This window comes from Tolypothrix sp. FACHB-123 (assembly GCF_014697075.1).
Classification (GTDB): domain Bacteria; phylum Cyanobacteriota; class Cyanobacteriia; order Cyanobacteriales; family Nostocaceae; genus Aulosira.
Map to the genome: position 1 here is coordinate 1 of NZ_JACJRE010000031.1, position 100,129 is coordinate 100,129.

At 41.2% G+C, this 100,129-nt stretch carries 92 protein-coding genes, 1 tRNA gene, 2 pseudogenes and 1 CRISPR repeat array; of the genes and pseudogenes, 48 read left to right on the top strand and 47 right to left on the bottom strand.

Annotation, left to right across the window (positions count from 1 at the left end; translation table 11 throughout):
• The first annotated feature begins 121 nt into the window (after positions 1-121).
• Positions 122-568, top strand: a complete 447-nt coding sequence (locus H6G41_RS19855; protein ID WP_199316229.1) for a hypothetical protein — start codon at positions 122-124, stop codon at positions 566-568.
• A 102-nt stretch (positions 569-670) separates the two neighbouring features.
• A complete protein-coding gene (locus tag H6G41_RS19860; RefSeq protein ID WP_190747906.1) occupies positions 671-1,519 on the top strand; it encodes an SDR family oxidoreductase in 849 nt (282 codons plus the stop codon).
• A 6-nt stretch (positions 1,520-1,525) separates the two neighbouring features.
• Here the strand turns inward: H6G41_RS19860 and H6G41_RS19865 are convergent, their stop codons facing one another.
• Both H6G41_RS19865 and H6G41_RS19870 read right to left on the bottom strand, forming a co-directional pair.
• Complete coding sequence (locus H6G41_RS19865) at positions 1,526-2,284, bottom strand: glycoside hydrolase (RefSeq protein WP_374939438.1); 759 nt, start codon at positions 2,282-2,284, stop codon at positions 1,526-1,528.
• A 226-nt stretch (positions 2,285-2,510) separates the two neighbouring features.
• Positions 2,511-3,170 carry an SDR family oxidoreductase gene (locus H6G41_RS19870; protein WP_190747908.1) on the bottom strand — a complete coding sequence of 220 codons (660 nt, stop codon included), beginning with the start codon at positions 3,168-3,170 and terminating at the stop codon, positions 2,511-2,513.
• A gap of 178 nt (positions 3,171-3,348) precedes the next feature.
• Here H6G41_RS19870 and H6G41_RS19875 point away from each other — a divergent pair, with 178 nt between their 5' ends.
• On the top strand, positions 3,349-4,026 hold the full coding sequence (locus H6G41_RS19875) for a DUF1997 domain-containing protein (RefSeq protein WP_190747909.1): 678 nt from the start codon (positions 3,349-3,351) through the stop codon (positions 4,024-4,026).
• A 154-nt stretch (positions 4,027-4,180) separates the two neighbouring features.
• Here the strand turns inward: H6G41_RS19875 and H6G41_RS19880 are convergent, their stop codons facing one another.
• Positions 4,181-4,651 carry a DUF4079 domain-containing protein gene (locus tag H6G41_RS19880; protein WP_190747910.1) on the bottom strand — a complete coding sequence of 157 codons (471 nt, stop codon included), beginning with the start codon at positions 4,649-4,651 and terminating at the stop codon, positions 4,181-4,183.
• Positions 4,652-4,869: 218 nt separating this feature from the next.
• Between H6G41_RS19880 and H6G41_RS19885 the strand changes: the two genes are divergently transcribed.
• From H6G41_RS19885 to H6G41_RS19915, 7 genes are all read left to right on the top strand, one after another.
• Positions 4,870-6,153 (top strand): ankyrin repeat domain-containing protein, encoded by a 1,284-nt coding sequence (locus tag H6G41_RS19885; protein ID WP_190747911.1) that lies wholly within the window; start codon positions 4,870-4,872, stop codon positions 6,151-6,153.
• A gap of 193 nt (positions 6,154-6,346) precedes the next feature.
• Positions 6,347-6,820 (top strand): TspO/MBR family protein, encoded by a 474-nt coding sequence (locus H6G41_RS19890; protein ID WP_190747912.1) that lies wholly within the window; start codon positions 6,347-6,349, stop codon positions 6,818-6,820.
• Positions 6,821-7,016: 196 nt separating this feature from the next.
• The gene (locus tag H6G41_RS19895; RefSeq protein WP_190747913.1) at positions 7,017-7,316 is read left to right on the top strand and encodes a GIY-YIG nuclease family protein; all 300 of its coding nucleotides are present in this window, start codon (positions 7,017-7,019) and stop codon (positions 7,314-7,316) included.
• A gap of 51 nt (positions 7,317-7,367) precedes the next feature.
• The gene (locus H6G41_RS19900) at positions 7,368-7,835 is read left to right on the top strand and encodes a GNAT family N-acetyltransferase (protein ID WP_190747914.1); all 468 of its coding nucleotides are present in this window, start codon (positions 7,368-7,370) and stop codon (positions 7,833-7,835) included.
• Between the two features lie 479 nt (positions 7,836-8,314).
• Positions 8,315-8,524 carry a DUF2997 domain-containing protein gene (locus tag H6G41_RS19905; protein WP_190747915.1) on the top strand — a complete coding sequence of 70 codons (210 nt, stop codon included), beginning with the start codon at positions 8,315-8,317 and terminating at the stop codon, positions 8,522-8,524.
• Between the two features lie 39 nt (positions 8,525-8,563).
• A complete protein-coding gene (locus H6G41_RS19910; protein WP_190747916.1) occupies positions 8,564-8,950 on the top strand; it encodes a DUF1257 domain-containing protein in 387 nt (128 codons plus the stop codon).
• On the top strand, positions 8,950-9,411 hold the full coding sequence (locus H6G41_RS19915; protein WP_190747917.1) for a ferredoxin: 462 nt from the start codon (positions 8,950-8,952) through the stop codon (positions 9,409-9,411). The genes H6G41_RS19910 and H6G41_RS19915 overlap by 1 nt, the downstream gene beginning before the upstream one ends.
• A gap of 405 nt (positions 9,412-9,816) precedes the next feature.
• Here H6G41_RS19915 and H6G41_RS19920 read toward each other — a convergent pair whose 3' ends face one another.
• The 5 genes from H6G41_RS19920 to H6G41_RS19940 form a co-directional block, all read right to left on the bottom strand.
• Positions 9,817-11,460, bottom strand: coding sequence for a DUF4335 domain-containing protein (locus H6G41_RS19920; protein WP_190747918.1), 1,644 nt, complete (start codon positions 11,458-11,460; stop codon positions 9,817-9,819).
• Between the two features lie 73 nt (positions 11,461-11,533).
• Entirely contained in the window at positions 11,534-12,139 is a 606-nt protein-coding gene (locus H6G41_RS19925) for a DUF3038 domain-containing protein (protein WP_190747919.1), read from the bottom strand.
• Between the two features lie 299 nt (positions 12,140-12,438).
• Positions 12,439-14,859, bottom strand: a complete 2,421-nt coding sequence (locus H6G41_RS19930) for an endonuclease MutS2 (RefSeq protein ID WP_190747987.1) — start codon at positions 14,857-14,859, stop codon at positions 12,439-12,441.
• A 215-nt stretch (positions 14,860-15,074) separates the two neighbouring features.
• A complete protein-coding gene (locus H6G41_RS19935; protein WP_190747920.1) occupies positions 15,075-15,323 on the bottom strand; it encodes a hypothetical protein in 249 nt (82 codons plus the stop codon).
• Positions 15,324-15,402: 79 nt separating this feature from the next.
• Positions 15,403-15,561: a hypothetical protein gene (locus H6G41_RS19940; protein ID WP_190747921.1), complete on the bottom strand. Its 159-nt coding sequence runs from the start codon at positions 15,559-15,561 to the stop codon at positions 15,403-15,405.
• 523 nt (positions 15,562-16,084) lie between these two features.
• On the opposite strand from H6G41_RS19940, the gene H6G41_RS19945 reads away from it, so the two are divergent.
• The 4 genes and pseudogenes from H6G41_RS19945 to H6G41_RS19960 all read left to right on the top strand — a co-directional run.
• A complete protein-coding gene (locus H6G41_RS19945) occupies positions 16,085-17,248 on the top strand; it encodes a GuaB3 family IMP dehydrogenase-related protein (RefSeq protein ID WP_190747922.1) in 1,164 nt (387 codons plus the stop codon).
• 362 nt (positions 17,249-17,610) lie between these two features.
• Positions 17,611-17,964: pseudogene (trxA, locus tag H6G41_RS19950) on the top strand (thioredoxin); the annotation flags it as partial.
• An 805-nt stretch (positions 17,965-18,769) separates the two neighbouring features.
• On the top strand, positions 18,770-19,840 hold the full coding sequence (locus tag H6G41_RS19955) for an LOG family protein (RefSeq protein ID WP_190747924.1): 1,071 nt from the start codon (positions 18,770-18,772) through the stop codon (positions 19,838-19,840).
• A 432-nt stretch (positions 19,841-20,272) separates the two neighbouring features.
• Positions 20,273-21,205: pseudogene (locus tag H6G41_RS19960) on the top strand (hypothetical protein); the annotation flags it as partial.
• 666 nt (positions 21,206-21,871) lie between these two features.
• Here the strand turns inward: H6G41_RS19960 and H6G41_RS19965 are convergent.
• Positions 21,872-22,546 carry an SAM-dependent methyltransferase gene (locus H6G41_RS19965; protein ID WP_190747925.1) on the bottom strand — a complete coding sequence of 225 codons (675 nt, stop codon included), beginning with the start codon at positions 22,544-22,546 and terminating at the stop codon, positions 21,872-21,874.
• Between the two features lie 301 nt (positions 22,547-22,847).
• On the opposite strand from H6G41_RS19965, the gene H6G41_RS19970 reads away from it, so the two are divergent.
• The gene (locus H6G41_RS19970; protein WP_190747926.1) at positions 22,848-22,997 is read left to right on the top strand and encodes a hypothetical protein; all 150 of its coding nucleotides are present in this window, start codon (positions 22,848-22,850) and stop codon (positions 22,995-22,997) included.
• Here H6G41_RS19970 and nadA read toward each other — a convergent pair.
• Positions 22,994-23,968: a quinolinate synthase NadA gene (nadA, locus tag H6G41_RS19975; protein ID WP_190747927.1), complete on the bottom strand. Its 975-nt coding sequence runs from the start codon at positions 23,966-23,968 to the stop codon at positions 22,994-22,996. The two genes, H6G41_RS19970 and nadA, sit on opposite strands and share 4 nt — an antisense overlap.
• Positions 23,969-24,371: 403 nt before the next feature.
• Between nadA and H6G41_RS19980 the strand changes: the two genes are divergently transcribed.
• On the top strand, positions 24,372-25,301 hold the full coding sequence (locus H6G41_RS19980; protein ID WP_190747988.1) for a TIGR04168 family protein: 930 nt from the start codon (positions 24,372-24,374) through the stop codon (positions 25,299-25,301).
• Between the two features lie 88 nt (positions 25,302-25,389).
• Positions 25,390-25,476: transfer RNA gene (locus tag H6G41_RS19985), tRNA-Ser, on the top strand.
• A 56-nt stretch (positions 25,477-25,532) separates the two neighbouring features.
• On the opposite strand, the gene H6G41_RS19990 is transcribed toward H6G41_RS19985, so the two are convergent.
• The 4 genes from H6G41_RS19990 to H6G41_RS20005 all read right to left on the bottom strand — a co-directional run bounded on the left by H6G41_RS19990 (position 25,533) and on the right by H6G41_RS20005 (position 29,549).
• Positions 25,533-26,063, bottom strand: a complete 531-nt coding sequence (locus tag H6G41_RS19990) for a hypothetical protein (protein WP_190747928.1) — start codon at positions 26,061-26,063, stop codon at positions 25,533-25,535.
• Positions 26,060-27,229 (bottom strand): ImmA/IrrE family metallo-endopeptidase, encoded by a 1,170-nt coding sequence (locus H6G41_RS19995; RefSeq protein ID WP_190747929.1) that lies wholly within the window; start codon positions 27,227-27,229, stop codon positions 26,060-26,062. The genes H6G41_RS19990 and H6G41_RS19995 overlap by 4 nt, the downstream gene beginning before the upstream one ends.
• Before the next feature lie 174 nt (positions 27,230-27,403).
• Positions 27,404-28,117, bottom strand: a complete 714-nt coding sequence (locus tag H6G41_RS20000) for a flagellar motor protein (protein ID WP_190747930.1) — start codon at positions 28,115-28,117, stop codon at positions 27,404-27,406.
• Positions 28,118-28,148: 31 nt separating this feature from the next.
• Positions 28,149-29,549 (bottom strand): hypothetical protein, encoded by a 1,401-nt coding sequence (locus tag H6G41_RS20005; protein ID WP_190747931.1) that lies wholly within the window; start codon positions 29,547-29,549, stop codon positions 28,149-28,151.
• 261 nt (positions 29,550-29,810) lie between these two features.
• Here H6G41_RS20005 and H6G41_RS20010 point away from each other — a divergent pair, with 261 nt between their 5' ends.
• Complete coding sequence (locus H6G41_RS20010; RefSeq protein WP_190747932.1) at positions 29,811-30,896, top strand: serine/threonine-protein kinase; 1,086 nt, start codon at positions 29,811-29,813, stop codon at positions 30,894-30,896.
• Positions 30,897-30,931: 35 nt separating this feature from the next.
• Here the strand turns inward: H6G41_RS20010 and H6G41_RS20015 are convergent, their stop codons facing one another.
• A complete protein-coding gene (locus tag H6G41_RS20015) occupies positions 30,932-31,144 on the bottom strand; it encodes a helix-turn-helix transcriptional regulator (RefSeq protein WP_190747933.1) in 213 nt (70 codons plus the stop codon).
• A gap of 222 nt (positions 31,145-31,366) precedes the next feature.
• Here H6G41_RS20015 and H6G41_RS20020 point away from each other — a divergent pair, with 222 nt between their 5' ends.
• From H6G41_RS20020 to H6G41_RS20030, 3 genes are all read left to right on the top strand, one after another.
• Positions 31,367-31,855 (top strand): hypothetical protein, encoded by a 489-nt coding sequence (locus H6G41_RS20020; RefSeq protein WP_190747934.1) that lies wholly within the window; start codon positions 31,367-31,369, stop codon positions 31,853-31,855.
• A gap of 115 nt (positions 31,856-31,970) precedes the next feature.
• Positions 31,971-32,906 carry a DNA adenine methylase gene (locus H6G41_RS20025; protein WP_190747935.1) on the top strand — a complete coding sequence of 312 codons (936 nt, stop codon included), beginning with the start codon at positions 31,971-31,973 and terminating at the stop codon, positions 32,904-32,906.
• Positions 32,881-33,615, top strand: a complete 735-nt coding sequence (locus H6G41_RS20030) for an HNH endonuclease signature motif containing protein (protein ID WP_190747936.1) — start codon at positions 32,881-32,883, stop codon at positions 33,613-33,615. Before H6G41_RS20025 ends, H6G41_RS20030 begins: the two co-directional genes overlap by 26 nt.
• A 144-nt stretch (positions 33,616-33,759) precedes the next feature.
• Here the strand turns inward: H6G41_RS20030 and H6G41_RS20035 are convergent, their stop codons facing one another.
• A complete protein-coding gene (locus H6G41_RS20035) occupies positions 33,760-34,662 on the bottom strand; it encodes a S1 RNA-binding domain-containing protein (RefSeq protein WP_190632018.1) in 903 nt (300 codons plus the stop codon).
• 167 nt (positions 34,663-34,829) lie between these two features.
• Positions 34,830-35,570 carry a dienelactone hydrolase family protein gene (locus tag H6G41_RS20040; RefSeq protein ID WP_190747937.1) on the bottom strand — a complete coding sequence of 247 codons (741 nt, stop codon included), beginning with the start codon at positions 35,568-35,570 and terminating at the stop codon, positions 34,830-34,832.
• Positions 35,571-35,747: 177 nt separating this feature from the next.
• Between H6G41_RS20040 and H6G41_RS20045 the strand changes: the two genes are divergently transcribed.
• The 3 genes from H6G41_RS20045 (at position 35,748) to H6G41_RS20050 (ending at position 37,224) form a co-directional block, all read left to right on the top strand.
• Positions 35,748-36,731, top strand: a complete 984-nt coding sequence (locus tag H6G41_RS20045) for a GntR family transcriptional regulator (protein WP_190747938.1) — start codon at positions 35,748-35,750, stop codon at positions 36,729-36,731.
• 290 nt (positions 36,732-37,021) lie between these two features.
• Positions 37,022-37,081: a hypothetical protein gene (locus H6G41_RS35815; RefSeq protein ID WP_277878163.1), complete on the top strand. Its 60-nt coding sequence runs from the start codon at positions 37,022-37,024 to the stop codon at positions 37,079-37,081.
• Between the two features lie 29 nt (positions 37,082-37,110).
• A complete protein-coding gene (locus H6G41_RS20050) occupies positions 37,111-37,224 on the top strand; it encodes a DUF4058 family protein (protein ID WP_277878164.1) in 114 nt (37 codons plus the stop codon).
• 115 nt (positions 37,225-37,339) lie between these two features.
• Positions 37,340-38,326: direct repeats of the CRISPR family, unit length 37 nt; unit sequence GTTTCAATCCCTAATAGGGATTAATTGAAATTTTAAC.
• 252 nt (positions 38,327-38,578) lie between these two features.
• Here the strand turns inward: H6G41_RS20050 and H6G41_RS20055 are convergent.
• The 4 genes from H6G41_RS20055 to tig form a co-directional block, all read right to left on the bottom strand.
• Complete coding sequence (locus H6G41_RS20055) at positions 38,579-39,490, bottom strand: alpha/beta fold hydrolase (RefSeq protein WP_190747939.1); 912 nt, start codon at positions 39,488-39,490, stop codon at positions 38,579-38,581.
• A 121-nt stretch (positions 39,491-39,611) separates the two neighbouring features.
• Positions 39,612-40,955 (bottom strand): ATP-dependent protease ATP-binding subunit ClpX, encoded by a 1,344-nt coding sequence (clpX, locus tag H6G41_RS20060; RefSeq protein ID WP_096644909.1) that lies wholly within the window; start codon positions 40,953-40,955, stop codon positions 39,612-39,614.
• Between the two features lie 9 nt (positions 40,956-40,964).
• Positions 40,965-41,663 carry an ATP-dependent Clp endopeptidase proteolytic subunit ClpP gene (gene clpP, locus H6G41_RS20065; protein WP_190747940.1) on the bottom strand — a complete coding sequence of 233 codons (699 nt, stop codon included), beginning with the start codon at positions 41,661-41,663 and terminating at the stop codon, positions 40,965-40,967.
• A 305-nt stretch (positions 41,664-41,968) separates the two neighbouring features.
• Entirely contained in the window at positions 41,969-43,384 is a 1,416-nt protein-coding gene (tig, locus tag H6G41_RS20070) for a trigger factor (RefSeq protein ID WP_190747941.1), read from the bottom strand.
• An 863-nt stretch (positions 43,385-44,247) separates the two neighbouring features.
• On the opposite strand from tig, the gene H6G41_RS20075 reads away from it, so the two are divergent.
• The 3 genes from H6G41_RS20075 to H6G41_RS20085 all read left to right on the top strand — a co-directional run bounded on the left by H6G41_RS20075 (position 44,248) and on the right by H6G41_RS20085 (position 48,365).
• The gene (locus H6G41_RS20075) at positions 44,248-45,285 is read left to right on the top strand and encodes an aspartate-semialdehyde dehydrogenase (RefSeq protein ID WP_190747942.1); all 1,038 of its coding nucleotides are present in this window, start codon (positions 44,248-44,250) and stop codon (positions 45,283-45,285) included.
• 134 nt (positions 45,286-45,419) lie between these two features.
• Entirely contained in the window at positions 45,420-46,304 is an 885-nt protein-coding gene (dapA, locus tag H6G41_RS20080) for a 4-hydroxy-tetrahydrodipicolinate synthase (protein ID WP_190747943.1), read from the top strand.
• Between the two features lie 288 nt (positions 46,305-46,592).
• Entirely contained in the window at positions 46,593-48,365 is a 1,773-nt protein-coding gene (locus H6G41_RS20085) for a ribonuclease J (RefSeq protein ID WP_190747944.1), read from the top strand.
• A 262-nt stretch (positions 48,366-48,627) separates the two neighbouring features.
• Here H6G41_RS20085 and H6G41_RS20090 read toward each other — a convergent pair whose 3' ends face one another.
• Complete coding sequence (locus tag H6G41_RS20090) at positions 48,628-49,824, bottom strand: anion transporter (RefSeq protein WP_190747945.1); 1,197 nt, start codon at positions 49,822-49,824, stop codon at positions 48,628-48,630.
• 568 nt (positions 49,825-50,392) lie between these two features.
• Here H6G41_RS20090 and H6G41_RS20095 point away from each other — a divergent pair.
• Positions 50,393-50,770 carry a Mo-dependent nitrogenase C-terminal domain-containing protein gene (locus tag H6G41_RS20095; RefSeq protein ID WP_190747946.1) on the top strand — a complete coding sequence of 126 codons (378 nt, stop codon included), beginning with the start codon at positions 50,393-50,395 and terminating at the stop codon, positions 50,768-50,770.
• Positions 50,771-50,981: 211 nt separating this feature from the next.
• Here the strand turns inward: H6G41_RS20095 and H6G41_RS20100 are convergent, their stop codons facing one another.
• Positions 50,982-52,994 carry a caspase family protein gene (locus tag H6G41_RS20100; protein WP_190747947.1) on the bottom strand — a complete coding sequence of 671 codons (2,013 nt, stop codon included), beginning with the start codon at positions 52,992-52,994 and terminating at the stop codon, positions 50,982-50,984.
• Between the two features lie 193 nt (positions 52,995-53,187).
• Here H6G41_RS20100 and H6G41_RS20105 point away from each other — a divergent pair, with 193 nt between their 5' ends.
• The 5 genes from H6G41_RS20105 to H6G41_RS20125 all read left to right on the top strand — a co-directional run bounded on the left by H6G41_RS20105 (position 53,188) and on the right by H6G41_RS20125 (position 55,749).
• On the top strand, positions 53,188-53,652 hold the full coding sequence (locus H6G41_RS20105; RefSeq protein ID WP_190747948.1) for a hypothetical protein: 465 nt from the start codon (positions 53,188-53,190) through the stop codon (positions 53,650-53,652).
• A 230-nt stretch (positions 53,653-53,882) separates the two neighbouring features.
• The gene (gene rpmF, locus H6G41_RS20110; RefSeq protein ID WP_190747949.1) at positions 53,883-54,059 is read left to right on the top strand and encodes a 50S ribosomal protein L32; all 177 of its coding nucleotides are present in this window, start codon (positions 53,883-53,885) and stop codon (positions 54,057-54,059) included.
• A gap of 294 nt (positions 54,060-54,353) precedes the next feature.
• Positions 54,354-54,947 (top strand): sulfite oxidase-like oxidoreductase, encoded by a 594-nt coding sequence (locus H6G41_RS20115; protein WP_190747950.1) that lies wholly within the window; start codon positions 54,354-54,356, stop codon positions 54,945-54,947.
• A 117-nt stretch (positions 54,948-55,064) separates the two neighbouring features.
• Entirely contained in the window at positions 55,065-55,358 is a 294-nt protein-coding gene (locus tag H6G41_RS20120; RefSeq protein ID WP_190631989.1) for a type II toxin-antitoxin system HigB family toxin, read from the top strand.
• 10 nt (positions 55,359-55,368) lie between these two features.
• Positions 55,369-55,749 carry a type II toxin-antitoxin system HigA family antitoxin gene (locus H6G41_RS20125; protein WP_190747951.1) on the top strand — a complete coding sequence of 127 codons (381 nt, stop codon included), beginning with the start codon at positions 55,369-55,371 and terminating at the stop codon, positions 55,747-55,749.
• Positions 55,750-55,766: 17 nt separating this feature from the next.
• On the opposite strand, the gene H6G41_RS20130 is transcribed toward H6G41_RS20125, so the two are convergent.
• Together H6G41_RS20130 and H6G41_RS20135 are read right to left on the bottom strand one after the other, a co-directional pair.
• A complete protein-coding gene (locus H6G41_RS20130) occupies positions 55,767-57,149 on the bottom strand; it encodes an aldehyde dehydrogenase (protein WP_190747952.1) in 1,383 nt (460 codons plus the stop codon).
• A 124-nt stretch (positions 57,150-57,273) separates the two neighbouring features.
• A complete protein-coding gene (locus tag H6G41_RS20135; RefSeq protein WP_190747953.1) occupies positions 57,274-58,419 on the bottom strand; it encodes a hybrid sensor histidine kinase/response regulator in 1,146 nt (381 codons plus the stop codon).
• A gap of 169 nt (positions 58,420-58,588) precedes the next feature.
• Between H6G41_RS20135 and H6G41_RS20140 the strand changes: the two genes are divergently transcribed.
• The 3 genes from H6G41_RS20140 to H6G41_RS35225 are packed head-to-tail and all read left to right on the top strand — an operon-like array spanning position 58,589 to position 64,198.
• On the top strand, positions 58,589-58,933 hold the full coding sequence (locus H6G41_RS20140; protein WP_190747954.1) for a CU044_2847 family protein: 345 nt from the start codon (positions 58,589-58,591) through the stop codon (positions 58,931-58,933).
• A gap of 9 nt (positions 58,934-58,942) precedes the next feature.
• Positions 58,943-61,096 carry an AAA-like domain-containing protein gene (locus tag H6G41_RS20145; RefSeq protein ID WP_190747955.1) on the top strand — a complete coding sequence of 718 codons (2,154 nt, stop codon included), beginning with the start codon at positions 58,943-58,945 and terminating at the stop codon, positions 61,094-61,096.
• Between the two features lie 3 nt (positions 61,097-61,099).
• Positions 61,100-64,198, top strand: coding sequence for a peptidoglycan-binding protein (locus tag H6G41_RS35225; protein ID WP_242037986.1), 3,099 nt, complete (start codon positions 61,100-61,102; stop codon positions 64,196-64,198).
• 251 nt (positions 64,199-64,449) lie between these two features.
• Here H6G41_RS35225 and H6G41_RS20155 read toward each other — a convergent pair whose 3' ends face one another.
• Positions 64,450-65,403, bottom strand: a complete 954-nt coding sequence (locus H6G41_RS20155; protein WP_190747957.1) for a transposase — start codon at positions 65,401-65,403, stop codon at positions 64,450-64,452.
• 3 nt (positions 65,404-65,406) lie between these two features.
• A complete protein-coding gene (gene ureC, locus H6G41_RS20160) occupies positions 65,407-67,122 on the bottom strand; it encodes an urease subunit alpha (protein ID WP_190747958.1) in 1,716 nt (571 codons plus the stop codon).
• Positions 67,123-67,416: 294 nt separating this feature from the next.
• Between ureC and H6G41_RS20165 the strand changes: the two genes are divergently transcribed.
• On the top strand, positions 67,417-68,346 hold the full coding sequence (locus H6G41_RS20165; protein WP_190747959.1) for a hypothetical protein: 930 nt from the start codon (positions 67,417-67,419) through the stop codon (positions 68,344-68,346).
• Between the two features lie 57 nt (positions 68,347-68,403).
• Here H6G41_RS20165 and H6G41_RS20170 read toward each other — a convergent pair whose 3' ends face one another.
• From H6G41_RS20170 to groES, 5 genes are all read right to left on the bottom strand, one after another.
• A complete protein-coding gene (locus H6G41_RS20170) occupies positions 68,404-68,709 on the bottom strand; it encodes an urease subunit beta (protein ID WP_190747960.1) in 306 nt (101 codons plus the stop codon).
• An 18-nt stretch (positions 68,710-68,727) separates the two neighbouring features.
• Complete coding sequence (gene ureA, locus H6G41_RS20175; RefSeq protein ID WP_190631969.1) at positions 68,728-69,030, bottom strand: urease subunit gamma; 303 nt, start codon at positions 69,028-69,030, stop codon at positions 68,728-68,730.
• An 88-nt stretch (positions 69,031-69,118) separates the two neighbouring features.
• A complete protein-coding gene (locus tag H6G41_RS20180; protein ID WP_190747961.1) occupies positions 69,119-69,964 on the bottom strand; it encodes an urease accessory protein UreD in 846 nt (281 codons plus the stop codon).
• A gap of 107 nt (positions 69,965-70,071) precedes the next feature.
• Positions 70,072-71,709, bottom strand: coding sequence for a chaperonin GroEL (groL, locus tag H6G41_RS20185; protein WP_190747962.1), 1,638 nt, complete (start codon positions 71,707-71,709; stop codon positions 70,072-70,074).
• 110 nt (positions 71,710-71,819) lie between these two features.
• Positions 71,820-72,131 (bottom strand): co-chaperone GroES, encoded by a 312-nt coding sequence (gene groES / locus H6G41_RS20190; RefSeq protein ID WP_096644939.1) that lies wholly within the window; start codon positions 72,129-72,131, stop codon positions 71,820-71,822.
• Between the two features lie 403 nt (positions 72,132-72,534).
• Here groES and H6G41_RS20195 point away from each other — a divergent pair, with 403 nt between their 5' ends.
• Both H6G41_RS20195 and H6G41_RS20200 read left to right on the top strand, forming a co-directional pair.
• Positions 72,535-72,930, top strand: coding sequence for a ferredoxin (locus tag H6G41_RS20195; protein ID WP_242037984.1), 396 nt, complete (start codon positions 72,535-72,537; stop codon positions 72,928-72,930).
• A 408-nt stretch (positions 72,931-73,338) separates the two neighbouring features.
• Positions 73,339-74,016 carry a response regulator transcription factor gene (locus H6G41_RS20200; protein WP_010997804.1) on the top strand — a complete coding sequence of 226 codons (678 nt, stop codon included), beginning with the start codon at positions 73,339-73,341 and terminating at the stop codon, positions 74,014-74,016.
• A gap of 729 nt (positions 74,017-74,745) precedes the next feature.
• Here H6G41_RS20200 and asnS read toward each other — a convergent pair.
• Together asnS and H6G41_RS20210 are read right to left on the bottom strand one after the other, a co-directional pair.
• Complete coding sequence (gene asnS / locus H6G41_RS20205) at positions 74,746-76,137, bottom strand: asparagine--tRNA ligase (RefSeq protein ID WP_190747963.1); 1,392 nt, start codon at positions 76,135-76,137, stop codon at positions 74,746-74,748.
• A gap of 137 nt (positions 76,138-76,274) precedes the next feature.
• Positions 76,275-76,643: a hypothetical protein gene (locus H6G41_RS20210; RefSeq protein ID WP_190747964.1), complete on the bottom strand. Its 369-nt coding sequence runs from the start codon at positions 76,641-76,643 to the stop codon at positions 76,275-76,277.
• A 116-nt stretch (positions 76,644-76,759) separates the two neighbouring features.
• On the opposite strand from H6G41_RS20210, the gene H6G41_RS20215 reads away from it, so the two are divergent.
• Positions 76,760-77,050 carry a DUF6439 family protein gene (locus H6G41_RS20215; RefSeq protein WP_190747965.1) on the top strand — a complete coding sequence of 97 codons (291 nt, stop codon included), beginning with the start codon at positions 76,760-76,762 and terminating at the stop codon, positions 77,048-77,050.
• Positions 77,051-77,123: 73 nt separating this feature from the next.
• On the opposite strand, the gene H6G41_RS20220 is transcribed toward H6G41_RS20215, so the two are convergent.
• A complete protein-coding gene (locus H6G41_RS20220) occupies positions 77,124-77,579 on the bottom strand; it encodes an ATP-binding protein (RefSeq protein ID WP_190747966.1) in 456 nt (151 codons plus the stop codon).
• 424 nt (positions 77,580-78,003) lie between these two features.
• Entirely contained in the window at positions 78,004-79,371 is a 1,368-nt protein-coding gene (rlmD, locus tag H6G41_RS20225) for a 23S rRNA (uracil(1939)-C(5))-methyltransferase RlmD (protein WP_190747967.1), read from the bottom strand.
• A gap of 280 nt (positions 79,372-79,651) precedes the next feature.
• Here rlmD and H6G41_RS20230 point away from each other — a divergent pair, with 280 nt between their 5' ends.
• The 3 genes from H6G41_RS20230 to H6G41_RS20240 all read left to right on the top strand — a co-directional run bounded on the left by H6G41_RS20230 (position 79,652) and on the right by H6G41_RS20240 (position 82,272).
• On the top strand, positions 79,652-80,137 hold the full coding sequence (locus H6G41_RS20230) for an allophycocyanin subunit alpha-B (RefSeq protein ID WP_190747968.1): 486 nt from the start codon (positions 79,652-79,654) through the stop codon (positions 80,135-80,137).
• A 549-nt stretch (positions 80,138-80,686) separates the two neighbouring features.
• Positions 80,687-81,307, top strand: a complete 621-nt coding sequence (locus H6G41_RS20235) for a hypothetical protein (protein WP_242037985.1) — start codon at positions 80,687-80,689, stop codon at positions 81,305-81,307.
• Between the two features lie 236 nt (positions 81,308-81,543).
• The gene (locus tag H6G41_RS20240) at positions 81,544-82,272 is read left to right on the top strand and encodes a chromophore lyase CpcT/CpeT (protein WP_190747989.1); all 729 of its coding nucleotides are present in this window, start codon (positions 81,544-81,546) and stop codon (positions 82,270-82,272) included.
• Between the two features lie 71 nt (positions 82,273-82,343).
• Here H6G41_RS20240 and H6G41_RS20245 read toward each other — a convergent pair whose 3' ends face one another.
• A complete protein-coding gene (locus H6G41_RS20245; RefSeq protein WP_190747970.1) occupies positions 82,344-82,541 on the bottom strand; it encodes a DNA-binding protein in 198 nt (65 codons plus the stop codon).
• Between the two features lie 242 nt (positions 82,542-82,783).
• A complete protein-coding gene (locus H6G41_RS20250; protein ID WP_190747971.1) occupies positions 82,784-83,038 on the bottom strand; it encodes a TIGR03643 family protein in 255 nt (84 codons plus the stop codon).
• A gap of 204 nt (positions 83,039-83,242) precedes the next feature.
• Between H6G41_RS20250 and purL the strand changes: the two genes are divergently transcribed.
• The gene (purL, locus tag H6G41_RS20255; protein WP_190747972.1) at positions 83,243-85,615 is read left to right on the top strand and encodes a phosphoribosylformylglycinamidine synthase subunit PurL; all 2,373 of its coding nucleotides are present in this window, start codon (positions 83,243-83,245) and stop codon (positions 85,613-85,615) included.
• Positions 85,616-85,851: 236 nt separating this feature from the next.
• Positions 85,852-87,345 carry an amidophosphoribosyltransferase gene (gene purF, locus H6G41_RS20260; protein ID WP_190747973.1) on the top strand — a complete coding sequence of 498 codons (1,494 nt, stop codon included), beginning with the start codon at positions 85,852-85,854 and terminating at the stop codon, positions 87,343-87,345.
• A 111-nt stretch (positions 87,346-87,456) separates the two neighbouring features.
• Here purF and H6G41_RS20265 read toward each other — a convergent pair whose 3' ends face one another.
• Positions 87,457-88,170: a Uma2 family endonuclease gene (locus H6G41_RS20265; RefSeq protein ID WP_190747974.1), complete on the bottom strand. Its 714-nt coding sequence runs from the start codon at positions 88,168-88,170 to the stop codon at positions 87,457-87,459.
• 183 nt (positions 88,171-88,353) lie between these two features.
• Between H6G41_RS20265 and uvrA the strand changes: the two genes are divergently transcribed.
• Positions 88,354-91,257, top strand: a complete 2,904-nt coding sequence (gene uvrA, locus H6G41_RS20270; RefSeq protein WP_190747975.1) for an excinuclease ABC subunit UvrA — start codon at positions 88,354-88,356, stop codon at positions 91,255-91,257.
• A gap of 80 nt (positions 91,258-91,337) precedes the next feature.
• On the opposite strand, the gene H6G41_RS20275 is transcribed toward uvrA, so the two are convergent.
• The 4 genes from H6G41_RS20275 to H6G41_RS20290 all read right to left on the bottom strand — a co-directional run bounded on the left by H6G41_RS20275 (position 91,338) and on the right by H6G41_RS20290 (position 94,178).
• Entirely contained in the window at positions 91,338-91,616 is a 279-nt protein-coding gene (locus H6G41_RS20275) for a hypothetical protein (protein ID WP_190747976.1), read from the bottom strand.
• Positions 91,617-91,792: 176 nt separating this feature from the next.
• Positions 91,793-92,554, bottom strand: coding sequence for a circadian clock KaiB family protein (locus H6G41_RS20280; protein WP_190747977.1), 762 nt, complete (start codon positions 92,552-92,554; stop codon positions 91,793-91,795).
• Positions 92,555-92,581: 27 nt separating this feature from the next.
• Positions 92,582-92,731 carry a hypothetical protein gene (locus H6G41_RS20285; RefSeq protein ID WP_190747978.1) on the bottom strand — a complete coding sequence of 50 codons (150 nt, stop codon included), beginning with the start codon at positions 92,729-92,731 and terminating at the stop codon, positions 92,582-92,584.
• 118 nt (positions 92,732-92,849) lie between these two features.
• A complete protein-coding gene (locus H6G41_RS20290; RefSeq protein WP_190747979.1) occupies positions 92,850-94,178 on the bottom strand; it encodes a type IV pilus twitching motility protein PilT in 1,329 nt (442 codons plus the stop codon).
• A 694-nt stretch (positions 94,179-94,872) separates the two neighbouring features.
• Between H6G41_RS20290 and H6G41_RS20295 the strand changes: the two genes are divergently transcribed.
• Together H6G41_RS20295 and wecB are read left to right on the top strand one after the other, a co-directional pair.
• Positions 94,873-95,247, top strand: a complete 375-nt coding sequence (locus tag H6G41_RS20295) for a hypothetical protein (protein ID WP_190747980.1) — start codon at positions 94,873-94,875, stop codon at positions 95,245-95,247.
• 249 nt (positions 95,248-95,496) lie between these two features.
• Positions 95,497-96,603, top strand: coding sequence for a non-hydrolyzing UDP-N-acetylglucosamine 2-epimerase (gene wecB, locus H6G41_RS20300; protein WP_190747981.1), 1,107 nt, complete (start codon positions 95,497-95,499; stop codon positions 96,601-96,603).
• A 176-nt stretch (positions 96,604-96,779) separates the two neighbouring features.
• Here the strand turns inward: wecB and glgA are convergent, their stop codons facing one another.
• The 4 genes from glgA to H6G41_RS20320 all read right to left on the bottom strand — a co-directional run.
• Complete coding sequence (gene glgA, locus H6G41_RS20305) at positions 96,780-98,201, bottom strand: glycogen synthase GlgA (RefSeq protein ID WP_190747982.1); 1,422 nt, start codon at positions 98,199-98,201, stop codon at positions 96,780-96,782.
• A gap of 116 nt (positions 98,202-98,317) precedes the next feature.
• Positions 98,318-99,289 (bottom strand): hydroxymethylbilane synthase, encoded by a 972-nt coding sequence (gene hemC, locus H6G41_RS20310; RefSeq protein ID WP_190747983.1) that lies wholly within the window; start codon positions 99,287-99,289, stop codon positions 98,318-98,320.
• A gap of 162 nt (positions 99,290-99,451) precedes the next feature.
• Positions 99,452-99,805, bottom strand: coding sequence for a lysozyme inhibitor LprI family protein (locus H6G41_RS20315; protein ID WP_306790440.1), 354 nt, complete (start codon positions 99,803-99,805; stop codon positions 99,452-99,454).
• Between the two features lie 75 nt (positions 99,806-99,880).
• Positions 99,881-100,129, bottom strand: a 249-nt coding sequence (locus H6G41_RS20320; RefSeq protein ID WP_190747985.1) for a hypothetical protein, incomplete at its 5' end; no start/stop codon positions are given.

Here is a 100,129-nt window from a genome sequence, read left to right on the forward strand (position 1 = left end):
CTCTATTTGCTGGGAAGTTAAATGATTTTTTGCTGGCATTATTCCATTTTTTGACTGAATTCGGCTTTTTATTATACCCTATTTAAATGCTGAACAGCTTATTTTGTTCATTGATGGCAGAATGCAAAAGCTTTCTTTTTGGCCTTTTGCTTTAGCATCAATGGCTTCAGGCGTGCTAGGACTTATACCTTATTTAGCTTTACGGGAAGCGAATCAAGAATTTTCTGGAGAAAAAGATGCTTTCTTAAATCTGCTGGATTCGCGGTTTTTTGGTATTGTTTTGAGTTTCAGTACAATTATCATACTTACCTATGGATTAACATTAGGTAATTGGGCTGATTTTGTGCAACAATTCCAGAGCGATCGCTTTATTCATGGCATGAGTTTAGCATTTTGTCTTTTCTGCCTTTTATTCCCCACTGTTTTGGTTGATGATATGGCGCGTCGCGGTTGGAATAGTTCTCAAGTATTTTGGGTTATTACATTAATTCCCCTATTGGGTGCGCTGGTTTATCTTTGTCTGCGTCAACCTTTACTAGGATTTCGGAATCAAACATCGCGTGTTTAAATTTCAGAACATCTAGCCATAGTCAGAAGGTTTTTTTGAATTTTTTGTCCAAACTTAAGTTGTACACAGCAATCAAAAAGCGAAAACCTTTTTATTTCAAATATGGCTCCTACTGTTCTAATTACAGGTGCTTCCCAAGGTATTGGTAAAGCAACAGCGTTATTATTTGCCCGTAAAGGATATCAGTTAGTTTTAACATCTCGAAATGCTGAAAACCTAGAAAATACTGCACAAGAAATCAAAAACTTAGGTTATTCAGCACCATTAACTATAACTGGCGATGTCACTAATCCATCTCAGGTAAGTACCGTAATTGAAACTGCGTTGAATAATTATGGCTATATTGATGTTTTAATTAATAATGCAGGCATCTTTGCATCTGGGCCTGTTGAGCAATTTTCTCTTAACGATTGGCATCAGGTAATAGATACTAATTTATGGGGTTATATTCATACAATTAATGCTCTTTTACCTCATTTTTTGGAGCGAGGCAAGGGAACTATAGTTAATGTTAGTTCTATAGGCGGTAAAGTACCTACTGCTTATTTAGTTCCTTACTGTACGAGTAAATTTGCTGTGACTGGATTAACAGAAGCGCTACAAGCAGAATTGAAACCAAAAAATATTGATGTTTGTGGAATTTATCCCAATCTCATTCAGAGTAATTTTTTAGATAAGGCAATTTTTCGCGGTAAGGATCTCCAAGACTTAAATCAGCGTCGCGAACAACTGGAGAATGTGATCAAAAACCCTGTAGTTGAAAAGCCTGAGGATGTAGCTAATGCTATATGGGATGCAGTTGAGAATAAAAAATCAGAAATCCTAGTTGGCTCTGCAAATTTTTCCCAAACTCTTTATCGCCTATTTCCTGGCTTTATCAAGTGGATTTCTCAGAAAACATTGAAGAATCAAGATTTATCATCAAATCTCAAATCAACAATAACCAAGTAGTAGAAACTACAGGTTATTCAATCTTAATTCTAATGAGCCGCTACTACCTCTATGGGGAGGAATTGTCTTATTTTTATTTCCCGCAGAGGTTTTTTGAGGGCTAGGAATGGGCATAGGATTTAAAATAGAATTTGGTGAAATTGATTGATTAGCTGCTTGTAATTCCTCCTTTAACAGTTTCTGATAAATTCGCGGTAAAGAGCTACTAATAGAATTAGTTTCTATACCGTAGCCAAGACTTGTCCAAGTAGGTGATAAACGTTTTAAAACATCATTTAACTTACCTTGATATAGCAGTTGGGTAATATCAGTTCCCCAAACTTTAGAGTCAATTAACCAACGGTAAACCACCACATCTTGATACTCGGCTTCAAAACTATAAGCAATCCAAAACATAAAATTCATCGGTTTTGGATGATATCGTGGTGCAATTCGATACCAAGTTGTATTGATAATTTGATATCTTCCCGCAGCAGTGGAACAATTTCCCTTGTTAGGGCCAGTAACAATAGTGACACAAATTTCTGGATGACGGCTGAGGTCACGCACCTGCTGACCGCCATAAAGTAGAGAATAGGGACGTTTACTGTTGGCTTCACTGGCGGAAATCGTTCGCATTAAGGCGCGGATATAAGGATCGCCACCTTTCATTACCAGGGGTGGTTGTTGAGCTTCAAAGATAGGATCGCCTGGCGATCGCAATTCTCCATTTATATACCATTGAAATAAGTATACGAAGCCGAGAAGTGCAGCTATCGGGCCAATCAGTTTTTCAACACCCTTAAATTTAAAATTTTTCAGAGTTTGACTCCTTAATATTTGCTTGTTAGCTAACAACAATAGTCAAGGCGATCTTTCGTCAAAGTTCACCGCAGCATTGCTGCGTCTTATGTGAACTTGACAACTGATAACTTTCTCCAAAGGCGCGAACTTTGTCCAGACAGGTTAAACCCATCCATGTTAACGCAAGATTTAGCAATCTATAGTCAGATCAGGCGACATTAGCAAACAATTCACCAAAGCTTTTAGCTGGCGCATCGGCTTTAGAGACAATCTCGGTAATTTTATTCCTTGAGCCTGGTTCAAATAGTGCTTCTACACAAACCTGAGCAACTTTCTGCCGAGGAATGCTACCATCAAACAACGTATCAGCACCCTGCATCACTATCGGGTTGGAGTTATCTTCATTCTTCAACCCACCTGGACGGACAATGGTATAAGTTAAACCGCTTTTTTGCAAGTACTCCTCAGCTTGTTTTTTCCACACCAAAATTAGCCAAAACAAATTTAATGGATGGAATAACATAGAAGTACATAAAGAAGTAACTAAGACAAAATGCTCTATTCCTTTGGCTTTAGCAGCATCTACTAAATTTTTTGTCCCTTCAAAATCTACCTTGTAAGGCCCAGTCAGATCAAAGCTGGGTTTTGCACCAGTGGCGCACAGCACAACTGTGCTATCACCTAAAGCCGCAGTCAGGGTTTGGGGATTTAACACATCACCCACCACCAAATCTACCTCAGCAGGCAAAATTCCTTGAGCTTTCTCAGTATCCCTGACTAAAGCGCGAACGGGAATATTGCGTGCTATCAGTTCTTGTACAATGCGCCGACCTGTTTCACCTGTGGCCCCTGCTACAAATGCTTTCATGATAAACGCTATCCTGGGAAACTAATATGTGATTGTTCAGTTCTTTATTGTAGTGATTCTACGAAGTCCATGACAGATTCATGAGGATTCCGTCAAAATAGAATCCAAGTGCGAAATGACCCACGTAAGCTGGGAACGATTAATATAGACCAACGCCAAAGGATGCAGGAACGCATTTATGCTTTCAAGAAACGGCGAATATCAATCATTAGAAATAAAAGAAACAGTTTTACCTGTGGCGTCTCATCTAACAGAAGCTGAGGACGCACTGACAGGAGTAGCACAAGCAACGCCAACTAAATTTTATGGTTGCTACAGCGATTATATGGAAATGTCTGCACCAGCAGATCTAGTTGCTGAGTATTTGAATACTCATGCTTCATGGTTTGCGCGCTGCGCTGAACCTATGAAAGTGCAACCACTAGGAGAAAATGGCTACGCTTTAATAATTGGCCGTTTTGGTTCTTTTGGCTATGAAGTTGAGCCGAAAATTGGTTTGGAATTATTACCAGCCGATGAAGGAGTCTACCGTATTCGTACTATCCCCATACCTGATTACCGCGCACCAGGTTACGACGTAGATTATCGAGCATCACTGAAATTAGTAGAAAATTTGGCTGAAGTTCCCAGTAAATTTGCTGAAATGACAAGAGTCGAGTGGGAATTGGATTTGACTGTGGAACTTCACTTTCCCCGGTTTATTCAGCGATTACCCAAGTCTTTAATTCAATCTACAGGCGATCGCTTACTTAACCAAATCGTCCGTCAAGTTTCTCGGCGCTTAACTCGCAAAGTCCAAGAAGATTTTCATCAATCTTTAGGAATCCCCTTTTCTGCTTCTAAAAAGAAGCGGTAATACAGTCAACAGTCAGTAGGGGCGGGTTTATTGAAAATAATCGTTTATCAGTGAGGATATTTGTGAACCCGCCCGTACAGTTGTCAATAGTCAATAGTCCATAATCCACAATCTATTGACCATTGACTAATGACTAATGACCATTGACTAATAACTATGCATTTGTGAGAATTCTTTGCACAATTTGTACCCCAGTGACGGCTTGCCAAGCAAATAGTCCTAATAGGGTAAAGTTTACTAAAATATGTGTCATTCTTGCCCAATTTGCTCCTTTTTGCATATAAGGAGATAGAGCAGCAGAAAAAGCAATCAGGGTAGTCATCCCTAAACCTGCCAATAGGTGAGGGCCAACAAACAATTTGCCATTATTAATGTAGGTTACAGTCATACCACCAACTGAACCCGCGACCATTAGACCCAAGAGTATAGAGCCAATTTCGTGATGTCTAATGTTATATCTACCTTTAATTAGTTCTTTTTTTTGGTCACCCTGTGCATTTCGAGTACGCTGTACTTGTAGCCCTAAATAAGCAGCATAAATTGATACCGCAAGTAATAACCACATCAGCAGTGGGTGAAAGAAGTTCAGCCAATACTTGGTAGATTGAGAAAGTGCCAAATCCATAGGTTAATCGCCCGATTATTAAATCTTCATAAAAATTAGCATAACTCTATTTCTTTAGATTCGCGGTATGAGGTTGAAAAGAGACTAGGGGTTAGGGAAGATGGATTTTTGTTGTTGATTGTGAATTAGTTGGTGGAGTCTCTTGCAAAAGTGGATAAACAATTTCAGACTGAATTGTGAGGCTAGATCAACAATAACCGTCTGTGCGGAATTTCTCGATGACAGAAAACAATGATATGTTGCTGCTTGCGGCGGCTAAAAGCGGTGATATCAAGCGACTGAATGCGCTACTGGCTGCTGGTGTAAATGTAGACTCGTGCGATCGCGAAGGAACTACAGCGTTAATGTTCGCTGCTAATTTAGGTTACACAGAAATTGTGCGATCGCTCTTAGATGCTGGGGCGAATATTAACCTACCGAGAAAACGTTACCGATTGACAGCTTTAATGCTGGCTGCTAGCGCCAAACAGCTAGATATTGTCAAGCTTTTGATATCTAGAGGCGCAGATGTCAATGCTACCAATGAAGATGGTAGTACAGCTTTAATGGCAGCCGCACTTAAAGGTTATGTCGATATAGTCAAAGTTTTACTAGCTGCTGGTGCCCAAGTTAACATCACAGATAAAGATGATGACACAGCTTTAAAGGTAGCAGTCAAGCAGGGACATGCAGCCGTTGTTGAAGCCTTTATCCAAAGTGGCGCAGATGTCAATACCCAAGATGCAGAAGGTGAAACGCTGTTAACAATCGCCGTAGACTTGGGACATCTAGCAGTTGTGAACACACTTTTAGCGGCTGGAGTTGATGTCAACGCAGAAAATCAAGATGGTGGAACTGCACTATCAGCCGCAGTCGCCGCAGGAAACATAGAAATTGTCACCGCTTTATTAGATAAAGACATTGATATCAATCACCAAGATAGTGATGGTGAAACACCTTTACATATTTCGGCGGTGGAAGGCTATTTAGATATAGCCCAAGCTTTACTAAACCGAGGCGCAAATGTGCATATTAAAAATAACCTGGGCGATACACCCATACTGTTAGCTTCATTACAGGGACACAGCCAAATCGTAGAAGCACTTCTACGCTACGGTGGAGACATTCATGACAAAAATTTGGGTGAGATACCTTTAACCCTAGCTGCATTTCAAGGACACAGCCAGACAGTGAAAGTATTACTAGATAACAGTGCCGATCCTAACATCCCAGCAGAAGACGGAAAAACAGCTTTGCTCAAAGCAGCACAAAGAAATCATCCAGCAGTTTTGCGGTTATTAATAGCTAAAGGCGCAAATGTAAATTTTCAGGATTCAGCCGGAGCTACAGCGTTGATGTGGGCGGCTTCAGGGGGTTTTCAGCAGTCATTACAAGCGTTAATTGAAGCGGGGGCTGATGTCAATTTAAAAAATCGCGGTGGTTATACTGCTTTGATGATTGCTGACTTTAATGGATTTAGAAGTATAGTGCGGAGTTTGCAAAAAGCTGGGGCGCAAGAGTGATATAAATTTTAGATTTTAGATTTTGGATTTTGGATTTTGGATTGTTGATTACAGACTTGAAAAGCTGTTCCCTATTCCCTACTATAGATGTGAATAATCACACCCCCGACTGATTTAACCTCTATCTACAATTGCCAAACTGGCAGTGTATGTATGGCTTGTCAAAATTTACAAGCATAGAGAGGTGAACAGCATGGTTGAATCTTGGATAGTGATTGGGGCTGTCACATTTTTTATTGCACTTGGTAGTTTCTTCATTACTCCCCGTGATGTTAAATGGTTTGCGTTGTTAACTCGTCCCCAATGGCTAATTTTTGAGCCATTAATCCCCTTTATTTGGACGATAATTTTTGTTTGCGGTGCAGCTTCAGCTAATATCGTCTGGCAAAAAAATCCCGGAAGTGCAATTACCTGTTTGCTAATGGGTTTGTACCTTTTATTAGAGATAATTACTGTGGCTTATATACCTCTAATGTTGAGGTTACGTAGTCTAGACGTAGGGGAAAAGATTGGGCTAGCAGGTTTAATTTTCAGCGTTGTTCTGGCGGTTTGTGTTTTCCCAATTTCTTGGATAGCAGCGCTATTACTGGTTCCTTATTTGCTTTGGAGTCCTATCGGAACATATACGACTGATGAGTTAAGACAGCTAAATCCTGAAGATGCGTAGTCCTGAAACAATGCGACCGATGGTAGGGGCATGGCAGTGCCATGCCCTTTAGAATATATTAATGTTCCACAAACCCTATTTAAATTGGCATGAGGCTAATCATGCGATCGCGTGACAAATCAACCAGCCTTTTACATCATTATAATCACGTTTGAGATACATATTTTACATCGGCTATAATTGCTAAATTAAGGATTTGAAAGAAATAGAAGATTTAGCTATGACAAGCGGTGTCTATATAATGACTAATAAAATTAATGGGCGTAGATATATCGGCTATAGTGAAAATATTGAGTATCGTTTTGAAGACAACAGGAAAGTACTTCAAAACGGTAAATTTACTCCAAATAATATACTGTTAATCAATGACTATCAGCAGTTTGGAGAAGAAGCTTTTATTTGTGGAATCTTGGAAGTTACTGTTAATAATAAATCACTGATGAATCAGCGAGTCGATTACTGGAAAAAGATAATTCAACCTGAGTACAATCACTAAACAAGTTAAACTGTGAGAAAAATCATTCTCAAGTAACTTGAAACTTAATCAATGAAAGTCAGAACTGCTACCCCTGATGATGTCTCGCTGATTTTCTCATTCATTAAAAAGAAAGCGGACTTTGACCGCAATATTGGCGCTTTTTCTGGTGTTTTGCAAGCTTCAGAAGACAAAATCCACAAAACGCTATTTAGTGCAATTCCTTTTGCTTACGTTTTGTTTGCAGAGATTGCAGAACGTGAAATTGGATTTGCTTTATATGGATTTAGATACTCATCATTTGCAGGACAACCGAGTATTTGGCTGGATGATTTATATGTAGATGATAACATGAGAAGCCAAGGAGCCGGAGCAGCTTTAATGAGTCGTCTGGCGGAAATCGCCAAGCAAAATGATTGTACACATATTGCTTGGAATGCTGATGCACGCAACACTCGCGGTTTAAGTTTTTATCATCGGTTAGGTGCAAAAATTACCGAACAGAAAGGTAATCGCTGTTTTTTAATCTGGACTCCATAGGCGCTCCAACTAAGTATTAACTAGCTAATCATTCATACTTGCATTCACTGTATTTTTACATAAATTTTCTGACTGAGAAAATGCGATCGCTCTCACCACTTAAAAACCCCATGCCCTATACCTAGTAAAAATTTAATGATAATGATAAACATTTTCAATAAATTTTATATTTTTATAAATACGCCAGCAGACTATACTACCGCTAAAGCCTATGTTTATGGCTTTTTTTCAACCTCTGACTAGATAAATTCTCAGCTTGACTTATGGATTAGGTTAAGAGAAACTTACTAAAGACCAATGTACAGACTTGCAAAATTAATAATTTTTGTAAATTTTCTGAGATATATATTTTGAGAGATGGAACATTAGTTAACAAATGGCAACTTTGTATCTAAAGTAAAAATGTTCCGACGGCTATATAAATAGCCCTCTACTAAAGCAGTACAATTCAAGCGTACTAATCGTGGTTGGCCAAGAGCATGGAGACATTAGAGTTCATAATTTATCCAGATGGTCGGGTACAAGAGAAAGTCACTGGGATTATAGGTGCTTCTTGTGCTGAAGTCACAGCAGCTATAGAAGAGCAGTTGGGACAGGTGCTTACTCATGAGCCAACCTCTGAGTTTTTTGCCACTATGGTACAGCAAGCCGGCGTGGCCAATACGCAAACCACTTTGAGTGATTGGTAATTGTTCAAAATAGTTTAGTGTCGTTAATTCACCACCGCCATGTCACACTTTAGCCAAATTAAGACTCAAATCCGTAACCTCGACTCTTTAAAAGATGCTTTATCAGAATTAGGTATAGACTGGAAACCAGGCCCGCGTGAGGTACGTGGCTATCGCGGTCAAACCCATCCTGCGGAAATTTCCATTGAGCAAGAAAATGGTTATGATATCGGCTTTAGATGGAATGGCCAAGAATATGAATTGGTAGCTGACTTGCAATATTGGCAACAAAATCTTTCTGTTGATGGATTTTTGCGCCAAGTGACTCAGCGTTATGCATATCAAACAGTTGTGAAAGAAACTGCTCGTGTTGGCTTTCAAGTTGCAGAACAAAAACAACAAGAAGATGGTTCAATTCGTCTGGTAGTACAACGCTGGAGTGCGTAATGGATGACTTTCTGCCGTCACCGGAAGAACAAGAAGAAAATCGCTCTGGTTTAGAACCAGAATTAGGCGGTTTTTTAAGAGATGCGCCAGAACGCTCTGGTTTGGAACCGGAATTAGGCGGAATGCTGCGTCAAAAGGGTGTTTATGTTGACGAAATCACCTGTATTGGTTGTAAGCACTGCGCTCATGTCGCCCGTAATACTTTTTACATTGAACCAGATTATGGGCGATCGCGTGTAGTTCGTCAGGATGGAGACGCAGAAGAAGTTATTCAAGAAGCAATAGATACTTGTCCCGTAGATTGCATTCACTGGGTTGATTACACCGAAATCAAAAAATTAGAAGAAGAACGCAAATATCAGGTAATTCCTGTGGTCGGTTATCCAGTGGATCATGCTGTTGCTTCTACAGAACGGCGGCGTAAAAAGCAAAAATTAAAAACCAAAAAATCCCGTTATTAAATGAGAATTACTTATGCATAATTAAGGATTCGACATCAATTACTGGGAAACTTAAATCTGTTTACTTATCCGCCAAGATTCTAGAATTCAATTAAGAATTCTGACTTTTTAAAATAGCAAATGCAATCAAAAAAATTAAGGGCTGGTTTTACCAGCCTATTTTGTTTGTTTTAATTGTATCGAATCCAAACCCTTGATATATAGGGCTATTTTATTTTTGAATTTTTAATTTTGAATTAGTATTAACGAGTTATTTTCAAAGTAAAATTTGAGCTTACGGAAAATTTAAACCCACTTTAGTCAACTGTACGATATAGCTAAATGGTCAAGCAATTTACCGCAAGTACTCAAACTTTTACTCAGAAAAACTGATTTTCTCAATGGCATTAAACTTTCCCTAAATTATTAATTTTCTGGGAAGATTTGGACTTTGCCATCAGGACTAAGTACCGCTCGCATTCTCATATTTTGCCCAGTTTTATTGGCTGAGACAAAAGGCGCTCCGATATTAGGCATTCCTGTATTATTCACAAATTCTCGGGCTGCTTTATTTAAAGGAAAAATGCGTTCAATGGTACCGTCAACATTGACTATCAAACTATACTCTAGAGTTTGTCGCAATCCAGAAGGTGGTTGCCAGCGTTTTTGGAGAAATTGTCTAGCTTCTGATATCTGAGGTGTATCAAATAATGTGCTATCGCTGGTTGGCTGGTTAGATGAGGCTGTTTGGCGTTGATTGCGCAATTTTTCAACTAGGGGATTAGTGCTACCTGTGACTGTAGAGGTAGTAGACGCAGGATTGTAAGCTCCATCTACCTTGGCTGAACTTGCTGTTTCATTGGGGATGGTGGGAAGTGGTGGCGCTGTTGTGACAACATTTGGATTTGAATTAACAGTGCCTCTATTAGCAGCTAAGCTGGGTGGTAATTCCCGCCTTTGAGGCAAAGCAAGTTCCGCTGGGTTAGTTGCACCTGGACGGTTAGCTGTCGGATTTGGTTGAATGGCGACTTGCTGTCCACCAGTAGCAGGTACTTTAAAAGGGGAATTAGCAGTAAGCGTTGGGTTAGCTGGTTGAGGGACGCCAAATACACTGCCAGCAGCAGATGGCTGAGTACTTTTAGGTAAATTAGAACTAGCGGTTGTTTGTGATGTAGGGAGGTTAGCATTCGGTAATGCTGAGGGATTGGCAACAGTAGAACTAGGCGCGGTTGGCAGTGCTGTAGGTACTACAGGAAGTGGCTGAGTAGAGCCTATGGGAGGTACTGGGGGTAAATTGTCTGGGGGTAAAAGTCCAGCTTCTGGGTTGAAAGATGGCGAAGGCTGAAGGGCAATTTCTGGTGATTCTGAAGTGCTTGTTGTTGCAACTTGCTGTTTAGGCTTGGTGTTATTTACATATTGCCAGGTAATAGGTAACAAACCTACTCCTAAGACTAATACAGCTGCTACAGGTGCCCAAGTAGGGAAGCGGACAGTGGAACTGCGAGTATTTTCTAAAGTTGGCAACGCCATGATATCTGCTGAGTATTCATCTAAGGCAGTTGCTAAATCAAATAGTTGTAGCAGACTGAGTTGAATTACTGGCCCGGATGTCTGATTAGCCAGGGAACCAAGGAACAGATTGTGATTTAAATAGCTGCTTGGTTCTAAATATATTTTGGTTTGTGGTAGGTAAGTAGGAAAAGATTTGATTGATTTAGTAGTAGCCGGGACAGAAGAAGCGGCAAAATCTGTTAATTTTGAATCATCAGCTACTTTACTAGAGTCTTGCGGCCCGGTGAAACTGAGCCAAAAACTTTCTGGAGATTGGTGCAAAAATTGCTGAACGTAGGTGGTGACAGCATCACACAAAGCTTCAAGTTGATCGCGATCGCCCCGAATTGGGAATCTGCTTTCTTCTGGCAGTCGCGGATCGTCAAAACGCAGCTCAAAGCTTAACTGCTTGAGGACAGTTTTGCCCATCCACCGAGACAAAGCTGAGTCTTCTGCGAAGACTTCTAGTGTACAAGTGGGGGGTGTGTAGCGACGAATGACAGAATTTGATAGAGGCATGGCAGAAACTGCGAAGGAGATGATTGGTGATTTTTGATTTGGGATTTTGGAGGAGCAATCTAAAATCGAAAATCTAAAATTGCATCGAACGATCTATAAGTGCTAACCACAAACGGCGGTGCCCACCGGGGGCGCTATAAAACAGTAAATCGACCAGCAGTTTAAGTGCCAGATGGGTGAGTAAATCAGTGGAAATTTTATCGTCCTCTTCCATTCGCTCTTGGTAAGTGTTGCAAAAAGCATCAATATAATCTCCAAGTAAAGCGGTTTGGTGAGGTTCCTGGTTATTTTCCGCCATTTGTTCTAATAGACCAACAGCACGGCGAATTAATTCTTGGTGCTGTTTGGCAAGGTAGCAGATGATGAGAACTAGCGATCGCGCTTCTTCTACATCAAGTTTTTTGCGTCCTCCTTGTCCTTTGCGTAGCGGATTCGACTGGCGCAATCGCCATAAAGCCACGCGATCCGGCACTCTTGACTCCAAATTCAACTCGATTGCTGCCGAGAGCATCGCCTCGGAACCAATGCCAGTTAAAGTTTCCAGCGCCAACAGCACTAAGTCCAATTGGGTTTTAATATTGTCCCACTGAACCGTGTTCGGGGCTGGGAGTTTAATTAAATCCTCCCACTGGGAATTTGGAGTGGCTGAATTAGTGGCCGAGTGCATAACTTTTAGCATAGGTGATCGGGCTAATAGGGACGGTTGCTGTTACCCATTTTGAAACAGACTCTTAAGCATTTAGGTTAGTTTCCTCTAGCTATCTTAGTCAGAAGCTTTAGCTTGCTTTCTCACTGTGGTAATCAGCTTGTATCTCTGTCTTACTCTAAAGGAAAATTTATTTTCTACAAAGTAGAAATATATTATTGGGGCATGGGGCATTGGGCATTGAAACAATTTTGGATTTTAGATTTGCGATTTTGGATTTCAATCTAAATAATCTAAAATCTAAAATCTAAAATCTAAAATTCCTTGTCCCCCTACTCCACATAGGCAACGGTAACACCGCTACCACCGTCTACTTGTTCTGCTGCTTCGTATTTGCTGACTCTGGGGTGCTGCTGTAAATAGGTATGCACGCCTTGCCGTAGTTTCCCTGTACCGTGTCCGTGAATAATCCATATCGGGCCTATTGCTTCGGAAATTGCCTTATCTAACAATAATTCAGCGTCAGCGACCCGTTTTCCGCGCAAATCTACTGTATTTTTAGAAGTCCGAATTGCTAAGGCTGGTGGGGCTGCTGGGGTAACTGGTGCGGGTGCTGGTTTAGCTTTGACAGTTGGTTCAGCTTTTTGACCATCTAAAGATTCCACATCTTCCAGCTTGACTGTCATTTTCATAATGCCAAAACGCACAGTCAAGTCTCCATCTTCATCAGGAGCAACTAATACTTCTGCTGTTTGCCCAAACTGAGACAGCCGGATGCGATCGCCTACTTTGGGCATAAATCCGGCTTTGGGTTTGGCTGGCGCTGCTGGCTGGAATTTCTGCCCTATTTGATTGAGGGCGTTAGTTGCTTGCTGGGCATCTTGGGCGGTGGGTGTACCTTGCTGCAACCGCCGGATGACTTGGGCAATTTCACCTTTGGCTTGGGCGATCGCTTGTTGTACTGCTGCTTCTTGAGAAGCCTTTAACCCACGTTCCCTTTCTTCTAAATTGGCAGCTTTGGTTGATACTTCCTTATATAACCGTTCTGCTTGCTGCAACAATTTTTGAGCTTCTGCTGCTTTGGTTTCTTGGCGGCGGCGTTGCGCTTCTAAGCCAGCAATTACTTGGTTAACTTCGTCGGTTGCGCCTCCCAAGTGCGTTTTCGCCTGTTCGACAACTTCTTGTTTTAAACCTAAACGCCGAGCAATTGTCAAGGCGTTGGAACGTCCAGGAATGCCCCATAACAAGCGATAAGTTGGCGATAGAGTACTTTCGTCAAATTCGACTGAGGCGTTTTCAAAGCGCTCATCTTCGTATTTCAGCGCTTTAAGTTCGCCAAAGTGGGTTGTGGCTACTGTCAGTCGGGTGTGGTTAGCTAAATGCTGCAAAAGTGCGATCGCTAAAGCACTACCTTCTGCTGGATCTGTACCTGCCCCTACTTCATCTAGTAATACTAGGGATTGGGCATGGGGCATTGATGATTCTTCTTTGTCCGCAGTCCCTGGTTCCACGCTTCCTAAAGCATCCAAAATCCGACTAATCCGGCGAATATGACCGGAAAATGTCGATAAGCTTTGCTGTAATGATTGTTCGTCACCTATATCGGCTAATACTTGGTCAAACCAAGGTATTTCTACAGGTTCGCGAGCGGGAATAAATAAACCCACCTTCGCCATTAATGCCGCCAAAGCTAAAGTTTTTAAGGTAACAGTCTTACCGCCAGTATTTGGCCCGGTAATCGTCACTACCCGAATTATCGGATTAATCAGCAAATCTACGGGTACTACTGGTGAACTTTGCTCGTGTTGATGCTGCCACACTAACAACGGGTGACGCAGTTGGCGTAAGGTAATACTTTCTTGCTGTTCCCAGCTAATAAATCTGGGCGGATTCGCACCTAACCAAAAACTGTAACGCGCCCTAGCTGTAGCCAGATCCAAGGTAGTCACAATTGCTAATAACCTTTCTAAATCTGGTTTAACTGCGGCTACTTGTTCTGTTAAAGCGCGACGAATAACTTCTTCTTCTGTTTGCTCTCTTCTAATGGCTTGGCGTAATTGGTTACCTACAGGGACGATGCTGTTCGGTTCCACATACAGGGTAGCGCCACTGGTAGAGGTATCGTGGACAATACCGGGGATAACGTCTTTGTGTGTCGCTTTTACCGGGATGACATAGCGATCGCCTCTTTGGGTAATTAATTGCTCTTGGACTGCGCTAGATTTTGCTTGTAAAATATTTTGCAGCTTTTGGGTAATTTGACTACGTAATCTCCGCAAGTCCGTGCGAATTTCTCCTAGTTTTTGGCTAGCGCGATCGGTTACTTGTCCCCGTTCGTCAATACAACGGTGAATTTCCTGCTCAAGTTCGGGATAAGTGCGTAAATCGGCAACCAACTCCATCAGGATAGGTACATCTTCTTGGTTGTCAATTATCCGGCGTAAATTCCTACTACCAGATAGGGTAGTCGCGATCGCTAACAGTTCATCTCCTGCCAAAATCCCTTGGAGTTCTGCGCGTTCGAGAGAATCGCCAATATCCTGAATTCCCTCAAAGGATAGGCTGGGGGATAGACGGCTCTCTAGTTGGTAAACTTCTTTTGTTTGCTCCAACAACTGAGTACTTTGGGACTGGGAGTCGGGAATTTGTAGCTGACGTGATGCGATCGCCCCTAACTTAGTTGCCGCAAAGGTCGCAAGATGCTGGCAGAGGCGATTCCATTCTAATAGTTCTAAGGTTTCAGCTTGGATCAAGGCTTCATTATCTAATCTCAATCTATGGTAACAATTCTGGCTCCCATAGCGCCCTTGTCGATCAAAGATAGTTCTGAAAATACCTTTTTTTAGGTATGTCCAAAAAATAAATTATTCCAAGTGAGTCCCTTAGGCGATCGCTTTAGCAGTTTTTTGTAGTGCGATCGCTCTTGTCTTCATCTGCTGCCAAAATCCCTGAGACGACTTTACACGGTTCAAAAACCACAGGAATCTAATACCCTTGTGACTGCATCAATAAATTTTTCACCCCAAATGCTTGATAATAAACCACTGGATATAACCAGCAATGATGCAATACTCACTTGCAACAGGTTCCAATCTATGGAAGAAGCATAGGATATTGGGATGATGACCACAAATAGACCCAGGGCTGCACCTCCAAGAAATCGGTAAATGCGCTGAGGAAGAGAATGTTTTTCTGTATCAGTATTTTGATTTTTCATCAAATTTCCCTCACAATTTTTAATAATACAGTATCTACGTATTCTAGATAAAGTTGAACCGATCGGTGGGTGGAGTTTTTTATTTCTGCATTGTGGGTAAAATGCTGGGCACAGAAGATGTGGGCTGACTTTGATAACTTGTCAATCCCAAGTATCCCCAGAACACTACCACCCCAAGCAAAGCAACAATCTGAATAGATTTTTCGACTGTGATAAAAGTGCGTATAAAGTTATTCATCGGTATTCTCACTTCTGGATTGCGTTGGCGTAGCCCGTCGTAGACATCGCGTTGTTAATTTACTTCAATACCTTTAATTATATTTTCGTGAAATTAACACAAACAAAGTCATTAATTAACCTCTGTTTCGCAAACAGGGATGAAAAAAAGGATAATTTGTCTTCCCAAGGTCAGGGTTCAGATATAATTGTGGTTCTTAAACGGTTGCTTTTAAGCGAGAGCTAAAGTTTTTGTTCTTAAAAGATGACAGAAAACCCTTTTGGTACTAGCGGGTGTCAGGGGAGTTCTGGCAGTTGATGTCCTGGCTTATGTCTTTCCTGGTAATAACTGACACATCAAACTAATTATGCCGCAATTAATTGCCCTAACAGTCATCTGCAACCAAGATCGCACAGAAACTAATTAACAAATTTCAGTGATATTTGTCCCTGTGGATATTGACAGTAACTTGAAAAAAAATTGCACCAACTCCGCCCACAATTTGATACCCTAGCTTAAACAAAGATTTGGGAAAAGTTACAGCGTGGACATTCAACTTGGGCGGGGAAAAACAGCTCGAAGAGCTTACGGAATCGATGAGATTGCACTAGTACCTGGTAACAGAACACTCGATCCGAGTTTGGCAGATACCAGGTGGCGGATTGGTAACATTGAGCGCGAAATCCCAATCATTGCCAGTGCAATGGATGGTGTAGTAGATGTGCGGATGGCTGTAAAGTTATCGCAGCTAGGAGCATTAGGAGTTCTCAATTTAGAAGGTATCCAAACTCGCTATGCTGACCCAGATCCGATTTTAGATAAGATTGCGGCTGTGGGCAAAGATGAATTTGTCCACCTGATGCAAGAACTCTATGCTGAACCAATCAAGCCGGAATTAATTGAAAAGCGTATTCAGGAAATTAAGCAACAAGGTGGGATAGCCGCAGTCAGTGCTACCCCAGCTGGAGCCAGTAAATATGGCGAAGTAGTAGCCAAAGCTGGAGCAGATTTATTTTTTGTACAAGCTACAGTAGTTTCTACAGCCCACCTCTCGCCAGAGTCGATTGTGCCCCTGGATTTGGCTGAATTCTGTCGTACTATGCCCATTCCCGTAATCTTGGGAAATTGCGTAACCTACGAAGTGACATTGAATCTATTAAAAGCAGGGGCTGCTGGAGTATTGGTAGGGATTGGCCCTGGTGCTGCTTGTACCTCTCGTGGTGTGTTGGGTGTAGGCGTACCTCAAGCAACTGCGATCGCAGATTGTGCCGCTGCACGCGATGATTACTATCAAGAAACTGGAAACTACATTCCTGTCATCGCAGATGGTGGTTTAATCACCGGCGGAGATATTTGCAAGTGCATTGCTTGCGGTGCTGATGGCGTGATGATTGGTTCTCCCTTCGCTAGAGCCGCCGAAGCTCCTGGACGGGGTTACCATTGGGGAATGGCTACTCCTAGCCCTGTCTTACCTCGTGGTACCCGGATTCGCGTTGCTACCACTGGTAGCCTAGAGCAAATCCTCATCGGCCCTGCTGGATTAGATGATGGTACTCATAATCTTTTAGGAGCCTTAAAAACTAGTATGGGCACCTTAGGAGCTAAAAATATCAAAGAAATGCAACAAGTTGAAGTTGTGATTGCTCCTTCCTTACTCACTGAAGGCAAAGTCTACCAAAAAGCCCAACAACTAGGTATGGGTAAATAAAGGGACTAGGGGTTAGGATCTAGGGTCTAGGAATACGGAACAAATCACTATTGACCATTAACTCTAGAGTCTTGAGTCTTGAGTCTTGATTGTTAAAAAAGTCCAAACTTAAATATCCAAATCCTTCAGGAAATTTTTCCAGCATTTTAAACAATCACTGGAAAAATTACATATGTCGCCTACAATAGAGATAGCGGAGACGCATGTTTCCGTTCACTCCTCACACCACACTCCGCCCGGACTATGTTCGGGCGGTTCCTTATGTTTTTATAAATAAAATTCCCAGGCTTCTTTGCAAATGTACATCCTTCGCTTCTAAGCAGCTGTTTTTGCTATGGTAGAATTTTCACGAAACTCAGAAATATAATTGGCAAAGGTTTTTAGGCATGTCAGCAGCCGCACAAGTCACAGATTCTACGTTTAAGCAAGAAGTACTCGACAGTGAAGTACCTGTTTTAGTTGATTTTTGGGCACCTTGGTGTGGCCCATGCAGGATGGTAGCTCCTGTGGTGGATGAAATCGCCGAGCAGTACAAAGGTCAGCTAAAAGTCGTTAAAGTCAACACTGATGAGAATCCTAATGTTGCCAGTCAGTACGGCATCCGCAGCATTCCCACATTGATGATTTTTAAAGGTGGACAAAAAGTTGATATGGTCGTAGGTGCCGTGCCTAAAAGTACATTAGCTAACACATTGGAAAAGTATCTTACTGCTTGAATCTCAATTGGTAGTAAAATCCTGTTGATTTTTCCATTTGTTCTAATTTTTAGGTCAATATTTGTAAACCAGTTTGCGAGGCGCGGAATTTCGCGTCTCTATCAAACTGTTTGCTGTGGTAAATCTGTGACGATTATTACTGCTAAAGTAATTTTGTTATTCCTGTTGTTACACACATCCTTAGCAGAATTGGCCGAAACAGTGCTGGCTCCTCTGATGGGGCTAGCTACCATTAAAAATACATGAAAAGCCTACCTAACTAGAAAATAATGTTGAGTGTTGACAGTGGTCACGGAGCTAGTCGTACCCTACGGGAAGCAAGCTACGCGTAGCGTCCCGCAGGGAAGTGTTAACTGTTAACTCTTAAGAAATTTTTTCATCCGTTCTGGTGTACGCAGTTCATGATGGCTACTTAATCAGCTTTTTGAATTTTTTATTTTGCAGAAAATCCCTGGCAAAATTCTTGTAATTAGCACCTACCAAGACGAATTTTGCATTTCGCGTTCCCACTAGGGGTAATTGCAGTCTATCGGTATTAGTATTTCGAGGGCGTCAATTAAACCCCATTAAAAACCTGACAACAGCAATCCTCAAAGTCTTGTGACTTTGAATGCGCGAGTCTTGACATTTTGCGATCGCGAAGCATCTCATAGAGAAGCGTTACTAGCGCCTTGGTTGCTCGTTAACCATAGGTGCTTTTTAGTGCGATATATCAAAACTGTTATTCATCAACAAACGTTGCAACAGTTGATACATAGCGCTCCAAAATTAGATAAAATATAATACCATTGTGGCAGCGGTTATCATGGCTTCATCTGCGTCGTTTGATACATTAGAGTCTCTCCAAGCGGACATCGCTGAATTAATCGATCGGTTACCGACGTTAAAAAATCAGCAACTCATCAAACAAGCACTTGCTACCATAGTGCGTTTAGCTGATAGTGACATCGAGCGTCTTGATTGGAAAATATTGTCGGCTGCTTTAGCAGACATGGAACGGGGTTTTCAACTCTTTTATGCCTACCGACACATCCGCAAAGTAACTATTTTTGGTTCGGCTCGCCTAGCACCAGAAACCCCAGAGTATCACATGGCTATGCAGTTTGCGCGCGCTGTTACCAAGTTGGGATTTATGGTAATGACCGGCGGTGGCGGTGGTATTATGCAGGCGGGTCATGAAGGTGCAGGACGAGAAAATTCCTTTGGCTTAAATATTCAATTGCCTTTTGAGCAACAAGCGAATCCTTTTATTGAGGGCGATCCTAAGCTGATTCACTTCAAATATTTTTTCACGCGCAAATTATTTCTGTTAAAAGAAAGCGATGCTGTCGCCTTATTCCCTGGTGGTTTTGGTACCCAAGACGAAGCTTTTGAGTGCATGACATTGAGCCAAACAGGTAAATTCGGCCCTGTTCCTCTCGTGTTAATCGATCATCCTGGTGGCGATTACTGGCGTTCTTGGAGTGAATATATTGATGAGCAGCTAGTGGAAAAAGGTCTGGTAAGTCCTGAAGACCCTAGCCTTTACACGATTACAGACAGTGTAGAGGTAGCTTGCGATGCAATTACGCGGTTTTACCAGGTTTATCACTCTAGCCGCTATGTCGGCGATCAGTTGGTAATTCGCCTCACAACAGATATATCTGAAACTGAAGTAGATAAACTCAATGCTAACTTTAGCGACATTCTCGTGAAAGGCAAAATCGAAAAGAGTCAGGCTTTATCTCAAGAAGGACAGGATGAAACAGTGGGATTACCTCGTTTGATTCTCTACTTCAATCAACGGGATTTGGGACGTTTATATCAGATGATTGCAGCGATTAACCAAATGGGTGTACATACCGTAGAAGAAACAGGTCATCCAGAACGCAAGTAGACTAGAGGGGGTGGGTTTGCCACCCTACCATCGCTACTAGTACAGGAATCACACAAGAATTTATCAGTAGTGATGCGGATAATATTTAGTTTTCTCTACATAAAAAATTAGTATAATTACGTACCCTGAGAACGCGCCAGAAATGTATTTTTAGCTGTATGATAAGCAGCAAATAGATGTCCTCAAACAGGTAATATTTCATCTTTAACAGGTGGACAATTACCTAAAATGAGGACTAAACTAACTGATGCAGATTCAGCCTTCTGCCTAAAGATAGAATTTCGACCTTATTTTAAAGATTTTATGTGTCAACCTTGTAGCTTTACTCATAAAATCAAAAATAAGGCCAAGTTTTGCATAAACATACTAGCCTAAATAAATTAAATGAGTTCCTTAACAAATCAGGGTGGAAAATTTATCACTAAATTAAAAATGGCAGATCGAATAAACGATATCGCTTGGCAAGCACACCAAGGTAGCGTTGCGGCGATCATTCAAATATTGAACGAAAAACTAGTTGCATCTGGTGTAAGAACCAGAGCCATATTCTCAGATGGTGTCTTACAACTGCTGTGTGAGGCTGCTACAGTCGAGCAACTAGAACAATCTACTGTAGTGCAAAAAATTAGGCAAATTCTTGAGTCTATTGCACCGCGTAATATTCGCCGCGTGAATATTAATAGTCGGATTGTCAGGGAACAACAATTACTTTGGTTGACGGAAATTTATCGCGATCGCGATAGTCAATTGCTTTGGTCAGAGGAAATTACTTTACCGCAACCGGGTCTAATTCAGCAAATAATTAATGATTTTCAAAATCTCAAAGAGACTAAAAGTGAATTAGCTCAAGTCAGCTTACCAAAGCCAAATTCTTTGCGATTTGTCATCTTTAAAAGAAGACATCGCCGCCGAAGCCAGAATAAATTCCTGAGTAAAAATATACCAAAGCGCTCTCTGCCAATTGAGGTATTAAAAGTCTCTAGCCTATGTGTACCCCTGCTGTTGCTAGTTTGGGGTACTTACAGTTGGTTAGAAGGGAAACAGGAAAGTTCTATTTCTGCACAAACTTCTCAACCCTCATCTGTCAAGCTTCAAGGCGCAACTGTTTCCATTCCCAAAAATACTACTCTTGCTGCAAAAGACCCCTTCAAAGATGCAGTGCGGATTGCTAATCAAGCTTCTGCATTGGGGAAAACAGCCACAACTTCACAGCAGCATTCAGATTTAGCTAATAAATGGCGAGAAGCTTCCAATTTAATGAGTCAGGTGTCACCTAACCATAGTCGCTATCAAGAAGCACAAACCCGCGTTCAGCTATATAAAAAATATGCAGACGCTTCTCAAAATTTAGCGAATAAAAAAGCAGCACCAGCAACAAATCCCAATGTTAGCAAAACTGTTACCACTCCCACTGATGACCCATTTGCAGCCGCAGTGCGGATTGCTAATCAAGCTTCTGCATCTGGGAAAACAGCGACAACTCCCGAACAATGGTCAGCTTTAGCTACACAATGGCAACAAGCTTCGGATTTGATGAGTAAGGTATCATCAAGCCATAGTCGTTATCCAGAAGCGCAAAGCCGTGTTAAGTTATACCAGCAATTTAGTGAGGCGGCTCAATCAAAAGCGCAAAAAGGTCAGTAATGGAATTATATTAAGATGGGGAAATTTACCTCCCCATCTTTGAAATTGTACCGCAGAGGACACAGAGGCACAGAGTTCACAAAAAATTTGAGATTGCTGTAGCTGGACAAAGTATAAGAAAAAAATAGCGATCGCTTTCTTCTGAATCAAGCGACAAATTCAAATATACGATAAATTTTAGGAATATCTTTTACCAAAAAGCTGGGTCTAAAGCCCCATTATTTTAGGACGGCTTTAATTAGCCTAGAATACTTGCATAGATGTTTTCTACGCAAAATGATTGTCTTAGAGTTCAAAGTTGAAGGGAAAACAACTCAATATACTGCTATTGATGAGGCAATTAGAACCATTCAATTTGTTCGCAACAAAGCTATCCGTTTACTGCGCTTACCTGCGAATAGTTAACATCTGGTTCCCCCCTTTTTGAAATTCGTAAGCAACAGGCTGAACCTGAACATCAAATCCTTGATGGGAAAACCTTTGAATCACTGGCTCAAGATAGGGTGATATTTCACAATTAAGTTTCAACAAGGGAAAAATCCGCACCTCTGGAGAGATTTTCAAGAGAGAATCAATAGATGCAATGTGAAAATCTAACGATAGTTGCTCAGAATAAAGAAAGAGTAAATGGGAACACACACATAACTCAAATTGATTGTTGGCTAGTTCTAGATTTGGTAAAGATTGGGGTAAGTAGCGCCCTTCTTTTCTACCAGTTTCATAGTCCGATAAAAATTTCTCCATTGCAGCCAAACGGGCATAACCAAGTTCATCTGCATTACGAAAGTTCTTCCAAATGTAGTTATTTGAATTTTGTTTAACTTGTGTTATTACTGACTCGTAAGTTTCTTGAACTCGTTGTTTGATTTGTTGAGCAGCAAATTCATAGATAGGATCAATCGAAACAACTGAATATCCGAGTTCTGTCATTTCAGCATTGAAGCTTGCAGGGCCATCACCACACCCAAGAATTGATTTATTCAGATCTGCATCTGATAAAGCAAACATCAGCTTGTACTCTTCAAGAGTTCTACCCCAAGGGACAACCTTATCTAATTTCATAAATATTGACCATAAATTACCAGCCTGTAGCTTGTATTATCGCTCTTTGGTATGGCAGGTTGAATTGTTGTTGGTGCGTTTACTTTGTGAGACAACACACCCTACATTAAACTAAATGATTGTCAAAAATACTATGACTTCAGAACATACATTTTCACCAAAGTTTATCCATATATTTTAGAGGGCATGGCGGTGACCTCGCCCCTACTGTCGCATTCTTTTTTCAAATTGGTATAAACACAAGACTGATGCTTATAATCCAACTATTTCAAAGCAAAAAAATACAGCAGATTGCCAGTTTGTGAGGTACAGATTATCGTTTATTGTAGGGGCACTGGCACTGCCATGCCCCGAAGCGCGTACCTCATTTACCGGAAATATGCTGTATGTAGAGACACAAGATAATTATGTCTCTACAGATTATCAAAACTTAATGGATGAATTTACTTAAACACTCATCTCTAACATCCGTTGCATTGGACGCAAAGCTGCTAATCTAATATCTTCAGACATGGTGATTTCCGGAGTCCGATTTTTCATTGCCCAATACACTTTTTCTAAAGTATTTAACCGCATAAACGGACATTCATTGCAATTACAATTATTGATTGGTGGCGCAGGAATAAACCGCTTTTGAGGAGCAAGTTTTTGCATTTGGTGAATGATTCCTGGCTCTGTAGCCACGATAAATTCCTGTGCGGGGCTGTTTTGACAATAGGTGAGTAAAGCTGCTGTAGAGCCAATATAATTAGCGTGGCGCAAGATGCTAGTTTCGCATTCTGGGTGAGCGATCGCTTCTGCTTCGGGATGGGCTATTTTTAACTGGACAATTTTCTTTTCTGAGAAGGTTTCATGGACAATGCAGCTACCATCCCACAGCAGCATATCTCGTCCGGTTTGCTCTATGACATAACGCCCCAAATTGCGATCGGGAGCAAAAATAATCGGCTGATCCTTCGGAATTTGCTGGACAATTTTCACAGCATTGGAACTGGTGCAGATAATATCGCTCATGGCTTTAATATCCGCAGAGCAGTTAATATAAGAAACCACTAGGTGATCGGGATGGGCGGCTTTAAAGGCTGCAAAGGCTTCCGCCGGACAACTATCGGCTAAAGAACAACCAGCATTTAAGTCTGGTAGCAGTACCAATTTATCAGGATTGAGTATTTTTGCTGTTTCTGCCATGAAGTGAACGCCAGCAAAAACGATCGCATCTGCATTGGTATTAGCTGCGGCTTTAGCTAGTTGTAATGAATCCCCAATAAAATCTGCAATATCCTGGATATCTGGCTCTTGATAGTAATGGGCTAATATCACTGCGTTGAGTTCTTTTTTGAGGCTTTCAATCGCCGCAAATAAATCCAGTGGTAGTACACCCGGATGGGTTGTTTCTCGATCGACAAGTGCAGTTTTAAACACAGTTAGGGGTTACTTAAGGTTGCAAGTATTTGTGCTGTGGATTAATTATAGTAGTTTTTACCAAAAAATATAGTGGTTTTCACCAAAAATCCTAGAAGCTTTATGGAAGCGGCGGAGAACTTTATCTTTGCTTGGGGAAAGGGAGATAGTTGCTCCGCCGCTTTGGGCATGGGGCATAGGGGATGGGGCATTGGTGTAAACTGAAAATACAACTCTTATTCCACGTTCCGCCTATGCTTATTTCTAGCAGGAGGCAGTAAACGAGATTTTCCAAGGCTTTTAGCTTAATTTAATAACTAGGGGCATAGTAAATAAACTACCAATGCCCAATGCCCCATGCCCCAATATGTGTGCAAATCCTGCTGAGTTGCCTATCCTAAAAGTAGACGGCAAGGACAGTGGCATGACCAGTGAGATAACAAAATCAACAAACCTGAAAATAGCTGTAGTTGGCGACGTTCACGACCAATGGGAAGAAGACGATGGAATTGCACTCAAGCATTTGGGTGTGGACTTAGTGCTGTTTGTCGGGGATTTTGGTAATGAGTCGGTGGAGGTGGTGAGAGCGATCGCTTCTATTGATATTCCCAAAGCTGCTGTAATGGGCAACCACGATGCATGGTACACTGCCACAGAATGGGGACGGAAAAAATGTCCCTACGATCGCACCAAGGAAGACTGGGTTCAAGAACAACTCGATTTATTAGGTTCCGCCCATGTTGGTTATGGGAAGTTGGATTTTCCCCAATGGAATTTAACTGTCGTTGGCGGTCGTCCTTTTAGTTGGGGCGGGCCAGAATGGAGATATGCTGACATCTGCAAAGAACGTTACGGTGTAACGGATTTAGAAGAATCAGCGAATAAAATTGTGGCTGCGGTCAAAAGTGCGGCATACGATACGATTATTTTTCTGGGACACAACGGGCCTAGCGGCTTAGGTGATCGCCCAGAAGATCCCTGTGGTAAAGACTGGCTCCCGCTTGGCGGCGATTTTGGCGATCCGGATTTGGGTGAAGCGATTTCCCAGACTCTCAACGCTGGTAAAACCATTCCCCTGGTGACATTTGGACACATGCACCATAGCCTGCGACACACGAAAAAGGAGTTACGCAAGCCTTTGCTGAAAAGTCCAGAAGGAACAATTTACTTAAATGCGGCTAGCGTACCCAGGATAGTAGAAATTCAAGGCAAAAAACGGCGTAATTTCTCTTTAGTTACCCTAGAGGCGGGTGTGGTGTCCCAAGCCTCCCTAGTTTGGGTAGGCGATGATTACCAGGTAGTTTCAGAGGAAATTTTTTACGAGCGATCGCGTCCAGTAGTGCAATCTGCGTAGATGTAAGATATAGTATTATCTGTCAGCTTTTGTGCTAATCTATGAAAGCCTGTACATAGCAGATACACAAAATGCTAGACAGTTTACTGGAGAGGTGGCAGAGTGGTCGATTGCGTCTGACTTGAAATCAGATGAACCCGCAAGGGTTCCGGGAGTTCGAATCTCCCCCTCTCCGTTGAATGGGTTAAAAATAATTATAAAATCTCTAGAAATAACAGCTTTTATGAGAGGTTATTCACCTGCGATCCATCGCCTTTTTGCACACTCAGTAGCTATATCTTCGTATTGAAAGTTAAACTTTTTAGCGCTCAGTTTAGCTTGTATGTCTCGTAGGTCATAATCTAGTACCCAGTAACTTAAATATGCTTCAAACAACATATCAAAAAGAGTAATTATGCTGCCTGGTGGCATTGAAACATGACGCTGTATGTAATCAATCGCAGTGTAATCATCAGTCATAGCTTTACCACCAATACGTTTTGCTACTACAAAACAAGATAGTTCTGCATCACTAGCTTTTTTAGATTGAGGAATATTTGCCATTTCAACAAGGTCATCAATCTCTAAAGGATAAAGAGAAATTTCATGATTACTAACTAAATTGCAAAAATAATCCTTACTAATTGCGCGTTCGTTTTCAAATTCTAACTGTACATATATAGTAGTAATCACAGAATAACCAAGTTCTTTAAGAAGATAAAAACGCTGAATGTACATTAAATGTATGAGTGCACAGGTATCAATAACCACACTAGATTTCACAATCCGCCCACCCTTAAAAAAGTTCTAAAATCATTTAATATTTCGTATCCCTGTTCTAAAGGTAATAACAACATATTTAATAACTTGTGATAAGTTATACCTCCTCGTCTATATGCTTCAGTACATAATTCTATAAAATACCAGGAAAGTCCATGACTAATTAATTGTGTTAATCTTTCCTTCTGTCCTGTAGATAGATTTTGTGGAATTTCTGGATCGAATTTTTCTTGTGATTTAATAACTAGCCTCCTTTCATTCTTTATTTGCATATGTAATTCTTCACTAATCAATTTCATCTCTAGGAAACGAATAATTACAACTTGAGAATTTACTTTAAACTTTTCTGATGTAGAGATAATTGTATTTACTAAATCTTCTGGGTTTATATTTTTAATATTTTCTTCTATCCATTTTTGAGGAATTAAAAAATTTCCAGCAAAATTATTAGCACGCCATTCAATTCCATCATTATTTTTATTAAAGTAAGTAACTTCTTGACCAATAGATGAATCAAAAAGAGCATGACAGTATTCATGAGCAGCAGAAAAGTTCTGTCTATATAAGTCGTCAAGATAGTTGATTAAAATACAATGTCCAGCGGTTGGATGATGTATATATAAACCTGAAATATTACGGTCTTCTAGCTGACGTTTAAAAAGGTGAATACTTTGACTTCTTATTAAATCAAAAATATCTGATATTATTGATATTCCTAAGTTAAGACGTGTTCTTTCAAATCCAGCAGCTTCAGCACCTTGCTTTTTGAAATGGCTATGGCTAAATTTATACGTTGCATAATTTGGCAGAGGTTTTGATTTTTTTTGAAAAATATCTTGTTCTAAAAAACTTTCATATTCGCACAATCTTACAAACTGTTGGATAGCTATCCTGTCATTTTTTGATAGTGATGAATTAAGGCGAAACATTTCTTGTATTTGGGATTCTGCTGAAGGATAATCACCAGTGACAAAATAGCGAAAATCCCGCTGGTACAGTGATGCTAGTAAGACAACTTGATCGCCTGTTACTTTATATTGTCCGGATTCCAACTTATAATAGTTATCAGTACTGATTTGAAGTTTACTTGCTGCTTCTTCAGGCTGAATCAGTAGGCTTTCACGCGCTTCTCGTAGCTTTTTACCTAGCAAGATATAGTCAAATGCCATAGATGATATTTCCTATGATTTGATAAATCTTTTGCATTCATCAACCAAATTAATGCCTGTTTAATAATATACTTTTTTTACAGAATTGCCATATAATCACGCTTAGCTATTATTAGACAAGCGATCGCCAGTTGCTTTCCTAATATTTGTAATCTTTGCTCAAAATCAAAGTTATTAGCGATTATTACCCGGTGTTTTATACTGTCCTAACTGAGCAAAACGAATTTCAATCCGCCGACGTTTGGGATTATCGCTTCTGTCTGGTGGTGCAAATCCTCGGTCATCTGGTAATAGCAATTGCGCCGCAGAATAGGCTCGAAATTTTAGCTGCTTGAAAAGTCCTGATTTTTGTTGACGTTGCACATTTTGCAGTTCTTTAACTACTGCTAAGGCGCGCATTAAACCTAAATCAGCATTAGAACCAGGACATAAAATCGAAACATCTCGATTACGAGTAGCTACTTCTTCTAATTTGGTATCTAAATTACCGCCGTTTTGATTACTACATTTTAAATAACCAACTTCTTCACCATCTGTATGACCGATAACTTCAATAACATCAACTTTTTTATTACTATTTTCAATTTGCTTAATATTATTTTCAATTTCTTTTAAAATTATGCCATTTTGACCGATATCGGTTTTTAAATTACGTGGTAATACTGCGCTACCCGAAGGAAATTCATATTTTGCCGATGGTAGTTCAATAATTGTTGGCTTTTCATCTGCACCAGTTCCTATCTGGGCATCATTATTTTTTGAATTTCTGGCTATTACTAATAGTAGCAGTAGCGTCATAATCATAAAAGCATTAGACATTAAATCAGTAAAAGAAGTCCAGATGCTAAAAGTATCATTTATAGGTACAGTTCTTATTCTTCTTGGCATATTATTTTCACCCTTGAGGTTTAACTCAAGATTATTGTAATCTTGCTAATGCAGTTACTAAATTAGTCATATTAGTTTGAATTTGCTGCATAGCTTGATTGTTTTGCTCGAATTTTTCAGTAATCTTTTGTAATTGATTAATTTGATTATTTAATAGCGATGCATTTTGATTTAATGCTGAGACTAATTGCGTTGTATTCGTCTGAGAAGCTTGTGTAGTATTTTCAATTACTCCCACCAAACTCTGCAAGCGATTATTGTGTGTACCAACTTCCCCAGTATGGTGCGTTAAAGATGTTGTTAGTTGGGATACATTAGTGTTGAAAAATTGGCTGCTTGTTGACAGTTTATTGGCATTTTGCACTAGGCGATCGCTTACTTGTGTGAGGTTTTGTTGATTAGTTTGAATTAAGTTTTGGATTTTTGAAGAATTATTAACTAAAGTCTGACAAATAGCTTCTAGATTATCTGCATAGTCTTGTAATTTATCTATGGCGTTATCAAAAGAATTTGTCGAGTTACGTAGAGAATTTGTGATATCAGAAAAAGTTGTAGTTAGCTTTGCTAAGTTGTTAGTTGCACTACTTAAAACATTAGCGCCTGTTTGCATCGATTGCGAAGATTGATTCGCTACAGCTTGGAAATTATTCGCAGATGTATTAAGTGTACTAGATGCTGCTGTGACAGCATTTTGAAAATCTTGAGTGCTTTTCGGTAAAGTAGTGATAAAACTATTTAAGCTTTGGGAATATTTATCGATAGACTTGATTAAAACTTCTATTTTTTCAACTACAGTTGGCTGGTTTTGGGATAGCAAGAAATCATTATCTAGGTAATCTTCTAAAGAAATCAGCAGTTTATCTTTCTCTAACTCTAAATCATAAGTCGGATGAAATTTTGTCAAAAACACGCTTCCTGCTAAAGCTGCAAGACTACTTACAAACGCGATCGCCATTGAACCGATAATATCTGGTAAGGCTTGTTGTAATTGCAGTTCGCCGCCAGTATTTCTCCCGATTAAGAATAAATTCATTGTAATTCCCAAGAATGTCCCTAGTAAACCGAGAGCTAAAAGGGAGTTAGGAAGTAACTGATAGGAACGCTTATGTCTTTCCCAAATTTTTAATTCTGGGTTGTCACTACATCTTTTTTCTATTAAAGCTACTTTATTAATCTTCTCTAATTGGTATTTGCTAATACCTTGAACTTTCTGGACTAATTCAGCCTGAATTTTTTGTTGGATTGTATCTACTTGTTGAAGTAAATTTCTCTTCAGTCTGACACCATCAATCGTAGATTTAATAGTTAAAGTGACAAAACCCAAGACTATTAAATAAGGAAACCAAGGTATAGACGAAGGCTTAATTATATAAAGTAATAATAAAACTGCGCCAATTATTAATACACCAGAACGTATTGAAAGTTGATTCATAATTTAGCAACTTTAAAAGTATATTAGTAGATGACCTATATGTAATAAAACTTCTCAGTGTGTAAAATTCATCATAACATGTATTTTGTAGTATAAAATATGTTACATACTTGAATCAATGCTTGTATCACTAGACTTTTAGCCATGCTAAACATAGATAGTTAGGGTGCAGTAGTGAAATATATTTGCTGATACGGCAAACAAAGTAAGTATTTTTTGAATGCAATTGCTTAGGGACAATCTCTGCTAGGGTACTGTCAGATGAATACAGGGATATTTAAAATTATCGGTGGACGTTATGAGATTGTTGCATTACTTGGGGAAGGTGGTTTTAGCAAAACTTATCTAGCCAATGACTTGTTACAATCTGGAATGCATTATGCAGTTAAGCATTTTACGTTTTCTAGCACTAAACCAAGTGCAGTAACTACAGCCAAGAATCTCTTTCAACGAGAAGTAAATATTCTGCAAAAATTAAACGGACATCCGAATATACCGAGTTTCTTTGAATATGTGGAAGAAAATCAAGAATTTTATTTAATTCAACAATATATCCAGGGAAATACTTTAAGTGAAAAAATTCAATCTCAGCAAAATCTCGCAGAGTCTGAAGTTATCCAAATTATCGATAAATTAATTAATATCCTCGAATTTGTCCATGAAAATAATGTTATTCATCGAGATATTAAGCCAGATAATATAATTATAGATAAAGACGATAATTTATTTTTAATTGACTTTGGGGCTGTCAAAGAATTTATTGCTCAAAATACTCAGCTACAAAAACCAGGAACGCAAATATATACCCAAGGCTATGCACCAATAGAACAGATGCGAGGATATCCCCGATTTAATAGTGATATTTACGCGCTAGGAATGACTGCAATTGAAGCACTCACAGGTTTAGAACCTCAAGCTTTAACCTTGGATATTTACGGAGAAATTGTCTGGAGAGATAAAGCAGAAGTTAGCGATTGGCTAGCAAATATATTATCGAAAATGGTGCGCCATGAATTTAGTGCTAGATATCAAACAGTTTTCGATATAAAACGAGATTTAAATCCAAATCAATCTGCAACAAACTTAGTACCAACACAAGCGATCGCACCATCGTTCAATATATATCAAACAAGCAATGAATCCACAAGTAATATGATTCTTTATACAATCATGGGTGTGTTATCGATTGTTGCTATCCTTTATGCTGCTGGATTACTACCAGGAACAAGAAATACTCCGCCGAAGAGACAACAGGCTTTATTGCTAGAAATAATTGTAAATTTGAATGCTCAAACGCAAGCGATCGCAATAAATAACCAAACCTCTGTGATGCATGGTAGATGCTAGAGCGATCCAATATCTGTACTCATACCAGGATATAATTATTCTTGCACGACCTCGACTAATTCCTCAATCATTACGTCAAAAGTGCGTGCTAACTTCAAAATTGCGGTAAAATCTACAGTTGCCAGTCCAGGCGATCGCGCGTAGGTTCTGAGAGTACTATACACCACACCAGAACGGTCAGATACCTCTTTCAGCGTCCAACCCCTATCCGCAGCAAATTCTCTAATCTTTAACCGAACCATTCCCATAATTTACTTGACAAATGACTTATATGAGTCGTTTAATAATTATAGCTTAAATAATAACAATCGCCCTCTGGCCTGGAAAACTAAAGGGCGATTGCGTTGAAGTTGATCGCGTACATTCTGTTTACAGAGATGTTCTCTGTGAGAACGGTACGCATTTCCTTTAAACAGAAGGCATTCCCTTTAAGCAGAAATCCCATTCTTTTTAAACAGAAATTTAGTCTTATGTTATCATCCCTCAAGCCCAAAGCGCTTGTCATCCGTGAATCAAAAATTATTCATAAATCAGCGATCGTTCATCCATTAGCGCGATTTGTCACCGAAGAAGCTATTTGTTTAAGATTCCAAATTAATCGTGAAGATATATATACAGTGGAATGCTGGCGCTACATAATTTACGTTCATGGTAAAGGCGTGAGTAAATTTGTGAGCTATGCTGATTTTCCGCCAATTTTGGGTGTAAAAGCACCGACGCAAAGCGATGTTGCAAAATGGCGTAGACGCTGGCGCAAGCAACATGAACCCCATCGCCACAAGCAAGCGCCTCATTGGTGGGGAGAATTTTTTATTGATGAATTCTCTCAAGCACACTCAGAGGCTATGTTACATAGTTGGGTAGAACTAGTTGAGTCAATTCAATTTGCTTTTAATACAGAAAAGTTAGCAGAATTGCGAAATAGCTATCAACAAGAAAAATTGCTTTTGAGAAGCTAAAACACTGACAGAGCAAATGGACTCAGCCCTTAGCTAATCCTTGGTCGGGTTCCGATCAGCAAGCTGCCTTTTCTCTTGTGATAAACTGACTAAGATTATTTGTTCTGCTATCAAGATGGTTAGCCTACCGCATCCAATCCAGTATCAGGGTAGTAAAAGAAATCTTGCCTCAGATATTCTCAAGTTTTTTCCTCATAAGGTAAACCGGTTGGTAGAGCCTTTTACTGGAACTGCAGCTATTAGTATTGCTACTGCTGCTAAACGCATTTCTCAAAACTTTTGGCTTAATGACCTAAACAAGCCATTGATTGAGCTATTGGAGCTAATTGTAGAAAAACCACATGAAATAGTGAACGCTTATACAAATATATGGAATGAGCAGCATCATGATTCTATAAATCACTACTTTGAGGTTAGAGAAAATTTTAATAAAACCAATGATCCAAAACTTTTTTTGTATTTATTAGCTCGATGTGTAAAAGGGGCTGTTCGCTATAACTCTGACGGATACTTCAATCAAAGTCCTGATAAAAGGCGTAAGGGTACTCAACCTGAGAAGATGAAGAAAAACATAGAAGGAGTTTCTACTCTTTTGAAAGGTAAATGTAAATTTACATGCCTAGATTACAGAGAAGTGTTAGCCGAGGTAAAAACTAGTGATTTTGTTTATATAGACCCTCCCTATCAAGGTGTATGCGGAAATAGAGATTCAAGATATTTCTCTGGAATTCATTTTGATGATTTTGTCCTAGCCCTTGAACAGTTAAATCGCAGAGAAGTAGCGTTTGCAATCAGTTATGATGGCAGACGAGGCAATAAAGTCTTTGGTAATACATTACCTTGGGAATTGGGACTCAGAAAGATTGAAATCGAAGTAGGGAGATCATCACAAGCAACGTTGCTGGGTAAAGATGAAATAACAGTAGAATCTTTATATTTATCGCCAAATTTAGCAGATGGGCAGTTGTCAGATTTTGCCAGCTATATTAGCAAATCACCAAACCAACTGACCTCAATGGGAAAGCATGGACAGTTTTCAACAGTTACCTGATGATTTCATAAAACTTTGTCAGTCGGTCACCGCTAAAAGACCTAAGGCTGTTATTGACCACATTTTGCAATACGGTTTTGTAACAACGGAAGACTTGAAACAAATATATGGCTATAATCATCCTCCAAGGGCGGCTAGAGATGTTAGAGAACATGGAATTCCTCTAGAAACTTTCCGCGTCACAGGGAGTGATGGAAGAAAAATAGCTGCCTACAAGTTTGGAGATATTAGCAAGGCAAGGTTTTCCAGACTTTCTGGTAGAACAGGCTTATCCAAACAAATTAAAGATGAGTTGATTACGAAATATGGTTGCAAGTGCTTTATCTACTTAGAGAAAGTTGATGAGCGTGAATTGCAAATTGATCATCGTATTCCATTTGAAGTTGATGGAGAACCGGATTTAGAACCAGAAAATTTTATGCTGCTTTGTGGCTCTGCTAATCGAGCTAAATCTTGGTCATGTGAGCATTGTGAAAATTGGAACAACATTCAGGATAAATCTATTTGCTTGTCTTGTTACTGGGCATATCCAGAAAGTTACACACATATTGCAATGCGGCAAGTTAGAAGAGTAGATCTTTTATGGGAAGGAGACGATATTGAGATATATGAAAGGTTAAAACAACGGGCGATCAGTCTAGAAAAAGAAATACCTGAATTTGTTAAGGAAATAATCGAACGGGAGATAAATCTAAACAGTGAAGGCTAAAAAACCCAGTGCGGCGGACTAAAGAATCTGTAAGTAAATTTCTGTAATAACTTATCTAATACAAAGACGCTTTCTTACTAGAAAAGGAATTAGCAAGGAAAGCGTCTCAAAAATGAAAATCAATTGTGCGATCAATAAAAATTGCTATTGGTCAGCTTTTTGACTAGCACGATTAGCACGCGCTTCAGCTGAAGCCATTACTTCATCCATATTCTCTAAAACTTCACCGGGGAAATTCTCTAAAACTCTGGTAGAAAGTGCAACTCTTCCTTTACCTTCGTCTAAGTCAATAATTACCGCTTTAATTGGCTGACCAATTTGAAATACTTTATCGAGAGACTCAATAAACTTTTGGCTGACTTGCTTAATATGCAGTAAAGCACTGACACCATCTAAATCGATAAAGACACCAAAAGGTTTAATACCTGTGACTTTACCTTCCACTAATTGACCGAGTTCTAATAAACTAAAGCTGCTCGAACGAGTTGCTAAACGCTGGGAAAGGATCAGCTTTTTGTTATTACGGTCTACTTCTAAGAAACCAGCTGTGAGAGTTTGACCTTTGAGTGCTTCTAAATTATCACGCTCAATCAAGTGCGATCGCGGAATAAATCCCCGCAAAGATTGAATATCAACAGTCACACCACCTTTATTTACCCCAGTTACCCGCACTGGTACAGTCTGGGAATTTTCCTGCATTTGCGCCAATTTTTCCCAGATATGCTTAATTTCTAACTGTTTACGCGACAGCATTACCTGCCCTTCTGCATCCTGCTCGCGGATAATTAAAAACTCTAGTTCCTCTTGCAGTGGTAAAACTTCAGATAAATCGGTAACTGCTCTCAAAGAAGCCTCATCACGGGGAATAAAAGCTGACGATTTACCGCCAATATCAACGTAAGCGCCATCAGGGTCAAGCTGGAATACTTTACCATGCACTATCTGCCCTTTTTGAAACTGATAATCGTGTTTTTCCAGCGCTTTGGCAAAATCGTCCATTGTAAATGGCGAATTGGCTGTTTGAGAACGTTTCGATTCGGAATTCATGACGTTTGAAGATAAATTGTTAGTAGTCAGTTGTCAGTGGTCAGTGGTCAGTTGTGAGTAGTTTGGTTTTTTTGGTTACCATAATTCACAACTGGAGAACTTACAGGATCAGTTGCTGTAGACTAACTGCTGACTATTGATGCCTGACAACTGACGGTGTAGGTTTATTAGGCCCGTTGACCAAAGAGTTGTTTTACCTGCTCCCAAGCATCGGCTGCAACTTTAGGATTATAGCTGGCGCGACGGTCGCAGAAAAATCCGTGATCAGCTCCATCGTAGCGAAAGACACGGTGCTGAATCTTGTATTTTTCTAACGCTGCTGCAATTTCGTCTACCTGTTCCGCAGGAATACTGCTGTCTTCCATCCCAAATAATACATAAAGCGTACCTTTAATATCTTGAGTACGTTTCACCGTCGGTTCACCACCCCCTGGTGTACGGGTAGTAATTCCTGCACCATAAAAGGAAGCAGTAGCTTTGATATCTGGTATGGTAGCAGCAAGATATGCTACATGACCGCCAAAACAGAAGCCAATACAGCCGAAGCTATCTTGCTTAACATTTGGCAGGGTTTTGAGGTAATCAATTGTAGCTTGAATATCGCCCAATAACTCTGAGGCTTTAGTTTGCATGGCATAGCCTCTACCAATTTCGATATCTTCAGAAGTATAGCCAGTTTCAAAGCCCGGTGCTTGACGTTGGAACAGTGCAGGAGCGATCGCCACATAACCCTCTTTAGCGATTCGTTCTGTGACATCGCGAATATGCTCGTTCACCCCGAAAATCTCCTGCAACACTACAATTGCTGGGTAAGAGCCTGATGCCCGCGGTTGTGCTAAGTAAGCTACTATTGAAAGATTATCTTGAGAAATTTGAACTGTTGTGGTGTCGATTGCTTGCTCTGTCATAATAGTTTTTACCAGGGTTGCACGAACATTTGATATAAATATGCCAGTATCTCGAAGCTTTCTGCCATCAGATTATCAACTAACAAAAGTCAGTATACGAGAGATTTTCCTTAGAGAAATTCCAAGTAGCAGATGCAGCTGGTAACATGCCGCTATTAGCACTTAAGAGGTTTGGTGATGATTCAGTTCCGTATTCAGCCAGACAGTGAAATTCCCGCATCCACCCAGCTGTTTAATCAAATCCGGTTTGCGATCGCTTCCCGGCAATATCCACCTGGGTATAAACTACCAAGCACGCGGGCACTGGCAATGCAAACAGGCTTACACCGCAATACAATTAGTAAAGTTTATCGTCAGTTAGAAGAAGACGGATTTGTCGAAAGTCTAGCTGGTTCCGGGATTTATGTCCGCGCCCAAGGTCATGAGGGTGGTAGCAAACTGCAATCACCTATCCTCAAACAACATCCCGAAGCAGATAAAATTGTCCAGCAAGCACTTGATGAACTACTTTCTCAAGGTTGTTCGCTGTCGGAAGCGCGAGAATTATTTTTAGCAGAAATAGATTGGCGCTTGCGTTGTAGCGCTCAGGTGTTAGTAGCTGTACCTACTTACGACATCGGTGCAGGTGAATTGATGGTTTATGAATTAGAAAAAGACCTGCGAATACCGATCCAGTTGATCCCAATGGAAGAATTAGCATCTGTTCTAGATAAAACTTCCTCGGCTACAGTCGTCACTAGTCGGTATTTTATTAGCGAGGTAGAAAGCATCGCCGCGCCAAAAGCCGTCAGGGTGATTCCCCTAGATATTTACGACTATTCCAAAGAACTGAACCTGCTGAAAACTTTACCCAAAGAGAACTGCGTTGGTATAGTGAGTCTTAGTTCCGGAATCGCCCGCGCGGCTGAAGTAATTCTTCACGGGTTGCGGGGAGATGAACTACTGGTGATGACTACCCAACCAAAAGACGCTTACAAACTACAAGCGATCGTTAAGCGGGCTGAAGTAATTATCAGCGATCAAGCAAGTTTTGCCTTGGTGCAAGCAGCAGTACAAGCTGCTGCGGAAGATATTATTCGTCCGCCCAAGTTGATTAAGGTTGATAATTATATTGGTAGTAAGTCGATTAATTTATTAAAACGGGAATTGGGTTTAGGTTAATTTTTATCTCTGTGTCCTTTGATGGTTAAGCAAAGGCGCAGAGACGCAAAAAGGAGAGCGATCGCTATTAGAGTGTGTTTTAAAATTGATTACCTGTGGCTTTAAACACTTGTCGATTGAGAACAGTTGCATGATGCGATCGCATTACCTAAAAAACAACGTCTCAACTCTAGGATTTTTCCAAACTTAGATTGAAGTAGTGAAAAGTTTATGATTGGGCGATATTAAAGTTGTAAGAATTAAATTATCAACTATTTAGAGGTGTGGCGATGGCTTCACCATTTCCGGGGATGAACCCCTATTTAGATAATCCCATTATTTTCGCTCAGAAATCCACAATCTGCTCATAGCTGCTATTTTCCGAAAATTGAATCCGCAATTGCGTCCTAAATATAAAGTTGCCATTGAAAAGCGAATATACCAAGCAATTGATGAAGATTCTTTACTAGTTGGTGTTGCTGATGTCGCGGTGCAATCTAGTTTGGTTAAGTGATGTTTTAAAAGAGAAGGGATTGAGAAATTAATAAATCAGATTTACGCAAATTTTACAAAAAATTCAATTTTTTCTTCTCAACAATTTCTTCACCGTTATAAGTCACACGCTCTATGTTTCAATCCCTAATAGGGATTAATTGAAATTTTAACGAATACTTGAATGGTAGAAAATACAAGTTTGCTGGTTTCAATCCCTAATAGGGATTAATTGAAATTTTAACGTATCGATACTTTTGGCAAACTCTACAGCCTTATCGTTTCAATCCCTAATAGGGATTAATTGAAATTTTAACACGCCACTCATGCAGCAGACTTGCGTTGCTTCGTTTCAATCCCTAATAGGGATTAATTGAAATTTTAACAAAAATTTGATGCTTGGATGCATAGATTCCAGCATGTTTCAATCCCTAATAGGGATTAATTGAAATTTTAACGGCTTGGCATCTCTCCCAAACTGCAAGATGAAAATGTTTCAATCCCTAATAGGGATTAATTGAAATTTTAACGAAAACTTTAAACCACAGAAAAGCGCCCATACTTAGGTTTCAATCCCTAATAGGGATTAATTGAAATTTTAACGCATAAATATTTTCATTAGTTCGCATGTACTAGAATAATCGTTTCAATCCCTAATAGGGATTAATTGAAATTTTAACATACATGCGATCGCCATCCCTGGACATTCAGCAAGGGTTTCAATCCCTAATAGGGATTAATTGAAATTTTAACTTCCCCGGTGGTCACATATCATTAGCTGGCGCTAACTCTCCGTTTCAATCCCTAATAGGGATTAATTGAAATTTTAACCCTACTTGTCGAGCAATCATTTTTCTAGCTCTCCCTGTTTCAATCCCTAATAGGGATTAATTGAAATTTTAACCTTTAACTACTTTTTTTAAATAAGACGGTTTAGCGTTTCAATCCCTAATAGGGATTAATTGAAATTTTAACACAGAGTTTTTGAATCATTAGAAGAAACGATACTTACAAGTTTCAATCCCTAATAGGGATTAATTGAAATTTTAACCTGAAAAAGGTTTAAAAGATGTTGAAAAACTTTTTAGTTTCAATCCCTAATAGGGATTAATTGAAATTTTAACAGCGGAAGCCCGAAAGTTAAGCAATATAAGGTTTTCAAGGTTCTGGTGCGCGGATGAGTAAATCATAACACAAGCTATAGAAAACAAGCAAACCCAAAATCGCTGAAAGTCAGTCTGCGTAAGGTGCGCGGACAATAGATAAGTAATTAACTGGTGAAATTCTTACAGATAAGGAGTTTCAGCTATTTGTGTCAAAATCCTATTTTCAACACCTACCCATCCGCGCATTCTGCATAGGAAATTGTCATTCCCTTAATCAACTGCTACGGGAATTTGCAAAAATTCCCCCACTCGCCGCAGGTAAGTAGACGCATCTTCTAACATAGGAAAATGTGCTGTATCAGGAATCATCGCAAACTCAACATTATCATTCATTGCCGCAGCTTGCCGTCCCATTGGAGCCGGAATAATTTTGTCATACTCCCCCGCAACTAACAGTACGGGTACTGTCAATTTAGCAAACTCCTGAGGCATCACTTCCGATTGGGCTTTACTTACCGAAGTAAAAATTGTCCCTAAAGCCGCATCATAATCAGCTTCAAGAAAATCTTGTAAAAAAGCTTGGCGTTCGGCTTTGGGTATGGGGCGATGCAGAAACCTCGCCATAAACATCCTGTCAACAAAGGGTATTTTATTTAACCACTTGGGACGGAATTTAACTACATAGCCACCGAATTTATGAAAAGCTGCAAAGGCTTTTTCATCATATTCAAAAATTCCGCTACAAGTCAAAATTCCCCGTTCAACTTTCTGGGGATAGCGGTTAAAAAACAAAGCAGCGATGGATGCGCCCATCGAATGAGCGTTAATATAAACACGCTGAAGCTGCAATTCTTCTAACAATGCAGCCAAATCATCAGCGTATTCTTCTAATTCATAAGTTAATTCTTGAATTGCTGCGGCTTCTTCAGCAAGCGATCGCGATTCGGCAACAGATTCACTAGCTTGGATTATACTTGGTTTACCACGAGAACGCCCAAATCCTCGTAAATCGTACAGCAAACAATCAAATTGATCTACTAAAGCATTAGCCGTACTGCGCCAGTACCTAGCCGAACCAGCCCAACCGTGGATGAAAACCATCACTGGCTTTACCCAGGAATTAGATGGTTTTTTCACCCACTCATAATAATGCTCAACACCACGAACCTTAATGTAAGGCATTGGTCAATTGTCCTTTGTCATTAGTCATTTGTTTTTTATTATTGATTATTTTTTGGTGCTAAAAACTATTGACTGATGACTGTTGACTGCGGTCACTGAAGCTCTGTCGAAGTGTTGACTGTTATGCTGATTCTGGCTTCGGTAGGGAAGAGGGATGTACTAAAAGTTCGGCAGTGGAACGCTTCTCTACCATTTCTCGCGTCACTGTACAGCGAGTTACATCCTTACGAGATGGTAACTCATACATGACATCTAACATCAGTTCCTCGACAATGCCCCGTAATGCTCTCGCACCAGTTTTGCGGCGATAGGCTTCTTGAGCGATCGCTCGCAAGGCTTCTGGTTTAAAGTCTAATTGGACATTATCCATCTTCAGCAGTTTTTGGTACTGCTTGACTAAGGCGCTGCGTGGTTGGGTGAGAATCGCCATCAAAGCTTCTTCATCTAACGGATCTACCACGGCTACCATTGGTATCCGCCCGATAAATTCCGGAATCATGCCAAATTTCACTAAATCGTCTGGCTCTAAATAGCGGAGCGTATCGGCTGCTCGTTTTTCTTTGGTTTGTCCTTCTCCCGGTTGTACAAAGCCGATTGACTTTTTGCCCACTCTCTGATCTACAACCTTCTCTAAACCTACGAAGGCTCCACCACAGATAAATAGGATGTTGCTGGTATCAATCTGGATGCAATCTTGATAGGGATGTTTCCGGCCGCCTTGGGGTGGTACATTAGCGATCGTTCCTTCGAGCATTTTCAGCAAAGCTTGCTGTACGCCTTCACCAGAGACATCGCGGGTAATTGAAGGGTTCTCACTCTTGCGGGCAATTTTATCAATTTCGTCGATGTAGATAATTCCCCGTTGCGCTTCTTCCACATCCAAATCTGCCACCTGTAACAGTCGCAGCAAGATGTTTTCCACATCTTCGCCCACATACCCAGCTTCTGTTAAAGTTGTGGCATCGGCAACAGCAAAGGGCACATCAAGAATTTTTGCTAGGGTTTGCGCCAAAAGTGTTTTGCCACAGCCAGTCGGGCCGATTAACAAAATATTTGACTTTTGCAGTTCTACAGCGTCTTCTGTCCCTGGTTTACCACTCGCTTTCGACTGAACTATTGCCAGCCGCTTATAGTGGTTGTAAACCGCCACTGACAGGACTTTTTTGGCTTCGTCTTGACCAATAACGTGTTCGTCTAGATACTTTTTAATCTCTCTAGGTTTGGGTATTTGGTTAAACGAAAGACTGGAAGAGCGGGTACGGCGTTTTTGCGGAGGCTCGGATTTTGGTGCTGGTTGCGACGCGGCGGCACCATTAGTGTCGAGCAATTCCTCATCAAGTATTTCATTACACAAGTCAACGCATTCATCGCAGATGTAGACTCCCGGCCCTGCGATCAATTTACGCACCTGCTCTTGAGACTTGCCACAAAACGAACATTTTAAATGGGAGTCGTACTTAGACATACCAGCCTCTTATTTCAGAATGGTGACGTTTTCCCCTGGTGTGGGAATATTTTGTCTGGAAATGACTTGGTCAATCAAACCGTAGGTTTTCGCTTCTTCTGCCGACATAAAAAAGTCGCGTTCTGTATCTGCTTCAATTCTTTCTAAGGATTGACCAGTATGCTGAGACAGTAACTGATTTAATTTACCCTTAATGTAAAGAATTTCTCTGGCTTGAATTTCGATGTCAATTGCTTGCCCTTGCGCACCACCAAGCGGTTGGTGAATCATAATCCGAGAGTCGGGTAAAGACATACGCTTACCCTTAGTCCCTGCTGTGAGCAAAAAGGCCCCCATGCTAGCGGCTAATCCAAAACAGATAGTTACAACATCGGGACGGATTTGTTGTATTGTATCATAGATTGCCATGCCTGCGTAGACCGAACCACCAGGAGAATTAATGTATAGCTGAATGTCCTTTTCAGAGTCTTCAGCATCCAGGAATAATAATTGAGCAACAATCGAATTGGCAACAGCATCATCGATTGGCGTTCCCAAAAAGATAATCCGCTCTCTGAGCAGGCGGGAGTAGATATCAAATGCCCTTTCTCCCATACCCGATTGTTCTACCACCATTGGTACAATGTTGTTTGGGCCGCTTAAGTGAGAATTGATATTGATTTGACTTAAGCTGTTAATTGGGTAATTTCCCGACTGCGATAAAAGCATAAAAAAATATTTGACAACTAAGTGGGACAAACAGCGAAGCAGCAATAAACTGCCTCTTTAACTAATTTAGATTTTCATTTGCTCTGTGTGTTAACCATTATGCCTCATCTAAATTTTTCTCGTTTAACCCAGTATCTCGCGAAGATAGCACTAGATGTGGTGATTTCTTTAACATTTGTTAACCATTCTAGCGGGAAAATTGGGATGTGGGGCATTGGGCATTGGGCATTGGGCATTGGGTATAGGTTATAGGTTATTTCTCCTCTGCTTCCTCTGCTTCCTCTGCTTCCTCTGCCCTCTACAGCCTATTCCCCTTCAGTTGCAGCCGCTTCGCTAGTTTCTGCTGCGCTTTCTGGGGCTGATTCTGCTGCTTCCTCGTCTGGGGTACTTAAAGAACCTTCGGGGACAAGTTCTACTGTTGAGTTTTCTAACAGCCAATCAACGATTTTTTCGGTTGCTAGTTCGTTTTCCACTACAGAAAGTAGTCTATCCTCGTCCACTTCTTCTTCTGGGTACTGCTCCAGCAACTCTGTGACTCTAGCTTGAATTTCTGCGTCTGTCACCTGGAGAGATTCGCGTTTGCTGATTTCCCGTAAGGCGAGGGAACGTTGTAGGCGTTCAATGGCTTCATCACGCGATCGCGCCCGTAACTGGGGAATAATATCTTGGGTGAATAATTTCCTGACATCCAATCCTTGCTGCGATAGCCTGATAGCTGTTTGTGTCAGCATAGCATCGACTTCTTGCTCAATTAAAGTTGCGGGTAAGTCAACTTTTACGTGCTTCAGTAGTTCGGCTAATAAGGCTTCTTGCTGATTAGTTTTGGTTTTTTGTTCGGCTTCTTTTTGATAGCGCTCTTCTAAAGAAGCTCTTAATTCCGCTAAGGTATCAAAGTCGCTGACTTCTTGGGCAAAGTCATCATCCAATTCTGGTAATTCTTTTTCCTTGAGTTCCTTGAGTGTCACGGTAAACAAAGCTGGTTTACCTGCTAACTCTTCATTAGCATAAGGATCGGGGAATTGAGCAGAAATTTCTTTGGTTTCCCCAGGATTCATCCCTACAATGCCAGAAACAAATCCGGGAATAAACCGATCTTCGTATAATTCCACTTGAAAATCCGATGCTTCGCCACCGGGAATTGGGGTAGGTTCTGCGGATTCGTCTTCACCCTCAGCTTTAGTTAATACGCCTTTAAAATCTAAAACAGCGGTATCGCCAATTTGGGCTGCACGTCCTTCCACGGGAATCAAAGTGCCGAGTTTTTGCCGTTCTTGATCGAGAACTTCATCAACGCGAGCCGGATCGTATTTGATTTCCTCAGCTTTGGCTTGCAAACCTGTATATTTTTCTAGCTCGATTTCTGGTTCTACATCAACAGCCGCAGAAAAAGTCAGTGGTTGCCCTGGTTGATAATTATTAATTAATTCTTCAAAGTCAGAGCGTAACTGTGGTTGTCCAATTGCTTTAATGTCTTCTTGTTTAACAGCTTTTTCTATGCCATCTTGAATTAGTTCTTCTAGGGCGGCTGCTTTGATGCGAGTGGTACCTAGGCGCTGGAGCAATATTTGCCGAGGCACTTTGCCTTTGCGAAACCCAGGAATATTGGCAGTACTGGCTAGGTTTTTAATTACCTGTTCGTAGGTTTGTTTGGTAATCTCTGGTGTAATCTCTATTTCCAGCCCTATTTGACTGGCGGGAAGTTTTTCCTGGGTGACTTTCATGCTTCGTCTCTGATTTCTGGTATTTTTAACTCCGAGTACAGACACGCACGCGATCGCTCGCTGCTGTTCGTTGCTATCTCTTGGCTGGATCGGGCATCATGAGAATCCTAATCTCAATCTGTGCCCGGCAGCAGAGATCCAGTGTACTGCTAATGGCAAATGACTGAACACTTTAGTGCAATAAGTTTACCGATCGCACCTCTACGGTTGATGACAATCAATGTTTCATCCTCATTCCCCAAGACTGTTGCGTCATGCAAAACCACAAAATTATCTACTGATATTGGGGGTTGCACACTCCATATCTAAGCACATAAGTGGATTTATGATTCAGAGGGCTAACAGCGTGATATCCTGGTTTTCAAGTAGGAATTTGCAATCCCAGTCGGGATTTATTGGCACTGACGGCTCTACTGCATAGCTCAGTCGATTGTTTTGCTGGTTTTAGTTCACTTGGATCATAGTACATCCATCATCTAGGCAGCACAATTTCCCAGGCACAATTGTTGACTGAACTGGAAAATCATGAAACTCCAACAATACTTAATTACAGAATTTTAATTCTTTCATCGCTAATAAATTCGTTGTATAATAATATAATTTAAAGAAAAGTAACAAAATATGAATGTCAGCAAAAGAAAGTAAATAAGGCAAAAGCGAAGCGTTACTAAATTTATTAAAATCAAGAAATCTTCAATAATATCTATAGGGAAAGCCCTAGGGATAAATTAATAAAAGTAAATAATTAAATAAAATTTATTTAAAGTTAATGTTTACTACTCCTATTCCTTAGTGAAATAAGTTTTGTATTTTTTGCATCTGTTAAATAAATCATAAATAACCTCTTAAAGGAGGAAGTAAGGTTGTCTAAATCCTATAATGTAGCTATTCTGGGCGCAACTGGTGCAGTGGGCACTGAGTTGTTGGAATTACTAGAAAGCCGGAATTTCCCGGTAGCAAATTTAAAATTGTTAGCCTCCGAGAGGAGTGTGGGGCGGACAATCTCCTTTAAAGGAGAAAATTTACCAATAGAGGCAGTCAGCGATCGCGCCTTTGAAGGTGTAGATATTGTCCTTGCCAGTGCTGGTGGTTCCACATCCAAAGCTTGGGCCCCCAAAGCCGTAGAAAAAGGCGCAGTTGTCATCGATAACTCTAGTGCCTTCCGGATGCAAGAGTCCGTACCTTTAATCGTCCCAGAGGTAAATCCCCAAGCCGCAGCAACTCATCAAGGCATCATTGCCAACCCCAATTGCACGACAATTTTAATGGCAGTGGCAATCTGGCCGTTACATCAAATTCAACCGATCAAAAGGCTAGTAGTCGCCACTTATCAGTCTGCCAGTGGTGCAGGTGCCAAAGCAATGGCAGAAGTGCAAACCCAATCCCAGGCGATTTTAGCAGGCAAAACCCCAGTCGCCGAAGTATTACCTTATCCGTTGGCATTTAATCTCTTTCCCCACAATTCTCCTTTAACCGATTGGGGCTATTGTGAAGAAGAAATGAAAATGGTCAACGAAACCCGTAAAATCTTTAGTAACCAACAAATAAGAATTACTGCCACTTGTGTGCGGGTTCCCGTACTTCGCGCCCACTCAGAAGCAGTTAATATAGAATTCGAGACCCCCTTTAGCCCAGAGTCAGCTAGAGAAATTTTAAGCCACTCTCCTGGAGTTAAGTTGGTAGAAGATTGGCAATCAAATCACTTCCCTATGCCAATTGAAGCCACTGGTCGAGATGAAGTTTTAGTAGGCAGAATTCGTCAAGACATTTCTCATCCTTGTGGTTTAGAACTGTGGCTATGTGGCGATCAAATTCGTAAAGGTGCAGCATTAAACGCAGTGCAAATTGCTGAGTTATTAGTAGAAAAAAATCTACTAAAACCATTAGCTATTAGTCATTAGTCAATTGTCAATTGTCATTCGTCATGGGTTTTAGACAACTGACAACTAACAACTGACAGTTGACAACTGACAATTATGAAAATAAAACCACCAAGCGAAAAATAACAAAAAGGATAATCAGGAGTACAAAAAGGGTGGGAGATTTTGGTAGAGTTTTAACCGCTATGATTACGCCGTTTAAAGAAGACGGTAGTGTCAACTATGATGTAGCGGCAGAACTAGCAGCACATCTAGCGAATAACGGTACAGATACATTGGTGGTATGTGGTACAACAGGTGAATCTCCTACCTTAACTTGGGATGAGGAGTATCAGCTGTTTGTGGAAGTGTTGCAGGCGGTAGCGGGAAAAGCCAAAGTCATCGCCGGCTGTGGTTCTAATTCCACCAAAGAAGCGATCGCCGCCACTCAAAAGGCAGCTAAAATAGGAGTACATGGGACTCTACAAGTTGTCCCCTATTACAATAAACCGCCCCAAGCTGGACTGTATCAGCACTTTCAAGCGGTAGCGCAAGCCTGTCCCGACTTACCTATCCTGTTGTATAACATTCCCGGTCGTACTGGACAAAACCTCAGTTCAGAAACAGTTGCCCGGTTAGCGGAGATTAATAATATTGTTGGTATAAAAGAAGCTAGTGGGAGTTTAGACCAAGCAAGTGAAATTCGCCGCTTGACACCAAAAGAATTTCAGATTTACGCTGGAGATGATTCTTTAACTTTGCCTTTGTTAGCGATCGGTGCTAAAGGTGTGGTGAGCGTAGCTTCGCATCTGGTAGGAAACCAACTACAGCAGATGATCCAAGCCTTTAATGTCGGAAAATTTGAAGTAGCGACTGCAATACATCTGCAACTTTTTCCGCTGTTTAAAGCTTTATTTTTAACTACAAATCCCATTCCCGTGAAAACAGCATTAAAAATTCAAGGTTGGGAGGTTGGTTCAACTCGGCTACCTTTATGTGAAGCTGAACCAGAAATTAGTCACAAGTTAGAGGTGGTTCTCAAAGAACTTAGTTTAATCTAAGTAGCAGCTTGTTACTTGCTAGCAAGTTCAGGGTTACTACAGATACATAAGAAACAAGGAAAATACATAATTTTTACCAGGTACAGTGGCAACTCCTGTGTTACGACTGAATAGCTATAATATGAATCCTTCAGCGTAAAATCCATTTTTATTGAACAAACAATAGAAAAATCTGATTTAAATTAGGCTGCTTTGGGAATGTCCGGATAAGACAGCTAATGTTGTCTTTGATACAAGATGCTAACTTTATTAACTTAAATTAACCACAAACAACAATTCAAGGAGCAAATGGCTAAAAACGATACAAGCTCCGCCCTAAAAATTATTCCTTTGGGCGGATTACATGAGATTGGTAAAAATACCTGTGTTTTCGAGTACGACGACGAAATTATTTTATTAGATGCAGGTTTAGCCTTTCCCACAGAGGCAATGCATGGTGTCAATATTGTCCTGCCAGATACCACCTATCTCCGGGAAAATCGCCATAAAATTAAAGGCATGATTGTTACCCACGGTCATGAAGACCACATAGGTGGGATTGCATTTCACCTCAAACAATTTGAAATACCTGTAATTTATGGGCCCAGACTAGCAATGGCGATGCTAGAGGGAAAATTAGAAGAAGCTGGGGTACGCGATCGCACAGAGTTAAGATCTGTTTTACCCCGTGATGTCGTCAGAATTGGCAAATCCTTCTTTGTCGAATACATTCGCAACACCCACTCCATTGCTGATAGCTTCACCGTAGCGATTCATACACCCATAGGTATAGTGATCCACACGGGAGATTTTAAAATCGACCACACCCCAGTTGATGGAGAAAAATTTGACTTACAACGGCTAGCAGAACATGGCGAAAAAGGCGTGCTTTGTTTGTTAAGCGATTCGACAAACTCAGAAGTACCCGGATTTACTCCTTCAGAACGTTCTGTATATCCCAATCTTGAACGGGTATTCTCCCAAACCCCAGGAAGATTATTTGTCACTACTTTTGCTTCTAGTGTCCATCGCATCAACATGATTTTGGAACTGGCGCAGAAGTATAACCGTACAGTGACAGTCGTCGGTCGTTCAATGTTGAATTTGATTGCCCATGCGCGTAATCTAGGCTACATCAAATGTCCCGAACATCTGTTACAACCTTTACATACTGTCCGCAATCTACCTGAAGAAAATGTACTAATTTTGACCACAGGGTCTCAAGGCGAACCGATGTCAGCAATGACAAGAATTGCTAACAAAGAACACCCCCATATTAAAATTCGCCCAGGGGATACGGTAGTATTTTCCGCTAACCCAATTCCCGGAAATACTATCGCTGTGGTAAATACTATAGATAAACTGATGCTCCAAGGCGCAAACGTTGTCTATGGACGAGAAAAAGGAATTCACGTTTCTGGTCACGGTTGTCAAGAAGACCAAAAACTGATGATTGCTTTAACCAAACCGAAGTTTTTCGTACCATTTCACGGCGAACATCGAATGTTGGTGAAGCACGCGCAAACAGCGCAAAGTATGGGTATTCCCGAAGAAAATATGGTGATTATCCAGAATGGCGATATCGTGGAATTGACAGAAGGCGCGATTCGTGTATCTGGGAAAGTTCCATCAGGAATTGAATTGGTAGATACTACTAGTTCTGGGATGGTCAGCGCTAAGGTATTGCAAGAACGCCAGCGCATGGCTTCGGAAGGGATTGTCACTATTGCCGCAGCCATTGATTGGAGTGGTAAATTATTAGCCAAGCCAGAAATTCACCTACGGGGTGTGGTAACCAGTATAGAGCGATCGCTCTTACAAAAATGGGTACAACAGCGAATTGAAGAAATTTTGGGCGTTCGTTGGTCAGAATTCGCCCAACCTGGTGAAGGAGAGCAACCCGAAGTCGATTGGGGTGGTTTGCAAGGGATGTTAGAGAGAGAATTACAACGCTCCATCCGTCGGGAATTGCAATGTCAACCTACTGTGACATTGTTAATGCAGATTCCTGATGAGCCACCTGTAAAAGTTAGCGATGGGAGAAGACGGCGGCCTAGGACTGCTGCTCAGGTAGCTTCGTAAGGTATTTAGAATTACAATTTAACGCAAAGACGCGAAGACGCAAAGTTATTTCTAAGTGTCTTTGCGTTTTGGTGTGAAAAAAATTCTCTTACATAGCTTAATGTTGACTCATAAAATCTTTTTTTCAGTAAAATTTTCTGAAACTTGAAAGGTATAGTTTCTATATTTGGAGCTAAGCTATAGCAGTTTCGGAGTAAATTTCCATGACCACGACGCCAGTCAAAATTACTAACTAAGTAATCAAAAAATCATCTTTGATTACCTAGTGAATCCATAGGTAAGCCAAAATTAAAGTACATAATGTTAGCGGTACACCAAAGCGGAGATGGTCGAGAAATGTTAACTTATACCCTAAATTTTTAGCAGCTTCGACAACTATTAAGTTAGCAACTGAACCAAATAAGGTGAGATTACCCGCTAATGTAGATCCGGCTGCAAGTAATAGCCAATATGGGGTATTATCTTTGGGAATCAAAGGATGCAATAAGAGTACAGCCGGAACATTAGATATTAGATTAGATAAAATAACAGTTACACTCAAAAAATTTGCAGAATTATTGACTGCATGAGTAAATAATTGTAGTAAATTTAATTTTTCTGTAACTCGCGTCAAAATAAACAAGCCGGAAAACATCACTAGCAAATTCCAATCGATTCTTTGGAGAATGCGCTGTGGTTTAATTCGTCGCGTAATCAACAACAAACTAGCAGCAACTAAAGCCGACTCCGCTAGAGGTAGACCAACAGCAAAGGCGATAAGTAATCCTGTAGTGATAACTAATGTTTTATTAAATAAAGGTTTGTAAATCCGGTAGTTTCCAGATGCTAATTGCTGACAAGCCTGGGTAGAACGAACATCAGGATAAAGTAACCATAGCAAGCCTATCTGAATTACTAAGCCAATTAAGCCGACTGGAGCGAGTGCGCAAAGGAAATCTAGGTAGGGAATTCCTGAGAAAGAACCTATGAGAATGTTTTGAGGATTACCACTCAAAGTGGCTACAGAACCTATATTAGTTGCACCTGCAATCGCTAGTAAATAAGGTATGGGATTTAAACTCAAGGCTTGAGTTAAGCTCAAAACCAATGGTGTAAAAATTAATGCTACTGTATCATTAAGAAATACGGCAGAGAGGATACCGCTACCAAAGGTTAAAGCTATCAATAAGCCAAGAGGACTGCGGGTAATGCTCAATAATATAGAGAGCGATCGCGCAAAAAATCCGGCGTAAGTTAGACTAGTATTGACTACCATCATACTCAGCAAAAATACGATGGTATTAGCATCAATAGCTTGCCATGCCTCTGTTAAATTTACAGCACCCAAGGCAATTAAAAAAGCAGAACCCACTAGGGCTATAGTGGCACGGTTCATGCGTAATCCAGGGATGTAACCCAATGCCAAGCCCAAGTAAGTCAACCCTAAAACGCCATAGATTGCAAATTGTCGGATAATCACTTGCGTTACCTAGTGATGGAGGAGACAGGGGCTAAGGAGCAGGATCAGGAGACAAGAAATTTTTACCTAATAGTTGACATACCTAACAGCACATGGTAAAAAAGCTGCTGTCAAGCTAATAACAATTCTCCAAAATCTTGCTATATATCATTCACCCCATCTTTACTTCCCGATAACCTTGTCTCCGTTTAATTGTTACAACTAGGAAGCGCAATAGTATTCTGCATCAGCTTACAGATTTGTATACAATCTAGCAGTTAGTATTTTTACTCAACGTTATACTAGGTAATTAAATTTTGTAACAAATAGTGCAAAACCCATCCAAAGATAGATGTCTTCACTAAAATCTTAACTATGTCAAGTTATGAACAAGATCAGCAGATCACACTTCCGATTCCAGGGAAATTGCGTTTAACTTGACGTAGTTATAAATGAGTTCTCATTTAAGTGGCTACGGATAACATCAGATTGCATCTAGTAGAAACAAGATTTTTCCGGGAAGAGTCTAAGCCACTATGTATATGTTCATCGTAAAGGTGAATACCCTCCATCAAATAGAGGAGTAACCATGAAGGTATTTGATAATACCACAAAAAGAATTTTCTTGGCAAGCTGGGTATCAATTAATCAAGCAGAAGCTACTAATACCCAAGTCAACCAGCTGCCACATTCTGCTACTAAGTCTTCTGGCGATATCCTCCAGCCCTTACGACAAAAAGTAGACAGTATTCAAGTACGCGATCGCAAATTGGCGCACCGCTTGTGTCAGTTAATTCCGGCTCAGTGTCCTTTTGAGCGTGATGTCAAGTTATTTGGCAAGACTTTATTTCATATTCCGCCAATGTGTAAGCTGAATCCTTTATATGAGGAAGTAGTTGGCTTACGTTTCCGGGCGTTATGCTATCTAGCTGATGAATGTGGAGAGGATATTTCTCAGTACTGTTAGGGGCTAGGAGCTAGGAGCTAGGAGCTAGGGACTAGAGAAAAGAGATTTTCTCGCGATCGCCTGATTTGCCATTTGCAAGTTATCATTTCTCAAATTTGAGTTCATAAATTAACAAAGAGTCCAGAATTAAAGCAAGCTGCTAGTTAATTCTGGACTCTTGAGCAATTTGAGATTTGAGATTTTGGATTAAATGCTAAAAATTAGTCTGAGTCTAATTTTTGATCCGCCTGACTTGCCATTTTTGAATGGCTTCTTGTGCATCTTCATAAGCAGATGTCATCTCTGGGATTAAAGCCGCAGTTTCAATTGCTGCATTTAGTTCCCCTTTGACAGCACGATTTTTTGCCAAATCCAAAATCTTCTCGCTCCATTGATTGATGGATTTTTGAGCAACATCAAAGCCTGGTTGTCCTGGTGGAACTTTCTTGGCTACTTCAATAGCACGATTATATGTAGATGCTTGTCCTGGTCTAATTAGAGCATTAGCGGCGTCTAAGAGAGTTTTATTACTAACATACTGCTTGGCTTCTAGTCGCCATTGGTTAATCAGTGCTTGGGCTTTGGGATACAGTTCTTCTTCTTTAGTAATTAATTGTGCCGCAGCGATCGCATTTGCATACTGTTTTTGTTGGGCGCGACCTTCTGCTAAATCTAAAATCATCCGACTCCAGATTTTAATATCTTCTTGGGCTTGTTCGTAAAGCGGTTCGCCTGATTGAATTTTTCGCGCAGTAGCGATCGCTAAACTTAAATCGCTGGCTTGAGTTTCCCGCAAAGACATTTTCGCCAAGTCCAATACAGCTTGATTGCGCTGTTGCGATTCGGAATTCGTAACCTTTGGTGTAGATTTGGCTGTAGGTGCTGGTTTTGGCGTTGGCGATTGAGTTGGTGGTGCTGTAGTCGTGGAATTAGAGACAGCAGTACTGTTATTAGGCAAATTAGTCAGGTCTTTCGCCTCATTAGTCGTCGTATTAGACGATGTGGTCAATACTTCAGACGTTTTCAATCTGGTTTGATTGCGCAGAAAAACTACTGCAACTAAACCTAAAATTAATAAACTCCCTCCTAGCCACCACAAAAGCTGGCTCCAAAATGATTTTTTTACCTGAGTCCCAGGTGCTTGAGAGATAAAACCTGAAGAAGAAGCGGGAAGAGACTGTTCCTCATGAATCGTCTGTGATGCAGATGGGAGTACTTGGGATTGTTTTTTCGTCACCGACTGGGAGGCTCCATTTCCAGCAAACCCTTGGGCTGCTTGATTGGGAAACTTCTCGCTGACGGCTGTAAATTGTGGCGGCTTCCCTGGGGGATATTTAGGGCTAATAGTAGTTTCTAACCCAGAAATTGCTTGATTATTGCTTGTTGTTTGGACTTTTGTCGCAGTTTTGCCAGAATTTGTGGCGAGAGAAGGTGCTGCACGCGCCACTACAAAAGATTCTTCGGGAAAAATAACGTTTCCTACTTCGCTTTTCGCTGGTGTAATTTTGCTGCGCAATGGCGGTAGGATGATTTGCTGCGGCGATGGTACAACAGCAACGGGGTTTTGTGCTGGTCGCCAATGATGTTGACATAATTCTGGGGTAAGAATGCTCAGCTGATTGACTAAATTCCCCAGATTACTACCATGACCAGAACTTAAAGCTTGTAATAATCCTGCGGTGAAGAATCCATGACCTAGTTCTCGGCTTTCATGGGAGAATTGCTCTGGTTGGCAAGAAAGAATTGTTGCTAATTGTAGCTCTTGAGCCAGTTCGAGAGTTTCTTGACCAACGGGAGCATCAGCTTGGGTACCAAAAGCGCGGTTGATATCCAGGATCAGCAATACATTTAACTCAGTTAGCTGCAAACTCTGTAAGAGCGATCGCAATTCTATGCCAGTTTCCTGAACTAAATCGGGATTTCCCTCGACCGGCATTAAATAATCTTGTCCCTTGTAGTTAATGGCATAGCCGCTAAAGAATAACCAAAGATAGTCCTGTGGTTGCCAATAATTTGCGGCTAAATCTTCTAATAACAGCAGGATATTCTCGCGCGTCGGATATGTAGATTTGTCTCTCATGATCGGTGGCGAGGTATCCGTCATCAGTAGGCAGTTTTGCGGTAAAAAACCTGCCTCTGTAGCCAAAAAGTCTTTCAGCGCTTCGGCATCAGCTTGAGCGCAACTTAAAGGTTGAAATAAATGATATTGATTGATGCCAATAGTAATCGCCCAGTAATTTACCATCCCCTCTGTGTCGCTTCTTGTTTGCTTGAAATTGCTGTTGGCTTTGCGGAAAAAACAAAGTTAACCTATGTCTTATAGTCTAGGAGATTCTTATCATCACCCTGATAATATGTGATTTTTATTACATAAAATAGCCGGAAATTACTTTCACTCAATTTAAATTAGAGATTCTGTAGACAGGAGCGAAAAAATCATGAGTAGAAGTGTTGCTCATCAACTATCATCGATCATTTCCTTTTCAGTTATTAGCCAAATTGCCAGAAAAATCCGGATAGTTCAGTTAGGAGTTTTGCTTTTTTCGGCGGTTCCGGTGTGGTTTGCTTATGAGGCGATCGCCCCGCAGATTGTGAGAGCTTACACAGCCAGAGTTGACTTGGCAATCGATCGACTACCAGAAGAAAATTACGAAACCATACTCAGAAGGGCAGAAGCAGTAGCCAGAGCCGCAGCTCAAAGGAGTTTTGACCAAGATATTTTAGTCACAGATGTATCCGTAATTGTCTCCGTACAAAGTCTAGGAGCGATCGCCCCAGTTTTAGCTTTAGAAGTAACTCGTCAACAATGGCGTACTCGTCCCGATGCGCAACGTTGGGCAACTTATTTTAAAACAGCGCGATCGCTTCTGTTATTTGACCCCAAGCCCACAGAGAAAAAGTAGGGAAGAGAGACAAAGGGGACAAAGGGGACAAGGAGGACAAGGGAGACAAGGGGGACAAGGAATTTTAGATTTTAAATTTGCAATTGTGGATTCCAATCTAAAATCCAAAATCCAAAATCCAAAATTGTTTCAATGCCCCATGCCCTATGCCCAATTCCCATTTTTATGTTGCCAGTGTCAATTGATGGCTTAGAATAAAAAGGTTGTCAAGAATTGCGATATCCGCTATCATGGCTGTTCCAAAGAAGAAAACATCTAAGTCTAAAAGAGATAAGCGCCGAGCTAACTGGAGACATAAAGCTGCTGTTGAAGCACAAAAAGCTCTTTCCCTAGGCAAGTCTATTTTGACTGGACGCTCTACATTTGTCTATCCAACTGCTGAAGACGAAGAAGCAGAAGACGAATAATAATGTCGATAGTTAAGAAAGGCACGAACAGCGCTGTTAATTTGGCGCTTTTTCGTTGCTTTTCTCATGGCATTATCCATACATAGTTATAGTTAATTGGACAATCTCCATTAACTATTGCCTATGGGTGATGAGCAAATAATTTATCGAAATTAAGCTATCTGTAGTTTCTGGATTTTTAGTACTCTGCGCAATTGGTATTTTTTATCCTTTTGGAGTAGTGCAGATGCTCAAATCCTTAGACAATCATCTCAAGAAAACCAATTATCTTGAAAAAGTGATTTTTCTAAGATTATGTTAGGAAAATTTTTTCAGAAACCAGAGCAAGAAAATAACGAACGGGTTCCGCCTGGTCAATATTTGGCTAAAGGCTTTCCCGTTTTAACTTATGGTGCAACACCACAAATAAATATAGAAGAATGGGAATTTAAAGTTTGGGGTTTAGCAAAACCTGCTACTTTTACATGGGCAGATTTTATGGCTTTACCTCAATCTGAATTCACAGCAGATTTTCACTGTGTGACGCGCTGGTCTAAACTTGATGTTAAGTGGACTGGGATTAAAGTTACAGATTTTATGAGTTTGTTAGAGGTAGATCCCCAAGCAGTTCATGTGATGGAACATTGCTATGGTGGCTACACTACTAATATCTCAATGACAGATTTTGTCCGAGAAGAAAATTTCTTTGCTTTTCAATTATTTGGTGAACCCTTACCAGCAGAACATGGCGGGCCGATGCGCTTAGTTGTTCCCCATCTTTATGCTTGGAAAAGCGCTAAATGGATTAATGGTTTAGAGTTTCTCAACAGTGAAGAACTGGGTTTTTGGGAGCGTAATGGTTATCACCAACGGGGTGAACCTTGGGCGGAAGAAAGGTATAGTTACTAATTCGTAATTCGTAATTAATAAGAATTGCTGAAAAATACGCCGAGAAGGATACTACCCAGCATCTCCGGTTTTTGCTGGGTAGCACCCTCATATTTGAAAGAATATTATAATTTTAGTATGCGAATCATTGCTCGCAGTACTTTACGGCAATTTTGGGAAATACATCCTGATGCCGAGCAGCCACTCAAAACTTGGTATGATGAAGTTTCTCGTGCAGAATGGACTAGTCCGACAGATATTAAAATTACTTATCGAAATGCCAGTATTATTGCTAATAATCGCGTAGTTTTTAATATTAAAGGCAATAAATATCGCTTAATTGTTCACGTTCGTTATGACATTAATATTGTTTTCATCCGCTTTGTAGGTACGCACTCTGAATACGATAACGTAGATGCGGCAACAATTTGAGGTAATGTGTATGCTCGAACTCCGACCAATCCGAAATGAAGCTGATTATCGTGTTGCACTTGATGAAATAGAAAGATTATTTGATGCAGAACCTAATACACTAGAATGCGATCATTTAGAAGTTTTAACAACTCTAGTAGAAGCATACGAACAACAACACTATCCAATTGCAGCACCAGAACCAATAGAAGCTATTTTGTACTATCTTGAATCTCGTGGTTTATCTACTCACGATTTAGAACCTATTATTGGAAGTCTGGAAGAGGTTGCAGCAATTTTAAATCGCCAGCAACCACTAACATTAGAGATGATTCGGCGTTTAAATCAACAATTAGGAATTCCTGCTGATGTGCTGATTCAACCATACTCTCTCATGAAAAATTCAGCTTAATGCAAAATGTGAACTAATTAACCCAGGAATCGCTTGAGGAAAGCTAACTTTCCTTGATAAGGAGCGTAACGCCAATTTAAATCAAATAAAAACGAGTTTTGCAAAACACTTTTGCGGTGGGAGAAAGTGTCAAAACCAGCTTTACCGTGATAACTACCAATACCACTATCACCCACACCACCAAATGGTAAAGACGGAACACCATATTGCATGATTGTATCGTTAAGACAAACTCCACCGGATGTAGTTTCCTGCAAAATGCGCTGTTGCAGGTTTTTGTTTTGCGAAAATAAGTATAAAGCTAAGGGTTTTGGTCGCGAGTTAATTAGGGCGATCGCTTCTTGGATGTCATCATATTCAATAATGGGTAAAATCGGCCCAAAAATCTCTTCCTGCATAATTGCATTATCTAAAGAGACGTTCTCAAGCAGCGTGGGAGCTATATAACGTTCCGCCAGGTTCGTTTTTCCACCAATGATGACTTCACCATTTTTTAGAAGATTTACTAATCTATCAAAGTGTTTTGTAGAGATAATACGAGCATAATCAGGACTCGTTTCTGGGTTATCTCCATAAAATTCTTTGATAGTTTTTTTCAGTCCTTCTACTAAATTTATTTTAATTTTTTTATCAACTAAAATATAGTCAGGAGCGATACAAGTTTGTCCAGCATTTACAAATTTACCCCAAATAATCCGCTTAACGGTGTGTTCTAAGTTAATTTCTGTATCTACAATACAAGGGCTTTTACCACCTAATTCTAAAGTAACTGGTGTAAGGTGTTTTGCTGCTGCTTCCATGACAATTCTGCCGACATTTGTACCACCAGTAAAAAAGATATAATCAAATTTTTCTGCTAACAGATTTTGGCTAGTTTCTACACCACCTTCTACCAGTGCAATATATGCTGGATCAAAATATTTAGCAATTATCCCAGCCAGCAAACTAGAGGTATGAGGCGCAAGTTCTGAAGGTTTGAGAATTGTACAATTTCCAGCCGCGATCGCACCAACTAAAGGCCCAATCATTAAGTTAAATGGATAGTTCCAAGGGCCGATAATTAAAACTACTCCTAAAGGATCTGGATAAATTTTAGCTGAGTATTGCAAAAATTCCAGAGGAACGGCGGCTTTTTGTGGCTTAGTCCAAGTTTTGATATGCTTAATTGCGTAATCAATTTCTTTATATACTAAAATTTCTGTAGCATAAGCTTCAAATTCTGGTTTATTTAAATCGGCTTTTAATGCTTGAATAATTGCTTGTTCATTTTCTATAACTGCTTGTTTGAGAATTTTTAATTTTTCTATGCGAAAAGCAACATCTTTAGTTTTACCAGTTTGAAAAAATTCGCGTTGTTTATGAATAATATCGTTGATAGAAATTGATAATTCAGTAATCATGTTTTTTATAGGGGCTAGAGGCTAGGGGCTAGGGAAGGGAGAAAAGAGGGATAAGGAAAGGGGGACAAGGGAGACAAGGAAGAAATTATCAATGACAAATAACCAATGACTATTGACTATTGACTCATATTTTTACAGGTAGCATAACAATAAATACACTACCTTGACCCAACTCAGATTTAACTAGAATATTTCCTTGATGAGCTTCAACAATTCGCCGGGAAAGATACAGCCCTAAGCCACTACCAGAACTCTTGTGACTTCCTTGGCGAAAACGCTCAAATAATGTGGTTTTTTCTTCAGGTGAAATACCGGGGCCTGTGTCTTCTACTTCAACAATTAGGAATTCACTAAAAGCGGAATTTTCCACAGCATCTAAATACGACTTTTTGCTGCTTTGGGTTGTTGAACCAAGATGAATATTTACTGAGCCAGAATCGGTAAATTTTATAGCATTACCAATTAGGTTAGTCAATAAACGATGCAATTCTAAGCGATCGCCCATGACTGAATTGATGGTTAACTCTTGAGCAATTCCTAAATTCATCGACAGTGATTTTGCTTCAGTTAAAGGTGTTAATTCTCCCACCACCTCCTCTAATAATTGGCGGAGGTTCACTGGTTGAAATGCCAAGGTTTTGCGACCAGCTTCAAAGCGGTAAACTTCCAATAGGGTATTCACCATTGACAGCAAATTGGTGTTGCTACGCGCCATAATCGCGATCACTTCCTCCATTTGCGGTGATAATGCTCCCAAAGCACCCTGCTGAAACAGCATGAGTACGCGATCGGCGGCTACAAGGGGGGTGCGTAAGTCGTGGGTGAGACGGGAAACAAAATCTTCGCGCTGACGAGCAATTTCATCGCGTTCATCGATACTATGTTTTAAGCGTAAGAGCGATCGCACTCGTGCTAATAATTCATCCACAGTTACAGGTTTGCGGATAAAGTCATCAGCGCCTAAATCTAATCCCTTAGCAACATTTGGCGCATCATGAGCAGTAATCAGCAGTATGGGGATATATTGCTGCATGGCAGTATTTCCACGTATGCGCCGAGTAACTTCGTAACCATCCATTCCCGGCATCATTAAATCCAGCAATACCAAATCACAAGGAGATGCTTCGAGTTGCGCTAATGCTGAAGCACCATTTTCTGCTGTGCTAACTGTGTAGCCTTCTTCCTCCAAAATAGTTTTGATTAAAAACACGTTATCTGGGGAATCATCTACAACCAAAATTTTGTCAGAGCGAGAATTTTGCGAGTTCATGTAGCGACCAGGTATACGGTAAAATTAATTGTTCTCAGAGCTACTTTAATTGGTATTATTTCCTTTGGGTTATTACTGAAGGAGATTGCTCTAAGCAGAAAAATTATTTACATAAAAAAGTTTAATAAGTTTAAAAAAAATTAACAAATAATCACTAGCTAATTAAATTATGGCTCGTAAACTTTTAGAACTAAATACAGAAGATGGCGGCACGATTTTGGTAGCTGTAGAAATACCAGAAGTATCTGTGGGGCGTGTAGCTGCTACTGGTGAGTTACCGATGGAAAAAGTAGAAGGTAGCTTCGATGCAGTTAAAGATTTAATAGTTCGCGGCTGTCGCCCAATTACAAAGGCATTTCACATCTTACAGCAAGAATCACAACCGGTAAGCGGAGAAGTTGAGTTTGGGGTGAATTTTACCACCAAAGGCTCAGTTTATGTAGTTGAATCCAGTGGGCAAGCATCACTTAAAGTGAAAATAACTTGGAATTTGGCAGCAAAAGAAAACAAGTAATAAATTTTCATGAGTTGGGATTTAGTTAAAGCTTGTACTGTGGCGATCGCCACTCCGGAAAATAGCATTCGGGGTACAGGCTTTTTCATCTCAACACAAGGACACTTACTTACCTGCGCCCATGTAGTTGAAGAGACTGGCGGTTGGGAAAACGTGCGAGTCAATGGGCAAAGGGTGGAGTTGGTTTATTTAGGCGATCGCACTGGCGATGATTTTGCCATCTTGCAATTACCTGGTTATCAGGGTGATTCAGTCCCCCTAGCTTTTAATTTTCAGCCAATGGATCGATTTTTGTCTATTGGTTATGGGCGTTTGGATTTTCCGCAAGGCGCTTCGATTGATGGCACAATCACTGATGTGAATCCCCAGTTTGAATTTAGCAACTTACCAATGTTGCGGTTGCGAGTTAAAGCGAATTCGCAACAAGTGCAAGGTGGGTATAGTGGTTCGCCTGTATTTAATGCGGAAACTCAGCGAGTTATTGGCATAATTGCTGCTTACGACAATACAGAAGGTGCATTGGCTTTACCACTAGCCACGATAAAACAAAAATGCTCAAATTTGTCAATATTTCTGGATATTAATCAGAATGTACCACCGTTGCCACCAAATAGCGACAGCGCCAGAGTTTTTATTAGCTATCGCAGTCAAGACCCAGATTTGAGCCTTGCCCAACATTTTTATGAAGCCATCAAAGCAGCTGGACATGAAGCATTTATGGCGGGTGAGAGTATTCGCTTAGGGGAAAACTGGCCCCAGCGCATTGATAGAGAATTAGAACGGTGTGATTATTTTCTGCTGCTGTTGTCTCCACAATCAGCAACTAGTGAGATGGTGACAGAAGAAGTAAGAAGGGCAAAACAGTTACAGGATGTGCGTCCTGAGCATAAACCAGTAATTTTGCCAATTCGCGTCAATTTTCCCTTAAGTTCACCACTAAATTATGATTTACGGGGTTATTTAAGTCAGATTCAGCAGCGAGAGTGGAAATCGCCTGCTGATACTTCAAAGATTTTGCCAGAAATATTGAGTTTGTTGGCGGGTAGCCAAGACCTTGAAGACCTCACCCCCTCAATCCCCCTCTCCGCAAGCACAGAGGGGGAGGTCGTCGTCCTTCATCCTTCAGATCCACCCCTACCAGTTGCAGAACCAGAATTACCAGAAGGACAGGTAGATTTAGCTTCGGAATTTTATATTGAACGTCCCCCAATCGAATCTCGCTGCTACGAAGCAATTTTGAAGCCAGGATCTCTGATTCGGATCAAAGCACCGCGACAGATGGGTAAAACCTCACTCATGGCGCGGATTCTCCATCATGCTTCACAACAGAGTTGTTTAACTGTTCCTTTGAGCTTTCAGTTAGCAGACGGAAAAGTTTTTGCCGATTTAGATAAATTTCTCCAGTGGTTTTGTGCCAGCGTGGGGCGACGGCTGAGGATATCTAACAAGCTAGGGGATTACTGGGACGATATTTTTGGCAGTAAAGATAACTGCACTGCTTATTTTGAGGAGTATTTACTGGCACAAATCAACCAACCTCTTGTTTTGGGATTGGATGAAGTTGATTTGGTCTTCCAACATCGCGAAATAGCTGCTGACTTTTTTGGACTATTACGTGCTTGGCATGAGGACGGAAAAAATCGGGAGATTTGGAAAAGACTGCGGTTGGTAGTGGTGCATTCCACTGAAGTCTACATTCCAATGAATATCAATCAATCGCCCTTTAATGTAGGTTTGCCGATTGAATTACCAGAGTTTAACGCTCAACAAGTGCTGAATTTGGCACAAAGGCATGGACTCAATTGGAGTTCAACCCAAGTTGAGCAGTTAATGGCAATGGTGGGAGGGCATCCCTATTTGGTAAGAGTCGCACTTTATAACATTGCCCGACAAGATAATACCCTTGATTTGCTGTTACAAACAGCACCCACAGAAGCTGGGCTTTATAGTGACCATTTGCGACGGCATTTGTGGAATTTAGAACAACGTCCAGAATTAGCTGCTGCAATCAAGAAAGTAGTTGCTAATACTAGCCCAGTTCGCTTGGATTCGATAGAATGCTTTAAATTACTCAGTATGGGATTACTGCAACTGCAAGGAAATGATGTTACGCCTCGTTGCAATTTGTATCGTCAATATTTCCGCGATCGCCTGAGAGTTTAGATGATGAGTACAGAACATAATCTAGCCTACGAGTATCAAGTTGGGGGTAGTTTACCAATAAATGCCCCCAGTTATGTCAAGCGACAGGCAGACGAAGATTTGTATGAGGCATTAAAAGCTGGGGAATTTTGTTATGTGCTGAATTCGCGGCAGATGGGCAAGTCTAGCTTGCGAGTGCAAACAATGCAACGCTTGCAAAATGAAGGCATTGCTTGTGCAGCAGTTGACTTGACAAAAATTGGTAGTCAGCAAGTTACACCAGATCAGTGGTATGCGGGTGTAGTGCGTATTTTGGTGAGTAGTTTTGAGCTTTCAAACAAGTTTAATTTACGCAGTTGGTGGCGAGAACACGATCATCTTTCTCCGGTACAACGATTAAGTGAATTTATCGAAGAAGTTCTGCTAGTTGAGATATCTGAATCAATTGTGATTTTTGCAGATGAAATCGACAGTATTCTCAGCTTGAACTTTTCGAGTGACGATTTTTTTGCTTTGATCCGAGACTGTTATAACCAGCGTGCTGATCAGCCAAAATACAAGCGCATCACCTTCGCATTGTTGGGAGTAGCCACACCCTCAGATTTAATTCAAGATAAAAAGCGTACACCTTTTAATATTGGCCAAGCAATTGAATTAAAAGGCTTTGATTTGCAAGAAGTTCAGCCTTTAATTGATGGATTGGTGAACAAAGTCAATAATCCTCAAGTAGTGATGCAAGAAATTTTGTTTTGGACAGGTGGGCAGCCATTTCTCACCCAAAAGCTTTGTCATCTTGTTCTTACTAACATGGAGATTTCAGCTATAGAAAAGCTGGTGCGCGTACACATTGTTAAAAATTGGGAATCTCAAGATGAACCAGAGCATTTGAAAACGATACGCGATCGAATTTTCAGGGATGAGCAATATACTGGTAGATTATTAGGAATTTATCAACAAATTTTACTTCTAGGAGAAGTTGCAGCTTATGAAATTTACGAACAGATGGAATTGAGGCTATCTGGTTTAGTTATTAAAAAGCATGGAAATTTAATGCTTTATAACCAAATTTATAAAGCTGTTTTTGATCAAAACTGGGTTAATAAAGCTTTATCTCAGTTACGTCCCTATGGAGAATCAATTATCGCCTGGTTAGATTCTAATTGTCGGGATGAATCACATCTGTTACATGGTAAAGCATTGCAAGATGCACAAATCTGGGCATCAGGTAAAAGTTTAAGTGATCAAGATTATCAATTTTTAGCTGCTAGCCAAGAATTGGATAAACAAAACTTTAAATTTGCGTTAGAAGCTGAAATACAAGCCAAGCAAATATTGGCTGAAGCACGAAAAAAAGCAGAATTAGCTTTACAAGAAGAGAAAAAAGCAAATCAACGATTAACTGCAACACAAAAGAAAATCAAATATTCTATTCGTATAGGCTTTGCTGGAGTAGTTTTGATCTCACTTATTGCAGGTATAGCTCTTAAAAAGTTACAGCAAACCCTTGATGTTGCAAAATCAGACCTCAATAAAGCCGAAAGCCAGAAGCGAAATTTAGAACATGATAAACAAAATGAACAAATAAAACTACAGTTATCCACTAATTTATTAATATCTGTAAGGCAAAAATATAATAACGAAAAACAAAGAATTCAAGCACAAATTCAAGAGTTTAGAAAAAAAGAAAAAGAGACTGAGCGTGTAAAAAAAATATTAGAAATAACTAAAACAAGATTAATAAAAAGTAAGAGAGAGTTAGAAAAAGAAATAAAACGATTACAATCCGAAAAAATACAAACAGATTATAAACTGGAAAATATGATAGAACTTTTGGAATTGATTAGCCGTATTAATTATTCAACTAATCATATTACCAGTGCAGAAATACCTAAAAACTCCGAAATGTCATCCACGTTTATAGCAAGCCCATATATCAACAAAAACACTGAATATGGTGTATGTAACAAGTTAGAAAGTCATGTGATTAAGGGTTACTTAGTTAGAGTCAAGAATAATAGCAGTATCGTTCTAGAAAAAATTGAAAAGATACAAAGAGGAGCATTCAGAGTGCTGTTCGATGGTAAAAATTATTTGATATATGCAGGTAAATTTGATAATGAAGAAGATGCAAAAGAGCGCGTAAAACAATTAGAATCACAACAAATTAGTGCAGAAATAGTACCAATATCTCCTGAAGATAAACCTAATGAACTAATAGATAATCGGAGTCTTCTCGAAAGAGGCGACCAAGGCCCTTCTGTTAGAAATTTACAACAAAAGTTGAAAAGAGCAGGTTTTTATCAAGCCCCTATTACTCAAATCTATGACTTTTCCACGGAAGATGCAGTCCGGCGTTTCCAAAAAGTAGCTGGGTTAACTGTGGATGGCATCGTTAGCATAACTACTCTACAAAAATTAGAAAGCTGGGGGTGTCCAAAGGGTTCCAGTATCAAAACACAAAGCAGCGACACACAAACTAGCAAGCGCAGCAATCCCAATTACCTTGTGAAAGGTGATGAAGGTGAATCTGTCAGAGTTTTACAAGAAAGATTGCAAGTTGCTGGATTTTACTATGGTAACCCCACGGGCATCTTTGGCCCAATTACAGAAGAGGCTGTGAAAAGATTCCAAACAGCTTATAACCTAGATGCTGATGGTGTGGTTGGCCCAGCAACAATGAGAAAATTACCACCCCTTGGTGTTGGTCATGGTGAGGATGCTCCCAAAGCAGTAGCTGATCGCGATAAATTACGTATGGGCGATCGCGGTGAACGAGTTCGTGTTCTGCAAGATCACTTGATCAAAGCCGGCTATTTACAGGGAGAACCAAATGGCTACTTTGGCCCCAATACCGCAGATGCTGTGCGCCGATTTCAAGCCGCTAATTATTTAGCACCTAGTGGTATAGCTGGCCCAACTACCAGAGCCAAGTTATATAGCTTAGTGACTAATACTCCTAAGAGTGAGTTTAGTGTATTAGAATTGCAAAGATGGCTACAAGAACGTGGATTTTATAAAGGTCAACTTAACGGTGTAATAACAGATGACACCACAAAAGCAATTAGACAAGCTCAGGAATTTTACGGTATTAGTCTCAAAGACATAAGAAGCGGAAGATTTTAACTTCAATAAGGAAACAAGGTTATTTAGATAGCTGCGATCGCACTCTCAACACAAAACAGGGGATCGCTTATTCTCCAGCAGTGAGATTATCTAAGAGTTGCTGAAATTCTGATGTGGAAGGAATTGCGATCGCACTCTCATCACAAAACAGGCGATCGCTTATTCTCCAGTAGTAAGATTATCTAAGAGTTGCTGAAATTCTCATGTGGAAGGAATTGCGATCGCATTCTCAGCACAAAACAGGCGATCGCTTATTCTCCAGCAGTGAGATTATCTAAGAGTTGCTGAAATTCGGCTGTAGAAGGAATTGCGATCGCTCTTTTATGAAGTGTCTTTAATACCGATGGTTCTTCTATAGCATTGATAGCTTCCACAATAGCAGTTGGCACTTCTCCAAAGCGGGTTTCGAGAACTTCAATCACGCTTTCTCTAGCATTTTCGACAATACCTTCTTCTTTTGCTAGACGTTCAATACTAGTTACGTACCGCATTCTATTTGTCTCCTCGTAATTTCTCACTACTGTTTTGAAACTACTTGCCAATTCTTTTGGCAAAACCATCACCCAGTCTATAAACCGAAATAATTCTTGAATATCTTGTCGGCTATATCCCCTTTCAAAAAGACTTCTGACTAGGCTTAGTTTCCACTGTAGCCGACTTTCTGGGTTTCGTTGTGTTGCTTTGGTTTTGAGATGCGCCATCACAATTATCCCAAAGGGATTGGTGGTTTGCTCTAGGGTTTCCCAAGTTTGTTCATAGTCCAATAACTTCGCTATGGGAAACTCTAAGCTGACGCGACATCCCCCCAGTTCATAGCTGTAGCTGGAAGGTCGCCAATTTGCTTGTTCATCGGCTAATACCGCCAAGCTGATGACTCGCTTTTTATGGCGGTCAAACAAGCGGTAATTGTAGGTGTACATCCGTTCAGCAAATTGGCTGTCATATTGTCCCTGAACTTCTACGTGAACTAATACCCACGCTTCCTCACCGTCAAGTAACCAAACTTTGGCGACTTTATCAACGAAACGCCGCCCAATTTCCGCATTAGGTTCTAGCTGTTGCAGTTCTGTGTCCAGAAATTCATAAGGTCGCGTCCAGTCGATCGCGTCGTAAGCTAGGGTAAAAAAGAATTCCAGAAAGCGGGGAAAATATAGCTCAATGATTTCTTTCCAAGGACTATCGTAATCGGTAGATTGCTCGGTCATGCACTAAAACAAAAAGTATCTTTGCGCCATTGGTAAAATTGTCGCAGGTTCACAAACCAACAATTCGCCATCAGCCCTAACTTCATAGGTTTCTGGATCTACTTCAATCTGGGGTAGCGCATCATTTAGCTTCAAATCCCGCTTAGTTATTTGGCGTGTCCCGGAAACTGCTACGGCTGATTTTTTCAAACTAAACTGACTGGGAATCTCCCTTTCTAACGCCGCTTGGGAAACAAAAGTTAATGATGTGGCGTGACGCGCCCCTGCAAAGCTACCAAACATCGGTCGCATGTGTACTGGTTGCGGTGTGGGAATGCTGGCGTTAGCGTCGCCCATTTGCGACCATGCAATCATTCCGCCTTTAATCACTATCTCTGGCTTTACGCCAAAAAACGCTGGTCGCCACAAACACAAATCTGCAAGTTTCCCCTCTTCTACCGAGCCGACATACTGGGCGATCCCGTGGGTAATGGCTGGATTAATGGTGTATTTTGCGACATATCTTTTCGCTCGAAAATTGTCTGCCCTTTGCTCATTTCCTTGTGGGTTAAGGATTCCTCGTTGCACCTTCATTTTATGAGATGTCTGCCAGGTACGAATTATTACTTCTCCTACCCGCCCCATCGCTTGGGAATCGGAAGAAATCATGCTAAACGCGCCTAAATCGTGCAAAATATCTTCGGCGGCGATGGTTTCCCGACGGATACGAGACTCAGCAAAAGCGACATCTTCCGCGATCGCAGGATCGAGATGATGACATACCATCAACATATCCAAGTGTTCGTCTAAGGTGTTGAGGGTGTAAGGGCGTGTGGGGTTCGTGGAAGATGGGAGAACATTCGCCTCCCCACAAACTTTGATAATATCTGGTGCATGTCCTCCCCCTGCGCCTTCAGTATGGTATGTGTGGATAGCACGATTTTTAAAAGCTGCGATCGTATCTTCAACAAATCCGGCTTCGTTGAGGGTGTCGGTGTGAATTGCCACTTGTACATCATACTCATCGGCGACGCTGAGACAAGTGTCAATGGTTGCGGGAGTGGTTCCCCAGTCTTCATGCAGCTTTAACCCCATTGCACCAGCTTGTACTTGTTCCACAAGTCCTTGGGGTTGACTGGCGTTACCTTTACCTAAAAATCCTAAATTCACGGGAAACCCATCAGCCGCTTGCAACATCCGGTACATATTCCAAGGGCCAGGGGTACAGGTGGTGGCGTTTGTCCCTGTAGCGGGGCCTGTACCGCCGCCAATCATGGTAGTTATTCCGGATGCGATCGCAACTTCTATCTGTTGCGGACAAATAAAATGGATGTGGGAATCCACACCTCCAGCCGTGAGAATCATCCCTTCCCCAGCTAAAGCTTCGGTTCCGGGGCCGATAATAATATCGACATTATTTTGAATATAAGGATTTCCCGCTTTACCGATTTTAAATATTTTGCCGTCTTTAATCCCAATATCGGCTTTAACTACACCCCACCAATCCAGAATTAAAGCATTTGTAATGACTAAATCTACAGCACCATCGGCGTTAGAAATGGGGGATTGTCCCATTCCATCGCGGATAACTTTACCGCCACCAAATTTCACTTCGTCGCCATAGGTGGTGAAATCTTGTTCAACTTCAATAAATAATTCTGTATCAGCAAGTCGGACGCGATCGCCTACTGTCGGCCCATAGGTTTCTGCATAAGCACGGCGATCCATTCTGTAAGGCATAATGCCACTCCTGGTAATGGTGTTGATTTAAATATTTTTCAGCAACCTGAAGAAGCTAAGTGAGAATTTTTGTATAGCTTGATATTTTCCGATGACGGTTAATTTAGAGAAATAAATATTAATTTACGAAACTGAAATTAATAGAAAGGAAGAATATTTAGGTAATTTACTCAAAAAAATCGGTATAAATACAGATTAGAATGCAATATTTACACGGGTAAGCTAAGAAAGCAGGTTTAGTCTGCATTATCTAGAGTTACATGTAAACCTTAATTAGATTCAACATTCAATTATATGTTACTTGAAGCACTATTTGCTGCTGGTACTACCGTCCTCAGAGAGTTTGTGAGATGTACTGCCGTAGAGGTTATTCGTCATACCGTAAAGGTCATTCGTAATTGGACTAACTCCCGCAGCAAAAAAGAATCTTCAAATCAACATACAAGTAGTTCTTATAGTAATAAGACTGCGAAAGATGTAACTGAGGAAATTGAGATAGTTGATGCCGAGGTTGTTGAACTCGAACGTAAGGAAAGACGTGACGGACGTATACCCCAGCGAGATCAAGAACGCAAGCAAGAACTAGAGCTTTTACGAACTGATAAATTTAACGAATATCAAGAACTTAAATCTGAAGAAATTGCTGAAGAACAATCTGCAAGTCCTGAAAACTACGAAACCTCCAATTTAGGAAGTGATAAGGTTCATATACTGCAATTTCATATGGGTCAAGTTGTTTTAGATAAAAAATGCAGTTGTGGAAAATCGATGATTTTGCAGTCCCAAAAGCGTCTTGATGGTAGTCTTTACCAACTTAGTGACTTTTTTTGGTCTTGTACTGGTTTCTACAATAATAACCTGCCTCTACAATGCAAAAAAACAAAGAGCTTTACAGCTAAAGATGTAGGCTTTCTTCATAAGTCTGATATTTTTGAATTTCAAGTTTCTAACCAACAACTTTCTACAATCTTTCATGATACATCTGTAAAGAAAGCAACAATCTCTCGCATCAAGTCACATCTGAAAGAAAAGGATGATGAAATACTTTGTCCAGTGCATCATATACCCATGATTTTACGAGAAAAATTTAATCATTCAGGTGTTGCTCTAGATATGTTTTTTCTCGCATGTCCTCATACTGGATGCCAGCAAATTGTTAAGTTAAAATCACCTGCCCAATTGGCCGCCTACTTGAAACGGAGAGAAGGGCGCGGAATTATTTAGAATTTTCTATGTAATTTATCTGTATGATTTTTAAAACACATAAGGCAGCGCATATGTTTAGAGACTTCCGTTAATTTTGGCGTTGAAGCCATAGACTTGACGAGTACCAACCAAGGGAACTAAGGTTACTTCTTTTTCATCCCCTGGTTCAAAGCGAACTGCTGTACCTGCGGGAATATCGAGGCGCATTCCTCTCGCTTGTTCTCTATCAAAACTTAAGGCTGAGTTAACTTCAAAAAAATGAAAATGTGAACCAACTTGTATGGGGCGATCGCCTGTATTTCCTACTAGGAATTTAATAGTTTCACGCCCAGCATTCAATTCAATTTCTCCATCTAACGGAATAATTTCCCCAGGAATCATACCTTACTCCCTTACAAATTAACGAATCGGATTATGCACCGTTACCAACTTTGTCCCATCAGGAAAAGTTGCTTCAACCTGCACCTCATGCACCATTTCCGGCACACCTGACATCACATCATCTCGCGTTAACAAAGTAGTGCCATAACTCATCAATTCCGCCACAGTTTGCCCATCTCTAGCACCTTCTAAAATCGCAGCAGAAATATAAGCAACTGCTTCTGGATAATTTAATTTCAAACCTCTATTTTTACGTCTCTCTGCCACTAAAGCAGCAGTAAAAATTAACAACTTATCTTTTTCCTGCGGCGTAAGTTGCATTCTTCTCTCCCTCTTGGCGTTCTTGGCACGGCAGTTGCTACAACGGAGGGAACCTCCGCAACGCACTGCCTCGTTCTTGGCGGTTCATTCAAACCTGCCAAACTCTAGGTACACAGCTACCACGACTCAAAAAATTAACCCGTAGCATCTGCCAAACAGACGTAAACCAGTTTCGCACCTCAGATGACGAAGCACCGCGATATCTACATAAAAGTCCATGTTGTAGTCGCGACACCCCCACCTCTCCTGCACCATCCCATAAATTGCGGGCTTTTGCCACTATTTCTGAGTCAACTGGATTACCCACCCAAACTAGACTACCCACTATTGGTTGTCCAGCCAAGCCGTGGGGACTGTGAAAAACCTCTTCGCTACCGGGTAAATATTGGCGATCAATCCACAAGGGTACACCTTGCTGCCAAATTTCGGTATGCGATCGCCATTCTCCTTGCAAAAACTTTTCTCCTCTAGCACTGCGCCCTAATCTGGTAATTTCCCAGCCTAACCAACTGGCTTCGGTTGCTAATTCTACCCGTAAATCTTGCCGATAAATCGCACTGTTAAACAAAATTGTTTCTTGGGGTAACCACTCCAAACAAGCGCCAGCATCTACTTTGATATCGATAATTTGTCTAGCTTGCTGTCCGTTGCTGCGGTAGATTTTACTTGCTGCGGCTGTAGTGATTAATGCTTGGGCTTGGGGTTGGAGATGAAAATTGAGAGAAAGGCGATCGCCTCCCACAACTCCCCCAGCTGTATGTAAAATGACGCTATGACAGACTTTTTCACCTTCTGGATAAAATGGACGCTGTACTTTTAGCGGTGCTTGCTGGTGATTGTAAATTAGCTGGGTGGTATTTTTGCGATCGGCGTAGACTAAATTAAGTTTGCCATGCCAAGTATTAACAGTTTCTTGTTCGAGAATTTCACTCATAATTTTGTCTAGCAGCAGGGATAATATCTCAGCGATTTAATAACACAAAAAAACAGCCGCCTCCGCAAGGGAAGCAGCTGTTTTGACAAATAGGGGGCTAGAAAGTATTAGTAATCGAAGTCTCCGCCACCCATACCGCCGCCACCAGCAGGTGCAGCGTCTTTAGGTTCAGGCTTATCAACTACAATGCATTCGGTTGTCAACACCATACCAGCGATGGAAGCTGCGTTTTGCAGTGCAGAACGAGTTACCTTAGCAGGGTCAACGATACCAGCATCAAACAAGTCAACGAATTCGTTGGTAGCAGCGTTGTAGCCAACGTTGAATTCTTTTTCTTTCACACGTTCAGCAATTACAGCGCCGTTTTGACCTGCGTTTTCAGCAATTCTCTTCAAAGGAGCAGGTAAAGCACGAGCAACAATCAACGCACCGGTTAATTCTTCACCGGAGAGGTTGCTGTTAGCCCATTCTTCCAGTTGAGGAGTTAAGTGAGCGAGGGTTGTACCACCACCGGGAACGATACCTTCTTCTACAGCAGCCTTAGTAGCGTTGATAGCGTCTTCTAAGCGCAGCTTCTTGTCCTTCATTTCGGTTTCAGTAGCTGCACCGACTTTCACAACTGCAACACCACCAGCCAACTTAGCTAGGCGTTCTTGCAGTTTTTCTTTGTCGTAGGAAGATTCGGTTTCTTCAATTTGACGACGGATTTGGTCAATCCGAGCCTTAACAGCAACTTCGTTACCTTCAGCAACAATTGTGGTGTTGTCTTTGGTAATGGTGATGCGGCGGGCTTTACCTAAGCTATCTAGCTTGGTGTTATCCAGCTTCAAGCCAGCATCTTCGGTGATCAGTTGACCGCCGGTGAGGATAGCGATATCTTCCAGCATAGCTTTGCGGCGATCGCCAAATCCAGGAGCCTTAACAGCAGCTACGTTCAGCACACCACGCAGGCGGTTAACTACCAAAGTTGCCAAAGCTTCTTTTTCAATATCTTCAGCAATGATTACTAAAGGACGACCAGCACGCGCTACTTGCTCAAGTACGGGTACGAGGTCTTGTACCAAAGCGATTTTCTTATCGGTTAATAGGAGGAAAGGCTCATCGAAGACAGCTTCCATCCGTTCTGCATCGGTTGCAAAGTAAGGAGAGATATAGCCTTTGTCAAAGCGCATCCCTTCGGTGATTTCCAATTCGGTGGTCATGGATTTCCCTTCTTCTAGGGAAATTACGCCTTCCTTACCTACCTTATCCATTGCTTGGGCAATCATCTGACCGACTTCTTCGTCGTTACCAGCAGAGATTGAACCTACTTGAGCAATAGCTTTGGAATCTTCTACAGGACGAGCGTGTTCGGCAATTTTGTCTACTAAGAAATTAGTAGCTTTGTCAATACCGCGCTTCAACAAAATTGCATTTGCGCCAGCAGCAACGTTGCGTAAGCCTTCCTTAACGATCGCGTGAGCTAAAACGGTAGCTGTGGTGGTACCATCACCCGCAGCATCGTTAGTCTTAGAAGCAGCTTGGCGAATTAAAGATACGCCAGTGTTTTCAACGTGGTCTTCTAATTCAATTTCTTTGGCAATGGTGACACCATCATTGACGATTTGGGGTGCGCCAAATTTTTTCTCTAGCACGACGTTACGACCTTTAGGGCCAAGGGTAACTGCCACAGCTTCTGCTAGAATGTCCATGCCTCGCTCAAGGGCGCGACGGGCGTTTTCGTTGTAGATAATGCGCTTTGCCATAGGTGTCTAATTGAGGGAGTAAGTCAAGTAAATCAAGTTTGTCTGTAAATTTTGGTCATAGATCTTGGGGAATGGGGCACGATCGCCATGCCACAGCTTCCAAGACCTAATTAGCTCACAACTGCTAAAATATCTTTTTCAGAAAGCAGGACGTACTCTTCAGTGCCTAGCTTGACATCAGTGCCAGCATACTTAGAGTAAAGAACTTTGTCACCGACTTTGATTTCGAGTTCTTGACGAGAACCGTCATCATTGCGCTTACCAGGGCCAAGGGCGACTACTTCACCTACTTGGGGCTTTTCCTTAGCGGTATCGGGCAAATATAGACCACCTGCGGTCTTTTCTTCGGAGGCGCTCACTTTCACGAAAACGCGATCGCCTAATGGTTTAACTGTAGAAACGCTTAAAGATATTGCTGCCATATTAATTTTCTCCAGAGTTAGCACTCTCAACTCCTGAGTGCTAATTTACCGAAGACCAGCGTACAATGGCAACATTTCCTTGTGTACGGGTTCCCGAACTAGGGGCAGAGGAGCAGGGGGGACAAGGAGGACAAGGGAGCAAGAGTAAATCACAAATCCCTACGCTCCATCACAAATGACAAAATGACAAAATGACAAAATGACAAATTACCCAATACTCAATGCCCAATGCCCCATGCCCAATAGCCACTTATCGATACTCTTCAAACATATACTTAAGTATAAATACTTATTTATTGTAAAACTTCAGGTTCTGTTTCTTAAGTTACGAATATTTTTATATCAACAAATTTATTTGCAAAGCTAGGAAATTGTTATAGAACTGTAATCAGGGAGCCGCTCGATGAGTGACAATACAGTGATCCAGTGCAGCCATAAAATCCCCAAAACCACTCAATTTCTAGACAATAAAGCTTGGCCTAATTGTGTAGAAACTGTAGGAATTGCAAAGATTCAAAGACATATTTCCCTTTGTCCTGAACAGACAGTTAGCCACTGCTGCTCAAAACAAGCTAGTCTGGAATCCGGGGAATACTTAAAAAGGCGATTGCCCAAGCCCAAGCTATATCAGTCGCTAAACAGTAATCCCACTTGTACCTTTACCTTGAAAACTCAAGTCAATAGCTTGCGGGTTTCTGGTTCTAGACCGATAATGGTGGTTTACCCGGATGGTGTCTGGTATCTTCAAGCAAATCAGGAAGCGATCGAGCGGATCGCCCAAACACTTGATAGGCAATAAGGTGGTGGAAGAATATGCATTTTTAACCCATCGGTTGCCAGAAACTTCTCTGGTTGCTTGTGAATATCCGATCGCGGCTTAACATCCGAAGGATTTCGTAAAGTAGTAAGCGCTCTGAAGCGGTGGTTGGTTTTGAGCTAGGGTCATCTTCAGCCAATACTGATCTTGTGAATCGGAAGGATTATTATTTAATCAGCATTTTTTCACCCGCCACTTTCAAAGCGATATATAATAACGCATTATAATTACTACTGCTCTACGTATCCTTACTGGACTAACGCCTATAAGTTAGTAGTTTCCTAAACAGTGGTTTTCACTGGTAAAACTTCCGACAAGTACTAGGCAAGTTAAGTGGGAAAGACAACATCTCAAATAATCCACCATAGAGGATAAATATACAAGACCTTGATGGACCGAAGCGCGACAAGTGCCACTGCTATGAAAGAGCCCAGCATGAAAGATCACAAACGACTTCTACTGATTGATGATGACCCTAACCTCATCTTGCTGGTGAAGGATTACTTGGAATTCCGGGGATATGAAGTCATCACCGCCGAAAACGGAAGAGAAGCTCTAGAAATTTTAGAGCATGATGTTCCAGATATGATTATCTGCGACGTGATGATGCCGGAAATGGACGGATACACTTTTGTAGAACAAGTCCGGCAAAATGAACGTACTAGCTGGATTCCTGTTCTATTCCTTTCAGCTAAGGGACAAAGCGCAGACCGAGTTAAAGGTCTCAATAAAGGTGCTGACGTTTATATGGTCAAGCCCTTTGAACCAGAAGAACTCGTAGCGCAAGTAGAATCTTCCCTGAAGCAAACTATCCGTTGGAAAGAACACCAAGCAAAAGGAGGGGAAAATGGTTCCCGCATCCAGGTTCCCTTCGATGTACAGCTAACTCCTACCGAACTGAAAGTAGTACAGTTTGTGGCTAGGGGTTTAGCTAACCGAGAAATTGCTGAAGAATTAAATGTCAGTCAGCGTACCGTTGAAAGCCATGTGTCCAATATGTTGGGCAAAACCAATCTCCATAACCGCACTGAACTAGCGCGGTGGGCGATTGAAAATCAAATGGCGTAAATAGCTATCAGCATTCAGCCGTCAGCTTTTAACTGTATACTTGACTGCTGATAGCTGATAGTTTACCTTGGTATCCTTCTGCTCACAAGATGAATTAGCGATAAAATCTCAACCTAATTTGTACAACTTTTGCATCTAATTCCCAGATTGATAACTTATGAATTGTGAAGCTGAAGATTAAATTTCCTAATTGCTACTTCATAATTCATAACTCACAATCGAGTCTTAGTTCCCTGAATCTGGCAACTCTACCATTTTGATGAAATACAATGCGGAATCCTCACCCGCACTATCAATTTTTGGGTAAAATTGGTGAGTTTGCCTGTGGACTGTTATTAGTATTTTCTGGCTCACAAATTGATAATTCTCTCTGCTTTGATTAATTCACGGCCTTTGACTTAGGGCAAGCTTGATGGATGATACAAATTTGCCCCAGATTGGCTGAAATGATGATGGAGAGATATGACAATTATCGATAGGTAGCACTTGCTTGTTTATATCTGAGTTAAGGTCAGCATCGCCTCATTTTACTGCACCATAAATATAAACTAATCACCCCTCAACAAAGTAGGGGTGATTTTCATATTTATCTCTCACAGAGGAGGACACTTGCATGGGCGGCTTTGCCAACTTGAGCAAAGTGTCCTTAGTGCAAAGACGTAGAGAAAATAGGGAATTTTTGTTGCTTTATGTATCCTCTTACTTTACGCCTTTGCGGCTTGTACGAAATTAAAACTCCGCATTTTGCGGGGTACGAGGGAAGGGTATGACATCCCGAATATTTCCCATTCCCGTCATAAATTGCACAAGTCTTTCAAAACCTAAGCCAAAACCTGCATGGGGAACTGTACCGTAACGCCGCAAATCAAGATACCACCACAAATCTTCTGGTTTCATTCCTTGGGATATAACACGGCGTTCGAGAACATCTAAACGTTCTTCCCGTTGGGAACCGCCGATGATTTCGCCAATTTTCGGTGCAAGAATATCCATTGCACGCACGGTTTTTTCATCATCGCTGAGGCGCATATAAAAAGCTTTGATTTGCGCTGGGTAATCGGTAACAATCACAGGCTTTTTAAACAATTGTTCGGCTAAATAGCGTTCGTGTTCCGATTGTAAATCTAAGCCCCAACTCACAGGATAATCAAACTTCACATCGGCTTTTTCTAATAGCTTGATGGCATCTGTATAAGTCAGGCGTTCAAATTGATTATTAATAATATTTTCGGCTGTTGCTAATACAGAATTATCAATTCGTTGATTGAAAAATTCCATATCTTCTGGACATTTTACCAAGACATATTCAAATATATATTTGAGAAACGCCTCAGCTAAATCCATATCCTCTTCTAAATTGCAAAAAGCCATTTCTGGCTCAACCATCCAAAATTCTGCTAAGTGGCGGGAAGTGTTGGAGTTTTCGGCGCGGAAGGTGGGGCCAAAGGTGTAGACGTTACCAAACGCCATCGCCATGACTTCAGCTTCTAACTGTCCGCTAACGGTTAAATAGGTGGGTTTACCAAAAAAGTCTTGACTGTAATCTATGGCTTGGTTGTCTGTGCGGGGAATATTTTTTAAATCCAAGCTGGTGACGCTGAAAAGTTCACCTGCGCCTTCGCAATCGCTAGCGGTGATGATGGGCGTATGTACCCACAAAAAACCTCTTTCTTGGAAAAATTGGTGAATTGCGGCGGAACAAGCGTTACGAACGCGAAAAACTGCACCAAAGGAATTAGTACGCGATCGCAAATGTCCGATAGTACGCAAAAATTCAAAAGAGTGGCGTTTCTTTTGCAATGGGTATGTTTCGGGATCAGCTTCCCCGTAAACTTTCAGCTTCTCGGCTTTGAGTTCAATTCGCTGTCCTTTACCTTGGGAAGCGACTAAAACCCCAGCGACTTCTACCGCCGCACCTGTATTTAAATTTTTGATAGTAGTTTCGTAATCTGGTACATCCTCGTTAATCACAACTTGTAAATTAGCTAAGGATGAACCATCGTTAATTTCAATAAAAGCAAATCCCTTCAACTCGCGTTTTGTCCGCACCCAGCCTTGAACTAAGAGGGACTCATCAGGTTGACTACTACGTAATATTTCTGCAATCCGTCGGTTCAGCATCTTATACAACTTATTTTTAGCAACGTCAAGAATACGGAGATGAGGAAATCTTAACAATTATCCCCAGCTAAAATCATGCCACCTGCGACAACAGGAAACCCGCGCAACACAGTGACTACAAAATTGTCCGCTGGAGATCATCTTACGCAGGACTTTAATATCCAGCCTATGATAACGCCCATTCCTCCAAAGCGGACGGCTTGCCAGAAAGGTTTCTTGAAACTACGCCAAGAAAATAACTGGCTTTCTAGATTTATTTCTAGCACTTCCAACTGCTGTTTAATCTGCCGTAACTCGGCTTTGATTTCGGAGGTGGGGTTTTTAGATTGCTGTAAGTCTTGACGACGCTGTTGTAGTTGTAATTTATGTTCGCGATCGCTTTCTACTTGAGTGTAACGTTCTTTTAAGGAGACAAGCGATCGCTCTACTTCTTGCAGTTCTTGTGCAAATTCTGAGTCGGAATGTTCCTCTGGCGAAGAATGAGAAAACTGTTGAGGCGGCTTCATTTTGCAATAGTAAACTATGATTAAATGTGAGTCTGCCAATAGTCAATAGCCTAAATTTAGACTATCGACTCACTCAGAACTTAGCACTCAGCATTTAGTACTCAGCACTTAGAGTCATGTCTCAACCTACCCAGCTGCCCAAAACCAGTCAACTGAATGAATTTAGCACTTTGGAACTAGCCCAAGCGCTTATGGAGAGGCTCAGCATTTCCCCTAATGATTGGCATCGCCTCAAGTCTAACCGCAATTCTCGCGCACGAGAACAAGCAGCAGCCGCAATTGTCTTTCTTTTAAAAGATCAACCACAAGAAGCACTCGCTAGATTAGAACAAGCCACTGGTTGGTTAGATCGTTCTATTTCCGCACCCCCCTGTCCGAGTCATGGGGAGAAGAAGTCAGCCGAATAAGGGCGCAGAGGAAGCAGAGGAAGCAGAGGGGATGAAGGAGACAAGACAAAAATATCAATTTCCAAATCCTTCCCTATCGACGCAGAGATAGCCGAGGTCGAGTTTCTAGCTGTTTGCAAAGTCTTAATTCTGTGCCTTTGCGGTTCCATTCTACCTGATCGAAAATTTGATGGAGAAGACAAAGGCCTCGACCACTTTCTGCTTCGTCTGGTGGCAGATAGTCTACTGGATCGGTATCACAATCAGCATCAGCAGCGGGTGCAAAGCCTCTGCCTTGGTCTGATATTACCCACCAATATTGATTATCTATTAACGAAAAGCGAACTACAACTGTTTTACTAGGATCGAGATTATTGCCATGTTTGGCTGCGTTTACTAGAGCTTCTTGCAGCCCAAGGCGCAGTTCTGCTTGTAGTTGTTCGGGAATTTCTGCCAAGAGTAAATCTAAGATGGGACACAGGTACAGAGTTGAGGCAAAACTAATAGTGCCCCAATAACGTCCAACTGGACGGAGCGAGATGGTAATCACAAGAGAAACCCCATAGCTTTCAGTTAGCTAGACATCAGTTTGCTATTCAGGCACCCTGATAAAAGTTGAGGTGGTCATGTTGCCTTCAAACTTGCGTCTTTAAAACTAAATATTGAAAATGCTAGGGAGCATGGACTCCATTTATGAATGGTGATTGCTGAATATTTAAATCGGCTCAGAGAAAACTCTAAATACAGTCAGGAACTAAAAAATGCTGGGATTTATAAATAGCATTTTATGTTCTGTCTGCGGGTCGATTTGCCATTGAAACAATCTGTTTCATAATTTTTAGAGCCTATGCAACTTCAGTTTTTTAAAGAAATTCAAACTTATTTTTAGCTTAATTCAATTTTAGCATTTTTACTATGCAATAGACTACAAATTTAAAATTTGAGTTTTTTGTCAAGATGGTAGTACCCCTGTTTTAATGTGATAACACAAGAAATGCCGCTGCTTCTACATGAGAAGTTTGGGGGAAGAAATCCGCTGGCTGTACTCGTTTGAGCGTATAAAGCTTATCTTGGCAAAGTAATTGCAAGTCACGAGCTAGGGTAGATACTTTACAGCTGACGTAAACAATTCGGTATGGTTTCACTTGCCGTAAAGTTTCAATGACAGAGCGATCGCATCCTTTTCGGGGCGGATCAAGTAATACCACATCTGGTACATTTTCCATCTGTGGCAGCAATTTTTCTACTGCCCCAGTGTGGAAGCTGACATTATTAATTCCATTGCATTGCGCATTCAAAATTGCTTGTTGTACTGCCTCTGGCTGTACTTCTAGCCCGGTTGCCAAACGGACTTGTTTCGCCAAGGGCAAAGTTAAAGTGCCAATTCCACAGTAGGCATCCACCAACACCTCATACCCTTGGAGATTCAGCTCTGACTGAATTACTCCCAACAGTGCCTCTGCTGTTTCAGTATAAACCTGAAAAAACGTATCGGGTAGTATTTGGAATTCTAAATCAGCAAATTTTTCTCGCAAATATGCCATACCCGCAATACAGCGAGTCTCCCGGCCAAAAATTGCATTTGTGCGTGCAGAGTTGCGATTTAAGGACACTCCCACCAATTTGGGGTAGCGTTTTAACCATTCTTGGGCTTGGGCTTCGATTCCTGGTAAATTCCAGTCTTTGACAACCAAAGTCAGCAATATTTCCCCTGTACGCCGCCCAATACGTAACCCAAGATGGCGAATTTGCCCTTGGTGGCGTTGTTCGTGATAAATTTGCCAACCTCGATTTTGAATATCTTGCTTAACTTCCGCCAGTATGGGATTTAATCGCGAATCTTGGACGGGACATTGATTTAAGTTAATTAAATGGTGGCTAGCTTTTTGGTAGTAACCAGCTTGTACCTGTCCTGTAGCTGATTTATCTAGGGGATATGTAGCTTTGTTGCGATATCCCAAATCAGAGGGCGGGATCAGTACAGGATCTACGGGTGGTTGTTTAAACCCACCAATGCGTTCCAAGGCTTGAATAACTTGATTGCGCTTGGCCGCTAATTGAAACTCATAATTAATATGTTGCCATTGGCAGCCGCCACATTTATCAGCCACAATGCAACTAGGTCGTTGACGGTGGGGCGATGGTTGCAATAACTGTTGCAACTTACCATGAGCGTATTTCGGTTTAACATGTACCAACCGCACGATCGCGCGATCGCCTGGCACAGTATCAGGAATAAAAACTACGCGATCATCATATCTGCCGACACCATCACCAGTGTCGCTCAAATCCGCGATCGTCACTTCAATTAATTCACCCTGTTGCCAAATTGTATTAGTCATTAGTCAGTTGTCAGTTATCAGTTGTTGGGTATGGGGCATCCCTTCTCTGCGAGACGCTACGCGTAGCTTGCTTCCCGTAGGGTACGGCTTCGCTCAGGGCGAGTGGGCATTGGGAATTTATCTATTTCTGCTGTCCCCCTGCTCCCTGCTCCCTGCTGTCTTGCTCCCCGATTTACATTTTCAATCGTGTAATTTCAATACATACCGGCTTTTAGCCCTTCACTTGTGTACCTCAGAGTCGTTAAACTAGCAAATAATATTTCGCGTGATTGCAATAATCATGACTGTAATTAGCCAAGTTATTCTCCAAGCCGACGACGAACTGCGTTATCCCAGCAGTGGTGAACTAAAAAGCATCCAAGCTTTTATGCAAACCGGTGCAAAGCGCACAAGGATTGCTAGCACCCTAGCTGAGAACGAAAAAAAGATTGTTCAGGAAGCAACCAAACAATTATGGCAGAAGCGTCCTGACTTTATCTCTCCTGGTGGCAACGCTTACGGCGAACGTCAGCGTTCTCTATGTATTCGTGACTTTGGCTGGTATTTGCGCCTGATTACCTATGGCGTACTTGCTGGCGACAAAGAGCCAATTGAAAAAATCGGTTTAATTGGTGTGCGGGAAATGTACAATTCACTGGGCGTTCCCGTACCTGGAATGGTAGAAGCGATCGCTTCTCTCAAAAAAGCCTCCCTTGACTTACTTAGTGCAGAAGATGCGGCAGAAGCAGCACCATACTTTGATTACATTATTCAAGCGATGTCTTGATACAAAGTGTGCGCGCTTTCAAGTAGTGGACTTTTTATCTACTGAGCGTGAGTGCTAAATCTCAGTACTCAAAATCGATAACATTTCCAATTTGATCATACTATCCCCACAACAGGTTGTGGCTCTGGCAAATTCTCTGTCAAGTTATCAACCATTTGTGGGGAAATTTTATGCTTAGTCAACGGTCAACCGTCAACTGACAACTGACAACTGACCAAACAACAAAAAACCGACAGTCTTCGATAAAAGACTGTCGGCAAATATTGTGTTCCCTATTAATGACTCGGCTAGAGTTCAGTTATAAGGAAGTATTGCAGCTTGCTCTTGGTTGAGAGACGATCTTAATCATGAGTGCTTGTGATTGTTATCACTGGATGGTCACAGCCCGCCTGTATCTGTTTAAGCAATTTCTTGCGATTCCAAGGAAAAAGCACATCGCAGCGATAGGAACTGTAATTTAAGTCACACAGTCTTACATTATGTAAACATCAATTTAGATTCAGGATTATGCATCTTTATCCTAAAAATATCCTGATTGGAGCAATCCTATTGACATCATCTTTGGGTTGTACAGCGCCAATCAATAACCAACTGTCCTCAGATGCTAGTGTTTCACCTACACCTACTGGGCTTCAAACCAGTTATAACTCAACCAGCAATAGACCAGCCACTAAAACTGCCACTATTACTGTAGAAGGGGAAAAAGTTCCCGTTACGCTCAAACTGTATGACCAATACAGCGACTTATTTACCACCTACTTTCCTGACAAAGAATTGATAGCTGAAGGTTTGAGTTCTGGTGAAGGTACAGGAGTCAAGTTTATTGCGAATTTTGGCGGTAGCAGAAATGATAACGCTTATGTTCACATTGCTTTTTTAAATGATGTCAAAACATTGGATCAGTTAAAAAGCTTTGTCAATGGACAAAATGGTTTAATTGCTACTAATAAATGGCAGGTGGTGAGCCGAGAACAAAGCGTTACCTATCCTTGGGCGAAAGAAAAAATTGTTTTCAATCAAGGTAAAGATATTGTAGGAAATGTTTACATTGGTCAGCAAAATGATAAAGTTTTCTATGTCATTACCCAGTTCCCAGTAGAATATGGTGATGGCTTTCCACCAAGGGCTAATTTGATTTTGGAGAATCTGCAAGCTACTAGTGTGAAATAAATTATGCCGCCAAGATGGAAATTTTATCTAAATATTATTTGGAGCAATTTCAAATAATATTTGTTTGGGTCTAATCAATTGATGCTTAATACCATAACAATGTTGTGGTATTAAGCATCTGTTGCATTTTTATTTCAAATTAAAAACTTTAAACAGTAGATTTATCGTCCATATTCCTTTAAGATTTGCTTAATTTAATCCGAAAATTGGTGAAGAGAGATTAACTAGCAATAGAGATGATGAATCAACTGAAGGCTTGCACCTTAACGTTTTTACTGGCTGGATTTGTTTTTCCCCAACAGAGTCTTGCTGCTAATGTACCACCGCTTTCAAACCAGCTTAAACAAGTAATCCAGTGGTTTACCGGAAAATTTGATAATTCTCAAAATGTAGCCAGCAATCCAGCAATACCATTGATTAATATGCGGAATTGTTCAGTGCAATTAGCTGGTGGTGGGACTGATGGTACAGAAAGTGTTTATTTGGAACAGCAAAGTCCTGTATTTAACCGAGTCCGTTTTTATTCCTTTGGCTTAGGCAGTGGTACGATTAACTTGGGTATTCGTAGCTTTATCAATTCCAGCAGTTTGAGTGGAATTTGCGATCGCCCTCCATCCCAAAGAATTATTAGCCAGAATAATCTTGCTGCTGCTGTTTGTAGTGTCAATCTCACCTATGAACCAAATCGCTATGTGGGAAATAATGCACCAGCAGGTTGTCCAACAATCACTGGCGGTAAGGTGGTATCCGACATTTCTATTCAAGCTAACAGCATCAACTCGTTAGACCAAATTTTTAACAGCAGTGGTCAGTTGTTGGTTGCTACCCCTATAACTTTTAAGCGCGTAGCTACGGTTCCTGAGTCTTCACCTTTAGCCGGATTTGCGATCGCCGGTGCTGGCTTAATATTCCTAAACAGGAAAAAGCAAGCGGGAAACAAGGTTAAATCAGTTAAACAATCATAAAAATCAAGGGTGCTGATGCACCCTGTTATTTTTGTAAAGTTGTAAGACTTCTTCTAAAGTCAGATAGCGCATTATGCTAGCCGCTTGTACAGTTCAACATTTTTATTGAGTACGTATTCCATCGCCTCAGAAAATGATGTTTCTGGTTGATTGAGCAATTCTTCAACACTCATTAACACTAATTCTTCTACTGATATACCAAGACGAGTAGCTTTTTGTTGTAACTTCAGCAAATGCTCATCGGGAATGTTGATTGTAATGGTATTCATGGTTTGATCTGAGGCTTGAAGATACCATTACTGTAGCACTGTAACTTATATCCCAAAAGCGCGATCGCACTTTTGGGAGTTTAGATATGAGAAAGCGATCGCATCGAAATTATTGATGACTGCCAAATATTTCAGCAATTTATTTTTGGGTTTCTGGATTCAGGATAAGTTTGAGGGTGCATTCGCCACTTTTTCAATTAATTGAACCATTGCCTTTAACATTGGTAATCATACATTCATGTTCATGATTTTTGATTTTGTGACTTAAACCTACCTGCAATAAACTCTCGCTTATTTAAATGTTTAGTCTTACGTTTGGTAACTCGCTTTCGCCACATATAGAAACTGGATTCTTTCATTTGCTGCCGCATTAAGACAATTACCTCTTTCTCTTTTAGCCCAAACTGAGTTTCAATAACATCAAAAGGTGTTCTATCTTCCCATGCCATTTCAATGATGCGATCAATAGTTTGCGGATCAAAATTTGGTAACTTCATGATGAGAGCTTGTCAGATCAATTCGAGCTATATCTATTTTACTTGAGGAAGCATAGGGAGTAAGCAAGGGACAGCTTGGTCAGCGTCTTGGCGCTACTGGCGAACTTCTCGGTTTAACCCAAGAGCAATTTATTGATCAGTTACCTGCATTTGCATCATTTAAACCGATAGAATAATTCTCTGTCCTTTTGGTGCATTATTTCCATGACTGCCCAATCCTCTGCTCCCTTTTCACCCAAAGAAATCGCCGCTGAAGGTTTGAAACCAGAAGAATATGAAGAAATTGTCCGACGGTTAGGGCGACACCCTAACAAAGCTGAACTCGGAATGTTTGGGGTGATGTGGTCAGAGCATTGTTGTTATAAGAATTCCCGGCCTTTACTCAAACAGTTTCCCACAACAGGCCCCCGTATTTTAGTTGGGCCTGGTGAAAATGCTGGTGTTGTAGATTTAGGCGACGGATTGGAACTTGCGTTTAAGATTGAATCCCATAACCACCCCTCAGCAGTTGAACCTTTCCAAGGTGCGGCGACGGGAGTCGGAGGTATCCTCAGAGATATCTTTACAATGGGTGCGCGTCCCATAGCTTTATTAAATTCCCTGCGCTTTGGTTCTTTAGAAGATGTGAAAACTCAAAGGCTGTTCCAAGGTGTTGTGGCTGGGATTAGCCACTATGGTAATTGTGTTGGAGTTCCCACTGTTGGCGGTGAAGTTTACTTTGACCCCGCTTATTCTGGAAATCCCTTGGTAAATGTCATGGCTTTGGGATTGATGGAAACTCCAGAAATCGTCAAATCTGGGGCTTCTGGGATTGGTAACCCTGTGCTGTATGTCGGTTCCACCACGGGACGCGATGGTATGGGCGGCGCAAGTTTTGCGAGTGCAGAATTAAGCGATCAGTCAATAGACGATCGCCCTGCGGTGCAAGTAGGCGATCCATTTTTGGAAAAGTCGTTAATTGAAGCTTGTTTAGAAGCCTTTAAAACAGGTGCGGTTGTCGCCGCTCAAGATATGGGTGCTGCGGGTATTACCTGTTCAACATCAGAAATGGCGGCTAAAGGTGGTGTCGGGATTGAACTGGATTTAGATAAAATTCCGGTGCGGGAATTGGGGATGGTTCCCTATGAATATCTGCTTTCGGAATCCCAAGAAAGAATGCTGTTTGTCGCCCATAAAGGACGAGAACAGGAGTTAATTGATATTTTTCACCGTTGGGGACTTCAGGCGGTTGTTGCGGGTACGGTGATTGCAGAACCCATTGTGCGGATTCTGTTTGAAGGGGGAATCGCAGCCGAAATTCCGGCGGATGCTTTGGCAGAAAATACTCCCCTATATCATCGGGAATTGTTGGCGGAACCTCCCGAATATGCGCGCCAAGCTTGGGAATGGAAGGCTGATTCTTTACCTACCTGCAATACTGCGGGGATTGAAATTGATGGAAGTCTGCAAAGTTGGAGTGATATTTTGTTAACTTTGCTGGATACTCCTACTATTGCTTCTAAAAGCTGGGTTTATCGCCAGTATGACCATCAGGTGCAGAATAATACGGTGATTTTCCCTGGCGGTGCTGATGCGGCTGTAGTGCGCTTACGTCCACTGGAGGAAATTCAAAATTCAAAATTCAAAATTCAAAATGCAAAATCGGCAGTGGCGGCGACGGTAGATTGCAATCCACGCTATGTTTATCTTGACCCCTATGAAGGTGCTAAGGCTGTGGTGGCTGAAGCTGCGCGCAATCTTAGCTGTGTGGGTGCTGAACCGTTAGCGGTGACGGATAATTTGAATTTTGGTAGTCCAGAAAAACCAATTGGTTATTGGCAATTAGCAGAAGCTTGTCGCGGTTTAGCTGAAGGTTGTCGAGAATTGGCTACGCCTGTAACTGGTGGGAATGTTTCTCTTTATAACGAAACCCTGGATTCTCAAGGCAATCCCCAGCCGATTTATCCGACCCCAGTTGTGGGTATGGTGGGATTAATTCCGGATATCAGCAAAATTTGCGGTCAAGCTTGGCAAAGTGCTGGTGATGCAATTTACCTTTTAGGTGTGCTGCCTACATCTGATGATAATTTGGGCGCTTCCGAATATTTAGCCGCAATTCATAAAACTATTGCTGGGAAACCCACCAAAGTGGATTTTGAGTCGGAACGCCGGATTCAAAAAGTTTGCCGTGAGGGGATTCGCGCTGGTTGGATACGTTCAGCCCATGATTGTGCTGAGGGTGGATTAGCTGTGGCTTTAGCTGAATCTTGCATTGCTGGTAATTTGGGCGCACAAATTACTTTAGATATCCCAGCCAATCAATCAATCAGGTTAGATACCTTGCTATTTGGCGAAGGTGGAGGACAAATTTTAGTATCTGTGAGTTCAGAACAACAAGAAATTTGGGAATCCTACTTACAGGAACATCTCGGTCAACAATGGCAAAAACTAGGCACTGTGGTTAATTCAGAGATGGGTTTGGGGGTCTTAACCTCTGATAACCAAACCTTAATAACCGCTAGTATCAACGATATGACCAATCGCTTTTCTGATGCGATCGCTCGACGGTTAGCAGTTCAAATAACTACCCCTAGTTAATTCGTAAAATCCCCCCTATCCGAATTACTAACCTCAATTAGCATAATTACGGTACTGTTTTAATGGAGAGTTAAAGTTTTGTTAAGAAAACTGTAGCTCTCCACTCGCATCAATTTTGGATTGCGAATTTTAGAGACTGATACAAATTTCCTCAAATTTCTCAAATCTCTAAGACTGCCAATTTTGATATCGCCTAATCCCAGTGACTTGACACCACCACCAGGAGCAAAGCTAGCATGATTCCCTACGATTCCAATATGGATGACTACCCCCAACAATCAAGCAACCAAATCAATCAAGAAGATCGACCCGACAAGCAAGAAGAAGCTTGTGGTGTTTTTGGTATCTACGCACCAGGAGAAGATGTTGCTAAATTAACTTACTTTGGATTGTATGCACTCCAACACCGGGGTCAAGAATCAGCTGGTATCGCCACATTTGAAGGTACAACAGTCCACCTCCATAAGGATATGGGGTTGGTGTCTCAAGTCTTTAATGAATCGGTTCTGCAAGAGTTACCAGGTAACTTGGCTGTTGGACACACCCGTTACTCAACTACCGGTTCTAGCCGCAAAGTTAACGCCCAACCTGCTGTAGTCGAAAGTCGTTTAGGAAAATTAGCGCTAGCACACAATGGTAATTTAGTCAATACTGTACAATTGCGCGAAGAATTGCTGCAAAGTCAATGCAACCTAGTAACCACAACAGACTCAGAAATGATTGCATTTGCGATCGCCGAACAAGTCAATGCAGGTGCTAATTGGGTAGATGGCTGTATCCAAGCTTGTCGCCGTTGTCAAGGTGCTTTTAGTTTAGTAATTGGGACTCCTGATGGGGTAATGGGAGTACGCGATCCTAATGGGATTCGTCCCTTAGTTATTGGGATATTAGCAGGCGAACCAGATCGTTATGTCTTAGCTTCGGAAACCTGCGGCTTAGATATCATTGGTGCAGAATACCTGCGGGATGTCCAACCAGGAGAGTTAGTTTGGATCAATGAAGAAGGTTTAACTTCAATTACTTGGCAGCAACAATCCCAGCGCAAGTTGTGTATCTTTGAAATGATTTACTTTGCGCGTCCTGATAGCCTGATGCATGAGGAAACTTTGTACAGTTACCGGATGCGTTTAGGACGGAGACTTGCAGCCGAATCGGCGGTTGAGGCTGATTTAGTCTTTGGCGTTCCTGATTCAGGGATACCTGCGGCTATTGGCTTTTCTCAAGCTTCTGGTGTCGCCTATGGTGAAGGATTGATTAAAAATCGTTACGTGGGACGCACCTTTATTCAGCCGACTCAAACCATGCGCGAATCTGGTTTGCGGATGAAACTCAACCCGCTTAAAGATGTGCTAGCAGGTAAGCGAGTGGTGATTGTGGATGATTCCATTGTTAGAGGAACCACTAGCCGCAAACTTGTCAAGACTTTGCGCGAAGCCGGTGCTGTGGAAGTACACATGCGAATTTCTTCGCCACCAGTCACTCATCCTTGCTTTTATGGGATTGATACCGACACTCAGGATCAGTTAATTGCGGCGACTAAATCAGTAGCCGAAATCGCCAAGCAGTTAGAAGTTGATAGCCTCGCTTATTTAAGCTGGGAAGGAATGTTAGAAGCAACCAGAGAAGATACTAATAGTTTCTGTTCTGCTTGTTTTACAGGCGATTATCCTGTGGCGATTCCTGAGCAGGTGAAGCGTTCTAAGTTGATTTTAGAGAAGGCGACAGTTTAATCACTGTTGACGGTTGACGGTTGACGGTTGACAGATTCTCATCCAAGCTAGTTGCGCGATCGCTCTTTTGTTTAAATGACAAATTTAACAAGCGATCGCGTAACATCAAACTTAAGCCTCTGGTTCTATACCTAAAGCTCTTAACTGTTCGGCTAATCTATCTGCACGTTGGCGTTCTTGTTCAGCCCTTTCATGTTCTTGTTCAGCCCTTTCATGTTCTAGTTCAGCACGTTGGCGTTCTTGTTCAAAGCGTTGAGAAATTTCCTGATAAGTTAAAAAGCGTTCGCCATCAGGACGATAGAGTTGTAAACCTTCTGGTGACAGCGTAAATTTAATTTTTAATCGAGGACTCACCCAATCAGCCATTTGCGGGATGACATCTAAACCATCTTCACCACGCAGCCAACCTTGCAAATTATGGCTATCTGGATCGTAAATGTAATACTCTTCTACTCCATAGCGATCGAAGAAAAGTAATTTCTTGTCCATTTCGACTGCTGTATTGCTAGGAGAAAGAATTTCAAATACTACTTGGGGTGCAATTCCTTCTTCTTTCCATTGTAGATAAGACAAGCGATCGCCTTTTGGTCTACCTAATACCACCATCACATCTGGCGTGACAGCAATTGTATTTCGTCCCTCTACCGGATACCAGAACAAATCCCCAGCCACAAATACATTAGGATCGTCAGCAAACAGCCAATCTAAATTCTGTTGAATTTCTACAATCCAGCGAAATTGTATCGTGTTATTTGCCACTGGCTGTCCATCATTATCCGGGTAGATGACTTCTGACTGGGTTGGTGATGGGATACGGTAAACCATCTTATATATAACCTCAGCAGGATTTTTGGTAAATATGCTTTCAAATTAGCAGATCCTGAGCTTATGCAGCATTGCTGAATCGGGATTTGCCAAGAAAAACAGTACGATTGTTCTATTATAGACGCAGTAAAGATAGTATTATTAAGGACTGTTTCACGCCTTCCTCACAATCCGCTTGCCGATATGTCAGATCAAAAGCTAGCCGAATCCTTAAATGGACATCTTCCGCACTCCAGCAACCTCAACCAGAATACAATTCGTATTCGGGGTGCTAGGCAGCATAATCTGAAAAATATTGATTTAGAATTACCACGCGATCGCCTAATCGTGTTTACTGGCGTTTCTGGTTCGGGTAAGTCTTCTTTAGCCTTTGATACCATCTTCGCTGAAGGACAACGCCGTTATGTGGAATCCCTCAGCGCCTATGCAAGACAATTCTTGGGACAATTGGATAAGCCTGATGTCGAAGCAATTGAAGGCTTAAGTCCGGCGATTTCCATCGATCAAAAGTCTACTTCCCATAACCCCCGTTCGACAGTCGGGACAGTTACAGAAATTTACGATTATTTGCGTTTGTTGTTTGGACGCGCTGGTGAACCCCATTGTCCGATATGCGATCGCTGTATTTCGCCGCAAACCATTGATGAAATGGTAGATCGGATTATGGATTTAGGCGATCGCACTCGCTTTCAAATTCTCGCCCCCGTAGTCAGAGGTAAAAAAGGCACACACCGCAAACTGTTATCAAGTTTGGCGTCTCAGGGTTTTGTGCGGGTGCGCGTTGATGGCGAAGTCAGAGAATTATCTGATTCCATTGAATTAGACAAAAATTTTAATCACACAATTGAAGTAGTTATTGACCGTTTAATTAAAAAAGATGGCATTCAAGAACGTTTAGTTGATTCACTTTCTACCTGTCTCAAACTATCAGGTGGAATTGCCACTATTGTCATCGGTCATGCTCAAGAACAAACCACCAATGACCCAGAAGAAGAATTAGTATTTTCTGAGAATTTTGCTTGTCCAGAACATGGGGCGGTAATGGAAGAATTATCGCCGCGATTGTTCTCTTTTAACTCACCTTATGGGGCTTGTCCTAATTGTCATGGCTTAGGCAGTTTAAAACGATTTTCACCTGATTTAATTGTACCGGATGCTGAAGCACCAGTTTATGCCGCCATTGCTCCTTGGTCAGAAAAAGATAATTCTTATTATTTAGAATTACTATATGCTTTAGGGCAAGCTCACGGTTTTGAATTACAAGTACAATGGGGTAAATTAACTCCCGAACAGCAACAAATTATTTTGTATGGAGAAGAAGCCAATACCGCAGCTGAACGGAAACAGAATTTTAAAGGCGTAGTTCCTATCCTGCAAAGACAATATGAAGGTGGTTCCGAGTTAATTAAGCAAAAATTAGAAGATTATTTAATCGATCAGCCCTGCGAAGTTTGTCACGGAAAGCGATTAAAACCAGAAGCTTTAGCAGTTCGTTTAGGACAGTATAAAATCTTAGATTTAACTGGCGTTTCCATTCGCGATTGTCGCCAGAGAATTGAACAATTAAAATTGAGCGATCGCCAATTTCAAATTGCTGATTTAGTCCTGCGAGAAATTAAAGCTAGATTGCAATTTTTACTTGATGTTGGCTTAGATTACCTCACCCTCGACCGTCCCGCCATGACTTTATCTGGTGGTGAAGCTCAACGTATTCGTCTCGCCACACAAATCGGTTCCGGCTTAACAGGAGTTCTTTACGTTTTAGACGAACCAAGTATTGGTTTACATCAAAGAGATAACGGCAGATTACTCAACACTTTAACCAAATTACGCGATTTAGGTAATACCTTAATTGTTGTAGAACATGATGAAGAAACCATTCGCGCAGCTAACTATATAGTTGATATTGGCCCTGGTGCAGGAATTCATGGCGGTCATATTGTCGCCCAAGGTGATTTACAAGCTTTGTTAACAGCAGAAGCTTCATTAACAGGTGCTTATTTATCAGGAAGAAAAGTAATTCATACACCAGCAGAACGCCGCGAAGGAAATGGGCGGAGTTTGATAATTAAAAATGCCCATCGGAATAATTTACAAAATATCGATGTCGAAATTCCTTTAGGTAAACTCGTCGCCATTACTGGTGTTTCTGGTTCAGGGAAATCTACATTAATTAACGAATTACTTTACCCCGCATTACAACATCATTTAACCAAGAGAGTTCCCTTACCAAAAGAATTAGAAGAAATCAAAGGATTAAATTCTGTTGATAAAGCCATAGTCATTGACCAATCACCAATCGGGAGAACACCACGTTCTAACCCTGCAACTTATACGGGTGTTTTTGATGTAATTCGAGATGTATTCTCCCAAACTGTAGAAGCCAAAGCCAGAGGTTATAAACCCGGACAATTTTCTTTTAACGTTAAAGGTGGACGTTGCGAAGCATGTAGCGGACAGGGTGTAAATGTCATTGAAATGAACTTTTTACCCGACGTTTACGTCCAATGTGAAATTTGTAAAGGCGCGAGATATAACCGTGAAACTTTGCAAGTGAAATACAAAGATAAAAACATTTCTGACGTTCTCAATATGACCGTTGAAGAAAGTTTAGACTTCTTCCAAAATATTCCCAAAGCTGTCACGCGCTTACAAACTTTACTTGATGTTGGCTTAGGTTATATTCAACTAGGTCAACCAGCGACTACCTTATCTGGTGGCGAAGCACAAAGGGTAAAATTAGCCACAGAATTATCACGCCGTGCTACAGGTAAAACACTTTATTTAATCGATGAACCAACAACAGGATTATCTTTTTATGATGTTCACAAATTACTAGATGTAGTGCAACGTTTAGTAGATAAAGGTAATTCAATTTTAGTAATTGAACATAATTTAGATGTAATTCGTTGTGCAGATTGGGTGATAGATTTAGGCCCAGATGGCGGTGATAAAGGTGGAGAAGTAATTGCTGCGGGAACACCAGAAGAAGTAGCAAATAATCCTAAATCTTACACTGGGGAATATTTGCGTCAGGTTTTAAAGCAGTATCCACCACAGCAATTACAACCTGTTTCCAAAAAATAAATTATATAGTTAAGGGCACAATATATGTGCCCTTAATAATTAATGTTACTTCAATTATTATTTGAATTGATATTACTCTGTTATGAGTACTGAACTTTTAATGCAATAAGACCAATCAATACAACCAGACCTAAACCTCTGCGAAAATAATTAACACCGTCAAATATTTCTAAACACGCCCAGGTAAACAAAGAGCCAGTTGCAATTACATCTAACACTGTATGGACTGTACCAGCGGTAAAGACGAGAGACAGTAAACTACTAACTATCCAAACAATCAGTGGTGGATTTGGTGCTTGAGCTATAACAATATTGCACTCACGATCGCGGAAAGTTTTATCAACTAACGTATTGTCCATAATTTCAAATTTAATCGCAAATCTTCCGATAATATTAAACCATTTACACAAATGCCATTTCACCTATCTAATTGCTGAGATAATAGCTAATAAGCATACTTATATATGCATATATTAAAAGGCATAGTCATAGAAAATGAGCTATAGTTGCTCGCTGAATAAAAACATATTTAAATTTAAGTTTTTTCTTGAGCGCCTAACATTTGTAAAATTTTATCTCCCCGATCCAAATCGCCAACTAAGCGGCGAATAGGATGCGGCCAAACTTTAACTAAGGTAGGAGTAGCAGTTACCTGATCGATTTCTGCTTGTTCGGGATTAGTTAAAACATCAACAACTTTGAGAGTATAAGGTTGGGCGAGCGATCGCTCTAATAATTCGTGTAAATTATGTAAAATCTTTTCTGTGGCTGCACTATGTCCGGCTACAAATAAGCGCAGCACGTAAGCTTGAGTTTTTAGTGGTAGATTTTGTACTTTTTTCGCTACCCGCTCACTCGGAAAAGTTGGTTCAGCAATATCTAATTGCACAATCAAATCGTGATCTTCCCAAAGCTGGGGAAATGAAGCGCGGTAAGTTGACAATACCATGCGATCGCACAATCCATCAGGCCAGGGTGCTGCTTGCCATACTAAATCCCCTGTACCAAAAATCGCATTTAATACAGCCTGATGTCTTAACACAGCTGGATAAGCTTCGGCAAAAGTTCGTACTTGTTGCGTGCGTGGATCTAACCAATGATCAACAGTCGCAGTATAACAAGGAACCAAAAAATGAGGCGGTTCTACTAAGTCCAAAATTTCCTGTAAAGCAGCACACAAATGCAAATGCCATCGACCTTGTTTACTAGGATCGATGGTATAAATCAAATCTCCACCGGGTGTAAATAGAGCAATACCTTTAAATAGCTGGTTTTGAGATACTTTGCCTGTATTCAACGTCGTTAAGGAAAATAGAGAACTTAATTATGGGCATGGGGCATGGGGCATGGGGCATTGGGCATTGGGTATTGGGCATTGGGCATTGGGCATTGGGCATTGGGCATGGAGCATGGGGCATGGGGCATGGGGTATGGGGGAGGCAGTGCGTTGGGCGGCTTTGCCGACTTGAAGCAACTGCCGTCATTGGGCACAATTCTCTATGTTTCCCTTGTCTCCCTTGTCTTCCTTCGCTGTCCTTCTGTCTTCTGCCTTCTGCCCGGTCGCCGAGCGAAGTCGAGGCGTGCCTTTTTAATTAAACTCTACCTCTAAGGAATTGCGCCATTTCGTTAGGAGTTGGAGACATTTCCAAAGCGGTTTCTTCAGTGATGCGCCCGTCTTGGTAGAGGTTATACAACGACTGATTCATTGTAATCATGCCATCAAAGCTGGCTTGTTTCATCAGTTCGCTAATTTCATCGTATTTACCGTCTTTGATCCACTCCTTAATTGCCTCAGTGTTAATTAGGATATCGTGGAATGCCGCCCGCTTACCATCTGTGGTGCGGCACAAACCTTGGGCAATTACTGAGACTAGAGACTCAGAAATTGCCACCCGCATGGCATCTTGTTCTTCCCCAGAGTAAAGATTCAATATCCGCTCAATGGTTTTGACTGCACTGTTAGTGTGCAGGGTTCCCATCACTAAGTGACCTGTTTGAGCCGCTTTTAACGCTGTGTTGACTGTTTCTTTATCCCGCATTTCACCCACAAGAATCAAATCTGGGTCTTCCCGCAAAGCAGCTTTTAAGGCGTTATCAAATTTGCGGGTGTGCATTCCCACTTCCCGCTGTTTAATTAAAGATTTTTGGCTTCTGTGAACAAATTCAATGGGGTCTTCAATGGTAATAATGTGCTTCGGCATTTCTTTATTGATATAGTCAATCATTGCCGCCATCGTTGTAGACTTACCAGAACCAGTAGGCCCGGTTACCAGAATTAACCCTTTGTGAACATGACAGATATCCCTAAACACAGGGGGTAACCGCAACTGTTCCATAGTTAAGATTTTTAGCGGAATTAACCGCAACACCATTGCAGAGCCTTTGAGGGAGTCAAAGATATTAATCCGCACGCGAGCAAATTCATACTGGGTTGCGCCGTCAAATTCTAATTGTTCTTGAAACCGCTGAATTTCTCCTTCAGTTAATACCTCCCGCATCCAACTCATAAAAGTGTCTTTATCAGTTTCGGGATAATTTGTTGACTCAATTTCCCCTCGGTTACGAAAGCGGGGTACTTCACCTACACCCAAGTGAATATCAGAAAATCCTTTATCAAAAGCTTCCTTGATGAGCTGTTCTAAAGTCAGACTGGGAATGCTGTTTTGTTTCGTTGCATTAGGAATTGGCGGGGGAGTCCCCGGACGATGAGCCGCAGCTGGGTTAGCAGTTGGTATCGGTGGCGGCGCAGCACTCATTCCTGGAGCGTTTGACATATCTAATGTTTGCGTAGCCTGACGTTGTGTGCTTAACGTTGGTGGCGGTGCTGGTGGTGGTGGTGGCGCTGGTGGTGGTGGTGGCGCTGGTGGTGCTGGACGTGTAGCCGCCGAATGAGGACTTGGTGGACGCTGTAAGTCTGTCATAAATCTTTACAATGAAGAGAACAAAACATAAATTAGTAAGAAGTCACCTGTGAATGGTCTGGTGGTGCTTCTGTGTTGAGTAGTCGGTGTTCGTGAGTCAATTCTTGCTTGTAATCGGCGTTAGTACTTTTTTTTACTTTCTTGCTAGCATCGATTATTCCGATAATTTTTATATAGTATCTATACACCTGTTTAACATACTTAAACCCTGCATAAACATCAGGGATAATACATATAAATATATGTATTTAAATTGACTTTTGTATTAAATAAATACTTGAACCTGTTTAAATGAGAATTTTCATCTCAGGTTTAGACAAAAGTTGATAGCAATTAACAGCACAAAACATTAGCAGATATTTATTCAGACACATCTCTTGAATTATGAGAATCTTAGTCTGTTAATATAAGAAATGTTAAGCGGGATCGCTTCTAGGGGTGGATAAGGCAGCTTCAAAGCCGAGTCCGTTTGGCTTCTATACCTACAGATAGATGCAGATATCAAGCATTTTTCTTATATATAAACTCGACTTTACATTCATAATTACAAAAAATTAACTGTAAAGTTTAGTAAATAAATGCTCATCTGAGGAATAGGTTTTTATATACTTAACTTCTAATTAATAGTTTCAGTTTCTTCGGGAACCGAGATATTTGCAGTTCAGTTTTTGCTGTGTATTTGGGAGGAAAAGTCATGGTTTCGGCAGATAGCTCTAATCTCAATAAGACCTACTCCTTGTTAACGATCAAAAGTTTTTTGATCTGGACTTTCACATTGGCAGTATGTTTGTTAGTTGTCGGATTTCCATTAGTTGTTTTGATGGCTACGGTCGGGTGTCTGTTGTCGATTGTGTTGCAATCTGTGATGCCTGTTAGTGCAGTTTTGTTAGTAGCAGGTGGGTTGATTTTATTTAATGTTATGGCAGTTGTATTGGCGGCGGGAGTGCTAACTGCGAAGGGAGTACATCCAAAACAAATTAAATGGTTAAGTTGGCTGCATGGAGAAGCAGAACAAATGCAAACTACAGTCTACGCGGCTTGCCCATTAACTTGCGAAATCAAAATGTAATTACTAAATTCGACAAACAGTACATCTGCCCGGTTAAGCCGGGTTTTTTCATGTTTATTTGTCAGTTGTCAGTTGTCAGTTGTCAGTTGTCATTGGGAGGAGAGGAAGGTTTTTTATATTCTTCCCACACTCACCACACTCCCCACACTTCTTCATCCCCCTCATTTTCTTGTAGGTAGTTTACTATTGACTATTGACCATTGACCATTGACCATTGACCATTGACCATTGACTAATGACTAATGACTAATGACTAATCAAAAACGAGTTTATATAATCCTTGGTACTCGTCCGGAGGCGATTAAACTAGCTCCGGTAATTCAAGTCTTTCAAAGGTCTCCAGATTTTGAGTCACAAGTAATTTTGACTGGACAGCATCGGGAAATGGTTGAGCAAGTAATGCAACTATTTGACCTGAAAGCAGATAATGACTTGGAGATTATGCAGCCTCAGCAATCTTTGAGTGATATTACCTGTCGCAGTCTGCGGGGTTTAGAGGCGCTGTTTCACGATCGCAAGCCAGATTTAGTCATAGTTCAGGGAGATACGACTACTGCTTTTGCGGCAGCTTTGGCGGCATTTTATCAAAAAATTCCTGTAGGTCATGTGGAAGCTGGGTTAAGAACTGATGACTTGTTTAATCCTTACCCAGAAGAAGCTAACCGACGGCTGATTTCCCAAATTACGCAATTGCATTTTGCACCCACACCCTTAGCTGTGGAAAATTTAGAGCGTTCTGGGGTTTTAGGTGAAATTCATTTAACTGGGAATACTGTAATTGATGCGCTGTTAAATGTGGCTGCAAATCAACCAGCTTGTAATATACCTGGTTTAGATTGGTCATCCTATCGCACGTTGTTGGCGACAGTTCATCGCCGGGAAAATTGGGGAGAACCGCTACAAGGAATTGCGCAAGGGTTTTTACAGATATTAGATAAGTTTCCTGATACAGCGCTACTATTACCACTACACCGCAATCCGACGGTAAGAGAGCCATTACAAGCGCTATTGGGAAATCATCCGCGAATTTTTCTGACAGAACCTTTAGATTATGCAGAATTGGTGGGTGCGATCGCGCGATCGCATTTTTTGCTAACTGATTCTGGCGGTTTGCAAGAAGAAGCACCCAGTCTTGGTAAACCTGTATTAGTTTTGCGGGAAACCACAGAAAGACCGGAAGCTGTGGCGGCGGGTACAGCTAAACTGGTGGGAACCCAAACTGATAATATTGTGGCGGCTGCGGCTGAGTTACTAAGTAATTCTGTAGCCTATAACACAATGGCTAACGCCATTAATCCCTTTGGCGATGGTAAAGCGAGCGATCGCATTTTGCAAATCGTCAAAAATTATTTTTAGGGCATGGGGTATGGGGTATGGGGCATGGGGCATGGGGCATGGGGCATTGAAACAATTTTGGATTTTGGATTTTGGATTTTAGATTGGAATCCAAAATCGCAAATCTAAAATCTAAAATTCCTTGTCCCCCTGCTCCCTGCTCCCTGCTCCCCTGCCTCATCAGTCCCCAATCCCTACTAACTCACCGGCAAAACCAACTCCGCCTTCTCTTCTTCCTCTTCTTCTGGTAAGCCGTAAATGGATCTATACAGCTTGACGTATTGCTTGGCTGATTGATACCAGCTGAAATCCTGACTCATACCACGTTTTTGTAATTCCTGCCATTGGGGTTTGAAACGGAAACCTTCCCAAGCGCGAATCATGCAGGTGAATAAATCTAGGGGTTCATAGCGGTCAAAACAATAACCAGTACCGACACCGTTCATGGGGTCGAAATGGGATACTGTATCTACTAACCCGCCTGTACGGCGAACAATGGGGACGGAACCGTAACGCAAAGCCATCATTTGGCTGATACCGCAGGGTTCAAAGCGGCTAGGCATTAAGAAGGCATCTGTACCAGCGTAGATACGGCGAGATAAAGCATCGTTATACAGCAGGTAAGTAGCCATGCGTCCGGGATAGCGGGATGCTAACTGCCACATTTGGGTTTCGTAATAGCGATCGCCTGTTCCCAGCAACACAAATTGCGCGTCAGTATATGCGAGGAAGCGATCGAGGATTTGGATGACTAAATCCAAGCCTTTTTGCTCTACTAACCTAGAAACCATGCCAATTAAAAAAGCTTTGGAATTAACTTCTAACCCGACTTCTTCTTGTAAGGCGATTTTGTTGGCTTTACGTTTATCTAAAGTATCGCTAGTAAAGGTTTGGGCAATATATTTGTCATTTTCTGGGTTATAAACTTCAGTATCTATACCGTTAATAATCCCAGATAACTTACCGCTAATAAAAGACAATAAACCTTCAATGGTTTCACCGTAAGCAGGTGTTTTAATTTGCTCAGCGTAGGTGGGAGATACAGTATTTACCCTGTCTGCATATTGCACGGCCGCCGCCATTGTATTGTGTCCTTGCATATACCAAGGACACCAAGTAATTTTTTCTAAATACCAACGCCAAGGCCCCTGATAAGCCAAGTTATGGATGGTGAACACGCTGGTGATATCTGGATCTTGGTTCATCCATACGGGAATCATCCCTGTATGCCAATCGTGACAGTGGACAATCTCTGGCTTCCAATAATTCCAGCAAAATTCGGCTGCACCGTTAGCAAACAAAGTGAACCGCCAGTCTTCATCCTCTCCGGAATAAATCCGCCGAGGCATAAAGGCAGGATGTCCAAATAAATACAAGGGAACATCAGTACCAGGAAGGACGCCTTCGTAAACAGCAAAGTCCTGAAACATGGCATATCCCCGCCAGATGGGTTCAGTAGGAATGTCCATCTTGTCTGGAAGAAAGCCATAGTAGGGCAAGAATATCCGCACATCATGCCCCATTTTTCTCAAGATTTTGGGCAATGCGCCGACAACATCACCCATTCCGCCAACTTTGGCAACTGGAGCTGCCTCTGCTGCAACAAATAGAATCCGCATGGTAATATATGTTTCCCCGATTCTGCCTACACAGTGAATCAGTTGTCAGTTACTCAATCATGACTTTTTCACTGTTCACTGATTACTTATCTAACCATATCCGGGTGCGGATTGGCTTAAGAACCTCTTTGGATTTCGGTAAAAATGACATCCAAAATTTCTTGTGCGCCTTGTTCTCGCAATAAATGCGCAAGTTGTGTACCTAGCTGTTCGGCGTTCTTGGCTTCTCCGGTAACAGTGTCTTTGACTATGTTTTGCCCATCGACGCTAGCAACTATGCCTGTCAAGGTTAAAGTATCACCAGTAATTTCCGTATTTACACCAATGGGTACTTGACAGCCACCTTCGAGATCGCGTAAAAAGGCACGTTCAGCTAAACAGCGATCGCGGGTTTCGGAATGTTCGATAGCTTTGAGCAGAGATATCAATTCGGTATCATCTGCACGGCATTCTATACCCAAAGCACCTTGACCGACTGCATGAAGAGAAACTTCCGCAGGAAGAATTTGGTGAATGCGATCGCTCATTCCCAACCGCTCTAACCCTGCAACTGCCAAAATTAAAGCATCATATTCACCCGCATCTAATTTAGCCATGCGTGTATTCAAATTTCCCCGCACATCTTTAAATGTAAAATGGGGGAATTTATGGCGTAACTGGGCTAATCTCCGCAGAGAGGATGTACCAATTACTGCACCTGCTGGTAAAGTATCAATTTGCTGACCTTTGTACTTTTCGTGCAGTACCAAAGCATCTGCTGGATTTTCCCTTTCGGTAATTGCTGCCAATGTTAAACCTTCTGGTAATTTAGTTGGCAGATCCTTGAGGGAATGCACCGCAAAATCAATCTCCTTGTTGAGCATCCCAACTTCTAATTCTTTGGTAAATAATCCTTTATCACCAATTTTGGCTAATGCTACATCCAGGATTTTGTCGCCTTGGGTAGACATGGTATGGACTTCAAAAGCAATCTCAGGATAGCTTTTTTGGAGTTGCTCTTTTACCCAGTGGGTTTGAACCAGAGCCAGTTGACTTTTACGAGAACCAATACGGATTGTGCGTGCAGGACTGGAAACAGTTGAAGTCATAAAACAAAATGTCAAACAAGGCGATAATTTCACTTTCATCTAGACTACCGCAGTGAGTGACTTACCGGATGCTAATTGCTTAATTTGAGTTAAGTTTAATTGCGATTTTCTTTACATTTATTTACAGGTTTTACCAGATTAGAGCAAATAAGAGCGCTGGTATTAATTTTCAGTATGAAGATATTCTTGTAATTGTTCAGTACGCTGTTGTGTAGTCTGTTCCAAGCAACCTAAATAAATTGCAGGTGCGATAGTTCCTCCCTGAAATGCGCTGCGTTCAAACTCACAACTGCTATCGCGAAACTTAATCCATGCTTGCTGTGCAGTAATTAATTTCTGTTTTCTGGAACTAGATAAAGTTGGTAAAAGTTGTCGATAAACTTGATTCAATTTTTTATCAGCATTTTGATAGGATAACTGGGCACATCGATTAATTTCGGTTTGAGTTTGGGCATTATCACAATTGAGCTTTTGGGCTAACTGTATCTTTGAGGTTTCCGGTGTTGGGCTTGCCATTGTCAAAGTCCCAATAGACAAACTACTGAAGGCAGTAATGCTTAAAAATTTTTGTAAAAAAAGCTTCATTCATTTTTAAATTTGCGTATATTCACTAAATAATATAAAGCATGATGCGATGTCTACGACAAGACGTACTCTCCGAGAAGCCTCGCTTCGCTCAAAATCGTTTTGATCGTCGTCAAAATCGTTTTGATCGTCGTCAAAGTCGTTTTGATCGTCATCAAAGTCGTTTTGATCGTCATCAAAGTCGTTTTGATCGTCGTCAAAGTCGTTTTGATCGTCATCAAAGTCGTTTTGATCGTCGTCAAAGTCGTTTTGATC

What these genes read in the sequence shown, in the direction of transcription:
- H6G41_RS19855 (WP_199316229.1), top strand. Translation starts at nt 122, where the DNA reads ATGCAAAAGCTTTCTTTTTGGCCTTTTGCTTTAGCATCAATGGCTTCA.
- H6G41_RS19860 (WP_190747906.1), top strand. Translation starts at nt 671, where the DNA reads ATGGCTCCTACTGTTCTAATTACAGGTGCTTCCCAAGGTATTGGTAAA.
- H6G41_RS19870 (WP_190747908.1), bottom strand. Translation starts at nt 3,170, where the DNA reads ATGAAAGCATTTGTAGCAGGGGCCACAGGTGAAACAGGTCGGCGCATT.
- H6G41_RS19875 (WP_190747909.1), top strand. Translation starts at nt 3,349, where the DNA reads ATGCTTTCAAGAAACGGCGAATATCAATCATTAGAAATAAAAGAAACA.
- H6G41_RS19880 (WP_190747910.1), bottom strand. Translation starts at nt 4,651, where the DNA reads ATGGATTTGGCACTTTCTCAATCTACCAAGTATTGGCTGAACTTCTTT.
- H6G41_RS19885 (WP_190747911.1), top strand. Translation starts at nt 4,870, where the DNA reads ATGACAGAAAACAATGATATGTTGCTGCTTGCGGCGGCTAAAAGCGGT.
- H6G41_RS19890 (WP_190747912.1), top strand. Translation starts at nt 6,347, where the DNA reads ATGGTTGAATCTTGGATAGTGATTGGGGCTGTCACATTTTTTATTGCA.
- H6G41_RS19900 (WP_190747914.1), top strand. Translation starts at nt 7,368, where the DNA reads ATGAAAGTCAGAACTGCTACCCCTGATGATGTCTCGCTGATTTTCTCA.
- H6G41_RS19905 (WP_190747915.1), top strand. Translation starts at nt 8,315, where the DNA reads ATGGAGACATTAGAGTTCATAATTTATCCAGATGGTCGGGTACAAGAG.
- H6G41_RS19910 (WP_190747916.1), top strand. Translation starts at nt 8,564, where the DNA reads ATGTCACACTTTAGCCAAATTAAGACTCAAATCCGTAACCTCGACTCT.
- H6G41_RS19915 (WP_190747917.1), top strand. Translation starts at nt 8,950, where the DNA reads ATGGATGACTTTCTGCCGTCACCGGAAGAACAAGAAGAAAATCGCTCT.
- H6G41_RS19920 (WP_190747918.1), bottom strand. Translation starts at nt 11,460, where the DNA reads ATGCCTCTATCAAATTCTGTCATTCGTCGCTACACACCCCCCACTTGT.
- H6G41_RS19925 (WP_190747919.1), bottom strand. Translation starts at nt 12,139, where the DNA reads ATGCTAAAAGTTATGCACTCGGCCACTAATTCAGCCACTCCAAATTCC.
- H6G41_RS19935 (WP_190747920.1), bottom strand. Translation starts at nt 15,323, where the DNA reads ATGAAAAATCAAAATACTGATACAGAAAAACATTCTCTTCCTCAGCGC.
- H6G41_RS19940 (WP_190747921.1), bottom strand. Translation starts at nt 15,561, where the DNA reads ATGAATAACTTTATACGCACTTTTATCACAGTCGAAAAATCTATTCAG.
- H6G41_RS19955 (WP_190747924.1), top strand. Translation starts at nt 18,770, where the DNA reads ATGGCTTCATCTGCGTCGTTTGATACATTAGAGTCTCTCCAAGCGGAC.
- H6G41_RS19965 (WP_190747925.1), bottom strand. Translation starts at nt 22,546, where the DNA reads ATGAAATTAGATAAGGTTGTCCCTTGGGGTAGAACTCTTGAAGAGTAC.
- H6G41_RS19980 (WP_190747988.1), top strand. Translation starts at nt 24,372, where the DNA reads ATGACCAGTGAGATAACAAAATCAACAAACCTGAAAATAGCTGTAGTT.
- H6G41_RS19995 (WP_190747929.1), bottom strand. Translation starts at nt 27,229, where the DNA reads ATGGCATTTGACTATATCTTGCTAGGTAAAAAGCTACGAGAAGCGCGT.
- H6G41_RS20000 (WP_190747930.1), bottom strand. Translation starts at nt 28,117, where the DNA reads ATGCCAAGAAGAATAAGAACTGTACCTATAAATGATACTTTTAGCATC.
- H6G41_RS20005 (WP_190747931.1), bottom strand. Translation starts at nt 29,549, where the DNA reads ATGAATCAACTTTCAATACGTTCTGGTGTATTAATAATTGGCGCAGTT.
- H6G41_RS20010 (WP_190747932.1), top strand. Translation starts at nt 29,811, where the DNA reads ATGAATACAGGGATATTTAAAATTATCGGTGGACGTTATGAGATTGTT.
- H6G41_RS20015 (WP_190747933.1), bottom strand. Translation starts at nt 31,144, where the DNA reads ATGGGAATGGTTCGGTTAAAGATTAGAGAATTTGCTGCGGATAGGGGT.
- H6G41_RS20020 (WP_190747934.1), top strand. Translation starts at nt 31,367, where the DNA reads ATGTTATCATCCCTCAAGCCCAAAGCGCTTGTCATCCGTGAATCAAAA.
- H6G41_RS20025 (WP_190747935.1), top strand. Translation starts at nt 31,971, where the DNA reads ATGGTTAGCCTACCGCATCCAATCCAGTATCAGGGTAGTAAAAGAAAT.
- H6G41_RS20030 (WP_190747936.1), top strand. Translation starts at nt 32,881, where the DNA reads ATGGACAGTTTTCAACAGTTACCTGATGATTTCATAAAACTTTGTCAG.
- H6G41_RS20035 (WP_190632018.1), bottom strand. Translation starts at nt 34,662, where the DNA reads ATGAATTCCGAATCGAAACGTTCTCAAACAGCCAATTCGCCATTTACA.
- H6G41_RS20040 (WP_190747937.1), bottom strand. Translation starts at nt 35,570, where the DNA reads ATGACAGAGCAAGCAATCGACACCACAACAGTTCAAATTTCTCAAGAT.
- H6G41_RS20045 (WP_190747938.1), top strand. Translation starts at nt 35,748, where the DNA reads ATGATTCAGTTCCGTATTCAGCCAGACAGTGAAATTCCCGCATCCACC.
- H6G41_RS20055 (WP_190747939.1), bottom strand. Translation starts at nt 39,490, where the DNA reads ATGCCTTACATTAAGGTTCGTGGTGTTGAGCATTATTATGAGTGGGTG.
- clpX (WP_096644909.1), bottom strand. Translation starts at nt 40,955, where the DNA reads ATGTCTAAGTACGACTCCCATTTAAAATGTTCGTTTTGTGGCAAGTCT.
- clpP (WP_190747940.1), bottom strand. Translation starts at nt 41,663, where the DNA reads ATGCTTTTATCGCAGTCGGGAAATTACCCAATTAACAGCTTAAGTCAA.
- tig (WP_190747941.1), bottom strand. Translation starts at nt 43,384, where the DNA reads ATGAAAGTCACCCAGGAAAAACTTCCCGCCAGTCAAATAGGGCTGGAA.
- H6G41_RS20085 (WP_190747944.1), top strand. Translation starts at nt 46,593, where the DNA reads ATGGCTAAAAACGATACAAGCTCCGCCCTAAAAATTATTCCTTTGGGC.
- H6G41_RS20095 (WP_190747946.1), top strand. Translation starts at nt 50,393, where the DNA reads ATGAAGGTATTTGATAATACCACAAAAAGAATTTTCTTGGCAAGCTGG.
- H6G41_RS20100 (WP_190747947.1), bottom strand. Translation starts at nt 52,994, where the DNA reads ATGGTAAATTACTGGGCGATTACTATTGGCATCAATCAATATCATTTA.
- H6G41_RS20105 (WP_190747948.1), top strand. Translation starts at nt 53,188, where the DNA reads ATGAGTAGAAGTGTTGCTCATCAACTATCATCGATCATTTCCTTTTCA.
- rpmF (WP_190747949.1), top strand. Translation starts at nt 53,883, where the DNA reads ATGGCTGTTCCAAAGAAGAAAACATCTAAGTCTAAAAGAGATAAGCGC.
- H6G41_RS20115 (WP_190747950.1), top strand. Translation starts at nt 54,354, where the DNA reads ATGTTAGGAAAATTTTTTCAGAAACCAGAGCAAGAAAATAACGAACGG.
- H6G41_RS20120 (WP_190631989.1), top strand. Translation starts at nt 55,065, where the DNA reads ATGCGAATCATTGCTCGCAGTACTTTACGGCAATTTTGGGAAATACAT.
- H6G41_RS20125 (WP_190747951.1), top strand. Translation starts at nt 55,369, where the DNA reads ATGCTCGAACTCCGACCAATCCGAAATGAAGCTGATTATCGTGTTGCA.
- H6G41_RS20130 (WP_190747952.1), bottom strand. Translation starts at nt 57,149, where the DNA reads ATGATTACTGAATTATCAATTTCTATCAACGATATTATTCATAAACAA.
- H6G41_RS20135 (WP_190747953.1), bottom strand. Translation starts at nt 58,419, where the DNA reads ATGAACTCGCAAAATTCTCGCTCTGACAAAATTTTGGTTGTAGATGAT.
- H6G41_RS20140 (WP_190747954.1), top strand. Translation starts at nt 58,589, where the DNA reads ATGGCTCGTAAACTTTTAGAACTAAATACAGAAGATGGCGGCACGATT.
- H6G41_RS20145 (WP_190747955.1), top strand. Translation starts at nt 58,943, where the DNA reads ATGAGTTGGGATTTAGTTAAAGCTTGTACTGTGGCGATCGCCACTCCG.
- H6G41_RS35225 (WP_242037986.1), top strand. Translation starts at nt 61,100, where the DNA reads ATGAGTACAGAACATAATCTAGCCTACGAGTATCAAGTTGGGGGTAGT.
- H6G41_RS20155 (WP_190747957.1), bottom strand. Translation starts at nt 65,403, where the DNA reads ATGACCGAGCAATCTACCGATTACGATAGTCCTTGGAAAGAAATCATT.
- ureC (WP_190747958.1), bottom strand. Translation starts at nt 67,122, where the DNA reads ATGCCTTACAGAATGGATCGCCGTGCTTATGCAGAAACCTATGGGCCG.
- H6G41_RS20165 (WP_190747959.1), top strand. Translation starts at nt 67,417, where the DNA reads ATGTTACTTGAAGCACTATTTGCTGCTGGTACTACCGTCCTCAGAGAG.
- H6G41_RS20170 (WP_190747960.1), bottom strand. Translation starts at nt 68,709, where the DNA reads ATGATTCCTGGGGAAATTATTCCGTTAGATGGAGAAATTGAATTGAAT.
- ureA (WP_190631969.1), bottom strand. Translation starts at nt 69,030, where the DNA reads ATGCAACTTACGCCGCAGGAAAAAGATAAGTTGTTAATTTTTACTGCT.
- H6G41_RS20180 (WP_190747961.1), bottom strand. Translation starts at nt 69,964, where the DNA reads ATGAGTGAAATTCTCGAACAAGAAACTGTTAATACTTGGCATGGCAAA.
- groL (WP_190747962.1), bottom strand. Translation starts at nt 71,709, where the DNA reads ATGGCAAAGCGCATTATCTACAACGAAAACGCCCGTCGCGCCCTTGAG.
- groES (WP_096644939.1), bottom strand. Translation starts at nt 72,131, where the DNA reads ATGGCAGCAATATCTTTAAGCGTTTCTACAGTTAAACCATTAGGCGAT.
- H6G41_RS20195 (WP_242037984.1), top strand. Translation starts at nt 72,535, where the DNA reads ATGAGTGACAATACAGTGATCCAGTGCAGCCATAAAATCCCCAAAACC.
- H6G41_RS20200 (WP_010997804.1), top strand. Translation starts at nt 73,339, where the DNA reads ATGGACCGAAGCGCGACAAGTGCCACTGCTATGAAAGAGCCCAGCATG.
- asnS (WP_190747963.1), bottom strand. Translation starts at nt 76,137, where the DNA reads ATGCTGAACCGACGGATTGCAGAAATATTACGTAGTAGTCAACCTGAT.
- H6G41_RS20210 (WP_190747964.1), bottom strand. Translation starts at nt 76,643, where the DNA reads ATGAAGCCGCCTCAACAGTTTTCTCATTCTTCGCCAGAGGAACATTCC.
- H6G41_RS20215 (WP_190747965.1), top strand. Translation starts at nt 76,760, where the DNA reads ATGTCTCAACCTACCCAGCTGCCCAAAACCAGTCAACTGAATGAATTT.
- rlmD (WP_190747967.1), bottom strand. Translation starts at nt 79,371, where the DNA reads ATGACTAATACAATTTGGCAACAGGGTGAATTAATTGAAGTGACGATC.
- H6G41_RS20230 (WP_190747968.1), top strand. Translation starts at nt 79,652, where the DNA reads ATGACTGTAATTAGCCAAGTTATTCTCCAAGCCGACGACGAACTGCGT.
- H6G41_RS20240 (WP_190747989.1), top strand. Translation starts at nt 81,544, where the DNA reads ATGATGAATCAACTGAAGGCTTGCACCTTAACGTTTTTACTGGCTGGA.
- H6G41_RS20245 (WP_190747970.1), bottom strand. Translation starts at nt 82,541, where the DNA reads ATGAATACCATTACAATCAACATTCCCGATGAGCATTTGCTGAAGTTA.
- H6G41_RS20250 (WP_190747971.1), bottom strand. Translation starts at nt 83,038, where the DNA reads ATGAAGTTACCAAATTTTGATCCGCAAACTATTGATCGCATCATTGAA.
- purL (WP_190747972.1), top strand. Translation starts at nt 83,243, where the DNA reads ATGACTGCCCAATCCTCTGCTCCCTTTTCACCCAAAGAAATCGCCGCT.
- purF (WP_190747973.1), top strand. Translation starts at nt 85,852, where the DNA reads ATGATTCCCTACGATTCCAATATGGATGACTACCCCCAACAATCAAGC.
- H6G41_RS20265 (WP_190747974.1), bottom strand. Translation starts at nt 88,170, where the DNA reads ATGGTTTACCGTATCCCATCACCAACCCAGTCAGAAGTCATCTACCCG.
- uvrA (WP_190747975.1), top strand. Translation starts at nt 88,354, where the DNA reads ATGTCAGATCAAAAGCTAGCCGAATCCTTAAATGGACATCTTCCGCAC.
- H6G41_RS20275 (WP_190747976.1), bottom strand. Translation starts at nt 91,616, where the DNA reads ATGGACAATACGTTAGTTGATAAAACTTTCCGCGATCGTGAGTGCAAT.
- H6G41_RS20290 (WP_190747979.1), bottom strand. Translation starts at nt 94,178, where the DNA reads ATGACAGACTTACAGCGTCCACCAAGTCCTCATTCGGCGGCTACACGT.
- H6G41_RS20295 (WP_190747980.1), top strand. Translation starts at nt 94,873, where the DNA reads ATGGTTTCGGCAGATAGCTCTAATCTCAATAAGACCTACTCCTTGTTA.
- wecB (WP_190747981.1), top strand. Translation starts at nt 95,497, where the DNA reads ATGACTAATCAAAAACGAGTTTATATAATCCTTGGTACTCGTCCGGAG.
- glgA (WP_190747982.1), bottom strand. Translation starts at nt 98,201, where the DNA reads ATGCGGATTCTATTTGTTGCAGCAGAGGCAGCTCCAGTTGCCAAAGTT.
- hemC (WP_190747983.1), bottom strand. Translation starts at nt 99,289, where the DNA reads ATGACTTCAACTGTTTCCAGTCCTGCACGCACAATCCGTATTGGTTCT.
- H6G41_RS20315 (WP_306790440.1), bottom strand. Translation starts at nt 99,805, where the DNA reads ATGGCAAGCCCAACACCGGAAACCTCAAAGATACAGTTAGCCCAAAAG.